At 68.7% G+C, this 111,046-nt stretch carries 104 protein-coding genes (2 of these 104 cut by a window edge); 46 read left to right on the top strand and 58 right to left on the bottom strand.

Going from position 1 to position 111,046, the window contains the following annotated elements; all coding sequences use genetic code 11:
• A protein-coding gene (locus EJP69_RS26215; protein ID WP_093199199.1) for a GntR family transcriptional regulator crosses the window boundary here: on the bottom strand, positions 1-324 show its 5' end (the start). Its footprint begins 366 nt before the window's first position; only the first 324 of its 690 coding nucleotides appear in the window; the start codon lies at positions 322-324; its stop codon lies beyond the left edge, outside the window.
• Positions 325-438: 114 nt separating this feature from the next.
• On the opposite strand from EJP69_RS26215, the gene araD reads away from it, so the two are divergent.
• Genes araD through EJP69_RS26195 form a run of 4 tightly spaced genes read left to right on the top strand, consistent with a single transcriptional unit; the run spans position 439 to position 5,082 of the window.
• A complete protein-coding gene (gene araD / locus EJP69_RS26210) occupies positions 439-2,169 on the top strand; it encodes an L-arabinonate dehydratase (RefSeq protein ID WP_126473188.1) in 1,731 nt (576 codons plus the stop codon).
• Between the two features lie 47 nt (positions 2,170-2,216).
• Positions 2,217-2,927 carry a ribonuclease activity regulator RraA gene (locus EJP69_RS26205; RefSeq protein WP_126473186.1) on the top strand — a complete coding sequence of 237 codons (711 nt, stop codon included), beginning with the start codon at positions 2,217-2,219 and terminating at the stop codon, positions 2,925-2,927.
• A 34-nt stretch (positions 2,928-2,961) separates the two neighbouring features.
• Positions 2,962-3,942, top strand: a complete 981-nt coding sequence (locus tag EJP69_RS26200) for a Bug family tripartite tricarboxylate transporter substrate binding protein (RefSeq protein ID WP_126473184.1) — start codon at positions 2,962-2,964, stop codon at positions 3,940-3,942.
• Between the two features lie 33 nt (positions 3,943-3,975).
• On the top strand, positions 3,976-5,082 hold the full coding sequence (locus tag EJP69_RS26195) for an SMP-30/gluconolactonase/LRE family protein (protein ID WP_126473182.1): 1,107 nt from the start codon (positions 3,976-3,978) through the stop codon (positions 5,080-5,082).
• Between the two features lie 46 nt (positions 5,083-5,128).
• Here the strand turns inward: EJP69_RS26195 and EJP69_RS26190 are convergent, their stop codons facing one another.
• The 25 genes from EJP69_RS26190 to EJP69_RS26070 all read right to left on the bottom strand — a co-directional run bounded on the left by EJP69_RS26190 (position 5,129) and on the right by EJP69_RS26070 (position 34,789).
• Positions 5,129-6,652, bottom strand: coding sequence for a hypothetical protein (locus tag EJP69_RS26190; RefSeq protein ID WP_126473180.1), 1,524 nt, complete (start codon positions 6,650-6,652; stop codon positions 5,129-5,131).
• A 35-nt stretch (positions 6,653-6,687) separates the two neighbouring features.
• Positions 6,688-7,938, bottom strand: coding sequence for a type VI secretion system protein TssA (tssA, locus tag EJP69_RS26185; protein WP_126473178.1), 1,251 nt, complete (start codon positions 7,936-7,938; stop codon positions 6,688-6,690).
• Positions 7,923-11,990, bottom strand: coding sequence for a type VI secretion system protein (locus EJP69_RS26180; protein ID WP_126473176.1), 4,068 nt, complete (start codon positions 11,988-11,990; stop codon positions 7,923-7,925). The genes tssA and EJP69_RS26180 overlap by 16 nt, the downstream gene beginning before the upstream one ends.
• 40 nt (positions 11,991-12,030) lie before the next feature.
• A complete protein-coding gene (locus EJP69_RS26175) occupies positions 12,031-12,792 on the bottom strand; it encodes a DotU family type IV/VI secretion system protein (protein ID WP_126473174.1) in 762 nt (253 codons plus the stop codon).
• A gap of 4 nt (positions 12,793-12,796) precedes the next feature.
• Positions 12,797-14,137, bottom strand: a complete 1,341-nt coding sequence (tssK, locus tag EJP69_RS26170) for a type VI secretion system baseplate subunit TssK (RefSeq protein ID WP_093199229.1) — start codon at positions 14,135-14,137, stop codon at positions 12,797-12,799.
• 59 nt (positions 14,138-14,196) lie between these two features.
• On the bottom strand, positions 14,197-14,673 hold the full coding sequence (locus EJP69_RS26165) for a hypothetical protein (protein WP_093199233.1): 477 nt from the start codon (positions 14,671-14,673) through the stop codon (positions 14,197-14,199).
• Complete coding sequence (locus EJP69_RS26160) at positions 14,670-16,139, bottom strand: dicarboxylate/amino acid:cation symporter (RefSeq protein WP_093301023.1); 1,470 nt, start codon at positions 16,137-16,139, stop codon at positions 14,670-14,672. Before EJP69_RS26160 ends, EJP69_RS26165 begins: the two co-directional genes overlap by 4 nt.
• Positions 16,127-16,861, bottom strand: coding sequence for a cysteate racemase (cuyB, locus tag EJP69_RS26155; protein WP_126473172.1), 735 nt, complete (start codon positions 16,859-16,861; stop codon positions 16,127-16,129). Before cuyB ends, EJP69_RS26160 begins: the two co-directional genes overlap by 13 nt.
• Before the next feature lie 13 nt (positions 16,862-16,874).
• Positions 16,875-18,149 carry a dicarboxylate/amino acid:cation symporter gene (locus tag EJP69_RS26150; protein WP_093199247.1) on the bottom strand — a complete coding sequence of 425 codons (1,275 nt, stop codon included), beginning with the start codon at positions 18,147-18,149 and terminating at the stop codon, positions 16,875-16,877.
• A 24-nt stretch (positions 18,150-18,173) separates the two neighbouring features.
• The gene (locus EJP69_RS26145; protein WP_093301019.1) at positions 18,174-19,208 is read right to left on the bottom strand and encodes an ABC transporter substrate-binding protein; all 1,035 of its coding nucleotides are present in this window, start codon (positions 19,206-19,208) and stop codon (positions 18,174-18,176) included.
• 17 nt (positions 19,209-19,225) lie between these two features.
• Entirely contained in the window at positions 19,226-19,465 is a 240-nt protein-coding gene (locus EJP69_RS26140) for a hypothetical protein (RefSeq protein WP_093199260.1), read from the bottom strand.
• A gap of 65 nt (positions 19,466-19,530) precedes the next feature.
• Complete coding sequence (locus EJP69_RS26135; RefSeq protein ID WP_093199265.1) at positions 19,531-19,920, bottom strand: DUF4280 domain-containing protein; 390 nt, start codon at positions 19,918-19,920, stop codon at positions 19,531-19,533.
• 3 nt (positions 19,921-19,923) lie between these two features.
• Positions 19,924-20,652, bottom strand: coding sequence for a toxin-antitoxin system YwqK family antitoxin (locus EJP69_RS26130; protein ID WP_126473170.1), 729 nt, complete (start codon positions 20,650-20,652; stop codon positions 19,924-19,926).
• Positions 20,653-20,660: 8 nt separating this feature from the next.
• Positions 20,661-22,607 (bottom strand): type VI secretion system Vgr family protein, encoded by a 1,947-nt coding sequence (locus EJP69_RS26125; RefSeq protein ID WP_338067661.1) that lies wholly within the window; start codon positions 22,605-22,607, stop codon positions 20,661-20,663.
• Positions 22,608-22,624: 17 nt separating this feature from the next.
• The gene (gene tssH, locus EJP69_RS26120; protein ID WP_126473168.1) at positions 22,625-25,363 is read right to left on the bottom strand and encodes a type VI secretion system ATPase TssH; all 2,739 of its coding nucleotides are present in this window, start codon (positions 25,361-25,363) and stop codon (positions 22,625-22,627) included.
• 17 nt (positions 25,364-25,380) lie between these two features.
• Positions 25,381-26,421, bottom strand: coding sequence for a type VI secretion system baseplate subunit TssG (tssG, locus tag EJP69_RS26115; RefSeq protein WP_093199274.1), 1,041 nt, complete (start codon positions 26,419-26,421; stop codon positions 25,381-25,383).
• Complete coding sequence (tssF, locus tag EJP69_RS26110; RefSeq protein WP_093199653.1) at positions 26,385-28,166, bottom strand: type VI secretion system baseplate subunit TssF; 1,782 nt, start codon at positions 28,164-28,166, stop codon at positions 26,385-26,387. Before tssF ends, tssG begins: the two co-directional genes overlap by 37 nt.
• A gap of 10 nt (positions 28,167-28,176) precedes the next feature.
• Positions 28,177-28,641: a type VI secretion system baseplate subunit TssE gene (tssE, locus tag EJP69_RS26105; RefSeq protein WP_126473166.1), complete on the bottom strand. Its 465-nt coding sequence runs from the start codon at positions 28,639-28,641 to the stop codon at positions 28,177-28,179.
• A 32-nt stretch (positions 28,642-28,673) separates the two neighbouring features.
• Positions 28,674-29,156, bottom strand: a complete 483-nt coding sequence (locus EJP69_RS26100; protein ID WP_093199281.1) for an Hcp family type VI secretion system effector — start codon at positions 29,154-29,156, stop codon at positions 28,674-28,676.
• Between the two features lie 50 nt (positions 29,157-29,206).
• On the bottom strand, positions 29,207-30,706 hold the full coding sequence (gene tssC, locus EJP69_RS26095; protein WP_093199283.1) for a type VI secretion system contractile sheath large subunit: 1,500 nt from the start codon (positions 30,704-30,706) through the stop codon (positions 29,207-29,209).
• A 58-nt stretch (positions 30,707-30,764) separates the two neighbouring features.
• A complete protein-coding gene (tssB, locus tag EJP69_RS26090) occupies positions 30,765-31,346 on the bottom strand; it encodes a type VI secretion system contractile sheath small subunit (RefSeq protein WP_093199286.1) in 582 nt (193 codons plus the stop codon).
• 482 nt (positions 31,347-31,828) lie between these two features.
• On the bottom strand, positions 31,829-32,068 hold the full coding sequence (locus EJP69_RS26085; RefSeq protein WP_093199289.1) for a hypothetical protein: 240 nt from the start codon (positions 32,066-32,068) through the stop codon (positions 31,829-31,831).
• 195 nt (positions 32,069-32,263) lie between these two features.
• Positions 32,264-33,406, bottom strand: a complete 1,143-nt coding sequence (locus tag EJP69_RS26080; protein WP_126473164.1) for a phosphatidate phosphatase App1 family protein — start codon at positions 33,404-33,406, stop codon at positions 32,264-32,266.
• 4 nt (positions 33,407-33,410) lie between these two features.
• The gene (locus EJP69_RS26075; protein ID WP_093199295.1) at positions 33,411-33,932 is read right to left on the bottom strand and encodes a dihydrofolate reductase; all 522 of its coding nucleotides are present in this window, start codon (positions 33,930-33,932) and stop codon (positions 33,411-33,413) included.
• A gap of 14 nt (positions 33,933-33,946) precedes the next feature.
• Positions 33,947-34,789, bottom strand: a complete 843-nt coding sequence (locus EJP69_RS26070; RefSeq protein ID WP_093301006.1) for a thymidylate synthase — start codon at positions 34,787-34,789, stop codon at positions 33,947-33,949.
• A gap of 71 nt (positions 34,790-34,860) precedes the next feature.
• On the opposite strand from EJP69_RS26070, the gene nthA reads away from it, so the two are divergent.
• From nthA to EJP69_RS26050, 4 genes are all read left to right on the top strand, one after another.
• The gene (gene nthA, locus EJP69_RS26065; protein ID WP_126473162.1) at positions 34,861-35,523 is read left to right on the top strand and encodes a nitrile hydratase subunit alpha; all 663 of its coding nucleotides are present in this window, start codon (positions 34,861-34,863) and stop codon (positions 35,521-35,523) included.
• Positions 35,520-36,185 (top strand): nitrile hydratase subunit beta, encoded by a 666-nt coding sequence (gene nthB, locus EJP69_RS26060; protein ID WP_126473161.1) that lies wholly within the window; start codon positions 35,520-35,522, stop codon positions 36,183-36,185. Before nthA ends, nthB begins: the two co-directional genes overlap by 4 nt.
• A complete protein-coding gene (locus EJP69_RS26055) occupies positions 36,182-36,544 on the top strand; it encodes a nitrile hydratase accessory protein (RefSeq protein WP_093301001.1) in 363 nt (120 codons plus the stop codon). The genes nthB and EJP69_RS26055 overlap by 4 nt, the downstream gene beginning before the upstream one ends.
• Positions 36,545-36,748: 204 nt before the next feature.
• Positions 36,749-37,975, top strand: a complete 1,227-nt coding sequence (locus EJP69_RS26050; protein WP_126473231.1) for a glutamate carboxypeptidase — start codon at positions 36,749-36,751, stop codon at positions 37,973-37,975.
• A gap of 6 nt (positions 37,976-37,981) precedes the next feature.
• Here the strand turns inward: EJP69_RS26050 and EJP69_RS26045 are convergent, their stop codons facing one another.
• Positions 37,982-38,686, bottom strand: a complete 705-nt coding sequence (locus EJP69_RS26045; RefSeq protein ID WP_093300998.1) for a glutathione S-transferase N-terminal domain-containing protein — start codon at positions 38,684-38,686, stop codon at positions 37,982-37,984.
• Positions 38,687-38,770: 84 nt separating this feature from the next.
• Complete coding sequence (locus EJP69_RS26040) at positions 38,771-39,610, bottom strand: phosphate/phosphite/phosphonate ABC transporter substrate-binding protein (protein ID WP_093199315.1); 840 nt, start codon at positions 39,608-39,610, stop codon at positions 38,771-38,773.
• Positions 39,611-39,944: 334 nt separating this feature from the next.
• Here EJP69_RS26040 and EJP69_RS30025 point away from each other — a divergent pair, with 334 nt between their 5' ends.
• Positions 39,945-40,097: an aromatic-ring hydroxylase C-terminal domain-containing protein gene (locus EJP69_RS30025; RefSeq protein WP_338067662.1), complete on the top strand. Its 153-nt coding sequence runs from the start codon at positions 39,945-39,947 to the stop codon at positions 40,095-40,097.
• A gap of 12 nt (positions 40,098-40,109) precedes the next feature.
• Here EJP69_RS30025 and EJP69_RS26035 read toward each other — a convergent pair whose 3' ends face one another.
• On the bottom strand, positions 40,110-40,331 hold the full coding sequence (locus tag EJP69_RS26035) for a hypothetical protein (RefSeq protein ID WP_126473159.1): 222 nt from the start codon (positions 40,329-40,331) through the stop codon (positions 40,110-40,112).
• Between the two features lie 303 nt (positions 40,332-40,634).
• Between EJP69_RS26035 and EJP69_RS26030 the strand changes: the two genes are divergently transcribed.
• Positions 40,635-41,426, top strand: a complete 792-nt coding sequence (locus EJP69_RS26030) for a transporter substrate-binding domain-containing protein (RefSeq protein ID WP_093300995.1) — start codon at positions 40,635-40,637, stop codon at positions 41,424-41,426.
• A gap of 28 nt (positions 41,427-41,454) precedes the next feature.
• Here EJP69_RS26030 and EJP69_RS26025 read toward each other — a convergent pair whose 3' ends face one another.
• The gene (locus EJP69_RS26025; protein ID WP_126473156.1) at positions 41,455-42,267 is read right to left on the bottom strand and encodes an alpha/beta fold hydrolase; all 813 of its coding nucleotides are present in this window, start codon (positions 42,265-42,267) and stop codon (positions 41,455-41,457) included.
• 369 nt (positions 42,268-42,636) lie between these two features.
• Here EJP69_RS26025 and EJP69_RS26020 point away from each other — a divergent pair, with 369 nt between their 5' ends.
• The 4 genes from EJP69_RS26020 (at position 42,637) to EJP69_RS26005 (ending at position 50,254) form a co-directional block, all read left to right on the top strand.
• Entirely contained in the window at positions 42,637-47,829 is a 5,193-nt protein-coding gene (locus EJP69_RS26020) for a trifunctional serine/threonine-protein kinase/ATP-binding protein/sensor histidine kinase (RefSeq protein ID WP_240652288.1), read from the top strand.
• Between the two features lie 41 nt (positions 47,830-47,870).
• A complete protein-coding gene (locus EJP69_RS26015; RefSeq protein ID WP_126473154.1) occupies positions 47,871-48,518 on the top strand; it encodes a response regulator transcription factor in 648 nt (215 codons plus the stop codon).
• Between the two features lie 125 nt (positions 48,519-48,643).
• On the top strand, positions 48,644-49,024 hold the full coding sequence (locus EJP69_RS26010) for a response regulator transcription factor (RefSeq protein ID WP_126473152.1): 381 nt from the start codon (positions 48,644-48,646) through the stop codon (positions 49,022-49,024).
• A gap of 159 nt (positions 49,025-49,183) precedes the next feature.
• Entirely contained in the window at positions 49,184-50,254 is a 1,071-nt protein-coding gene (locus EJP69_RS26005; protein ID WP_126473150.1) for a sensor histidine kinase, read from the top strand.
• A 30-nt stretch (positions 50,255-50,284) separates the two neighbouring features.
• On the opposite strand, the gene EJP69_RS26000 is transcribed toward EJP69_RS26005, so the two are convergent.
• On the bottom strand, positions 50,285-51,577 hold the full coding sequence (locus EJP69_RS26000) for an epoxide hydrolase family protein (RefSeq protein WP_126473148.1): 1,293 nt from the start codon (positions 51,575-51,577) through the stop codon (positions 50,285-50,287).
• A 275-nt stretch (positions 51,578-51,852) separates the two neighbouring features.
• On the opposite strand from EJP69_RS26000, the gene EJP69_RS25995 reads away from it, so the two are divergent.
• Positions 51,853-54,714 carry an ATP-binding protein gene (locus EJP69_RS25995; RefSeq protein ID WP_126473146.1) on the top strand — a complete coding sequence of 954 codons (2,862 nt, stop codon included), beginning with the start codon at positions 51,853-51,855 and terminating at the stop codon, positions 54,712-54,714.
• Between the two features lie 141 nt (positions 54,715-54,855).
• Here the strand turns inward: EJP69_RS25995 and EJP69_RS25990 are convergent, their stop codons facing one another.
• Together EJP69_RS25990 and EJP69_RS25985 are read right to left on the bottom strand one after the other, a co-directional pair.
• The gene (locus tag EJP69_RS25990; RefSeq protein WP_126473144.1) at positions 54,856-55,239 is read right to left on the bottom strand and encodes a helicase SNF2; all 384 of its coding nucleotides are present in this window, start codon (positions 55,237-55,239) and stop codon (positions 54,856-54,858) included.
• Positions 55,240-55,437: 198 nt separating this feature from the next.
• Positions 55,438-56,037, bottom strand: a complete 600-nt coding sequence (locus tag EJP69_RS25985) for a cytochrome P460 family protein (protein WP_093199344.1) — start codon at positions 56,035-56,037, stop codon at positions 55,438-55,440.
• Between the two features lie 361 nt (positions 56,038-56,398).
• Here EJP69_RS25985 and EJP69_RS25980 point away from each other — a divergent pair, with 361 nt between their 5' ends.
• The 3 genes from EJP69_RS25980 (at position 56,399) to EJP69_RS25970 (ending at position 60,200) form a co-directional block, all read left to right on the top strand.
• Entirely contained in the window at positions 56,399-57,715 is a 1,317-nt protein-coding gene (locus EJP69_RS25980; RefSeq protein WP_126473142.1) for an MFS transporter, read from the top strand.
• A gap of 21 nt (positions 57,716-57,736) precedes the next feature.
• Positions 57,737-59,164, top strand: a complete 1,428-nt coding sequence (locus EJP69_RS25975; protein WP_126473140.1) for an FAD-binding oxidoreductase — start codon at positions 57,737-57,739, stop codon at positions 59,162-59,164.
• A gap of 76 nt (positions 59,165-59,240) precedes the next feature.
• On the top strand, positions 59,241-60,200 hold the full coding sequence (locus EJP69_RS25970) for a LysR substrate-binding domain-containing protein (protein ID WP_126473138.1): 960 nt from the start codon (positions 59,241-59,243) through the stop codon (positions 60,198-60,200).
• Positions 60,201-60,213: 13 nt separating this feature from the next.
• Here EJP69_RS25970 and EJP69_RS25965 read toward each other — a convergent pair whose 3' ends face one another.
• Positions 60,214-60,888: a TetR/AcrR family transcriptional regulator gene (locus EJP69_RS25965; protein ID WP_126473136.1), complete on the bottom strand. Its 675-nt coding sequence runs from the start codon at positions 60,886-60,888 to the stop codon at positions 60,214-60,216.
• Between the two features lie 203 nt (positions 60,889-61,091).
• On the opposite strand from EJP69_RS25965, the gene EJP69_RS25960 reads away from it, so the two are divergent.
• From EJP69_RS25960 to EJP69_RS25950, 3 genes are read left to right on the top strand one after another with little or no spacing between them, the layout of a single operon-like run.
• Positions 61,092-61,895 carry an SDR family NAD(P)-dependent oxidoreductase gene (locus EJP69_RS25960; RefSeq protein WP_093300978.1) on the top strand — a complete coding sequence of 268 codons (804 nt, stop codon included), beginning with the start codon at positions 61,092-61,094 and terminating at the stop codon, positions 61,893-61,895.
• Positions 61,896-61,919: 24 nt separating this feature from the next.
• Positions 61,920-63,056, top strand: a complete 1,137-nt coding sequence (locus EJP69_RS25955) for a DUF5938 domain-containing protein (RefSeq protein WP_093199358.1) — start codon at positions 61,920-61,922, stop codon at positions 63,054-63,056.
• Positions 63,057-63,060: 4 nt separating this feature from the next.
• A complete protein-coding gene (locus EJP69_RS25950; protein WP_126473134.1) occupies positions 63,061-64,611 on the top strand; it encodes an acyl-CoA synthetase in 1,551 nt (516 codons plus the stop codon).
• Here EJP69_RS25950 and EJP69_RS25945 read toward each other — a convergent pair.
• Positions 64,596-66,209 carry a class I adenylate-forming enzyme family protein gene (locus tag EJP69_RS25945; protein WP_126473132.1) on the bottom strand — a complete coding sequence of 538 codons (1,614 nt, stop codon included), beginning with the start codon at positions 66,207-66,209 and terminating at the stop codon, positions 64,596-64,598. The two genes, EJP69_RS25950 and EJP69_RS25945, sit on opposite strands and share 16 nt — an antisense overlap.
• A gap of 99 nt (positions 66,210-66,308) precedes the next feature.
• Positions 66,309-67,133, bottom strand: a complete 825-nt coding sequence (locus EJP69_RS25940) for a hypothetical protein (RefSeq protein WP_126473130.1) — start codon at positions 67,131-67,133, stop codon at positions 66,309-66,311.
• Between the two features lie 237 nt (positions 67,134-67,370).
• Between EJP69_RS25940 and EJP69_RS25935 the strand changes: the two genes are divergently transcribed.
• The gene (locus EJP69_RS25935) at positions 67,371-68,036 is read left to right on the top strand and encodes a DUF1345 domain-containing protein (protein ID WP_126473128.1); all 666 of its coding nucleotides are present in this window, start codon (positions 67,371-67,373) and stop codon (positions 68,034-68,036) included.
• Positions 68,037-68,054: 18 nt separating this feature from the next.
• Here the strand turns inward: EJP69_RS25935 and EJP69_RS25930 are convergent, their stop codons facing one another.
• From EJP69_RS25930 to EJP69_RS25920, 3 genes are read right to left on the bottom strand one after another with little or no spacing between them, the layout of a single operon-like run.
• Positions 68,055-69,017 carry a DMT family transporter gene (locus EJP69_RS25930; RefSeq protein ID WP_126473126.1) on the bottom strand — a complete coding sequence of 321 codons (963 nt, stop codon included), beginning with the start codon at positions 69,015-69,017 and terminating at the stop codon, positions 68,055-68,057.
• A 40-nt stretch (positions 69,018-69,057) separates the two neighbouring features.
• Positions 69,058-69,555: a methylated-DNA--[protein]-cysteine S-methyltransferase gene (locus EJP69_RS25925; RefSeq protein WP_126473125.1), complete on the bottom strand. Its 498-nt coding sequence runs from the start codon at positions 69,553-69,555 to the stop codon at positions 69,058-69,060.
• Between the two features lie 6 nt (positions 69,556-69,561).
• Positions 69,562-71,172, bottom strand: a complete 1,611-nt coding sequence (locus EJP69_RS25920; RefSeq protein ID WP_126473123.1) for a DNA-3-methyladenine glycosylase 2 family protein — start codon at positions 71,170-71,172, stop codon at positions 69,562-69,564.
• 113 nt (positions 71,173-71,285) lie between these two features.
• On the opposite strand from EJP69_RS25920, the gene EJP69_RS25915 reads away from it, so the two are divergent.
• Together EJP69_RS25915 and EJP69_RS25910 are read left to right on the top strand one after the other, a co-directional pair.
• Complete coding sequence (locus EJP69_RS25915; RefSeq protein ID WP_126473121.1) at positions 71,286-72,668, top strand: phosphomannomutase/phosphoglucomutase; 1,383 nt, start codon at positions 71,286-71,288, stop codon at positions 72,666-72,668.
• Positions 72,669-72,679: 11 nt separating this feature from the next.
• Positions 72,680-74,065, top strand: coding sequence for a 3-deoxy-D-manno-octulosonic acid transferase (locus EJP69_RS25910; RefSeq protein ID WP_093199382.1), 1,386 nt, complete (start codon positions 72,680-72,682; stop codon positions 74,063-74,065).
• 21 nt (positions 74,066-74,086) lie between these two features.
• On the opposite strand, the gene EJP69_RS25905 is transcribed toward EJP69_RS25910, so the two are convergent.
• Genes EJP69_RS25905 through EJP69_RS25890 form a run of 4 tightly spaced genes read right to left on the bottom strand, consistent with a single transcriptional unit; the run spans position 74,087 to position 77,436 of the window.
• Positions 74,087-75,637, bottom strand: a complete 1,551-nt coding sequence (locus EJP69_RS25905) for a TolC family outer membrane protein (RefSeq protein ID WP_093300962.1) — start codon at positions 75,635-75,637, stop codon at positions 74,087-74,089.
• A 22-nt stretch (positions 75,638-75,659) separates the two neighbouring features.
• A complete protein-coding gene (locus EJP69_RS25900) occupies positions 75,660-75,995 on the bottom strand; it encodes a rhodanese-like domain-containing protein (RefSeq protein WP_093300961.1) in 336 nt (111 codons plus the stop codon).
• Between the two features lie 19 nt (positions 75,996-76,014).
• On the bottom strand, positions 76,015-76,692 hold the full coding sequence (locus EJP69_RS25895; protein ID WP_093199388.1) for a protein-L-isoaspartate O-methyltransferase family protein: 678 nt from the start codon (positions 76,690-76,692) through the stop codon (positions 76,015-76,017).
• 21 nt (positions 76,693-76,713) lie between these two features.
• Complete coding sequence (locus EJP69_RS25890; protein WP_093300959.1) at positions 76,714-77,436, bottom strand: TetR/AcrR family transcriptional regulator; 723 nt, start codon at positions 77,434-77,436, stop codon at positions 76,714-76,716.
• A gap of 102 nt (positions 77,437-77,538) precedes the next feature.
• Here EJP69_RS25890 and msrA point away from each other — a divergent pair, with 102 nt between their 5' ends.
• From msrA to EJP69_RS25860, 6 genes are all read left to right on the top strand, one after another.
• Positions 77,539-78,090, top strand: a complete 552-nt coding sequence (gene msrA, locus EJP69_RS25885; RefSeq protein ID WP_093300958.1) for a peptide-methionine (S)-S-oxide reductase MsrA — start codon at positions 77,539-77,541, stop codon at positions 78,088-78,090.
• 23 nt (positions 78,091-78,113) lie between these two features.
• Positions 78,114-78,494 (top strand): hypothetical protein, encoded by a 381-nt coding sequence (locus EJP69_RS25880; RefSeq protein ID WP_093199395.1) that lies wholly within the window; start codon positions 78,114-78,116, stop codon positions 78,492-78,494.
• 78 nt (positions 78,495-78,572) lie between these two features.
• A complete protein-coding gene (locus tag EJP69_RS25875; protein ID WP_126473119.1) occupies positions 78,573-80,699 on the top strand; it encodes a TonB-dependent receptor in 2,127 nt (708 codons plus the stop codon).
• A 156-nt stretch (positions 80,700-80,855) separates the two neighbouring features.
• Entirely contained in the window at positions 80,856-81,809 is a 954-nt protein-coding gene (locus EJP69_RS25870; RefSeq protein WP_093300955.1) for an AEC family transporter, read from the top strand.
• A 171-nt stretch (positions 81,810-81,980) separates the two neighbouring features.
• On the top strand, positions 81,981-82,373 hold the full coding sequence (locus EJP69_RS29580) for a hypothetical protein (protein ID WP_170217231.1): 393 nt from the start codon (positions 81,981-81,983) through the stop codon (positions 82,371-82,373).
• Entirely contained in the window at positions 82,367-83,578 is a 1,212-nt protein-coding gene (locus EJP69_RS25860; RefSeq protein ID WP_126473117.1) for an OmpA family protein, read from the top strand. The genes EJP69_RS29580 and EJP69_RS25860 overlap by 7 nt, the downstream gene beginning before the upstream one ends.
• A gap of 12 nt (positions 83,579-83,590) precedes the next feature.
• Here the strand turns inward: EJP69_RS25860 and pdxH are convergent, their stop codons facing one another.
• Positions 83,591-84,244: a pyridoxamine 5'-phosphate oxidase gene (pdxH, locus tag EJP69_RS25855; RefSeq protein WP_093199404.1), complete on the bottom strand. Its 654-nt coding sequence runs from the start codon at positions 84,242-84,244 to the stop codon at positions 83,591-83,593.
• A gap of 29 nt (positions 84,245-84,273) precedes the next feature.
• Here pdxH and EJP69_RS25850 point away from each other — a divergent pair, with 29 nt between their 5' ends.
• A complete protein-coding gene (locus tag EJP69_RS25850; protein ID WP_126473115.1) occupies positions 84,274-84,843 on the top strand; it encodes a nucleotidyltransferase family protein in 570 nt (189 codons plus the stop codon).
• Positions 84,844-84,877: 34 nt separating this feature from the next.
• Here EJP69_RS25850 and EJP69_RS25845 read toward each other — a convergent pair whose 3' ends face one another.
• Both EJP69_RS25845 and EJP69_RS25840 read right to left on the bottom strand, forming a co-directional pair.
• On the bottom strand, positions 84,878-85,417 hold the full coding sequence (locus EJP69_RS25845; RefSeq protein WP_093300950.1) for a superoxide dismutase family protein: 540 nt from the start codon (positions 85,415-85,417) through the stop codon (positions 84,878-84,880).
• The gene (locus EJP69_RS25840; protein WP_093301203.1) at positions 85,414-86,112 is read right to left on the bottom strand and encodes a gamma-glutamylcyclotransferase; all 699 of its coding nucleotides are present in this window, start codon (positions 86,110-86,112) and stop codon (positions 85,414-85,416) included. The genes EJP69_RS25845 and EJP69_RS25840 overlap by 4 nt, the downstream gene beginning before the upstream one ends.
• A 135-nt stretch (positions 86,113-86,247) precedes the next feature.
• Between EJP69_RS25840 and EJP69_RS25835 the strand changes: the two genes are divergently transcribed.
• The 4 genes from EJP69_RS25835 (at position 86,248) to EJP69_RS25820 (ending at position 90,283) form a co-directional block, all read left to right on the top strand.
• Complete coding sequence (locus tag EJP69_RS25835) at positions 86,248-86,805, top strand: OmpA family protein (protein WP_126473113.1); 558 nt, start codon at positions 86,248-86,250, stop codon at positions 86,803-86,805.
• A 212-nt stretch (positions 86,806-87,017) separates the two neighbouring features.
• On the top strand, positions 87,018-88,859 hold the full coding sequence (edd, locus tag EJP69_RS25830; protein ID WP_126473111.1) for a phosphogluconate dehydratase: 1,842 nt from the start codon (positions 87,018-87,020) through the stop codon (positions 88,857-88,859).
• Positions 88,860-88,904: 45 nt separating this feature from the next.
• Complete coding sequence (gene eda, locus EJP69_RS25825) at positions 88,905-89,540, top strand: bifunctional 4-hydroxy-2-oxoglutarate aldolase/2-dehydro-3-deoxy-phosphogluconate aldolase (RefSeq protein ID WP_093199417.1); 636 nt, start codon at positions 88,905-88,907, stop codon at positions 89,538-89,540.
• 11 nt (positions 89,541-89,551) lie between these two features.
• Positions 89,552-90,283 carry a haloacid dehalogenase type II gene (locus EJP69_RS25820; protein ID WP_126473109.1) on the top strand — a complete coding sequence of 244 codons (732 nt, stop codon included), beginning with the start codon at positions 89,552-89,554 and terminating at the stop codon, positions 90,281-90,283.
• Here EJP69_RS25820 and EJP69_RS25815 read toward each other — a convergent pair whose 3' ends face one another.
• The 6 genes from EJP69_RS25815 to EJP69_RS25790 all read right to left on the bottom strand — a co-directional run bounded on the left by EJP69_RS25815 (position 90,284) and on the right by EJP69_RS25790 (position 95,602).
• Positions 90,284-90,844, bottom strand: a complete 561-nt coding sequence (locus EJP69_RS25815; protein ID WP_093199422.1) for a DUF1697 domain-containing protein — start codon at positions 90,842-90,844, stop codon at positions 90,284-90,286.
• Between the two features lie 19 nt (positions 90,845-90,863).
• A complete protein-coding gene (gene gloA / locus EJP69_RS25810) occupies positions 90,864-91,277 on the bottom strand; it encodes a lactoylglutathione lyase (RefSeq protein WP_093199425.1) in 414 nt (137 codons plus the stop codon).
• A 62-nt stretch (positions 91,278-91,339) separates the two neighbouring features.
• Positions 91,340-92,023, bottom strand: a complete 684-nt coding sequence (locus tag EJP69_RS25805) for a glutathione S-transferase family protein (protein WP_126473107.1) — start codon at positions 92,021-92,023, stop codon at positions 91,340-91,342.
• A 112-nt stretch (positions 92,024-92,135) separates the two neighbouring features.
• Entirely contained in the window at positions 92,136-92,819 is a 684-nt protein-coding gene (locus EJP69_RS25800; protein WP_093300941.1) for an ABC transporter ATP-binding protein, read from the bottom strand.
• A gap of 1 nt (position 92,820) precedes the next feature.
• Entirely contained in the window at positions 92,821-94,500 is a 1,680-nt protein-coding gene (locus EJP69_RS25795; RefSeq protein WP_126473105.1) for an ABC transporter permease, read from the bottom strand.
• A gap of 40 nt (positions 94,501-94,540) precedes the next feature.
• A complete protein-coding gene (locus EJP69_RS25790; protein WP_093199435.1) occupies positions 94,541-95,602 on the bottom strand; it encodes a Fe(3+) ABC transporter substrate-binding protein in 1,062 nt (353 codons plus the stop codon).
• A gap of 240 nt (positions 95,603-95,842) precedes the next feature.
• Here EJP69_RS25790 and EJP69_RS25785 point away from each other — a divergent pair, with 240 nt between their 5' ends.
• The gene (locus tag EJP69_RS25785; RefSeq protein WP_093199437.1) at positions 95,843-96,556 is read left to right on the top strand and encodes a hypothetical protein; all 714 of its coding nucleotides are present in this window, start codon (positions 95,843-95,845) and stop codon (positions 96,554-96,556) included.
• Between the two features lie 22 nt (positions 96,557-96,578).
• The gene (locus EJP69_RS25780) at positions 96,579-96,914 is read left to right on the top strand and encodes a hypothetical protein (protein ID WP_126473103.1); all 336 of its coding nucleotides are present in this window, start codon (positions 96,579-96,581) and stop codon (positions 96,912-96,914) included.
• Here EJP69_RS25780 and EJP69_RS25775 read toward each other — a convergent pair.
• On the bottom strand, positions 96,911-97,459 hold the full coding sequence (locus EJP69_RS25775) for a PaaI family thioesterase (RefSeq protein WP_093199442.1): 549 nt from the start codon (positions 97,457-97,459) through the stop codon (positions 96,911-96,913). The genes EJP69_RS25780 and EJP69_RS25775 overlap by 4 nt on opposite strands.
• 75 nt (positions 97,460-97,534) lie before the next feature.
• On the opposite strand from EJP69_RS25775, the gene EJP69_RS25770 reads away from it, so the two are divergent.
• The 4 genes from EJP69_RS25770 (at position 97,535) to EJP69_RS25755 (ending at position 101,623) form a co-directional block, all read left to right on the top strand.
• Entirely contained in the window at positions 97,535-97,990 is a 456-nt protein-coding gene (locus EJP69_RS25770) for a MarR family winged helix-turn-helix transcriptional regulator (protein ID WP_093199445.1), read from the top strand.
• Positions 97,991-98,101: 111 nt separating this feature from the next.
• Positions 98,102-99,415, top strand: a complete 1,314-nt coding sequence (locus EJP69_RS25765) for an MFS transporter (protein ID WP_093300935.1) — start codon at positions 98,102-98,104, stop codon at positions 99,413-99,415.
• Between the two features lie 19 nt (positions 99,416-99,434).
• The gene (locus EJP69_RS25760) at positions 99,435-100,856 is read left to right on the top strand and encodes an MATE family efflux transporter (RefSeq protein WP_093199453.1); all 1,422 of its coding nucleotides are present in this window, start codon (positions 99,435-99,437) and stop codon (positions 100,854-100,856) included.
• A 50-nt stretch (positions 100,857-100,906) separates the two neighbouring features.
• Complete coding sequence (locus EJP69_RS25755) at positions 100,907-101,623, top strand: SDR family oxidoreductase (protein ID WP_093199456.1); 717 nt, start codon at positions 100,907-100,909, stop codon at positions 101,621-101,623.
• 35 nt (positions 101,624-101,658) lie between these two features.
• Here EJP69_RS25755 and EJP69_RS25750 read toward each other — a convergent pair whose 3' ends face one another.
• From EJP69_RS25750 to EJP69_RS25730, 5 genes are all read right to left on the bottom strand, one after another.
• Positions 101,659-101,970: a hypothetical protein gene (locus EJP69_RS25750; protein WP_093300934.1), complete on the bottom strand. Its 312-nt coding sequence runs from the start codon at positions 101,968-101,970 to the stop codon at positions 101,659-101,661.
• 195 nt (positions 101,971-102,165) lie between these two features.
• The gene (locus EJP69_RS25745) at positions 102,166-102,933 is read right to left on the bottom strand and encodes an aldolase (protein WP_256228369.1); all 768 of its coding nucleotides are present in this window, start codon (positions 102,931-102,933) and stop codon (positions 102,166-102,168) included.
• A gap of 21 nt (positions 102,934-102,954) precedes the next feature.
• Positions 102,955-103,602 carry a 2-dehydro-3-deoxy-6-phosphogalactonate aldolase gene (locus EJP69_RS25740; RefSeq protein WP_093199464.1) on the bottom strand — a complete coding sequence of 216 codons (648 nt, stop codon included), beginning with the start codon at positions 103,600-103,602 and terminating at the stop codon, positions 102,955-102,957.
• Positions 103,599-104,507: a 2-dehydro-3-deoxygalactonokinase gene (locus tag EJP69_RS25735; protein ID WP_126473101.1), complete on the bottom strand. Its 909-nt coding sequence runs from the start codon at positions 104,505-104,507 to the stop codon at positions 103,599-103,601. Before EJP69_RS25735 ends, EJP69_RS25740 begins: the two co-directional genes overlap by 4 nt.
• Entirely contained in the window at positions 104,508-106,244 is a 1,737-nt protein-coding gene (locus EJP69_RS25730; protein WP_093199469.1) for an IlvD/Edd family dehydratase, read from the bottom strand.
• A gap of 148 nt (positions 106,245-106,392) precedes the next feature.
• Here EJP69_RS25730 and EJP69_RS25725 point away from each other — a divergent pair, with 148 nt between their 5' ends.
• The 5 genes from EJP69_RS25725 to EJP69_RS25700 all read left to right on the top strand — a co-directional run.
• Positions 106,393-107,136: a FadR/GntR family transcriptional regulator gene (locus EJP69_RS25725; RefSeq protein ID WP_093300929.1), complete on the top strand. Its 744-nt coding sequence runs from the start codon at positions 106,393-106,395 to the stop codon at positions 107,134-107,136.
• Between the two features lie 93 nt (positions 107,137-107,229).
• Entirely contained in the window at positions 107,230-108,612 is a 1,383-nt protein-coding gene (locus EJP69_RS25720) for an ABC transporter substrate-binding protein (protein WP_093300927.1), read from the top strand.
• Positions 108,613-108,667: 55 nt separating this feature from the next.
• Positions 108,668-109,552 (top strand): carbohydrate ABC transporter permease, encoded by an 885-nt coding sequence (locus EJP69_RS25715; protein ID WP_093199477.1) that lies wholly within the window; start codon positions 108,668-108,670, stop codon positions 109,550-109,552.
• The gene (locus EJP69_RS25710) at positions 109,549-110,400 is read left to right on the top strand and encodes a carbohydrate ABC transporter permease (protein WP_093199479.1); all 852 of its coding nucleotides are present in this window, start codon (positions 109,549-109,551) and stop codon (positions 110,398-110,400) included. Before EJP69_RS25715 ends, EJP69_RS25710 begins: the two co-directional genes overlap by 4 nt.
• A gap of 134 nt (positions 110,401-110,534) precedes the next feature.
• Positions 110,535-111,046, top strand: the start of a protein-coding gene (locus EJP69_RS25700) for an ABC transporter ATP-binding protein (RefSeq protein ID WP_093199482.1). It continues 559 nt past the right edge of the window; the window shows 512 of its 1,071 coding nt (coding positions 1-512); the start codon lies at positions 110,535-110,537; its stop codon lies off the right edge, out of view.

The following is a 111,046-nucleotide window of genomic DNA, read 5'->3' as shown; positions in this document are numbered from 1 at the left end:
TGATTCTTCAACGGCCAGCTGGTGCACCAACTCAAGCTCGATGGAGCGCCGGAGGAAGTGCGCTTCGCGCGCAGCGGAGATGTCGATGCGGCTCACCAGCGTCGCGTGCTGCGGGAACACGTCCACCAGCCCTTCTTCGTTGAGCCTCAGCAGTGCCTCGCGCACGGGGGTCTGGCTCACGCCGAAGCGGTCAGCCAACTCTTGCCGCTGCAGCACGGTTCCGGGAACGAGTTCGAGCGCGAGGATGGCTTCGCGCAGTTTCTCCAGCACCTGCGGCGCGGCAAGGCGGGTGCGGTCAAGTCGGATCTTCGGGGAGGCGCTCATCGCCGGCGATTGTGTCATTGACGCACTAATATACTAGTGTTTTAATTCGCCGGACGACGCCGGCGAAGGCCGGCAAGGCCGCACTTTTCACGCAGCGGCCATGGAGACAACCCCTTGACGAAACGCCCCTACGAATCCCTTCGCAGCGCCCGCTGGTTCGCGCCCGACGACTTCCGCTCTTTCGGCCACCGCTCGCGCGTGCTGCAGATGGGCTACAGCTACGCCGACTGGATGGGCAAGCCCGTCATTGCCATCGTCAACACCTGGAGCGACGCCAACCAGTGCCACTCGCACTTCAAGCAGCGCGTGGAAGACGTGAAGCGCGGTGTGCTGCAGGCGGGCGGCTTTCCGCTCGAGCTGCCGGCGATCTCGCTTTCGGAAAGCATGGTCAAGCCCACGACCATGCTCTATCGCAACTTCCTCGCGATGGAAACGGAAGAGCTGCTGCGCAGCCATCCGATCGACGGCGCCGTGCTGATGGGTGGCTGCGACAAGACCACGCCCGGCCTCACGATGGGCGCGCTCAGCATGGGCATTCCCTTCATCTACCTGCCGGCCGGCCCCATGCTGCGCGGCAACTGGAAGGGCAAGGTGCTCGGCTCGGGCTCCGACGCCTTCAAGTACTGGGACGAGCGCCGTGCCGGCCGCCTTGGCGAGCAGGCATGGGTCGAGATGGAAGCCGGCATCGCCCGCAGCCACGGCACCTGCATGACCATGGGCACGGCGGCAACCATGATGGGCATCGCCGAGGCCGTGGGCCTGACGCTGCCCGGCGCGTCGAGCATTCCTGCGGCCGATGCCAACCACATCCGCATGAGCGCCGACTGCGGCCGCCGCATCGTCGAGATGGTCTGGGAAGACCTCACGCCCGCGAAGATGCTCACGCGCGCCAACTTCGAGAACGGCATCGCCTGCGCGATGGCCATGGGCTGCAGCACCAACGCCGTCATCCACCTGATCGCGATGTCGCGCCGCGCCGGCCACGCCGTGAGCCTCGAGGACTTCGATGCCTTCAGCCGCCGAGTGCCCGTCATCGCCAACATCCGGCCCAGCGGCGATGCCTACCTGATGGAGGACTTCTTCTACGCGGGCGGCCTGCCGGCGATGCTGGAGCGCATCCGCGGCCACCTTCGCACAGAGGCGCTCACCGTCAACGGCCGCAGCATCGGAGAGAACATCGAAGGCGCCGAGGTCTACGACGACGACGTGATCCGGCCGTTGTCCAACCCGATCTATGCGGAGGGCGCGCTGGCCGTGCTGCGCGGCAACCTCGCGCCCGACGGCGTGGTCATCAAGCCCAGCGCCTGTGCGCCGCACCTGCTGAAGCACACCGGCCGCGCGCTGGTGTTCGACGACTACCCGTCGCTCAAGAAAGCGGTGGAAGACCCCGACCTCGACGTGACTGGCGACGACATCCTCGTGCTGCGCAATGCCGGCCCGCGCGGCGCCGGCATGCCCGAGTGGGGCATGCTGCCCATCCCGACCAAGCTGCTGAAGCAGGGCGTGAAGGACATGCTGCGCCTGTCCGACGCGCGCATGAGCGGCACCAGCTACGGCGGCTGCCTGCTGCACTGCTCGCCCGAAGCCGCCGTCGGTGGACCGCTCGCGCTGGTGCAGACCGGCGACCGCATCACCGTCGACGTGCCCGCGCGCCGCATCCACCTCGAGATCGACGACGAAGAACTCGCGCGCCGCAAGGCCGCATGGACTCCGCCGCCGCCGCGCTACGAGCGCGGCTACGGCTGGATGTTCGGCCGCCACATCAGGCAGGCCGACGAAGGCTGCGACTTCGACTTCCTCGAGACCAGCTTCGGCAAGCCGGTGCCAGAGCCCGACATCTTCTGACCCGCCCATCAACCCGATTTCATTTCAGCCGACAACGGAGACCACACGTGAATCCCGCCACCCGCGACCAGCTCATGAAGGTGAGCACCGCCACCCTGTGCACGGCCTTGTTCAAGCGCGGCCTGCGCCACCAGTTCATCCAGGACGTGCGCCCGCTCAACCCCGGACTTCCCAACATGGTGGGTGAGGCCTTCACGCTGCGCTACATGCCGGCGCGCGAAGACCTGAACCAGATCAGCGTCTTCCTCGACCGCGACCACCCGCAGCGCAAGGCGGTGGAGCAGTGCCCCGAGGGCGCGGTGCTCGTCATCGACAGCCGCAAGGATGCGCGCGCCGCATCGGCCGGCGGCATCCTCGTCACGCGGCTCATGAAGCGCGGCGTGGCAGGCGTGGTCACCGATGGGGGCTTCCGCGACAGCCCCGACATCGCGAAGCTCGAATTTCCCGCATACCACCAGCGCCCCAGCGCGCCCACCAACCTCACGCTGCACCAGGCCATCGACATCAACGTGCCCATCGGCTGCGGCGACGCACCGGTGTTCCCTGGCGACGTGGTCGTCGGCGACGCCGAGGGCGTGATCGTCATCCCGGCCCATATCGCCGATGAGGTCGCAGCCGAAGCAATCGAGATGACCGCCTTCGAAGACTTCGTGCAGGAAAAGGTGCTCGAAGGCCGCTCCATCCTCGGCCTCTATCCGCCTACCGACGAGCAGAGCCGCAACGACTTCGCCGCATGGCGCCAGGCCACGGGCCGCTGAGTCCGCCGATCACAGAAATCCAAGGAGACAAGACATGCGTTTCATCCGCCTCGCCGCGGCGCTGCTTTCGGCTGCGCTCGTTCCATTGGCCGCATCGGCCCAGACAACCGAATGGCCTGCCGCCAAGCCCATCGTGTACGTCGTGCCGTTCACGCCCGGCGGTTCCACCGACATCGTGGGCCGCACGCTGGCCCAGAAGCTCGGCGAGAGCCTCAAGCAGTCGGTGGTGGTCGACAACAAGCCCGGACAGGCTGGTGGCATCGGCGCGGCCTATGTCGCAAAGGCTGCGCCTGACGGCTACACGCTCTTCGGCGGAACCATCAGCACGCACGCCATCAACGCCAGCCTCTACAAGAAGCTGTCCTACGACCCGATGAAGGACTTCGAGCCCGTCTCGCTGGTCGCGCGCCTGCCCAACGTGCTCATCGTCAACAGCCAGCTCGGCGTGAACTCGGTGGCCGAGCTCGTGGCCTTGCTGAAGAAGGACGAGAGCAAGCGCACCTTCGCCTCTTCAGGCGCCGGCACCTCGACGCACCTGGCGGGCGAGATGTTCGCGGACCTCATCGGCGTGAAGCTCACCCACGTGCCGTACAAGGGCACGCCTCCGGCCCTGACCGACGTGGCGGCGGGGCAGGTGCCCTTCATGTTCGACCAGGTGACGGCCGCGCTGCCGCTGGTCAAGAGCGGCAAGCTCAAGCTGCTGGCAGTGACCACCGCCAAGCGCATCGCGCTGGTGCCCGACCTGCCGACCATGATCGAGTCGGGCATTCCCGGCTTCGAGATGTCATCGTGGCAGGCGGTCTATGCGCCCAAGGGCACGCCCAAGCCCATCGTGCAGCGCCTCAATGCCGAGATCGTGAAGGCGCTGCACCAGCCCGACGTGCAGGCCAAGCTTTCCGGCCAGCTCGCGATGGAGCTCGTGGGCAGCACGCCCGAGGAACTGCGCGACCACATGGCCAAGGAGATCCCGCGCTGGGCCGAATTGGTGAAGAAGTCGGGCGCGGTGGCCGACTGAGCATTCTCGAACGACCATCCAAGGAGACATCCGATGCAGAACAAGACCAACAACGAACGGCGCCGATTCCTGAAGACAGCCGCGGGCGTCGGCACCGCAGCCCTCAGCGGACTCGCTGGTGCGCAGTCCTTCGACTTCAAGCCCAGCCAGCGCTATCCCGACCCGGCGGTGCTGATCCTCGACCCCAGCTTCGCAAAGTACCGGATCTACAGCAGCACGCTGGAGCAACTGGGCTCCGGCATGCGCTGGGCCGAAGGGCCGGTGTACTTTCCCGAGCACGGCTACCTGCTGCTGAGCGACATCCCGAACAACCGGTTGATGAAGTACGACGAGAAGACCGGCAAGTTCGGCGTGCACAAGACCGGCGTCAACTATGCCAACGGCAACACGCGCGACCGCCAGGGCCGGCTCGTCACCTGCGAGCACTCGGTGACGCGGCGCGTGGTGCGCACCGAGAAGGACGGCCGCATGACAGTGCTGGCCGACAGCTACCAGGGCAAGCGCCTCAATGCGCCGAACGACGTCGTCGTGAAGTCGGACGACACCGTCTGGTTCACCGACCCCACTTTCGGCATCAACGGCGAGTGGGAAGGAAGCAAGGCCGCATCGGAGCAGGCCACGACCAACGTCTATCGCATCGCCGCCGATGGCAAGCTGACGGCGGTGATCACCGACCTCGTCAACCCCAACGGCATCGCGTTTTCGCCCGACGAGAAGAAGCTCTACGTCGTCGAGTGGAAGGGCACGCCCAACCGCAGCATCTGGAGCTACGACGTGTCACCGGACGGCACGAGCGTCTCGAACAGGACCAAGCTCATCGACGCCGACGGGCCCGGTTCGCTCGACGGCTTTCGCGTGGACCGCGACGGCAACCTCTGGTGCGGCTGGGGCCACTCGGGCGCCATCGCGGCCGAGCCCACCGACATAGGTGGCGGCATGAAGGCCTACCTGCCCACCGGCAAGTCGGAGGAAATGGACGGCGTGAAAGTCTTCAACCCGCAGGGCAAGCCCATCGGCTTCATCCGCCTGCCCGAGCGCTGTGCGAACCTGGAGTTCGGCGGGCCGAAGCGCAACAGGCTCTACATGGCGAGCAGCCATTCGCTGTATGCGCTGTATGTGGAGGCGCACGGGGCGGTTTGAGCGGGGCGGGGCTGGCGCCGATTGCCGGCCGCCAGCCGTCTTCGTCCTAGAGCGCAATCACATCCGCAATCGGCTTGTTGGCCTTGAAGCAGGACAGCGCCTCCATCTGCTTCCACGCCTGCAGCTGCGTGAAGTTCGTCTGGTACTCGATGTAGCAGCTGGTCAGCGCCTCGTCGATGATCTTGTCGGCCCGCTCGAACAGGATCTGGTTGTCCTCCAGGTCGCGGAAGTAGGTACGCCAGGTGTCGCGCTCCTTCGACTGTCCCAGCAGGGTGAGGTAGGCGCTGTAGTAGAGCGAATTGAACGCCCGGCCGATGTTGTCCTGGTACACGGTGAACTCGCCGCCGCCGCCCGCGCCCACGCCGACCGTCAGGTCGGCCTCGATGCCCAGCTTGGAGCCGCCGAACGCCGACGATTCGAATTCCAGCGAGAAGGACGCACCCACGCCCGCCGACAGCGAACCCTTGGCCGTGCCCTTGATGATGTCGTAGCCGCACATGCGCACGGAGAGCGATGCCTCGCCCTTGATGCGCGCACCGGCAAAGGCCTCGGCTTCCACCTTGAACTTCACGCCGTCGACCGTGGCGTTGAACTCGACCTCGGCCTTGGCCATCGCGCCCGCGAACGCCTCGGCGCTGGCTTCGATCAGGAAGATGTCGGACACGTCGATCTTGGCGTCGAGCTTGATCTTCACGCCGACCATCGCCTCCACGCTCGCCTTGGCCGTCACGCCCTTGCCGCGCTCGTAGTTCGCTTCCGCCTCGGCGCTGGCCGATGCGCCGACGAACGCATCGGCCTTGAACTCGGCCCGCAGCCCGGTGATCTCGATCACGCACTCGCCCGTGGCACGCACGCCGTAGCCCACGGAGGCCTCGGCCTTCACGGCCTTCTTGAATTCCTCGTCGGTCCAGGTCACCTTGCTGAACTTGCCGTTCTCGCCGCCGCGCATGAGGCCGGTCTCGACCGTGCCGCTGGTCTGCAGCCACGGACGCGGATCGCCGAACTTGATCTTTGTGAGGTCCTTGCACAGCACGTCGAGAAAGAGGCGCACCTTGGCGGGCTCGTTGTTGCCCATGTACTGCAGCGAGAGCGACACGTCGTCGAGGTGCTCGCCACCGTCGCGCAGGCCGTCCATCCAGAACTTGAGCAACTGCTTCTTGCGCACGATGAGGTCGCGGCGCACCGCGTTCACGGCCATCCTGTCGGCGACCGACGCAAGCTCGTTGGGCAGGCGCAGGATGGGCATGTCCAGCAGGCTGCCGAACTGCCGCTTGTACTCGGCGTTGAAGTCGTTCATCTTCTGCATCACCTGCGCCGGCTCGGGCGAATGCGTGCCGCGCGTGAGCTTCTCCAGCATCTGCTTGTAGACGTAGAGGAACTGCAGGAACTCCTGCGCCAGCGCCTTGCGCTCCTTGCTGGAGGGTCCGCCGATCACCTTGCCGAGCAGCTTGAGCCAGGCCTTGGTCTTGGTGTTGAACTCGGCGCCGGACAGCTCGACCCAGACGACTTCGTACTTGTGCGTGAATTTGGCGCTCGCGAGCGCATTGAACAGGGGAGTGGAGGTAGCCATGACGTTGACGACGTATTGAAGGAAACGGGTGCGCTCTAGAGGTCCGGCCTGACGCCGATCATCGAGAAGTAGCGATTCAGGTCCCCGTCCTCGCGCAGCACCTCCTGCATCAGCTGGGGCAGCGGCATGCGCCCCCATGCCACCGCGCGGTTGACCAGGTAGGGCGTCGGGCTGTGCGGCTCCTCGCGCATCAGGTAGGCGGCGGCCAGCTCGAGCAGTTGGTAGGCCTCGGCGCGGCTGCCGATGCGGCCGCTTGCCATGGCCTGCGGGAGCGCTTCGGAGGAAAAGGGAGGAAAGGAGGGGGAAGGAGCGTCGCTCATGTGGTTGTCGTCCATCGGGGTTGCGGCTGGCGCAGGTTCGGCGTCCGGCATCCAGCCGGTCGACGCCGGCATCTCCGGCTTCTCTTCGTCACGCGGATCGCGCCCCTGCAGCAGGCTGCGCAACGCCTGCCGCATGCGGGCGAGCATCTCCGTCACCTTCGACAGGCTGGGCGCGTCCACGCCCAGCCGCTCGTCGAGCAGGGCTTCCAGGCTGCGCCATGCGTCTGCGGCCACGGCGACGCGATCGTCGAGCGCGGCGAGCGCACGCAGGTCGCGCGCGGCGTGGTCCAGGATGTCCTGGCGCGACACGGTCTGCGCGCTCGGCTCCTCCGCCACTTCGTTCGCCTTTGCCTTGGCGTTGCCCGCCGCCCCGGCGGCGCCGGCGCCGTACTCGCTGGTCAGCGCACGCTGCCAGTCCGCCAGCGTGATGAAGGGCGGGGAGAAGTCCGGCCACTCGAGCAGCGGCACGCGCATCAGCAGCACCTGCGCGATGGTGTCGTTGACCCACACGAAGGTGGCGGTGCGCATGTCGGCGTCGCCGTCGTCGCCGATGCGCGGATGCACGTCTTCCCAGAACTCGCGCGCCAGCCCTTCGAGCAGGCGCGCGCCCGCGCCCAGCCCGTCGATCGAATGGCGGTGCACCCAGGCCTCGGTGAGCCAGGCGGCCATCTGCAGGTCCTTGCTGCGGCGCTGCAGGACTTCGGTGCACAGCATCTCGGCGGTGCGCCAGTCGGCCTTCTTCAGCGGGCGGGTCCATTCGCCCATCGGCAGGCTGGCGTCTTCCTCCGTGCGTGCCTCGCGGATGCGGGCGCACACCGGGTCGTAGCGCAGCGGGGGGCCGGCCGGGCCTTCGGGGCCCTCCAGCGGCGAGAGAAAGGTCGTGAGGTCCGGCGCGAAGCCGCCGGTGGCTTCGTCGACATCGGCATTCAAGGGGGACAGCAGGGCGGCCATCAGGGCATGTTCCATTCGGGAGCGCGCGTGGGGAAAGCGGTGGGCCAGATCAGGGCGTTCTTCTTGCCGGCGGGGCTGGCGGCGATGCGCAGGAACACGCGTGCGCGTCCTCCGTCGGGCGCCTGGGCAGCGTCGCCGGCCGATTGGGCCACCAGCGGAAACTCGAACTTCAGCAGCTGCGAGCGGCCGTCGGGCCGCTGCGCCGGGTCGCCTTCGCGCTGGCGCTGGGCCAGCGTGAACAGCGCCCACGGGTCCGCGAAGCGGAAGGAGACGGTCTGGCCGTCGGTGATCAGCGCGTGCTGCTGCGGGTCGGCGCGCGCCATCAGCGGCGAGTCCTTCGCGATGCGCAGCACCAGCGCCACCGGCATGCCGTACTCCCAGCGCAGCGTGCGCGGCGCGTCGCGCAGCCGGAGCACCTGGTCGCCGACCTCGAAGGACCAGTCGATGATCTTGCTGCCTTCGATCTCGGCCGTGGTGTTCGCGCGGAAGTCCACGCTCAGGTCGTAGCCCGGCGCGGCACCGTCCTCGGTGGGGAAGAGCGGCAGCAGGAAGTCGCGCGCGCGGCCGAACTGCTCGGCGAAGCGGCGCGCGCCCGCGCCCTGCATGCCGGGGCCGCGCGTGCCGCCGGCATCGATGCCTCGGTTCTCCTTCAGCGCGCGTGCCAGCGGGTCGAAGGCGCGGGCCAGGTCGTTCACGTCCGCCGGGTCCGCCAGCTCGAAGGCGCGGCCGGTGGCCGGGCCGAACGGGTGGCGGCCGGCCAGCGAGCGGTTGAAGCGGGTGGAGAACTGCGTCCACAGCTCCTGCTGGTCGCCGAACTGCAGTTCCTGGCAGCGCGCGAGCAGTGCGCTGTAGATCTGCTGGTGGCGGTCCGCGAAGTAGTCACCGATGCGCGTGGCCGGCGCCTTGCCGGCCAGCTTCACGCCGCAGGTCTCGCGGTCGATCTCGGCGCCGGTCGTGCCGAGGAACTGCTCCAGCAGCAGCAGGCTGCTGTTCGGGTTCTTCAGCCTGTAGCGCTCCAGGTCGCGGTTGATGGCCTGCCAGCGCTGCGCGAGCACCGAGCCGGCGCCCGCGCCGTCGAGCGCCGCGATGTACCCGTCGGCCAGCTTGCCCAGCGCTTCCGTGCGGTTGAACTGCTGCCCCAGGTAGGCCGCGAGCGAGCCCGCGTCCGAGACGCCGAAGGCTACCAGCATCGGCCCGCGCTCGCCGCGCCAGCCCTGGAAGTCGCGCCCGCGCATGGCGTACAGCTCCGACTGGTTGAAGGCCTCGTCCACGGCCTCGAGGCGCTGCAGCGCGTCGCGCGAGATCATCGCGCGCAGATCTTCGGCGCGGGCGCCCGCGCCCAGCTCGTACAGCAGCGCCTGGATCTTGGCGAGGCGCTGGCGCGAGGCCTCGTAGGCGGCGGCCTGCGTGTCGGTAGCGCGGCCCCCGTCGCTCATGCCGTTGGCGGCCTCCGCGACCTGGTCGACCACCAGCTGCGCGAAGTGCGCGTTCAACGCGGCCTCGATGCCGGGGCGCAGCGTCGCCGGAAATGCCTGCATGCCTTCGCTCATGTAGCGCTTGCGGATGTCGCCGACCGCCAGCGCCTGGTCGAGCCTCGGCAGGTCCCATGCGGCCATGCCGCGCATGCCGGCGCCGGGCAGTTCTCGGTCGCGCGCGGCGGCCATGAAGGGCTGCGCCAGCAGCGCGGTGAGCGCGTCGCGCAGCGCGATGCGCTCGGGTGCGAGCGCGAAGCGGCCTTCCTTGTCCTGCCACACCAGGCCGGGCTGCGAGCCGCCGAAGCGCAGGTTGAACTCGGCGCGGAACTTCTGGAAGGCGTCCTGCGCGCGCGAGCGCACGGCGTCGGCAGGCTCCAGCCCCAGCAGCCGGTTCTGCTCGATGCGCGCGATCGTGCGGTCGTAGGAGGCGCCCAGCACCAGCACCGGCTGGCGCATCCAGCCGCCCTTGCCCGAGGCGACGAGGTCTTCCTGGTCCTTGATGGCGGCGATCACTTCGCGGTAGCTGGCCGTGGTGCGTGCGAAGGTGCCGGTGCTCGCGAGCGAGGGCAGCAGCCGCGCCAGCGACTGCTCCGACACCAGTAGTTCGTTGTTGACGAAGAGCCGTGCATCCAGCTGCGCCGTGCCCTTGTCGAGCGCGCAGCGCAACGCCGATTGCACGGGAGCAAGCGGAATGGCCAGCGCATTGCCTTCGGCCGCCTGCCTGAAATAGCGCAGATTGCGGCTCAGGTCGGCCGGCAGCTCGGCACCCAGTGCGTAGCGAACGGCCACGCGCAGGTCGTCGGCATTGCCCGTGGAGGGCTGGCGCAGGCGCTCCACCGCCTGCAGCGCGGCGTCGAGCTGCTCGACGGAACCCAGGTAGCGCTGCAGCGCGCCGAACTCGGGCTGGTCTTCCACCAGCAGGCCGTTCTTGCGCGGCGCATCGCCGATGGTCTTGAAGCTGGGCGGCAGGCCGCAGCTCGCGCCGGTGATGAATTCGCCGGTGGCTTCGTCCTGCTCCACGCCGCTGAGCTGGCTCACGCGCGCCATCAGCTCGCGCCGCAGCGTGCTCACCGCGATGTCGCCGAACTCGCGCTCGATGCGCTCGATCACGCGCTCGTTCAGGTCGTCGAAGGGCTGCCAGGAGCCAGGCATGAAGAACGAATACGTGCCGTCGGTGCGCAGCCGCTCGTTCATTGCCAGCAGCGACAGCGCCTTGTTGCGGTACCACGCGGTGGGAATGGTCTCGCCGCGCTGCAGCGCGCGCATGCGGTATTGCGCGTCGTGCTGCAGCTGGGAGAGGGCGGAAACCAGCGTCGCGTTGTGCCTGTTCAGCTGCCAGGTCGCCACCATCAGGCCGATGCCCCAGCCGCCGAGGAAGAGCACCGCCGCCCAGCGCAGCGCGCGGTGCAGCACCGGGCGCGTGAGCGTCTGCGTGCGCGAGGGCCGCGTGAGGCCGTATTCGAGGAAGATCTTCTTCTCGAACAGGTCGCGCAGGAAGGCCGGCTGGCGCATCAGCTGCGCGATCAGGTCGCCGCCGATGGGTTCCAGGTCCTTCTGGCCGTAGGCGTCATGTTCCGAGTCGATCGCCGCGACTGTCTGCGCCGATTCACCGCTGTCGCCCGTCAGGTAGATGCCGCGGAAGAAGAAGGGCTCGTGGTAAGCGCTCGGGCGCATCAGCTCGTCGACGTACAGCTGCAGCTGGCTGCGCAGCGCCTCGATGCGCGAGGGCAGCAGCAGTTGCGGGCCGGCACCCTGCGGCTCGGTGCCGGTGGCGAAGAGCTCGGCCGACACGTCGGACACCGAACGCACCACGGTACCCACCGCCTCGTCGACCCATGCGGGCTGGTAAGTGGTCGACAGGTCGTAGGGCGACGACCAGCCCAGCATGCTCGCGCGCAGCGGCTCGGGCAGGGCGCTCGCGAAGGCGCTGAAGCCCTCGAGGTGCTCCGCGCCGGTGACCAGCACGTACACCGCGAAGCGCATCGCGAAGCGGTTCTGCGCGAGCCACAGGCGCCGGTGCGCGAGCTTGGCGCGCTTGGAGAGCTCGAGCCGGCCGTCGGTGCTGTCGTCGAGCAGCAGCGCCGCCGGAATGGTGATGACCACCGAGTCGAAGGGCCGCTGCGGACGGTACGACCGGCACATGCCCAGGAACTCGTCCCACGGCTTCTCCGATGCGTCGTCGTCGTCCGGCGAGCCGAGGTACGCGCCCTGGATGTCGATGACCACGCCGCGGTCGAAGAAGTGCCACGAGATGCCCTGCGTGGTCGCGGCCGAGGCCGATTCGGTGCTCAGCGCGCTCGCCACGCCCGACTGCTCGATGGGCAGCTGGCGGTGGTCGTCGCCCTCGTTGAGCAGCATGATCCACGGGATGCCGTAGCGGTCGGCGCGCGAGGCGATGTTGCCCTCGATCAGCTCCACCGCCTGGCGGAACGAGCTGCGCAGCGAATCGAAGCGGATGCGCGCGACCTTCGGGTCGCTCGAGGGCTTGGCGTGCGAACGGCGCGCCGCGAAGTACAGCACCATGCCGAGCACGAGCAGCACCACCAGCGTCAGCACCGCGATGGAAATGAGGAAGAGCTGGTCCGTCAGCATGTCGACGACCTCCTGATGCTCCTTGGGTGGTGCAGGTCGTTCATCGCTGGTAGGCCCCCGATACGTCGACCGCGCCCGGCTGCAGCACCTGCCGCACCGGCCACGACTGCCACAGCCACAGCAGCTCCGACACCGCCAGCAGCGTGGCGACGCCCAGCATGAACAGCACCGTCCAGCGGCTCAGCGTGGGCAGCTTGCGCGGCGCGATGTGCGAGAGCGTGCTCGCATAGGCCCGCTCGGACACCACGCGGTCGCGGCCCGAGAAGTCGGCCGGGCGCTGGTAGACGAACTGGAACAGTTCCTCGCGGTAACCGAGCAGGCGCGCTTCCTCCCCGCCGCCACGGTACTTGCCCTGGAAGCCCAGCGCCAGCGCGAAGAGGTAAAGCCGCGCGATGTCGCGCTTCGACGGTTCGCGACCCGACAGCAGCTCCTCGATACGGCTGAAGACGAGGTCGCCCGCGATGTTGGTGCGGAACAGCGACGACTCCAGCAGGTGCGCCGTCCAGCGCTCGCGCCCGATCCACGGCGTGTGCAGCAGGATCTCGTCGGCCAGCGCGGCCTTGAGGTAGCGCGCGTCGGCCACGTTCTCGAGCTCGAAGCGCGTACTCTCGCGGCGCGACTCGAGCGACTGCAGCTCCAGCAGGTTCTCCAGGTGGCGGGCCAGCGTCTGCGCCACCATGTCGATGTCGGTCTCGCGCGACTCGGCGGTGCGGTCGCGCGCCTTCACGATCTCGTCGTAGAAGGCGCGGAACTGCCGGGTGATGTGGTCGTCGACGGCCAGCTCGGGTAGGTTGCGTGCCATGGCTTCAGTCCTTGATGAACAGGACGATTTCCTGCGGCGGCTGGGCGGTGGCGCCTTCGTTGGCATTCGCGATCACCAGCAGCTCGCCCGCAACGGTGAGCGCGGCGCTGGTCTGGATCGCGTAGAGCAGGTAGCCCGAGCCGGGGCGCAGGCCGAGCTCGTCGGCCGATTCGATGGAGCGGCGCACCGCGCCCAGCACGCGGCGCTCGCGCAGCGAGGGGTAGGCCGACTGCGAACCGACGATGGCGCTGTCCATCCAGGCCAGCAGATCCTTGTCGGACTGGCCGCGCAGGCCGACCACGATGCGCGCGCCGGCCACCCATTGCGGCTGCAGCGTGGTCTCGAAGGCGCCCTGGCGGAAATCGAACTTGTGCTCGCGGTACTCCTGGCTCACTTCCGACACCGCATCGCGCAGCGCCAGCAGCAGCGGCTGGAACACGCGCGAAGGATCGGCATGGTCGTAGTCCATCGGCACCGGCGGCACGCCGCCGGGACGCAGCAGGCTCAGCGAGGCCAGCAGCGCGTACAGCGACCAGTACATCGGCAGCGGATGCAGGTGCGGCGTGCGCAGCACGGCCTCCGCATGCGGCAGGCCCGACAGCAGGCTGCGCAGCCGGTCCTTGAGCTCCAGGTGCGCGAGGCGGTCGTCGATGCGCGAGGAGGGCACGGCCGTCTGCTTGGCCACGAAGGCGGCCTTGCCGCGCAGCTGCCCGAGCAGGGCGGAGGCAGCCGTCCACAGCGGGTTGTCGCGCGCCACCTCCAGCAGCGGCGGCTGCGCGTCTCCGAGCTTCACCACCTCGTTGTCCTTGAACACCTGGCCCAGGCGCAGGTGCACGTGCGTGCCCGGCGGCACCGTGCCGGCGCTGAGCGCGAGGCGGGGCAGCATGCGCGGGATGTTCGCCGGCTCGGCGTCGGACACCGCGTCTTCCACCGGCGCGCCGGCCACCGAGCGGAAGCGCACGGTCGCGGCGCGATGCCGGTTGGGACCGGTCACCGGCAGCGTGAGGTAGATGTCCAGCGGCTCGTTGGCCAGCCGTTCCGCATGCGGTGCGAGCGACAGCTCGAGAGCGCCGTGCACGGCCTCGGCGGCCGAGTACTCCACGGCGGTGCCATCCGGCAGGATGGCTTCGAGCGCCAGCACGCGCAGCAGCCCGGCGGGCAGCAGGCCCTGGTCGAACACAAGGCGGCGCACGCCCCAGCTGAAGGGGGCGGCGGCCAGCGTCTGCCAGGCGACGAGGGAGTCCATGCGCGCGGAGAACTGCTGGAAGTGCTGCGGCGACAGCAGCATGCCTTCGTGCCATTCGACGCGGTCGGTGATGGGGGCGGCGCGGTGCAGGTCAGACATGGCGTTCTCCCGCGCGGCTGTATTGAAGTTCTTTGTTCACTTGAAGGAATCCGTGTTGTTCAGCGTGGCGCGGTGGACACGTCGAAGCTCTGTGCATCGAAGCGGGCCACGATCGAGCCCTTGAGGTCTTCCACCCGGATGCGGTTCGCGCCGGGCGTTGTGTAGTTCGCGAAGACGAGCACTGCCGCCACGCGCGGCGAGCCGATGGCGCTGGCGGGCACGCGGATCGTCTGGCCCGGCACCAGCTCCCACGAGAGGTACGACAGGCTCTGCGGAAAGGTCTTCTGCAGGTCGGCGCGCGCGCCGAACCACTTGGCGGCGGTGAGCTCGGTGACGCGCGCGAGCATGGCGTCGTCCAGCACCATCACCACGTCGACGGCCACGGGGCTGTTCTGGTTGGCGCCGGGCGCGGCCGACAGCGTGAGCTCGTTCCAGCTCACGCGCGTGCCCTTGGGAAAGAGACTGCCGCACGCGGCCAGCTGCGAGGCGAGCAGCAGCGCCGCCATCCACTTGAGAAATGTCTTCGTCCGGTTCATCGCGAAATTCCTGGGTTCGCCGCGGCGGCGGTGGCGTGCTGCATGGCCGAGGCCTGCGCCTGGCGCGCACCCACGGCGATGCCCATCAGCAGGATCAGCACGGAGGCCAGCACGCTGCAGCCGGTGAGCAGCATGACGTTGCCGCGCGTGAGCACGAAGCGCAGCGGCTGCGCGGGTGCCACGTCGGCGACCGGAGCGGCCACGCGCTCCGATGGCAGGCCGGCCGACACCACGGAAATCAGCGCGCAGGTGGCCAGCAGCGTCAGCAGGTTGCGCGGGCCCTCGCAGATGAGGTCGATGGCCAGGAACAGCGCCAGCGCTGCCTCGATCGGCAGTTGCAGCATCGACAGCACGATGCCCGCGTAGCCCACGTTGGTGAGGCTGCTGTTGCCGGCGGAGGCGAAGGCCGCGATGGTCGCACCCGTGCCGATCATCCCGATGTCGGCCGCGCTGAGCGTGCGGTCGTAGAGGTTCGCCACGAAGAGCGCCGCCAGCACGTAGTACAGCGCCGAGCCCGCGCGCAGGAACACCGAGGCCGTGGGCACCACCAGTTCCACGATGCCCCGGCTGAAGCCCAGGCGCGCACTCATCGCCTCGATGGTGTGCGGAATGCTGGCCGTGGTGCTCGACGACATCAGGCTCACCAGCATCGGCGTCTTCAGGTGCTGCAGCACCTCGGCCAGCGGCTGGTTGCCGCGCCGGTGGATCACCGCGATGGCCAGCGCGCCCAGCAGCGCCACCAGCACGACGAAGTGCAGCAGGAAGCCGCTCATGGCGCGGATGGTCAGCGCGTCGGTCTGCGAAAGCACATGCGCCGACATGCCGAAGGCCACCACCGGCAGCAGGATGTTGGCGCGCGCGATGATGAGCTCGAGCGTGCGGTAGATGCCCTCGAACATGTGGTTCAGGGCCGCGTGCTGCGTGCGCGCCAGCGCCGCGAAGGCCAGTCCGAACAGCAGTGCGCACGAGAGGATGCCCAGCGAGCGGCCCTCGGCCAGCACGCGGAAGAAGTTGTCGGGCACCACGGTGGCGCGCGGGCGCTCGATGGGCGTGGCCTGCGTGCCGCTGTCGTGCAGGCGCATCTCGATGTCGCCGCCGTCGCCGGCCCGCTGCACCAGTTCGCCGAGGTGCTCGCGCGCTTCGGCGTCCAGGTGCGCGCCCGGTGCGTTCACCCAGCCCAGCGCCAGCCCGGTGGCCGCGCAGCTCACCACCAGCAGCAGCGCGAGGCCCGCGATCATCGCGATGCGCCGTCCCGGAAAGGGCAGCCCCATGGTCTGGCGCAGGCCGAAGAAGGTCGCCACCACCAGCAGCGGAATGGCCGCCATGCTCACGATCGCCAGGTAGACCTGTGCCGCCGTGTACGCAACGTCGCCCAGCGCGGGCGCATACACGCCCGCGACGGCGCCTGCCGCCATGCACAGGAGCAGGGCGAGCAGGCTGTGGGACATGCGCGTCAGGAAACCCATGTCGGCTTGTTCCATCCCTTGTCGAGCGCGAATGCGACCGTGGCGCGGGCCAGCTCCAGCGAGCTGTCGACCAGCGTCAGCGGCGTGTGTTCGGCGGCGTGCGCAGCCTGCGCAGCGATGGGCAGTTCGGTGCAGCCCATGATGACGGCGGTGGCGCCCGTGGCGGCCAGCGCCTGCAGCGCGAGCCCGAACGCGGTCGCGCCGGCCTGGATGTCGCCGCCCTTCACGGCGCGGATGCAGGCGTCCACGTGGTCCTGGCCGGTGTCTGCGTCGGGCACGAGAAAGTCGATGCCGCGCTCGCGCAGCGCATGCTGGTAGAAGCCGGAGGCCAGCGCGCCGCGCGTGGCGAGCACCGCGACGCGCATCGGCCGGTCGTCCGATGCCGTCGCGATGGCGGCCACGCACGACTGCGCGATGTGGATCACCGGCGCGCGGCTGTGCGCCGCGATCTGCGCATACCAGTGGTGCGACGAGTTGCACGGAATCGCGATCACGCCCACCCCGGCGTCGTTGAGCACGTCGATGCCGGCGAGCAGCGCGTCCAGCGGGTCGGGCCCGGTGCCCAGGATGGCGCTGGAGCGGTCCGGCACGTGCGGCAGGTTCGCGACGATCACCGGCAGGTGCTCCTGGTCGCGCGTGGCCGGCGTGAGCTGGATGATCTTGTCCATGAAGTCCACCGTCGCCGATGGACCCATGCCGCCGAGAACGCCTATGCGTGACATGAAGGCGCGCTCCCTAGATCTTCAGCGGCCGTGGGCACACCACGGCCACGGCGGCGGTGTTGCCGATGACCAGCACCAGCGTGCGCAGCATGTCGCACACCGGGTCCACCGCCAGGAACAGGATGAAGGCCGCCTCGAAGGGCAGGCCCAGGTAGGTGCAGGTCATGCCGATGAGCGACACCGTCACCAGCCCCGTCATGCCGGCCGAGGCGAAGCCGGCGAGCACCGAGGACGTGAGCACGATGCCGATCTCCACCGGCGTGAGCGAGCGACCGTAGATCTGCGCGATGAAGAGCGTGGCGCACACGTAGTAAACGACCGGCCCGATGCGCAGCAGCGACACCGTGAGCGGCACCAGCAGCTCCACCCGCGAGCGCGCGAAGCCCAGGCGCGTGACCAGGCTCTCGATCATGATCGGCATGCAGGTGGCGCTGCTGCGCGTGGCCAGCGCCAGCGCGAAGGGGCCGCGCAGCGCGTTGAGCGTCTGCCCCAGCGTGCCGTTGGAGCGCTTCCAGATGATGATCGCCGCCACCGCCAGCAGCAGCGCCGACACGATGAGGAAGGCGACCACGAAGGCGCCCATCGCTTTCAGCGGCTCTATGCCGGTCTTGCCCAGCTGTGCCGCGCTCATGCAGAACAGCACCACCGGCAGCGGGAAGCTCAGCCACCGCATCAGCGTCTGGCAGGCGTGGTAGACGGTCTCCAGCGCCTGCGTGAGGCCGTCGGAGATGCGCGTGGGCACATGCCCCACGGCCAGGCCGAACAGCAGCGCGAACACCAGCGTCTTCAGCGTGTCGCCGTTGGCCAGCGCCGAGAAGATGTTGGCGGGCACCAGGCTCACCAGCATGTCTGCGAAGCTGGCGGTCTTCTTGACCTCGTCCACGCCGCGCAGGTTCATGGCCGTGTCGCTGGCGCTGAGGTCGCCGCCCACGATCTGCCCGAAGGTCTGCATGGTGCTGGCGGGCAGGTTCTCGCCGGGGCGAAGAATCAGCAGCGTGACCGCGCCCGCGATGGCCACGAAGGCCGAGAAGCCGAGGAACACGAGCGCCACGCGGCCCAGCAGGCTGGCCGTGCCGCCGTCGCGGAACAGGCGCTGCAGGCTGAAGATCACGGCCGAGACCATGAAGGGCAGCGTGATCATCTTCAGCAGGTCGACATAGATGTCGCCCACGAAGGCCAGCGGCGTGGCGAGCAAGGGCGCGAGCATGCCGAAGGCGACACCGGCGCCGAGGCTGATGATCACGACCCACGGGTTGAGGACGAAGGCGTAGATCCTGGAGGTATTCATGATGGTTTGCGTGTCCTGTGCCGTTCAGCGGTCGAGTGCCTGCAGCACCTTCTGGATGTCCAGCTTCTCGGCGCGCTGCGCGAGGAACTGGTTGACGTAGGCCAGCAGCGTGGTGTCGGTCACGGCCACGCCGATGCCCAGCGTGTCCTCCAGGTCCTTCAGCGTCACGGTGCGCAGCACCAGCGAGACGGTGGGGTCGGCCTTGAGCACGCGCTTGACCTCGAACTCGTCGCGGTAGGCGCTCACGATCTCGCCCTTGTGCACGGCCACCAGCACGTCGTTCCAGGTGGGGTACTCCTGCACCTTGGCGTGCGGGAAGTTGGTGCGCGCGTAGTCGGCGAAGGACGACTTGGCGATCACGCCGATGCTGCCGTCGAAGTTGCGGATGACCTCCGGCAGCGGCCGTCCGCGCGAGAGCTGCGCGAACTTCACGCGGTTGAGGATCAGCGAGTGGTTCAGCGTGAGGTACGCGTCGCTGAAGGCGATGGTCTGCGAGCGCGCCAGCGTACGCGACAGCTTGCTGATGGCCAGGTCGGCCTGGCCGTTGGCCAGCAGGTCGACCACCGCGTTGAAGGTGCCGGCCTCGCGGTTGAAGCGCAGCTTCACGCCGAGTTCCTTGGCGAGCGACTGCGCGAGGCCCACCTCGAGACCGGTCCACTGGCCGCCGTCGTCGAAGAAGAAAAAGGGTGGCGTGTCGACCTTGAGCATGGCCACCACCAGCTCGCCGCGCATCACGATGCGGGCGATGTCAGGCGCGAGCAGGCGGCCGTCGGGCACGCGCACGAGGCCGTTGGTGAGCACCGGGGGCGGCGTGGGCGCGGCGGCAGGCTCCACCGCGAAGGTGGCGGCCGCGGGGGCTGCGGGCGCCGCGACGACGGGCGTCGCGACCACGGCAGCGGCAGCAGCAGGTGCAGCGAGCGTGCCCTGCGCCACGGGCCTTTCGCCGGCGGCAAGGGCGCTCGTGCCCGCGCTGAGGCCGGCCAGAGCCAGCAGGGCAGGAAGGGCAAGGCGCCGCAGCGCGTTGTGCATGCCCGTGAGGTGTCGTGCGTTGTTCGACATGCTTGGAGTGGGTTTGGTCATTGGGTGGGGGCCGCGGGAGCGGGTGCCGGCGCGGAAGGCGAAGGGGATTGCGGCAGCGGCTGTTGCTGCTGCTGTGAAGGCGCCACCGCCGCGGGGGCAGGTGCGGGCACCGGCGCGGGCGCCAGCAGCTTGCCGATCTCGACGCCCATCAGGAACAGGAGGACGCACAGCAGCACCAGGCAGGCCGCCGTGATGGCGACCATGCGCGAGCTCATGGTGAAAACGTATTGGGACATGGGGTGGTCGGTGTGTGCCGCTCGTTCGTCGTTCGTCGTTCGTCGTTCGTCGTTCGTCGTTCGTGTCAGGGAACCATGGAAGTGAACTGCCCGGGCGCGACCACCTGGATCACGCCGCCCCAGTTGCAGGCGAGCTTCGAGCTGTCCTGCAGCGCGGGCATGTTGCCGACCAGTACCGTGGGCGAGCCGGGCGCCCAGGGCGCGGCAGTCACCGGGATGCAGGGCATGGGCGTGAAGGCGCCGAGCGCGGCGGCGGTGGCCGCGGCTACCATCGGGTTCGACATGCTGTTGCAGGTGCCGAAGGGCAGGATGTTGACGATCGGCTTGTTGTCCATGATGTTGGCGCCCGGCGTGCCGCCGGTGAGCACGCTGCTCACGGGCAGCACCACGAGGTTGGACGGCGCCGCGCCGAAGCTGCACTGCAGCGTGGCTCCCATGCAGACGTGCATGCCCATGGTTCAGCCTCCCCTCACGAGCTTTTCCAGGCTCTTCATGAAGCCCGGCGACGCGGCGGTTTCCACGATCTCGCGGCCCGCCTCGTCGAAGCGGCGCGGCTTGCCGTGCGGCTTGCCCTGGCGGTAGGCGATCTCTTCCATCAGCTGCCCGCCGGGCCAGTAGCGGCGCAGCGGGCCGTGCAGCACGTTGGCCACGTAGGTCGACGACTGCGCCACGCCGCCGCCCGGCGCGTAGTCGGTGACTTCGCCGTCGAGCAGCCCGGCGCGGTAGCGCTCGCGCCGTACCATGCGTCCTTCGTGAAAGTAGCTCGCCTCGCCTTCGAGGCGGCCTGCCGCGTAGGGCAGCCGCGCCGTGACGTCGCCCGACTCGGCATACGACACCGCTTCGCCGTGCTGCACGCCGCGCACGTGCTGCAGCGTCTGCATCAGCTTGCCGCTGGGGTAGTAGCTGCGCGTGACGCCTTCGGCCAGGCCGCCGAGGCGCTGCGTTTCCTGCAGCAGCTGGCCGCGTTCGTCGTACATGCGCATCGCGCCGTGGGGCAGGCCGGCCTGGTAGGAGGCGTCGAGCACGGGCTTGCACGTCGCCGAGAAGACCTGCATCGGCCCGTGCGGCAGCTCGCCCACGAACGAGGCGCGCGCCACCGTCCGGCCGGCGTCGTCCAGCGTCTCGCGCACCACGGCGGCAGGAAGGGCGGCGATGTCCTTGGCGGGGAGGGAGGAAGGAAGTGCCATGGCGCCGCTCAGTTGATCTTCACCAGCCCGCCCTTGAGCGTGACCATGCCGCCGCCCTCGACGGAGTTCATGCCCGAGGCCTTGCTGCTGATGGAAGGCGCCTCGTTCGACAGCGTGGCGCCGCCCTTGGCCGACAGCGCCACGCCGGCTTCTGCCTTGAAGTTGAGGCCGGCGTTGGCGCCCAGGTCGGTGCCGGCCTTCAGGTCCAGCGTCTGGGCCGACTTGATGAGCAGAGTGCCCGACACGTCGATCACCAGGTTGCCCGTGACCTTGAGCTCGTAGTTGCCCGTGACCGTCTGCGTGAAGTTGGCCTTGTTGTCGTGCGTCTCGTTGCCCGTGACGTCGAGCGCGCGCGTGCCCTTCACCGAGTGGGTCTCGTTGCCGGTGTCGACCTTGACGGTGCGATTTCCCTTGGTGACGGTGTGCAGCTCGTTGCCGGCCTTCACGGTGGTGGTGAGGTCGTTCTCGATCTCCACCAGCATGTCTTTCTGCGCGTGCAGGTAGAACTCCTCGGAGCCCTTCTTGTCCTCGAAGCGCAGCTCGTTGAAGCCCCCGCCGCCCTTCGTCGAGTTCGAGCGGATGGTGCTTTGCGAGGAACTGCCCGGCAGGGCGACCGGCGTGGCGTGCGTGCCGTTGTAGACGCTGCCCGAGACCAGCGGCCGGTCGGGGTCGCCATCGACGTAGCTCACGAGCACCTCCTGCCCGATGCGCGGCAGGAAGAGCGCGCCCCAGCCTTCGCCGGCCCACATCTGCGAGACGCGGATCCAGCAGGAGCTTTTCTCGTCCTTCTTGCCCAGGCGGTCCCACGGGAACTGCACCTTGATGCGCCCGTGCTGGTCGGTCCAGATTTCCTCGCCGGCCGGGCCCACCACCCGCGCCGTGTGGCTGCCGGCCACCACCGGCCGCGGCGTGAGGCGCGGCGGGCGGAAGGGCAGAGCGGGAGGCAGGGTCTCGAAGCTGTTGCCGTAGTGCTCGAGATCGGCGTGGTGCCGCACGCTGTGGACCATGTGCTGCGCGTTGAGGTCCGCGCGCGGATGCTCTTCCAGCGTGAAGGTGGTGCCGGGCGTGAGGTAGTGGCAATGGCTGTCGCCGCGGCCGGATTGGCTGCCGCTCTGGTGCGCCTCCAGCCGGGTGCGCGCGCGCGGCTCTCCTGCCGACAGCGGCACGCGCGAGGGGTATTCGTAGTCCGTGCCGCGCCCGGTCTTGCCTTCGACCTTCTTCAGCAGGCTGGTGTCGGGCGTGAGGAAGTCGTAGTCGTCCACTTCCTGGCCCTTGGTCACCAGCCGCGCGTCGGACTCGAAGCGGGTGACGGCGTGGGCATGCGCGAATCCTTCCTCGGAACTGCGCACGACCAGCTTGTCGGCGTGCGGGCACGGCGTACAGGCCGAGTTGGCGTCGGCCAGCACCAGCGTGTGCTCGCCGTCCGCGAAGGTGAAGAAGTAGAAGATGCCTTCCTCTTCCATCAGGCGCGAGACGAAGTCGAAGGCCGTCTCGTCGTAGCGCACGCAGTACTCGCGCGGCGTGTAGGTGCCGCTGAGCTGTAGCGCGAAGCTCACGCCGAAGTCGCCGAGCACCTTCTGCACGATGTCCGGCGTGCTCATGTTCTGGTAGATCACGCGGTCGCGGCCCAGCGTGAGCAGCCACATGCGCGGCACGAGTTCGAGCGTGTAGGTCGCGAAGTCGCGGTTGCTGCCCATGTAGGTGAAGCGCGAGACGATGCCGTTGAAGAAGCGGCTTTCCTTCTCGGGCCGCTGCAGCACGACCGTCGCCGAGGTGCCGATCACGGTGGCGGAATCCAGCGCGTCGTCGGAGGAGCGCATGGTCAGCGAGCAGGCGAAGAGCTGCGACAGGCCCTCGGTGGCCTGGAACGATTCCAGCAGCAGCGTGTCGGGCCCGAACGCGGTCTTCACCGTCAGAAAGGCGGCGTGCTGGGTGAAGCCTTCGCGCATGTTCATTGCTTCGTCGGCTCGGTTCAGCTCAGCGTGGACGGCTCGAAGCCGAAGGCGAAGGCGCCGTCGGCGCCCACGCCCATGTGCACCGCGGTGAAGGCGGCGGCCATCGAGATGCGCTCCAGCACCTGGCGCGAGAGCTCGGGCAGCACCGCGTGGGCCAGGATGTGGTCGATGTTGCGCGCGCCGCTGTCCACCTCGGTGCAGCGCGCGGTGATGGCGTCTTCCACCTGCGTGTCCCAGGTGAACTCGGCGTGATGGTTCAGCGCGAAGCGCCGCGCCAGCTTGCCCAGCTTGAGATTGACGATGGAGCGGATCTGCCCGTCGCCCAGATGGTGATAGGGCACCAGCGCCAGCCGGCCGAGGAAGGCGGGGCTGAACTGCTTGAGCAGCTCGGGGCGCAGCCGCTCCACGAGTTCCTCGGGATCGGGCCTGCGCCCGCCCTGCGATGCCTGCGTGATCACGTCCTGCGCGGCGTTGGAGGTCAGCAGGATCAGCGTGTTCTTGAAGTCGATCTGCACGCCTTCGCCGTCTTCCATGGTGCCCTTGTCGAACACCTGGAAGAACAGCTCCAGCACATCGGGATGCGCCTTCTCCATCTCGTCGAGCAGCACCACGCTGTAGGGCCGACGGCGCACCGCCTCGGTGAGCACGCCGCCGCGTCCGTAGCCCACGTAGCCGGGCGGCGCACCCTTGAGGCTGGAGACGGTGTGCGCCTCCTGAAACTCCGACATGTTCACGGTGATGACGTTGCGCTCGCCGCCGTACAGCAGGTCGGCCAGTGCGAAAGCCGTCTCGGTCTTGCCCACGCCGCTCGGGCCCACCAGCATGAACACGCCCACGGGCTTGCCGGGATCGTCGAGATCGGCGCGGAAGGTGCGCACGCGCCGCGCGATGGCGTCGAGCGCGTCGTCCTGCCCGACCACGCGCTCGGCCAGCTTTTCCTTCAGGTTGAGCACCGTGTGAAGCTCGTCGGTCATCATCTTGCCGACCGGGATGCCGGTCCAGCCGGAGATGACCTCGGCCACCATCGTGCCGTCGACGCACACGGGCACCATGGGCTCGTCGTTCTGCAGCGCCTCCAGGCCCTTCTCGAGGCGGCGCAGCGCGGCGGTGAGCAGGGCGGGGTCGTTCTCCTCGTCGGCCGGCGGCGCGTCGCTGCGCAGGCTGTCGGCGATCTTCCGGCGCAGCGCGACGATTTCCATCACCGCGTGCTTTTCCTCGTCGACCTTGTCCGACAGGCGCTTGTGCTTCTGGCGCAGCGTGTCGAGCCGCGCGGAGAGTGCGGCAATGGCTTCCTGGTGGTCGCCGCCCGTGGCCGCTTCATGGCGCAGCACGCGCAGTTCGCTCTCGCCCGTGGCGATGTCGCGCGCGGCCGATTCGAGTTCGGCCGGCAGCCCGTTCTGCCCGATGGCCACGCGCGCGCAGGCGGTGTCGAGCACGCTGATGGCCTTGTCGGGAAGCTGGCGACCGGTGATGTAACGGTGCGAGAGCTTGACGGCCTCGCGCACCGCGTCGTCGACGATCTCCACGCCGTGGTGCTTCTCCAGCGTCTCGACCATGCCGCGCAGCATGTCGATGGCGACTTCCTCGCTGGGCTCCTCGACCTTCACGACCTGGAAGCGGCGCGCGAGCGCCGGGTCGCGCTCGACGTATTTCTTGTACTCGGCCCAGGTGGTCGCGGCGATGGTGCGCAGTTCGCCGCGCGCCAGCGCCGGCTTGAGCAGGTTGGCCGCATCGCCCTGGCCCTCGGCGCCGCCCGCGCCGATGAGCTGGTGCGCCTCGTCGATGAACAGGATCACCGGCGTGGGCGAGGCCTTGACCTCGGCGATGACCGACTTGAGCCGGTTCTCGAACTCGCCCTTCACGCCCGCGCCCGCCTGCAGCAGCGCGAGATCGAGCGAGCGCACAGACACCTGGCGCAGCGCGGGCGGCACGTCGCCCTGCACCACGCGCTGCGCGAAGCCCTCGACCACGGCCGTCTTGCCCACGCCGGCCTCGCCGGTGAGGATGGGGTTGTTCTGGCGGCGGCGCAGCAGCACGTCGATGATCTGGCGGATCTCGCCGTCGCGGCCGCGGATGGGGTCGATGGCGCCGTCGCGCGCGAGCTGTGTCATGTCGACCGTGTACTGGTCGAGCGAAGGCGTGGCCGAGCTGCTGCGGCGCGCGGTGGGCATCTGCATCGCGCCGGCTTCGGGCGCGGGTTGCGGTGCGGCGGGCTGGTTCACTGCGGGAGCGGAGGGCGCCGGTGCGATCGGCGCGGCGGCCAGTGCCGCACCCGCCGCGTCTTCGGGAGAGGACTGCAGCAGGCCGGCCAGCTCGTCGCGCAGCGAGCCGCGCGGAATCTGCAGCAGCGCGGGCGCGGCGTCGACCAGCCGGCCGCGCAGGCGGTCGACCTCGAGCAGCGCCAGCATCAGCGTGCCCGAGCGCACGTGCTGCTGGCCCAGCAGCATCGAACTCATGAGCCAGGCTTCCTGGAAGAGCGGCGCGAAATCGGGCGCCAGGCTCGGCGTGCGGCCGTTGCCGCGCTTGAAGGTGTCGAGCGACTTCTGCAGCTGCGCCCGCACCGCGTCGGGCCGGATGCCGAAGCGGCCGAACACCAGCCGCAGGTCGGGCGCCTCGTTGTCCACCAGCTTCATCAGCAGGTGTTCGATGTCGACGTTGTAGTGCGTCTGCTGCACGCACAGCTCGGCGGCCTGTTCCATGGCGCGCTTGCATTCCGGGTTGAGCCGGCCGAGCAGGGTGCGGATGTCGATGTCCATAAAAGAGAGTGGTCGGATCAGCCGTGGGGCGCGTCGCCGCCGTCGCTGGTCAGGGTGTGTTGAACGGGCGGCAGCGTGCCGCGGAAGCCCGGCCCGGCGACCCAGGAGGTCCAGCCCAGGCGCATGGGGTTGGCGGCGCCGAGCACGCTGCTGCGCCTCTCGGCGGGCGCCAGCCGGAGTTCCATCTCGACCTTCAGGTCCTGCGGGATGAAGCGGCGCACCAGCCACTTGGCGAGCGCGTGGTCGGCACCGCGCGGCAGCAGGTCGCGCAGCCGCTGCTGGCTCAGCTCGCTGAAGACGAGCCGGATGCCGGCGCCTTGGTCCCACACGCGCTTGCCGAGCACGGCGCCGTTGCCCAGCGGCTGGCGCATGTCGAGCCGTGCCGATGCATCGGGCTCCAGCGTCAGCCAGCGGCCGCGGAACTGCGTGCCGTCCACCTGCACGCCGAGGCGGTCGCGCAGCAGCGCCAGCAGCGCCGTCATGCCGCGCGGCGCACCGCCGAGCAGGCCGGCATGGCGCAGCCACAGCGCGGAGCCGTCGGGTGCGCGCACGCCGGCGCGCAGGCCCAGCGCGCTGGCGGCGTCGAGCGTGGCGGCCAGCGTGGAGCGCGAGGGCGACTGCGGGTTGAGCGCGACGTGGTGCTTGCGGCGGCTGCGGTACAGGAAAGCCAGGAAGCGGTGGTTGAAGATGTCGAGGAAGTCCGCCGTGGCGTGGTCGCGCTGCTGGCGGCGTTCCAGCAGCATCTCGGTGAAGGGCATCGGCAGCGGACCGCCGCTGCCGGCCAGCGAAAGCGCGGGCGTGGTGAGCGTCCAGGGCTCGCCGGTGGGCGCGCGGGTGCCCACTGCGCGCACGTCGCTGGCCTCGAAGGCCAGCGAGACGAAGGCATGCAGCCGCACGGCCTCGCGTTCGCGCGGGCCCTGCGAGCGGCCCACGGGCACCGCGTCGGGCGTGGCTCGCTCGAGCAGGCTGATGGCTTGGAACAGGTTGAAGTCCTGCGGGCGGGCGCTGAGTTCCTCGACGATCACAGCACCACCTGACGGCCCGTCATCGGCGCCCATTGCTTGCGAATCTCCTCGCCGCTGCGCACCGCGAGGCGCACGAAGGAGTTGACCGAGGTGTACATCGCGAAGAAGCGCGCGAGCACCGCCGACATCATCAGCGGCGAGCCGCCGACGAAGGCGTCGTCCTCGAATTCGAGCGTGACCTGCGTGCCGCGGCAGTAGCCGCGCCAGGCCTCGGTGCCCACGTGCGCGGTGACGCCGCGCGCCGTGAGCCCGGCGATGCCGCGGATCTGCGCATGGTCGCGCCGGCTGTCGGAGGCGAACAGCAGCAGCATCTCGCGCAGCTGCTCGCGGCCGGTGGAACCATCGACCAGCGACTGGTGGTTGAGCGTGAGCAGCGACACCAGCCGCCACAGCGTCTCGCTGCCCAGCGGCGGGTCGCGCTGGGCGGTGGGTTCGTAGAGGCAGCGCACGTGCGTGGGCTGGGGCGGGCCTTCGGCCAGCAGGCGCGCGCCCACGGGCACCTGCTCGGCGAGGCGGCGGTTGGTGCACAGCAGGTGCGCGTAGACCACGGGCTGCGCGGGCCGGGTGTGCGCCTTGCCCTGGTCGACGAAGGACAGGAAGACGTCGGTGCCGGGAATGTTCTGGCGCAGGCAGGGCTCGCGCCGCGCGGACCAGAACACCGCCTCCTGCGTGCCCCTGGCGCCGTCGACGTGGCCCAGCGCGGCGAAGCCCGGCACGTCGACGGGCTTGTCGGCGTCCGGGTCCGAGGCGACCACCGAGACGATGGAGTGCACCTCGGTGGTGGCGTCGCGCTGGCGGTCGGGCACCAGCAGGTATTCGTAGTGGCGCTGGTCCATCGCCAGCGGCTCGCTCACGCGAGGGAACAGGTTGACGATGGGCGTGCAGCCGAGCTGGAAGTTCTCGGCGTCGATGTAGCGCAGCGCGCGCGTTGAGCGGTCGAGCTGGAACGCCAGCTCGCAGCGCCTGCCGCTGCCCAGGCGCGAGCGCAGGTGATGCAGGTCGAAGAAATGGAACTTGCGCGGGAACGCGAAGTACTCCTGCAGCAGGCCGTAGGCGGGCTGCGCGTTGGCGGGCTGCGGCAGCACTTCCTCGCCCTCGGCGAAGCCGACCTCGCGCCATGCGTCGGCCGGCAGCACCTGCGGCATGCCGCCTTCGGGAATGACGGTAACCGACTTCACGCCCGACACCAGTGCGTCGTACAGCGGCATGGTGGTCATCCAGTCGCCCTGCAGGTGGATGCGCAGGCTTTCGATCTCCAGCGCGGAGAAATCCGCCTCGGCCTCGCATTCGAGCACCAGGCGCAGCACCGCGTCGGCATCGATGGCGGCGTGCGCGATGCGCAGCGGCCACAGCAGCGTGTCCCAGGCGGTGCGGAAGCGGCAGTCCTGCGACGAGGCGCCCGGCGCGTGCGGCGAGGTGCGCGCATGCAGCACGGTGTGGCGCGGCACGCGGAAGCCCGCGGTGACCTTGCCCTGCGCGGGATCGAGCCCGAACTGCGCCACCGACATCGAGGGCAGGGGCTGCACCAGCGAGGGGCAGAGGTTGTCGAGCAGGGCGTAGGCGACGTCGGGAAATTCCTGGTCGAGGTCGCGGTGCACGCGCGCCGACAGGAAGGCCACCGACTCGATCAGCCGTTCGGTGTGGGGGTCGAGCGATTCGCCGCCGTGCAGCGAGAGGCGCGATGCGACCTTGGGATATCGCTGCGCGAAGTCCGCCCCCTGTCCGCGCAGGTAGGACAGCTCGCGCTTGTAGTACTGCAGCAGGTCGCTGTGCTGTATGTCGGACACGTCAGGCGACTTTCATCAGGCTGTCCGGCGCGCCGAGCAGCATCTCGAAGTCCACGCGGCGCAGGGCGAGCCCGGCGCGCGCCTGCGCGCCGATGCGCACCAGCGCCACCTCGTGCCGGTTGGCCGCGGCGCTCACCTCCACGCTCACGTCGGTGAGGCGCGGTTCGTATCGCGAAACGGCCGTGCGCAGCAGCGCCGCCAACTGCTGCAGGTCGGCTGCGTTCTGTGCGCTGAGCGAGGAAAAATCGGGAATGCCGTACTCCAGCACCGTGCCGCTGCCTTGCGCGTACTCGTCCGCCGACAGCGGCGAGCGCGTGTTGAACAGCCGGCGCAGCTCCCGGCCGATGGAGTCCTGCACGGACTCCATCGTCTCGAGATGCGCGCCTCCACGGGCATGCTCGGACTGCTGAGGCGACGCCAGCCGGTCGAACAGGGGGGCGACGCCCCCTTTGACGAGTTCGGACACGGTGGGCGCCGGGTGTCAGCGTCGGGCCATCATCAGGTGGCCGCGACGTTCTTCGAGATATCCCAGCCGAACGGTGCGACGCCTTCCTGGCCGCCTTCTTCCTTCTGCTTCGTGTACTCGACCTTGATGGCCGCGTAGTTCAGGGAGATGCTTTCAGATGGCAGGTCGCCGCCGCTGGAGACCGAGAAGCCGCTGAGGATCACGTCGGTCAGCGTCACCACCATCAGGGGCAGCAGGCCGCTCTTGTCCTCGCGCGGGAAGGTGATGACGGTGTCGCCCGCCAGCACCTCGCCGCCGGCGAGCTTCTGCAGCAGCTGGGGCGTGGCGGAGTCGGTCGTGCGGGTCACCGTGATTTCGGAGAAGCTGGGCTTGCCTGCGGTGCGTTCCTGGTTGGAGGTGCCCGCGGTCACGGCGAGGCCGGCACCGAACTGGAAGCTCTGGACTTCCATCTGGTCTTCGTGGCCCTTGATCTGGGTCTGACCTTTGACCCCTGGCATCTTGAGATAGATAGGCATGTGCGTGTTCTTTCAGGTTGTCTGTATGTCGACGTAGAAGTTGTGGGGCGTCAGGCCGCGGCGGCCGGCAGGTCGGCCACCAGGCGGATCGAGGCCGAGAGTTCCTCGAGCTGGAAGTGCGGCTTCAGGAAGGCGATGGCGCGGTACGAGCCCGGCTTGCCCGGCACTTCGGTCACGTCGACGCGGGCCTGGCTCAGCGGGTACTTGGCCTTCATTGCCTGCGGCGCGGAGGGGCTCACGAGCACGTAGTTGGCGACCCAGTTGTTCAGGTGCTTCTGCATGTCGGCCTGCGTCTGGAAGCTGCCGATCTTGTCGCGCACGATCACCTTCAGGTAGTGGGCGAAGCGCGACGCGGCCAGGATGTAGGGCAGGCGGGCCGACACGGCGGCGTTGGCGTTGGCCGCGTCCTTGTCGTACACCTTGGGCTTGTTCACGGTCTGGCCGCCGAAGAAGGTGGCGGTGTTCGAGCCCTTGGAATTGACGATGGCGATGAAGCCCAGGTCGCTCAGCTCCTTCTCGCGGCGGTCGGTGATGGTCACTTCCGTCGGCGGCTTCAGGGCGATGTCGCCTTCGTCCGTCTTGTAGGCGTGGGCCACCATGCCGTCGACCTTGCCGCCGCCTTCCACGCCGCGGATGGCGGTGGTCCAGCCGTACAGCGAGTGCGCCTGCGTGATGCGAAGGCCCAGCTGGTAGGCCGCGTTGGCCCACAGGTACTTGCCGTGGTCGGTGCCGTCCACGTCTTCCTCGTAGTTGAAGTTCTCCACGGGAATGGTCTTGGCGCCGTAGGGCAGGCGGGCCGCGTAGCTGGGCAGCACCAGCGACACGTAGCGCGAGTCTTCCGATTCGCGGAAGCCGCGCCACGAGGCGAGCTCGGCGCTCTCGAAGGTCTTGGACAGGTCGCGCGGAATGCCCAGCTCGGTGAACGACTTGAAGTCGAACAGGGCGGGAGCGGCCGCGGCGATGAAGGGCGCGTGCGCGGCGGCGGCCACGCGGGAGATGCGCTCCAGCAGGGCGATGTCCTGCGGGTGGCGGCCGAAGTAGTAGTCGCCGATCAGCAGCGAATAGGGGTGGCCGCCGTAGGTGCCGTATTCCTCTTCGTAGATCTTCTTGAAGAGCACGCTGGTGTCGTGGTCGACGGCGGTCTCCAGGTCCTTCAGCAGGTCCTTCTTGCTCACGTTGAGCAGGCGCAGCTTGAGGTTGCTGCCGGTCTCGGTGCCGAACACCAGGTCGTGCAGGCCGCGCCACGAGGCTTCGAGGGCCTGGAACTCGGCGGCGTGCAGGATCGCGTTGAGCTGGTCGGTCAGCAGGCGGTCGATTTCGGCGACGCGCTCGTTGATCAGCGTGACCACGCCCTTGTCGGGGCTGGTCTTCATGCCTTCGTCGAGGATCTGCGAAGCCAGCTGGCCGATCAGCTTCTTCGCGTAGGCGCCCTGCGAGGGCTCCGTCGTCATGTTGCCTTCGTAGACGATCTTGTCGAGCAGGCTCAGGTCACTGGTCGTGACGGTGGTTGCTGCGCTGCCGGCTTCGGCTGCCTTGGATTTGTTGGCCATCTCTATCACCATTCATGAAGTGCCGGGTCGCGCGCAGGCGCGGCGCCGGCGTGGTTGATCACGCTGCCGGTGCTTCGGCTTCGGGGGACGATTGGGTCTGCGCGGCTTCGGGCGCTGCCGCGGCGGCTTGCGTCGAAGCGGCGCCGGCTTCGGCCCTGGCCTGGCTCTGGACCGCCTTCAGGTCTTCGCTGTTCTGGACCACGCGCTCGAGCAGGCCGTCGAGTTCGTCATTGCCGTCGAGCTTGGCGAGCAGGTCGCGCAGCTGCTGGCGTGCCTCGAGCAGCTTGGCCAGGCGGGGCACCTGGCTCACGATGGCTTCGGGATGGAAGTCGGCGAACTCCTTGAAGTTCAGCTCGATCTTCAGGTTGCCGTCGCCCTTCATGGTGTCGGGCACGGAGAGGTCGAGGCGCGGCGAGATGTTGCCGAGCACGCCGTCGAAGTTGTCGCGGTCGATCTCGACGAAGCGGCGCTCCTTGAGCTTCGGCAGCGGCTGCTCGGGCTGGCCGGACAGGTCGGCCAGCAGGCCCACCACCAGCGGCAGCTCCTTCTTCTCGACTGCGTCGCCGATCTCGACGTCGTAGGTGATCTGGACGCGCGGCGGACGATTGCGTCCAACCCATTTTTGCAGGCTATTCGACATTTTTCGCTCTCAGAAAAGGTTGATGTGACAAGAACACTCGTTGCGGTTTTCGACGCCCGTCGCCTGGTCGGGCGGCGCGCGGTCCGTTGCCGTTGCAGTCCCGGCAATGCATCAAAGACGGCACGAAAGATACAAATCGAGATATCTGCTAACAATCCCCAGAATTGGGTAGGTACCCCATGTCACGGGTAGGAGCCGATGAAAAAGCAAGAGATTGCGTACCCAAAAACTCCTCTTTTGAGGGTTTCGTCACGTAATTGACATGCAAATGGCCGGCGTGCTACCGAATCGGCGCGCGAGCAGGCGCATCCGGCCGCGCGGATGGCATGAGAGGAGGGGCGTGGAATGTTCGCGGGCCGGTCAGTGCACGCGAAAAAAGAGGGCTATTTGTAACAGCCGGAATGGAGGCGCCGCAGCCATGGCGGCGGCATGAAAGAGGGGGCTTGCGCGGAGGAAAACGCCGCGGCGCTTTCCGCGTTTGCCTAGAGTTCGATGAATGCCGAGGTGGCCTTGTTGAGCGCCAGTCTGCCCTTGGCCGTGATCGATTCGACCTGGGCGAGCTGCTGAATCGCGCGCACGTCGGGGGCGCGATCCGAAGGCGGGATGAAGGCCGTCACCAACTCCGCCGCACGCAGCACGCGGACCCTGTCGATGTCCGCCGGCGTGTGGATGACATATGGCAATTTCTGCTCGGCGATAGCCCGAAGAAATTCCATGGACATGAGCCGTCTCCTTTTGGTTGAGGGCGTTGCGGACATTGTGCGCACAAACAATTAGCGTTGTCTAAACCCTGCGCTGCGCGTGCCTTTCTTCGCGTGTACCGAAGTGTTCCTTTCGCGCCGTGGAGGCGACGAAGGTGCCAGTTTGTTTCCGGCAACCTGCCCGTGGGCTGACCAGTTTTTCGCGTCGTCGCGCCGCTAGCTGACGGCCTGGACGGGCCACGCGGTGGTGTCGGGCATCACGACATGCCACCGGACCGGATCGATGTCTTCGAAGGTCGCGCGATAGCGATCGGAGGTGCGGCTCTCGCCGGTCACGTCGCGTATCACGATGCTGTCGATGCGCTGCGGATGCGAGCGAAACGTTTGCGCGTAGATCTCGGGATCGGCCTCGCCCGAATCGCCCACCAGCACGAAGCGCCGCTGCGGAAATTCGGCGAGCAGCCGCTCGATCACGCCGAGCTTGTGTCCGCGCGAATCGTCTTCGCCGGGAATCAGCGTGCGCCAGGTCGTGCTCTCGCGCAGGTGCATGCTGCCCGCGGGAAAGTCCGCGGCGCGGATGAAATCCGAGAGCGCGGGGTAGAGCTGTATGGGGCTCGCCGAGAGATAGTGAAAGCGCGTGTCGGGTGTCTTCGCGAGTTCGCGGTACCAGCCCGCCATGCGCGGTGCCGCCTCGAAGCGGCGCGCGAAGGTGTTGAGCAGCATCTCGCGCCGGTCGCGCACCTGCGTGCGCTTGATGGTGTCGTCGATGTCCGAGATGACCGACACGCCCTGCGCGGGCACGACGAGCGCCTGGCCCCTGAAGCGGTGCAGCAGCTCGCCCGGGCCCGTCACGCCATGGAACTGCACCCACTCGCGCGGCGAGGGCGAGGTGGGCAGCAACGGTGCGCGCGGCACGTCGATCACGATGCGGAGGTTGGTGCGGCCGTCCTTGCCCGAGGCGGGCATCGTTACGCGATCGGAACTGTTGTCGAAGGCGACGTCGATCACCTTGTCTTCTTCCGATTCCGCATGGAACAGCGCCGTGCGCTGGCTGAAGCGCAGGCGCGCGGTGGGAGAGAGCTTCTTCAGGCTCAGGCCGAGATAGCGCGCGAGGGCTGTGTCGAGGCCCCAGCGGCGTTCGCGCTCGAAGATCCAGGCGTGGATGTCGACTTCTAGCCGGCCGTCGATCGTTGGGCGCGCGACGCCCGTCATGAAGAGTGCCTCTTCGTCGGGCTCCAGAGGCTCCGCGGCCTGCAGCGCCCGCATCGGCGCGAGTCCCGCGAGCAGTGCCGCGCCCGCCACCACCGAACGGCGCCGCGGGCCGGGCAGGGTCGGCCGGTGCGCAGCGGGGCCGTTCATCGCTTCACTTCGTCGCGGGGGCGACGCGCTCGTAGGTCACGAAGCTGAAGCCCAGGCCTTCCTTGGCCGAGACATGCGATTCGCGCTGCGTCTCGCGCCAGGAGGCGGCATCGAGTTCCGGTGCGTAGGCATCGCCTTCGTAGTCGCGCGCGACCTCGGTCACCACCGCGCGCTGCGCGAGCGGCTCGGCCTCGGCGTAGATCTGCGCGCCGCCGATCACCCAGGCGGTGTCGACCTCCGGCGATTCGCACAGCGACAGCGCCTCCTGCAGGCTGCCCGCGCGATGCGCGCCCTCGGCCTGCCAGCCGGCCTGCCGCGTGACGACGATGTTGCGCCGGCCCGGCAGCGGGCGGAAGCGCGGCGGCAGCGAGTCCCAGGTCTTGCGGCCCATGATCACCGGCGCACCCGCGGTCTGCTGCTTGAAGTGCGCCATGTCCTCCGGGATGTGCCAGGGAATGGTGTTGTTCACGCCGATCACGCCGTTGGCGGCGCGGGCGAAGATGAGGTTGATGCGGGGTTTGCTCATTCCACTCGCGCCGCTCACACCGCCACCGGCGCCTTGATGGCTTCGTGGTGCCGGTAGTCGAGCACCTCGAAGTCCTCGTACTGGTAGTCGAAGATGGACGCCGGCTTGCGCTTGATGTTCAGCGTGGGGTAGGGGTAGGGCGTGCGGCTGAGCTGCAGCGCCACCTGCTCTGCGTGATTGCTGTAGATGTGGCAGTCGCCGCCGGTCCAGATGAAGTCGCCCACGTCGAGGTCGCACTGCTGCGCGATCATGTGCGTGAGCAGCGCGTAGCTCGCGATGTTGAAGGGCACGCCAAGGAAGATGTCTGCGCTGCGCTGGTAGAGCTGGCAGCTGAGCTTGCCGCGTTCGCCCTCGGCCTGGGGCGGCGCCACGTAGAACTGGAAGAAGGCGTGGCAGGGCATGAGCGCCATCTTCGAGAGTTCGGCCACGTTCCACGCGCTCACGATGATGCGGCGCGAATCGGGGTTGGTCTTCAGCGTCTTGATGACTTCGGCGATCTGGTCGATGTGGCCGCCCTCAGGCGTGGGCCAGCTGCGCCATTGCACGCCGTACACCGGGCCCAGGTCGCCGTCCTCGCGCGCCCATTCGTCCCAGATGGTGACGCCGCGCTCCTTGAGCCAGTTGTTGTTGCTCGATCCGGTGAGGAACCACAGCAGTTCCTGGATGATGGACTTCAGGTGCACCTTCTTCGTGGTGACCAGCGGGAAGCCCTCGTTCAGGTCGAAGCGCATCTGGTGGCCGAACACGCTCTTGGTGCCCGTGCCCGTGCGGTCGCTCTTGAAGACGCCATGGGTGTCGACATGGCGCATGAAATCTTCGTACTGGGAGCGGACGGGGCGGGCGGGCGTGGAGGTCATGGGGGAGGGGCTTCCGGGGGGATCTGGCGGGAGGCTTCGAATTTTAAGTGCCCGGGCGTAGCATCGCCCGGATGAGCCCGAACCACCCCCACGACGACCACCAGCATCACGATCACGACCACGGCCACGAACACAGCGAACTCGGCGAGATGGACCTGCGCGTTCGCGCGCTCGAGAGCGTGCTCGCGCAGAAGGGCTACATCGACCCCGCCGCGCTCGACGCGCTGATCGACACCTACCAGACCCGCGTCGGCCCGCGCAACGGTGCGCGGGTGGTGGCGAGGGCCTGGGTCGATCCGGCCTTCAGGCAGTGGCTGCTGGCCGACGCCACCGCGGCGATCGCCTCGCTCGGCTACACGGGCAGGCAGGGCGAGCACATGGTGGCGGTGGAGAACACCGACGAGCTGCATCACATGGTGGTCTGCACGCTGTGCAGCTGCTACCCGTGGCCGGTGCTGGGCCTGCCGCCCACCTGGTACAAGAGCGCGCCGTACCGCTCGCGCGTGGTGAAGGATCCGCGCGGCGTGCTCGCCGACTTCGGCACCGCGCTGCCCGAGAGCACGCGCATCCGCGTGTGGGATTCGACCGCCGAGGTGCGCTACCTCGTCATTCCGCAGCGACCCGCCGGCACCGAAGGCCTGGGCGAAGAAGAGCTTGCCGCGCTGGTCTCGCGCGATTCGATGATCGGCACTCGGCTGGTCGGCGCGCCTGTCGAAGCGGGGAGCGCCGCATGAGCTACGTGACGAATGCCGACCTCGGCGGACAGCCGGGCTTCGGCAAGGTGGTGCCCGAAGCCGAAGGCGATCTCTTCCACGCCGACTGGGAGCCGCGCGCGCTGGCGCTGGTGCTGGCCATGGGCGCGACGGGCTCGTGGAACATCGACGCGAGCCGTGCCGTGCGTGAGACGCTGCCGGACTATCGCGAACTGAGCTACTACCAGATATGGCTCGCCGCGCTGGAGCAGTTGATGCTGCAGCGCGGACAGGTCTTTCCGGACGAGATCGAGAGCGGGGAGATGCGCCACGCGGCCGCGCCCGTGGCCCGCGTACTGCAGGCGGCCAATGTGCCCGCCGTCCTCGCCAAGGGCTCGCCCACCGAACGACCGGCGCCGGCCCCGGCACGCTTCGCGCCGGGCCAGCCGGTGCGCATGCACCTGGGCAAGGTCGACCACCACACGCGGCTGCCGGGCTATGTGCAGGGCAAGCGCGGCACCATCGTCCACGTGCATGGCGCGCACGTGTTCGCCGACACGAACGCGCAGGGGCTCGGCGAGCAGCCGCAGTGGCTCTACACGGTGGAGTTCGACGAAGCCGAACTGTGGGGCGACGATGCGCCGCGCCAGAACCTCTCGGTGTCGGTCGATGCGTGGGAAAGCTATCTGGAGGCGGTGGCATGAGCGGCATGCCTCTTTCGCCCGGCATGCCTCGCGACGCCGACGGTCCCGTCTTCAACGCCCCCTGGGAAGCGCAGGCCTTCGCGATGACGCTGGCGCTGCACGAGCGCGGCCTCTTTACCTGGCCGGAATGGGCCGAGGCGCTGGCCGTGCAGATCGCAACTGCGCAGGCAGCGGGCGATCCCGACAACGGCACCACCTACTACCGCCATTGGCTCGCGGCGCTCGAGGGCCTTGTGGCCCGCAAGGGCGCCAGCTCAGGCGACGAGCTCGCCCGCTATCGCCACGCCTGGGAGCACGCGGCCGGTCGCACGCCGCACGGCCAGCCGATCGAGCTGCGCGGGGAAGACTTTCCCGGCTGAGGTGCCTGCGCCGTATGTAGAGTGCGGGCGGCAGCGCCCGCGCCGCGAGCTTGATCCGTTCGCGAGGCGGGTGGTAGCCTGCCGCGCCTCTCCCGGCTTTCCATCAACAGAACGGACAACATGACGACTCACTCGCGCCATCTTTCCCCGGCTCCCTTCCCGATTCCTTCGGCCGTGAAATCCGCGGCACCCGCCCGCCGCCGCATGCTCGCCGTCGCCCAGTGCGCCGCGCTCGCATGCGCGTTCCTCGCCGGCAGCGCGATGGCCCAGAAGCCGCACCAGGGCGTGCTCGATGCGGCCACGCAGAGCAAGGACGGCGCGCTGAAGATGCTGGAGACGATGGTCAACATCGATTCGGGATCGGCCGACACCGCGGGCCTGGCCAAGGTGCGCGAGCTGGCGGTGGAAGAACTGCGCAAGCTCGGCGCGCGCATCGAGACCTTTCCGGCCGATCCGCATCCCGGCACCAACGTGGTGGCCACGCTGACGGGCCAGGGCAAGAAGAAGATCCTGATCCTCGCGCACATGGACACCGTCTTCAAGGAAGGCACGGCGGCGGCCAAGCCCTTCTACATCAAGGACGGCCGAGCCTACGGCCCCGGCGTGATGGACGACAAGGGCGGCGTGGTGGCCGGCCTCTACGCGCTGAAGATCCTGCAGCAGATCGGCTTCAAGGACTATGGACAGATCACCTTCCTGCTCGACACCAACGAAGAGACCGGCTCCGTTGGCACCAGCGCGCTCATCGAGCGCGTGGCCAAGCAGCACGACGTGGCGCTGAACCTGGAGCCGGGCCGCCCGGCCGACGGCCTCGTGGTCGAGCGCAAGGGCTCGGCCACCGCGCTCGTCGAGGTGAAGGGGCTTGCCGCCCACGCGGGCGTGGCGCCCGAGGCGGGCCGCAACGCGGCGATGGAAGTGGCGCACCAGGTGCTGCAGCTGTCGAAGACTGCCGACACGGCGAAGAAGACCACCGTCAACTTCACGGTGCTCACGGCCAACGGCCCGACCAACGTGATCCCCGCGACGGCCAGCGCCAAGGGCGACGTGCGCGCCGCCACGCCCGAGGAACTCGACCGCGTGGAGAAGGACCTGGTCCGCATCTCGCAGAACAAGCTCATTCCGGAGACCGAGGTGCGCGTGCGCCTGATCCGCGGCCTGCCGCCGATGCCGCGCTCGCCCGCGTCCGACAAGCTGGTGACCATGGCCGAAGGCATCTACGCCGAGATCGGCAAGAAGCTCACCATCGAGAGCAGCGGCGGCGCGGCCGACGCGAGCCTTGTGGCGGGCGTTGGCGTGCCGGTGCTCGACGGCTTCGGCATCGTGGGTGGCGGCATCCACACGCCGGAGGAATACGCGGAAGTCGAGAGCGTGGTGCCGCGGCTCTACCTGCTCTCGCGCATGCTGATGGACCTGTCCGGCAGCAGCAACTGAGGCTGCTCAGCCGCGCTTCGGAATGCCCAGCCCCGCCACGACGGCGGGGCGCGCCACGAAGGCCTCGAGCGCGCGCGCGACGTTCGGGAAGTCCTTGAAGCCGACCAGATCGCCCGCCTCGTAGAAGCCGATCAGGTTGCGCACCCAGGGGAAGGTGGCGATGTCGGCGATGGTGTAGCTGTCGCCCATGATCCATGCGCGGCCGGCGAGCCGCTTGTCGAGCACGCCCAGCAGGCGCTTCGACTCGTTCACGTAGCGGTCGCGCGGGCGCTTGTCTTCATAGTCCTTGCCGGCGAACTTGTTGAAGAAGCCGAGCTGGCCGAACATCGGTCCGATGCCGCCCATCTGGAACATCACCCACTGCAGGGTCTCGTAGCGGCCGGCGGCGTCCTGCGGGATGAGCTTGCCGGTCTTCTCGGCCAGGTACACGAGGATCGCACCCGACTCGAAGAGTGCCAGCGGCTTGCCGCCGGGGCCGTCGGGGTCGAGGATGGCCGGGATCTTGTTGTTCGGATTGAGCGACAGGAATTCCGGCGACATCTGGTCGTTGGTCTCGAAGCTCACGAGATGCGGCTCGTAGGGCAGGCCGGTTTCCTCCAGCATGATCGACACCTTCACGCCGTTGGGCGTGGGCAGCGAGTACAGCTGCAGCCGGTCGGGGTGCTGTGCGGGCCACTTCTTCGTGATGGGGAAGCTCGAGAGGTCGGTCATGAAAGGGTCCTTGAGAGGCAAACTGCAAGCGCAGGATTCTGCCCGGGCCGTCACCCGGGCGTGCGCGTGCGGTCTTGCCCTCGGTCAGATCCCGAGCCAGTTCATCAGCGAGGCTTCGACATCGGCCGAGGGCTTGACGAAGCCCACGTAGCTCGATGCCGCCAGCGCGCGCTTGCCGGCGTCGGTCTGCGCCAGGCCCAGCAGCGCGTCGCGCGCCGCGCTCACCGTGGCCGCGTCGAGCTTGCTGGACGCGAGCCATTGCTTGATCGGCACCGCGCGCGATTCCGCGCAGATCTTGCCGCCGCCGTCCTTCCAGGTCTTGACCACGCTCGAGGCGGCGGTCGCGCCGTAGGCCGCGAAGCCGTTCTGCACGTAGAAGGGCACCGCCTCCTGGAAGCGCGTGTTCGTCACCTTCACGGCCGTCGCGCCCTGCAGGCCCTGCTCGCGCAGCATGGCGCGCGTGATGACGGAGGTGATGGAGTCGGCGTCGGGCATCACCAGCTGCTTGCCGGCCACGCTCTTCCAGTCGGAAATCGGCTGCTGCTCCTTGCACAGGAACGACACCTTGTAGTCGGTGTAGCCGGTGGTCCAGGCGAAGGCCTTGTACTGCCCACTCTTGATGGCGCCGAGCGCCACGTGCGAGGGATGCACGAAGGCGAGGTCGACCTGCTGCTGCTTCAGCGCCTCGCGCGCGCCGTTGTACGAGTTGAGCACCTTGACCGTCACCGGCTGCTTGAGCGCCTTGGAGAGCACCTCGGCGATGGGCTCGAAGCGGGCGGTGATCTGCGCGTCGGACACGTCGTAGCTCACGCCTTCGCTGACGCCGATCACGAAGGCGTGCGCCGAGGCGCTCGCCGCGAGAAGCGCGCCCGCGGCGACGCGGACGGTGGTGCGAAGCGAAGGATGAAGGGGCAGGCGTTGCATGGCGGGGCTTTCTTCGGAGGAGGGTGGTTGTGAATTTTGTAACTAAATTATTACATTGATCCAGTCTGGTGCACCAGTCCCGTGCGATCGATGGCGCGTCGATGGCGGCCGATAGTAGGTTCGTGCTACGGACTGCGCATTGACGCGGGTCAACGGGCCAGCCTCGGGCGGCAGCACGCCCCGCCACCTGTCGGGGACGGAATACGAGGCGCACCAGCTTTGTCCGACGCGACCGGAGTCCGGGGACACGCAGGCTCCTGCCGTCCTCAACCGGAGGAAAAAGAGATGAGACCTTGGCCATGGGCAGCACCGAGGACGAAGTGCCGAAGGTGAGCTGCGTGACGGTCAGTGGGAGCTGCCCGCGCCGGGAACGGTCGCCGCGTCGACCGCGGTGCCGGTCAGGCCCGATGGCTGCGTGGCGTGGGTGGGCGACGGCGCATCGGATGGTCTCCATCAGGCGATGAACAACAAGTGGTTCGGCGCCTGAGCGGAAGCACGGTCACCAGGGCTTCCACCAGGGCCGCTTTCCCTGCCGGTGCTCAAGCGACCGCAAGTCGAGCGTGTCGTAGCCGGGATGGTGGACGCCGGCGCGCCGGCGCAGTTCGGCCTCCAGCTGATGGGCGATGCCGCGGGCGTGCAGTTCGCCTTGCAACGCCCGCCGACGCCACTCCGTGGCCTGCGCACCCAGTTCTTCATCGGGCAGCGTCTCTGTCTCGATCATGGTTCGGATGGTGATGAGGGTCTGGGGCTTCACTGAAAACAACGCGCCCCGTGCAGTCCCGAGCCTACGGGTTTGCCGCATGTCTTCATCGCCAGAACATGGGATGCGCGGAGTCCCCAATGTGGGGCTCCGCTCCCTGAATCGGGGGCTGGTTCGCGAATTGCGCACCACGTTTGTCCTTCTCCTGCGGTGCACGAGTCTTGTATACCACTGGCACGGTTCGTGCGGCTCGTGGCCTGCGCGGCCGGCCCCGGCCGAGCGCTCGACATCAAACCCACAACCACTCGTCATCGTTCAGGCATCATGAAACTCGGCAGACTGCAATTCGTTCTGGGGCTGGCTCTCGGCGCCCTCATGGCAACCGGTGCGGTCCATGCGCAAAGCGCGCTGGACACCATCCTGAAGAACCGGAAGATCGCCATCGCGGTTCCCCCCGATTTCCCGCCCTACGGCTCGATGGACCGCGACTTCAAGATGCACGGCCTGGACATCGACATGGCCAACTACATCGGCAGCAAGCTCGGCGTGGAGGTCGACCTGATTCCCGTGACCAGCGCCAACCGCATCCCGACCCTGCAGAAGAGAAAGGCCGCGCTGGTGATCGCCACCCTGGGCAAGAACCCTGACCGCGAGAAGCAGATCGACTTCACCGCCGCGTACTCGCCGTTCTACCAGGCCATCTTCGGCGCGAAGAGCCTGAACATCAGGAGCTTCGCGGACCTGTCGGGCAAGTCGATCGCGGTCACGCGCGGCTCGGTCGAGGACCAGGAGCTCAACAAGGTCGCGCCCCCGGGAGTCGACGTCAGGCGCTTCGACGACAACACCCGCACCGTCGCGGCGTTCGTTTCCGGGCAGGCGCAGCTGATCGCCACGGGCGCGTCGGTCGCGAACACCATCATGGTCAGCAACCCCGCGCTGGGCACCACGTACAAGCTGCTGCTCAAGGAAAGCCCGAACTACATCGGCGTGACCAAGGGCGAAGACGCGTTGAGGCAGAGGGTCAACGCCATCATCGACGAGGCGAAGAAGAGCGGCGAGCTCGACCGGCTGTCCATGAAGTGGCTGGAGCGCCCGGCCGGAGAGCTGCCGCAGTAGGCCCCTGAAACCGGGCGGGCGCAGATGCTCAGTGCCCGGCCGCCTCGACGATCACCCTGGTGACCGCCTCGGGCTGGGAGGTCATCACGACGTGCGATGCGCCCTTGACCACCACCGTCTTCTGAGCATTCGCGCGCTGCGCCATGAAGGCCATGGCTTGCGGCGGGATGTTCTTGTCGCGATCGCCGTACACGAACCATGACGGCACCGACTTCCATGCCGGAGCCTGCGTCGCCTCGTTCAGCGCCGCCTCGGCGATGGGCCGCTGCCCCACGGCCATCAGGCGCGCCTTGGCTAGCGGAACGTCGGCCGCGAACTGCGCGGGAAACTTGTCCTGCTGGATGTACAGGTCCTTGCCGCCATCGGCGAGAGGCACCGCCGGCGCCAGCGCGGGGCCGAGCGTGCTGCCGGGGAACTTGCCCGTGAGGCCGAGCGCCGTTTCGCCGGCCTCTGGCGCGAAAGCTGCAACGTAGACCAGCGCCTTCACGTTCGGCTTGCCGTTCGCGGCTGTAGAGATGACCGAGCCGCCGTACGAGTGCCCGACGAGCACCACGGGCCCCTTCACCGCATCGACAACGCCGGCGACGTACGCCGCATCGAACGAAGGTCCGCGCAGCGGGTTCGCGGCGGAGATCACGGAATAGTGCCGTGCCTGCAGGCGCTGCACCACGCCGTCCCAGCTCGACGAATCGGCGAAGGCGCCATGCACGAGCACGATCGTGGGCTTGGCGGACGAGGCGGGATCCGCCGGCTGCGCGAACGAGTGCAGGGGCGCCATCGCGGCCAGGCCGAGCGCATGGGCCATCAGGGTCGCGGCGAGGCGGCGAGAGAACTTCTTCATGACGATTCTTCCTTGGTTGGACTTGTGGAAACAGGATCGACCCGGGTCGACGGCGCTGAATCTATGGGCGATGCGAAGCAAGTCCGGCCCGGTCTGTATGCCTGTGTGTCCGAGGGGCGTGCGGTGACATTACTTTTCAAGCGGACCGGCCGAAACCGCCGCGGCGCATGCCCGCGCCTAACAACGCCTAACACCAGCCAACGACCGCAGCGCCAATCTCGCGATCGGCGGAGTTCCAATGGCATCCGTACCCGAGTGCACCCCGTATGCGCCCGAGTGCGCCCGAAGACGGGGAGAAACAAGAACAACGGCGGGCTCCGCTCGCGCCCACGCATTTCGCGGCCCGGCCGGCCGCAGAGGCCCACATCCATGCCCATGCAACATCAGGAACCCCCCGGACAAGAAGACGCAGAAGCAGTCCTGCCGGATGCTCCCGTTGTCGCGCAGCACGGGACCTCGTCGGTGCGATACCGGGACTTTCGCGAGCTGGGCGCAGGCACGCCGCGCCTGGAGCGCGCACGGGCGCACGGCGTGGCCTCCTCGCTCGTGGCCGGGCGCGGCCAGACCACGCCGGCCACCGCCGCGCTGCTTCAGCGGGAGTACTCGTTGCGCCACGTGCTTCGCGACGAATGGGCCGCGGTGCCGGTCGCGCTGGTGCCCCATGGAGAGAGCTTCCTGCTGATCCTGAAGGACCCCGGCGGCGAGCCGCTTCCCCGCAGTGGCGCACCGTGTGCCGATGCGGGCGCCTTCGTCGCGTTCGCGCTGCGCCTCACCGCCGCCGTGGGCGCGATGCACGCGGCCGGCGTGCTGCATCGCGCGCTCACGCCCGACCGCATGCTGCTCTGCGAAGACGGCAGGGCCTGTCTCACCGGCTTCGGCCAGGCAGCCACCTTCGGCGGCGAGGACAAGGTCGCGGGCGACGACCAGCTTTCCTGGGACGAGGACAGCTTCAACTACATGGCGCCGGAGCTGGGCGCGCGCATGAACCTGCGCGTGGATGCGCGGGCCGACCTCTACGCGCTCGGCTGCATCTTCTACGAGTCGATGACCGGCAGGCTTCCTTTCGAGGGCGCCGACGCCGCCGCGCGCGTGCACGCGCATGCGACCCGCGTCGCCCGTGCGCCCGCCGAGCTGGTGCCGGGGCTGCCGGAGCAACTCTCGCTGCTGGTCATGAAGCTGCTCGAGAAGACGCCGGAGCACCGGTACGCGGACGCTGCCGGCGTGCTGGCGGACCTGCGGCGCTGCGAGACCCTGCTGCGCCAGCACGGGCGCATTCCCCGTTTTGCGCTCGATGCCCATTCGGCCCTGCGCAAGCCCGGCGGCACGGGCCTCGTGCTGGGACGCGACGCCGAACTGCAGGCACTGCTCGCGCTCTACCGCGAGGTCGCGGACAGCGCCCGTTCGCGCGCGGCCTGGGTCTCGGGCCCGTCGGGCATCGGCAAGTCGACGCTCCTGCGCGAGGCGGTGGCCCGCATGCAGCGCCCGGGCGTGCCGCTGCTGGCCGCGGCCAAGAGCGAGCAAGGGCGCCGCGGCAAGCCGTATGCGCTGCTGGTGGAGGCGCTCGATCCGCTGCTGCAGCACGTGATCGGCTGCGCGAACGAAGAGTTCGCGGTCTGGCGCAATCGCATCGCCGCCGCCGCGAAGCCGGTGGAGCGGACCCTGACGGGCCTGCTGCCTGCGCTCGGCGTCATCCTCGGTGCGCCTTCCGGGCAGCCCGTGCCCGCGCCTCCCGACGCGGCCCCCGCGCTCGAGCGCGAGCGCGTACTGCAGGGCATGGCGCGGCTGATCGCATGCTTCGCCGCGCCCACGCGTCCGCTCGTGATGCTGCTCGACGACCTGCAATGGGCCGACGTCGAGACCCTGCAGGTGCTCGAGCGCCTGCTGTACCAGCACGACGATGCCGCGCTGCTGCTCATAGGAACCTTCCGCGACAACGAGGTGGATGCGGCTCATCCGCTGCGCGCGGGCCGGCTCGCGGAGATGCCGCAAGCCGTGCGCATCGAGCTCGGTCCATTGGACGAAGGCGCCTTGCGCGAAATGATCGCGCTCACGCTGCAGCAGGACGCGAGCGTCGTCGGCGAACTGGCCGACCTCATCGGCCGGAAGACCGAGCGGAATCCGCTTTTCGCCCGGCACCTGCTCCATCTGCTGGCCGACGACGGCCTGCTTGCCTACGACGCGGAGACCGCCTCGTGGCGCTGGAGCCTCGAACAGCTCGCGTCCCACCCCGGCGCCGACACCGTCGGCGACCTGATGGCGCGCCGCTTCGAACAACTGCCCGCGGCGACGCAGGCGGTTCTGCGCGTGATGGCGTGCCTAGGCCACCGGACTTCAGGCCAGGAGCTCGCGCTGGCGATGGACGTTCAGCCCGGAACCGATGCGGACAGGCGCCTGCAGGCCGCACTCGACAGTGCGCGCGAGGCAGGCAGCATCCAGCGCGACGGCGAGGACTGGGGCTTCTGGCACGACCGCATCCGCGAAGCCGCCTACGCCTCGATCCCGCCCGGGGAGCGGCCGCGCATGCACCTGCAGATCGTGCGCCGCCAGCTCCGGCATGCGTCCGACTCCGCGCGGGTGTTCTCGCTCGCCGCACAGGCCGGGCTTGCACGTCCGGCTGTCGAGGCACCGCAGGAGCGACGCGACTTCGCGCGGCTCAACCTGGAGGCCGGCCGGCAGGCGAAGGCCGCGACCGCCCATCATTCGGCGCTCGGCTTCTTCCGCGCCGCGCTCGCCTTCCTGGGCGAAGCCGACACAAGCGAAGACGGCCTGCACGCGCGCGCACTCTGCGGCGAGGCCGAGTTCATGACCGGGGCACTGGAGGCCGCGGAGGGTCGCCTGTCGGCACTGGAGGAGGTTGCGGGGGACGGCATCTTCGGGGCCGATCTCGCGCGCCTGCGCGCGGCGCTGTACACCACGCTCGGCAACTTCGACCGGGCGCTGGACGTGGGGCTGGCCTTCCTGGGCAAGTCCGGCATCGTCATGCCGAGGCGGCCCGATGCCGCCGCGGTCGACCGCGAGCACGCGGTGCTGCAGGAATGGATCGACCGGCACGGCATCGGGGCCCTGCGCCAGCTGCCCGTCGTGGCCGACCCGCTGCGCCGGGCGATCACCGACATCTTCGCGGACCTCATTCCGCCGGCGCTGTACACCGACCAGGACCTGGTCGACCTGATCCTGCTGCGCATGATCGGCCTCAACATCGCGCAGGGCCACTCCGACGCCTCGGCGGACGGCTATGTCTGCATGACGCAGGTCTTCGGCGTGCGCTACGGCAACTACGCCGCCGCGCGGGAGTTCGGCGCGCTCGCGCTGCACCTGGTCGACGAGCGCGGGCTCGCCCAGTACCGGGGCCGGGTCTACATGACCTTCGGCACCATGGTGGTTCCGTGGACGCAGCCGGCGCGCGCGGCGCGCGACTACATCCGGCGCGCCTACGACGTGGCCGTGGCGAGCGGCGACCATACCTTCGCGATCTACTGCGGGCGCAACCAGGCCACGGGAATGCTCTTCGCCGGGGAGTACCTCGGCGACGTGCGGGACACGGTCGAGCGCGGGCTGGCGGTTGCGCGCGACGCGAATTTCCAGCTCGTGATCGAGGCGCTGCTGGCCCAGAAGCTGCTCCTGGCGCAGCTGCAGGACGGCACCGCAGGCACCACCGGCAACGGCGACGAACAGCCGAGCCCGCCGCGGGAAGACCAGCCCGCAACGCTCGTCGACTTCGCCTACTGGGTCTACAGGCTGCAGGCGGCACTCCTCGGCGGCAGGCTCGCCGAGGCGATCGAGGCACGCCACCGGGCAGAAGCCTGCGCGGCCTCAGGCCGTACCTTCGCCGAGAGCGGCGACCTGCCGTTCTACGGCGCGCTCGCCTTGCTCGCGCTCCCGGCGCGCGATGCGTCGCAGCAGGCCGCGCTGCAGCGGGACGTGAAGCAGCTCCAGGCCTGGAGCCAGGCCTGCCCGGCCAACTTCCTGGCCCGCTTCCAGCTGGTGCGCGCGGAGATGTGCCGCATCGACGGCGATCCGCTCGCGGCGGTGGAGGCCTATGCGCGGGCGGTGTCGCATGCGCGGCGCCACGGCTTCACGCAGGTCGAGGCACTGGCGGCCGAACATGCCGCGGCCTTCCATGCCGGGCGCGGCGACGACCTGTCCGCGCACGGCAACCTGCGCCACGCACGCGGCGCGTGGCAGCGCTGGGGCGCCACGGCCAAGGTGCGCCAGCTGCAGGCCTCGCACCCGGGGCTCTTCGAGATCGAGGACCCGGTCCCGAACACGCGGCGGATGCAGGGGCTCGATGCGCAGGCCGTCCTGCGCATCTCGACGGCGCTCGCCGGCGAGATCGTGCCGGTCCGCCTGGTCGAGACGCTGCTTCGCACCGCGCTCGAGAACGCCGGCGCCGAGTCCGGCACGCTGGCGCTGTTGCGGCACGAGGCGTGGCAGGTGCGTGCCCAGGCGCGGGTGCTCGACGGTGCCGTCACGCTCACGCAGGAGGGCGTCGCCTTCGATGCAGGGACGTTGCCGGTCTCCATCGTCCAGGCGGTCGCGCGCACCCAGCAGCACATCGTGGTGGACGACGCGCGCGAGAGCGCGTCGCTCGCGCAGGACGACTACATCCGCCGCCGGCGTCCGCGTTCGATCCTGTGCGTGCCGCTGATGCGCCACGCGATGCTCGTCGGCGTGCTCTACCTGGAGAACAACCTGGCCTCCCACGTGTTCACGCCCGCCAAGGCCGAGGTGCTGGAGGTGATCGCCTCGCAGGCGGCCTTCGCGCTGGAGAACGCGCGGCTGTACGAGGAGCTGATCGACCAGAACCAGCAGCGCGCGCAGGCCGAGGAGCAATTGCGCAGCACGCTCGCCGAGCTCGAGCGTGCGACCCGCCTGAAGGCGATGGGCGAGCTGGTGGCTTCCATCGTGCACGAGGTCGGCCAGCCGATCGCCGCGGTCGACACCTCGGCCAGCGCCGCGCTGCGCTGGCTCGACCGCAGCCCGCCCGACATCGGCGAGGCCCGCGAGATGCTCACTCACATCAGCAGGAGCGCACTGCGCGCCCGCACCATCATCCAGGGCCTTCGCGCCAAGGCGCGCAACGCGGAGCCGCAGTTCGGCGTCTTCGATCTCGGCGAGGCGCTGCGCGAGGCGGCGACGCTGGTCGCCGGGGCGCTCGACACCATGGGCGTCACGCTGGAGACGACGGGCCTGGGCGCGCCGCTGGCCGTGCACGGCGACCGCGTGCAGTTGCAGCAGGTGGCGGTCAACCTGCTGATGAACGGGGCCGAGTCGATGGCTTCGCTCCCACCCGGCCCGCACCCGTTGTCGATGGCCTGCGTGCACGACGACGAGCATGTGCGCATCGTGGTGGAAGACGCCGGGCCGGGCGTCGTCCTCGGGGCGGCGGAGCATCTGCTCAAGCCGCTCTTCACCACCAAGTCCAACGGCATGGGCATGGGGCTGGCCATCTGCAAGTCGATCCTCGATGCGCACGGCGGAACGCTCGAGTTGCGGCAGCGCGAACCCACGGGCATGCGCGCCGTCTTCAGCCTGCCGCGGCCGGGCCCCGGCCATCGATGAAAGGGCAGGCGACCCCGATGCCCTCACCAACGTTTCGTTTCATGCGTCCTTCCGATCCACTTCAGGCACCCCTTCGTTGCGTGTTCATCGTCGATGACGACGAGCTCGTGCGCGATGCGCTGAGCAGCCTGCTGCGCTCCATCGACCTGGCGGTGCACGCCTTTGCGACGACGGAGGAGTTCCTCGCCGCACCGCGCTCCGGCGAGCCCTCCTGCCTGGTGCTGGACGTGCGCTTGCGCGGCCAGAGCGGCCTTTCCTTCCAGCAGGCCCTGCTGGAGCGCGGTGAGCCTCACATGCCGATCGTGTTCATGACCGGCCACGGCGACATCGCCATGACCGTGAAGGCAATGAAGGCCGGGGCCGTTGATTTCCTGGCGAAGCCCTTCCGCGACCAGGACATGATCGACGCGGTGATCGCCGCGCTGGACCGCGATGCGCGCCGCCTGGAGAGCGAGCGCCTGCTGCAGGCCGCGCGTGCCTGCTGGGAATCGCTCACGCCGCGCGAGTGCGAGGTGGTGCAGCACGTGGCCGGCGGCCTGATGAACAAGCAGATCGCCGACCGCATGGGCATTGCCGAGATCACGGCCAAGATCCACCGGGGCCAGGCGATGCGCAAGATGAACGCGCGCTCGGTTGCCGAACTGGTGCGCAGGATGGAGGCGCTGGGTGTGGTGGAGAGTGCCTGCTGAGGCGGTGGCATACCTATGGATGATGGCGTCGCGCGCTGGCGCCGGTATCCTGCAATCCTGGGCAGGGGCGGGAATGTTCCTGTGCCTTCACCGGAAACCCCCGGGGTAGAGAACGGGCTTCCTCCTTGTCCCTGTCAGCAGCCATCGAACTCGTTTCCATCGTCGACGACGATCCTTTCGTTCGCGCCGCGACGAGCAGCCTCGTGCGCTCGTTCGGATGGGAGGCCCGCGCGTTCGAGTCGGCCATCGACTTCCTGGCCTCCGACGTTCCGGCGCGCACGCGCTGCCTCGTCTGCGACATCCAGATGCCGGCCATGGACGGCATCGCGCTGGTCGAACGCCTGGAGCGCGAAGGCCTGCGCCCGCCCGTCATCTTCATCAGCGCCTTCGCCAACGCCCGCACGCGGGAGCGCGTGAAGACCAGCGCCGCTCTCTGCCTGATCGAGAAGCCGATCGACGCCGCCGAGCTCGAGGCCTGGATCGGTCGCGCGCTGAGCCGGGACTGAAGCGCCAAGGAGGGGCGAGCCGGCCTCGCGCTACTCCGGCGCATGAAGGGGTAAACCTTCGTAGGGGTGCGACAAACGCTGATGCAATGGTGTGCGCTCCCCCTCGCGTGATGTCATCTCTCCCATGCCGGCCCGTGCGCCGGCAGCAGGAGAAAACCAATGACGAAGAAGTCCCGCGCATCCATCAGTTCCTTCCATCCGGCGTGCGCATCCGACGCGCGCGCCGGGGCCGTTTCAAAAACTGCACAACCCGCTCGCCGTTCCCAGGGCCTGGCGTTGGTCGCGGCGCGCGCGATCGCGGTGGCCACGCTCGGGCAGAACGTCCATGCCGCGACGCTGTCGCCGCTGAGCTGCCCGCTCGACGACAGCCTGCGATGGATCGTGTGCGTGTCGGTGCTCGTCGGCCTCATGCTGCTTGCCGTCTTCCTCTGGCTGGAGGCGATGGACCACCGTGCGGGTGCGGCGCGCCTGGCGCGTGCCATTGAGCACCGCGGCAGCGGCGCCGGCGTGCCCGAGCTCGTCGAAAGCGGCCCGCGCGCCATCGTGCGGCTGGCGCGCGCGATCAACAACCTTCGCCGCCGCCAGGCCGAGCGCGACGTGGCGCACCTGGACGTGCAGGCCGCCTATGCGCACGACCTGCGCACGCCGCTGACCCGCATGGGGCTGCGCTGCGAGATGCTGGAGGACCATGCGCTGCGCGAAGCCATGGAGCGCGACCTTGCCCAGATGCGCGAACTGGTCGAGGCCAGCGTGGCCAGCGCACGGATGCAGCGCAGCGTGGCCGAGCCGCTGCAGCGCGTCGATGCCGACGGCCTGCTCGGCAACATGATGCGCGACTATCGCGAGGCCGGCCGGGCGATCGTCCTCGACGGCCGCATCGGGCAGCCGGTGATGGCCTGTCCCCTCGCACTGCGCCGCGTGCTCGCCAACCTGATCGACAACGCGCTGCGCTACGGCCGCGACGTGCGGGTCTGCGCCCGCATCGATTCGACGAGCCTCGTGCTGGCCGTGGTCGACTCGGGGCCCGGCATCCGGCCGGCGCAGATGGAGGCGGTTTTCGCGCCATGGGTCCGGGCAGGGCAGGGCGGCTCCGAAGGCAAGGCCGGGTCGGGTCTCGGCCTCGCGATCGCCAGGCGCCTGGCCCGCTCGATGCAGGGCGACCTGCAGCTGCAGAACCGTCGCTGCGGCGGGCTCGAGGCACGGCTCACGCTGCCGCTCGTGGTCGCGTGACACGGGCGGCCGGGTGTGCTTCTCCTTGGCTCAGCGCAGCGACCTGAACGCCGCGCGCACTTCCTGGCTGAACAGCGCCGGCTGTTCCCACGCGGCGAAATGACCGCCGGTGTCGACCTCGTTCCAGTAGATCAGGTCGTGGTACGCGCGGTCGGCCCAGCTGCGCGGCGCCTGGTAGATCTCGCCGGGAAACACCGTCACGGCGGCCGGCAGCGAGATGTCGACGGCGTTGAAGTTGTTCGAATGGTCTTCCCAGTAGATCTGCGCGGCCGAGGTCGCGCTGTTGGTCAGCCAGTACAGCGAGATGTCGTCGAGCATCTCGTCGCGCGCAAGCACCCGCTCGGGCACGCCGCCCGAGTAGGTCCAGGTGGCGAACTTGTCGTAGATCCATGCGGCCTGGCCCACGGGCGAGTCGGCCAGCGCGTAGCCCAGCGTTTGCGGGCGCGTGACCATCATCGCGGAGTAGCCCGAGCTGTTCCTGTAGAAGTCGTCCAGCTTGTCGAAGGCTGCGCGCTCCTTGGCCGACAGGCCGGCGGGCGCGGGGCCGCCCGCGGCGAGGATCGAGGCGATCTCGGCGGGCACGGTGCCCGGCATGTTGACGTGGATCGCCATCAGGCCCGGCACCTTCTGCATCGCCATGCGATGCGAGATGACAGAGCCGCAGTCGCCGCCCTGCGAGACGAACTGCTTGTAGCCCAGGCGTGCCATCAGAACGCCCCACGCGCGCGCGATGTGGTTGGAGTCCCAGCCGGTGGCCTGGGGCTGGCCCGAGAAACCGAAGCCGGGCAGCGAGGGCAGCACGAGGTGGAACGCGTCCTGCGCGCGGCCGCCGTGGGCTGTGGGGTCGGTCAGCGGGCCCACGACCTTGAGCAGTTCGAAGATCGAGCCCGGCCAGCCGTGCGTCATGATCAGCGGCATTGCATCGGCGTGGCGCGAGCGGATGTGCGTGAACTGGATGTCGAGGCCGTCGATGGTGGTCACGAACTGCGGAACGGCGTTGAGCCGGGCTTCGCCCTTGCGCCAGTCGTAGTCCGTCGACCAGTGGCGCACCAGCGAGCGCAGCGTGGCGAGCCGCACGCCCTGCGAGTCGTCGGCGACGGTCTCGGCGCTCGGCCACCGGGTGGCGCCGAGCCGACGGCGCAGGTCTGCAAGCGCTTCGCGGTCTACGCTGATGCGGAACGGTCGCACCGAGGTGTCGTCGGGGCCGGAAGCGCTGGACGGCCGCAACATGGCGAAGGCACCGGAGGCCGCCGACGCCGCGCCGAAGGCGATCGACGTGGCCAGAAGGTGGCGGCGCGAGAGGGATGGATGGAGGGTGTTCATGCAGGCATTTCCGTGAAGTTGAAACGCCTCCATTGAAGACAGCGGATGTATCCCGCGTGTGTGAAGAAACGGCCGAATCGCATGCGCAGGTACCGAGGGGACGGGTCGACACACGGCCATACAAATCGGCCTGCGAGGGGCGTGCTGCGACCCTCGGTTATGCTCCGTCCGCCCGCGCTGCCGAGGCGGCCGGCGGGTTCGCCGGGCCGATCGGATTGATCGCGTCCGGCCTGGCATCGCACCGCCTGCGCGGCACGCCGCAGTTCCCCATCTCCATGAGCGACGACACCTCCTTCAAGACCGCCGGCCCCGTCTCCTTCGGGCCGTTCACCCTGCGCGTTGCGCAGCGGCTCCTCGAGCGCGACGGGGTGCCGGTGGATCTTGGCGGGCGGGCGATGGATGTTCTTCTCGCCCTGGTCGCCAACGCCAACACGATCGTGAGCAAGCGGGAACTCATGGCGCTGGCCTGGCCCGGCATGGTGGTTTCGGACGGGAGCCTGCGCTACCAGATCGCGATGCTGCGGCAGGCGCTGGGCGACGGGCAGGACGGCGCGCGGTATCTGTCGAACGTCGTCGGGCGCGGCTACTGTTTCGTGGCCCGCATCGCCCCGGCGGCCGCTGCCCCAGACACGCAGCCGGAACCCGAGGCAAGCCCTGTCGAACCCGGTCTTCCCGCGCAGCCGGTGGAGCTGCTCGGCCGTGCGAAGGACCTGGCCGCGATCCCGGCCCAGCTGGCCAGAACGCGGTTCGTCACCATCGTTGGCTCGGGCGGCGTGGGCAAGACTTCCGTCGCAGTCCGCACGGGGCAGGACATGCTCGGCGAATTCAACGGTGCCGTGGTGTTCGTGGATCTTTCGATGCTGCTGGACCCCAGCCTGGTGCCGAGCGCCATCGCGTCGATGCTGGGGCTGTCGGTGCGCTCCGCCGACCCGATACCGAGCCTGATCGCCTACCTGCGCGAAAGGCGGATGCTGCTGATACTGGACAACTGCGAGCACGTGATCGCGGCAGCCGCCTCGCTGGCCGAGCGCTTCTTCCAGGCGGCGCCGCGCATCCACATACTTGCCACGAGCCGCGAGGCGTTGCGCGTGCAGGGGGAGCACATCCATCTGCTCGATCCGCTGGACAACCCGCCCGACCAGCCCGGGCTCGCGGCGCGCGACATCCTCATGTATCCCGCCACTCGCCTGTTCGTCGACCGGGCCGGCGCCAGCGGCGCGATGCCAGAGCTGAACGACGAGGACGCACCCGTCATCGCGAGCATCTGCAGAAAGCTCGACGGGGTCGCGCTCGCCATCGAACTCGCGGCCAGGCGCGTTGCGGCCTACGGACTCCAGCAGACGGCAGCCCTGCTCGACGAGCGCCTGTCGCTTTCGTGGCTCGGGCAGCGCACGGCGCAGCCCCGGCACCAGACCCTGCAGGCCACGCTGGACTGGAGCTACGAGCTTCTGGACATGCCGGAGCGCCTGGTGCTCTGCCGGCTGTCGGTCTTCGTGGGCCACTTTTCGCTGGAAGCCGCGCGCGAAGTGGCAGCGGACCAGGAGCTGACGCAGGTACAGGTGGTCGATGCCGTCGCGAGCCTCGCGGAAAAATCGCTGCTCTCCATCCGGCGCTCCGGCACCTCGACCCAGTACCGCTTGCTCGAGAGCACCCGCGCGTACGCGCATTCGAAGGCCGGAGCGGATCTGGCCGACTCGGCTGCTCGGCGCCACGCGGTCTACTTCCGCAAGCGCCTGGAGCAGATGGCCGAGCAGGACGACGCCTTCTCGCGCGACACGGCGCGGGCGTCGGATCTCGCGGACCTGGGCAACGTGAGGGCCGCGCTCGCCTGGTGCTTCGATCGCGCCGATGCAAGGGAGCTGGGCGTTTCCCTGGTGCTGGCGGCCGTGCCGGCTTTCATGGCGATGTCCTTGCTGGCGGAGTGCCACGACTGGTCGAAGCGCGCGCTCGCCGAGCTGGGTACGGCCTTTGCAGGCAGCGCCGCCGAGATGCATCTGCAGGCGGCCGTCGGCCTCTCGCAGATGTTCACCCGCGGCCACAGCGACGAGGTGCGGCACGCGCTCGAACGCAGCCTCCAGGTGGCGGAGGAGCTCGGCGACTCGCGCAGCCAGGTCGAGCTGCTGGGCCGGCTGCAGATCTTCCATGAGCGCATCGGCGACTTCGTCGAGTCGCTCAGCCATGCCAGGCGCTGCGCCGCCGTGGCCGCTTCCATCGACGACGCGACTGCGCAGGCAACGGCCAATTCGCTGGTGGGCCTCTGCCATCACCTGGTGGGAGACCAGCCTCGTGCGCGCCACTTCCTGGAGGCGGCGATCGCCGGCGCCTCGGTGTCGCGGCAGCGCAGCAGCATCCACGCCGGCTTCGATTTCCACAACCGCGCATGCATCGCGCTGGCCAGGACCTTGTGGCTGCAGGGGCAGCCTTCGCAGGCCGTTATCGTCGCCCAGCGCGCGGTCGAGGAGGCGCGGCACCTGAACCATCCCGTGACGCTGTGCATCGCCCTGATATGGGCCGTGTCGGTCTACATGTGGGTCGGCGACCTCGCGCGCGCCGAGCAGGACATCGACCGGTTCATCGCCTATGCGGAGTCGCATTCGCTGACGCCGTATCTCGCGGTAGGCCGCGGCGTCAAGGGCGAACTCGCCATCAAGCGCGGCGACGCCGCACGGGGCGTGCAGGCGATCCAGGATTCGCTGATCGAGCTGCGTGCGTCACGCTACGAGTTGCTCACCACGTCGTTCAACATCACGCTCGCCGAAGGCCTGAACGCGATCGGCAGGAACGCTGACGCGCTGGAGCTGATGAACGACACGCTCGCACTGGTGCACGCCAAGGGAGACCTCTACAACCTCCCGGAGCTTCTTCGCGTGAAGGCGCGTGCCCTCTCGGATGCCGTGACGCCGGACGCGGCGAGCGCAGAAGAGTCGCTGCTCGAAGCGCTGGCGGTGAGCAGGCAGCAGGGCGCGCGCTCGTGGGAATTGCGCGTGGCGATGGACCTGGCCCGCCTGTGGGAGAAGGCCGGGCGCGGAGGCGAGGGCAAGGAACTGCTGGCCGGCGTGCTCGCCCAATACACCGAGGGCTTCGAAACTGCGGACCTGCAGGAAGCCGAACGGCTGCTCGACGTGTCGATGGACTAGGGCAGGGCGCGGTCCGCTGCCCTTGCAGCCACGCCGCGCTTCCTTGACGAGGAACGAGCGGCGGGATGCTGCCGGGAAAGGACCATCTGCATTTCCCGGCGTCAGGAGCGATGGAAGCGGATGCGCATCGGTGGTGGCCGCTTACAGCGTTCCCTCGGTCACGCCGCGGGCCGCCGTTGCGCGTGCCTGCGCACGCACCGTCGCGCGATCGAGCGTGCTGGTGAACGCACGGGGCGCATCGGCATTGGCGCCGTCCGCGTAGATGTTGCCGGCGCGGGCTGCCGCCACGGCTTCGGCACGCGTGTCCGCGCGCATGGCCAAGGTGGGCAGCGCGGGAGCGACGTCTGCCGAAGCTCCCTCGCGGTAGGGGTCGGCGCCGTGCGAGGCAACGACGGCCTCGGCCCTGACGCTGGCGCGGCTCGCGCTCGAACGGAACTGCAGCACGCCCTGGTATTGCTCGGCGCTCGCGCTCAAGGCGAACAACGAGGAGACTGCGGCGGCGGCGAGGAGGACAGAAGCTTTCATGATGAATCCTTTCGGGTAAGTGATGACGATTCGGAAGAGCGGTTGTCAGTCGGATCGCATGTGCTTTTCCGAACTGATGGAGAGATTGTTCGGCCGCTCAGGCATCTCGTGACCGGTTTGCGTATGCCTCTGTATCCGGGCCGTGTTCGTCAACACTAAATTTCAAAATCGCTGGTGCGAGCCATCGGTTGCGACCCATCAGGGCGCGAGCCGCGTGAACACGTAGTCGTGGTTCTTCACAAGCGACTGATGGCAGGCAAAGCAGGTCTGGTGCTGTGCCAGGTCCGCGGGTTTGCCGTCGATGAATCGGCCGAAGCCCCAGCCGCCGGTGGCGGCGTACTTCTTCGAGTCCTTCACCATCACCTGCACGGTGGTGGCCGCGCCCGGAACGGATGCCGGCGCGAACTCCGGCGACTGCACATGCTTCCAGGCGAGCTTGACGAGCACGGTTCCGTCGGGAAAGGGCAGCGTGCCCTGGTCGTAGGCCTTGATCGCCTTGGCGTTGCCGAGCACGGCGCGCAACTCGTTCAGCGGCTCCGCCTCGATGGCGGGCGCGATCAGCTGCCATTGCCGGTAGCCCTTGGGGATAGTGACGCCGTAGATCGGCGACGCGTCGGAGCTTGCCGCGGCGGTGCGGGTCTCCTTCGCCGCGATGGGCGCGACCGCGAAGGTGGCCAGCGCGGCAGCGAGCGCGAGGAGGCCGAAGCTGGCGAGCTTCGCCGGCGCGCCCTTGAAGGAACGGGACGATGCCTTCGCTGCGTCCGTGCCGGAAGGCTGATGCGTGTGTGGATTGTTCATGGGTGTGCGGTGTTGGTTGGACAAGGTCGAGATGCCGACGGGACGCAGGTTCGCGCCCCGGGGCGCGCCGATGGTCTGCCGCCTTCTTCCTTGTCCCCGCATGTTGCGTATGCGCGTGTATCGCGCTTCGCCGGTCCACACACTACGTTACGGGGCGGCCGGTCGCACCTGCGCATCGGTCCGGTGCATTTCCAGCGCGGCATGCACCGTCTTCGCCGCGTGCACCTGCCTCGCGCATCTCGTTGCGAGATACGCCGATCTTCAATCCATATGAATATTGCGTGGAAACCCGCAGCAGCGCTGCGAGTGCGGACGCGACCATCGCCTGCAGCCGAACCAGGCGAAGGAAAGCGACGCACCCATGAGCACCAGCACCATCGCGCAGCCCTACGAGGGCCGCTTCGACAGCACCTCCGATGCCGTCTACCGCAAGGTCGGATGGCGGCTGATTCCGCTGCTGTTCCTCTGCTACATCGCGGCGTACCTCGACCGCGTGAACGTGGGCTTCGCCAAGCTGCAGATGCAGGGCGACCTGCAGTTCAGCGACGCGGTCTACGGGCTGGGCGCGGGCATCTTCTTCATCGGTTACTTCCTCTTCGAGGTGCCGAGCAACGTGGTGCTGCACCGCGTGGGGGCGCGCCGCTGGATCGCGCGGATCATGATCACCTGGGGCCTGCTGTCGGCGGGCACCATGTTCGTGAGTTCGCCCACGTCGTTCTACGTGATCCGCTTCCTGCTCGGCGCGGCCGAGGCGGGCTTCTTCCCCGGCATCATCCTGTACCTCACCTACTGGTATCCGGCCGCGCGGCGCGGCAAGGCCACGTCGCTGTTCCTCGCGGCAATCCCGTTCGCGGGCATCCTCGGCGGGCCGTTCTCGGGCTGGATCCTGCAGGGCATGGGCGGTGTCAACGGCTGGGCCGGCTGGCAGTGGCTGTTCCTGCTGCAGGGGCTGCCGACCGTCGCGCTGGGCCTGGTCGTGTGGCGCTACCTCGACGACCGCGTGAAGGACGTGCGCTGGCTCACGCCGGCCGAGCGGGAGCTCATTGCACGCGACATCGCCGCCGAGGCGGCCGGCAAGGCCGAGCCGCGCATCGCCAGCGTGCTGGGCAACGGCCGCGTATGGCTTCTGGCGCTGGTGTACTTCGCCTACACCTCGGGGCTCTACGGCATCTCGTTCTGGCTGCCCAGCATCATCAAGGCGACGGGCGTGAAGGGCGCGCTGGACATCGGCCTGCTCAGCGCCATTCCGTGGACCTTCGGCGTGGTCGCGATGTACTTCATGGCCCGCAGCGCGGACCGCCGGCTCGAATACCGCTGGCACAGCGCGATCGGCGCTGTCGTCGGCGCGGCGGGGCTGGTGCTGAGCGTGGCCTCGCACGGCAACGTGACGCTCGCGATGGCAGGGCTCACGCTGGCAACCATGGGCATCATGTCGACCTTCCCGGTCTTCTGGGGCATGCCCACGGCCTTTCTCGGCGGTGCGGCGGCGGCCGCCGGCATCGCGCTCATCAACTCGTTCGGCAATCTCTCGGGCTTCAGCGCGCCGTATCTCATCGGGCTCATCAAGGACGCGACGCAGAGCACCGACGCGGGGCTGCACATGCTGGCGGGCCTGCTGGTGATCGGTGCGGTGCTGGTGCTGTTCGTCAAGCCGGGGCGCGCGGCGTCGCAGCGCTGACCGGCATTCAGGAGGATCCCCATGGATTCGGTCGTGAACATTCCCGTGCGTTCGAACACGCGGCGTTCCCCTTCGCCGGAACTGCTCGCGCTGTTGCAAGACAGGTTCGCTGAACGCTTTTCAACCAGCAAGGTCGTGCTGCTGCAGCACGGCACCGACGAATCGACCTACCCGCCGCAGCCGCCCGACGCGGTGGTGTTCGTGCGCAGTACCGAGGAGGCGGCTTTCGTGGTGCGTGCATGCGCTCGGGAGCGCGTGCCGGTCATCGGCTTCGGCGTGGGGTCGTCGGTGGAGGGGCATCTGCTGGCCGTCGAGGGCGGCGTGTGTGTCGACTTCTCGCAGATGAACAAGGTACTGGCGATCCGGCCCGGCGATCTCACGGCCACCGTGGAGGCGGGCGTCACGCGAGGGCAGCTGAACGCGGCGCTGCAGGGCACGGGGTTCTTCTTCTCGGTCGATCCCGGCGCAGATGCGTCCATCGGCGGCATGGTCGCCACGGCCGCATCGGGCACCAACACCGTTCGCTACGGCACGATGCGCGACAACCTCGTGAGCCTGACGGTGATCACGGCCGACGGCGACATCGTGCGCACCGCCTCGCGGGCTCGCAAGAGCTCGGCGGGCTACAACCTCACGCAGCTGTACTGCGGCTCCGAAGGCACGCTGGGGCTGATCGCCGAGGCCACGGTGCGGCTGCATCCGCACCCGGAGACGTATGCCGCGGCGGTGGTGCATTTCCCGTCCGTGCGCGCGGCGGTCGACTGCGTGATCGAGTCGATCCAGATGGGCGTGTCGCTGGCGCGCGCCGAGCTGCTGGATGCGCTGACCATCCGCGCGGTGAATGCGCACAGCCGCACCACGCTGGGCGAACACCCCACGCTGTTCCTGGAGTTCGGCGGCAGCCAGGCGCAGGTCGACGAGCAGGCTGCGGTCGTGCGGGAGATTGCTGGCAGTCACGGGGGCGGCGCCTTCCAGTGGGCAAGGCTGCCGGAGGAGCGTTCGCGGCTGTGGACACCGCGTCATCACGCCTACTTCGCCTGCTTGCAGCTGAAGGCGGGCAGCCGCAGCCTGAGCACCGACGCCTGCGTGCCGCTGTCCGCGCTCGCTCAGTGCATCGAGGAGACGCAGGCCGACATCGCCGGGCACGGCCTGCTCGTGCCGGTGCTGGGCCATGTCGGCGACGGCAATTTCCATTGCCTCGTGCTGGTGGACCCCGGCAGCGCACAGGAGAACGAGGCCGCCGAGGCCTTCAGCCACCGTTTGGTGCAGCGCGCGCTGCGCCACGGCGGCACGTCGACAGGCGAGCACGGCGTGGGGCTGCACAAGATGAAGTACCTGGTCGAGGAGCACGGCGCGCACGGGGTGGCGCTGATGCGCGCGGTGAAGAAGGCACTGGATCCGCACGACATCTTCAACCCCGGAAAGGTCGTCGGCCTGGCGGAAGGCTGAGCGGGGCGGGCAGGGTGTGCCGCCTAGAATCTCCGGCCTCGCCCGCACTCCGCGGCGTGCGGCCGGAGGCCTTTCGATGGAGTTGCGCCAGTTCAAGTACTTCGTTGCCATCGTGGATTGCGGCAGCCTGTCGCGCGCCGCGCAGCAACTCTTCATTGCGCAGTCGGCCCTGAGCAAGCAGATGGCCGAGCTGGAGAGCGAGCTCGGCACACAGCTGCTGCTGCGCAGCCGCAACGGCGTGGCGATGACCGAGGCGGGCAAGGTCTTCTACGAATACGCGCAGGGCATCACCAAGCAGGTGCGCGACGCCAGGGCCGCGGTGCATGTGGCGGCCGAGTCGGTGTCGGGATCGGTGGTCGCGGCGCTGCCGCAGAGCGTGTCGCCCATGATCGCGCTGCCGCTGATGCGCGCGGCGGCACGCCGCTATCCCGACGTGGTGCTGCACCTGAACGAGGAGCTCACCGGCAACATGGCCGACCAGCTGCTGCGCGGCCGGGTCGACGTGGCTATGTTCTCGCCCGCGATGCCGGCGGAGGACATCCAGTTCACTCCGCTGGTGGAGGAAGACTTCGTGTTCCTCGATTCCCCGCAGAGCCCGCATGCGCTGCCGCCCGGCGACGTGAGCATCCAACAGGCCACCGCGCGGCCGCTGGTGTGGCCAGCGCATGCACACGGCCACTGCACGCGCTGGCTGGTCGATGCGGTGCTGGAGCGGGCGGGGCATTCCGCGGCACAGGTGGTCGCGGAGATCAACTCGGTCTATACGCTGAAGGCGGCGGTGGAAGCGGGGCTGGGGCCGACCATCATGCCGCTCGGCCTCGCGCAGCGCGAAGTGCAGGAAGGCCGACTCGTTGCGCATCGCATCGATCTGCCGTCGATGCATCGCACGCTGGGGCTGTGCGTGTCCGTGCATCTGCCGGCCACCAACGCCAAGCGCGCGGTGTGCACGCTGATCGCAGACGTGGTGCGCGACCTGTGCGAGAGCGGTCAATGGGCCGGCGCGCGTGCGCTCGCGCCGGTGAGGAAAACGAAGTGAAGTTCCTTGCGCTTCAGGCGCGGCGCTTGCGGGGCGCTGCAGCCTTCGCGGGCGGCGTGAAGAGGCGACCGATGGCCTGGCGCACATCGGCCTTCATGCTCTCGACGGCCTTCGCATCGCCGGACATGTGCTTGAGCAGCGCCTGCTGGAAGAGTCCGTCGAACAGCGCGTAGGTGGCCGATGGCGACATGCCGGGGTCTTCGCCCGATAGCTCGGCGAAGCGGCTCATGATGCGCCAGATCATGTCTTCGAGGCTTTTGTCGATCTGTACGACGTCGGCGCGGAAGGCTTCCTCGAAGAGTGCCTGCGAGCGCAGGTCGTACCAGAGGCGGTGCACGTGGCCTTCGTCGCAAAGGGTGGCGCCGAGGCTTTGCAGGAAGCCTTCCATCAGCTCGTCGTAGGTGGTGGCGCTTTCCACCGCGTGGTCGTAGCGCGTGACGCAGCGGGCCTTGTACTGCTTCACGCTGCAGATGATCAGGTCGACCTTGTCGCTGAAGTAGTAGTGCAGGACGCCGTGCGAGAACTCGGAGTTCTGCGCGATCTCGCGCAGGCTGGTGCGTGCGTAGCCCAGCGCCGCCAGCGTGGTCAGCGCGGCTTCTCCCAGTTCGGCGCGGCGCTCCGAGAACTTGTCGACCCGTGCCTTGGGCACCCGTTCGGCGTGCTTCTTTACCCGTTGATGTGTCGTCATTGAAAAGCCGGGCCGCATGCCTGCCGGCCCCTGTGTTCCTCTTGATCGCAAACCATAGCACGCAAGCGGGAGAACCCGCATCCGGCGTGTCACGGATGCCATTTTATAAAAACTTGACGAGTGACAAGAAAAATCTTGACAGTCGTAAAGTCGATTTCTAGGATGACCGCTCCATCTCACAACACATCCACAGGAGACAAGTGATGGCCAAGTTCGACTTGAAGGGGCGCCGTGCGCTCGTGACAGGCGGTGCGCGCGGCATTGGCGCGAGCATCGCCGAGGCGCTGGCCGCGGCCGGCGCTTCCGTGATGATTGGCGATGTGCTCGCCGACCTGGGGCGCGAAACCGCCGCCAGGTTGTCGGCGTCGGGGGCGAAGGTGGGCTTCGTCCCGCTCGACGTCACGAAAGACGGCGACTGGGCCTCGGCCGCCGAGACCACGGTGAAGGAGCTCGGCGGCTTCGACATCCTCGTCAACAACGCCGGCATCGAGATCACCTCGCTGGTGGTCGACGTGAATGCCGACGACCTGCGCCGCATGCTCGACGTGAACGTGGCCGGCACATTGCTCGGCATGAAGCACGCGTTCCGCGCGATGCGCCCCGGCGGCAGCGCGGGCAACGGCGGGGCAGTGGTCAACATCGCGTCGGTCGCCGCCACCATCGCGTTTCCCGCTATCTCCGGCTACTCCGCCACCAAGTCCGCCGTCGACCGCGCCACCCGCGTCGCCGCCATGGAGTCCGGCAAGCTGGGCTACGGCGTTCGCGTCAACTGCATCTATCCGGGACTGGTGCCCACCGACATGGGCATGAAGCTCGCCCACGACATCGTCGCCGCCGGCCTCGCGCCGAGCGTGGAGGCGGCCGTGGGCGACGTGGTCGGCCAGACGCCGCTCGGGCGCCTGGGCGAAGTCGGCGACATGGCCGACGTGGTGGTCTTCCTCTGCTCCGATGCGGCCCGGTTCATCACCGGCGCCGGCATCGCGGTGGACGGCGGCATGGGCATGTGAGCACGTAGAAAAAGGAGACACGACATGAGCAGCAGCAAGAAGAAACCCGTCGTCGTATACGGCGCCTCCGGCTACACCGGCCGGCTGGTGTGCGAATACCTGCGCGAGTACAACATCCCCTTCATCGCCGCGGGCCGCAGCGCGCAGAAGGTGGAAGCGGCGATGAAGTCCAACGTGCCCGGCATCGAGACCGCGAACTACGAGGTGGTGGAAGTGGCGCATTCGGTGGGCGCGCTCACCGAGCTCTTCACCGGTGCCTCGGTGGTGCTCAACACGGTGGGGCCCTTCGCCAGGTTCGGCCCCGAAGTGGTCGACGCCTGCCTGGCAGCCGGATGCCACTACACCGACACCACCGGCGAGCAGGACTGGCTCATCACGCTCGACCAGAAGTACGGCGCGAAGTTCGCCGCCGCTGGTCTGCTGCTGTCGCCGGGCCTCGCGCACATGTACACCACCGGCGAGATCGCCGCGCAGCTGTGCCTGGAGACGCCCGGCCTCGACACGCTCGACATCGCCGTGTTCTGGGGCGGCAGCCCGACCATCGCGTCCACCCAGACCATCCTGGTCAATGCCGCCACCTCGAAGGCCTACTACCTGGAGCAGAACGAGTACGTGGAATGGCAACCCGACGCGGGCCTGTACCACCTCTCGATTCCCGGCCAGCACGAGGCCGCGCTGGCGCTGCCCTGGGGCGGCACCTCGCACCCTGTGTGGTTCAAGCGCGATCCGCGCGTGGCCAACGTGAAGGTGCTCGGCGGCGTCTTCAACAAGCCGCTGATGCAGGGCGTGCCGCACATCGTGGCGGCCGCGCTGAAGGCCACCGAAGGCATGAACGACGAAGACCGCTATGCCGCGCTGGCGCAGACCGCGGCGGGCGTGATGAACACCATGCCACCGCGCGAGAACCCGCGCATCAACAAGTCCGTCGACTCGGTGCACGCCTCCGGTCCGTTGGGCCGCGTGCATTGCGTGATCTTCGGCAACTGCAACTACAAGCAGACCGGCCTGCTGCAGGCCTATGCGGCGGCCTCGCTGCTGCAGCAGCCGCCACGGCGCGCAGGCTTCGCATCGGGTTGCCAGGCCTTCGGGCATCGCGAGCTGCTGGGCGCGCTGCGCGGCTTCGGGCTGGTGCAGGAGCCCGTGATCACCCGGATGGGTTGATCCCATGCGCCTGGTCGACTACCTCGACAAGGGCGCCCAGCTCGGCGCCCATTCGCCGTGCCTCACCATGGGTGGCACCAGCCTGAGCTATGCCCAGGTGCAGCGCATCAGCTGGTGCGTGGCGCGGGGCCTGCAGCGCGCCGGCATCCGGCCCGGAGACAAGGTGGCCGTGCTGTCGAGCAACGACGCGACGGCATTCGCCACTGTCTTCGGCATCTCGCGCGCGGGCTGCGTGTGGTGCCCGATCAATCCGCGCAACGAGGCGGGCGAGAACGCCTACGTGCTCGATGCCTTCGATTGCGCGTGCCTGGTCTTCCACGGCAACTACGCCCCCATGGTCGAGCAGATGCGGTCGCAGCTGCCCAAGCTGCGGGCGCTGGTGTGCCTGGATCAGCGACAGCCTTTCGCACCCTCGATGGACGACTGGCTGGAAGGCCTGGACGATTCGCCCTTCGACATCGCCCCGCCTGACGACGTCGCGATGATCGCCGGTACAGGCGGCACCACCGGCCAGCCCAAGGGCGTGATGCTGTCGGGGCGAAATCTCGAGGCGATGTCGGCGCTGACGCTGATGGGCTATCCCTTCGAAGGCCGACCCGTCTACCTTGCGCTGGCACCGCTCACGCATGCGGCCGGCGTGCTGTGCCTGCCGGTGATGGCGCTGGGCGGGCAGGTCGTGATCATGCCCAGGCCCGACCTGGGCGAGTTCCTCGGCCTCATCGAGGAGCATCGCGTCACCCACGCCTTCCTGCCGCCGACGCTGATCTACATGCTGCTGCAGCATCCGCAGCTCGCGCAGACGAAGCTCGATTCGCTGCAGTGCTTCTGGTACGGCGCCGCACCCATGTCGGCCGCGAGGCTCGAAGAGGCGCTGCAGAAGATCGGCCCCGTCATGGCCCAGCTCTTCGGGCAGACCGAGGCGCCGATGATGATCTCGATGATGTCGCCGCGCGAGCACTTCAACGCCGACGGCACCGTCGCGCGGCATCGCCTGTCCTCGGCGGGCAGGCCGGGTCCGCTCGTGCAGGTGGGCGTGATGAACGGCGACGGCGTGCTGCTGCCCACGGGCGAGAGCGGCGAGATCGTGGTGCGCGGCTCGCTCGTGATGCTCGGCTATTACAGGAACCCGCAGGCCACCGAGGAGGCCTCGCGCCACGGCTGGCACCACACGGGCGACATCGGCTACCTCGATGCCGACGGCTTCCTCTACATCGTCGACCGCGCCAAGGACATGATCATCTCGGGCGGCTTCAACGTCTACTCGGCCGAGGTCGAGCAGGTGCTGATGCAGCATCCCGACGTGCAGGACAGCGCCGTCGTCGGCCTGCCCGACGAGAAGTGGGGCGAGCGCGTGGTGGCCGTGCTGCAGCTGCATGCCGGGCGGCAGGTGGACCCGGACGAGATCAAGTCCTTCGTCAAGGCGCGCATCGGCAGCGTGAAGGCGCCCAAGCAGATCGAGCTGTGGCTCGACCTGCCGCGCTCCAAGGTGGGCAAGGTGCTGAAGAAGGAGGTGCGGGCTGCGCTGCTGCAGCGCGCGGATCAGCCGCCGCGCTGATAGTGGTCGTGGTGCGCCCGGCGCAGCTCGAACTTCTGGATCTTGCCGGTGGAGGTCATCGGCAGCGCCGACAGGAAGACGACCTGCTTCGGCACCTCGAAGCCACCGAGGTGTTCCTTGCAGTGCGCGATCAGCGCGGCCTCCTCGAAGTCCGCGGGCGCGTCGGGCCTGCGCGTGACGAAGGCGGTGATGGCCTCGCCCCAGCGCTCGTGCGGCAGGCCCACCACCGCGGCGTTGAGTACGGCGGGGTGCCGCAGCAGCACTTCCTCGACCTTGATCGAGGGCACGTTCTCGCCGCCCGACTTGACCATGTCCTTCAGCCGGTCGAGGAAGACCAGTTGCCCGTCCGCGTCGAGCTTGCCCAGGTCGCCCGAGTGATGCCAGCCGAAGCGCTGCGCGTGCGCCGTGGCCTCGGGGTCGTTGTAGTAGCCGAGCATCACGTTGGGGCCGCGAAAGACGATCTCGCCGACCTGCTCGGGGCCCAGCAGCGCGCCGTCGTCGTCCATCACAGCGACCTCGTTCACCAGCGTGGCCACGCCCCAGTAGGAGCCGAAGCGCCGGCGCTGTTCGTGCGTCTCGAAGATGGTGGCGCCGGGGTACATCTCTGTCTGGCCCGAGGCCAGTGCGAAGTTGGGGCAGAACTCCTCGAGCAGGCGCAGCAGCAGCGAGCGCGACATCGGCGCCATCGCGTAGACGCAAAGCCTCAGGCTCGAGAGGTCGCGCGTCGCGCGCTGCGGATGCGCGAGCAGCGCGCCGTACATCATCGGCAGGCCGACCGTTACGGTGATGCGGTGCCGTTCGATGGCCGCGAGCATCGCGCCCGGATCGAAGCCGCGCAGCACCACCAGCGAGCCGCCCACTGCCAGCGCAGACATCGCCACCGTGTGCTGGCCGCAGTGGAAGAGCGGCAGCACGGCGCTCCACACGTCGGCGCGCTCGGGGCTGCTGCCCCACTCGACCATGTTGCTCAGCAGCACCGAATGCACCGAGGCGTGCGAATGCATGACGCCCTTCTGGCGGCCGGTGGTGCCACTCGTGTACATGATGAGCGCGAGCTGCGTGCTGTCGATGTGCACGTCGGGCAGCGTGGTGGGTCCTTGCGAGATGACCTGCGGCACGGTCGGCAGGCCGGCCGGCGGCGTGTCTCCGTCGAGCACGCACAGCATCGGCGCGATGCCGTTCGCATCGAACAGGTCGCGCAGCTCGGGCTTCGCGTGCAGCGCGGTGTCGATCACGATGTGGCGAACGCCGGCGTGCGCGAGGATGTAGCCGACGGCCTCCACCGCCAGCGCGGTGTTGATCGGCACCCACACCAGGCCCGCCTTCTGGATGCCCAGCATGGCGACCACCATCTGGATCGAGTTGTTGCACAGCATGCCGACGCGGTCGCCGCTCGCGAGGCCAAGGCCCAGCAGGTGATGCGCGAAGCGGTTCGACGCGGCGTCGAGTTCGCCGTAGGTCATGCGATGCTCGCCCTCTATCAGCGCGGTGCGTGCGCCGAAGCGGCGGGCGCTGCGATGGATAACGTCTCCCAGCGCGATGCGCGAGATGCGCGAATGGAACTGCGGCGGCACAGGGCCGGTGGCGGCTGCGGGCATGCTCTTCGTCTCCGTTCTTCGATGGTGGGCGCAGCCTAAGGCCGTGCGCCGAACCGCGTCTTGCGAAGACTGGCTGCCGCTCGCAGCCGGAGCGGGCTGTTAGAAGCGCGCCTTGAGGAAGGCCGAAGGCCCCTGCAGCTTGACCTTGAGGCGCGAATCGGCAAAGTCGTTCTCGCGCGTCAGGTCGATGTTCGTCACGCCGTAGGCCAGCACGACGCCGATGTTCTTCACGGGGAACCACTCCACGCCGGCCGAGGCGTTGTAGATGTTGCCGTGGAAGCGTCCGCTGCTCTTCCAAACGCCCGAGGCATCGGCGAACAGCCGCAGGTCGGGCGTGATGGCGTGGCGCACGCCCACTTCGAGCAGCGGCGCCACGGTGCTGCCGCTGGAGCTTTCGCTCAGCGTGCCGACCTGGCCGTTCACCGAGGCCAGCGCGGTGGTGCCCAGCGTCGCGCGGTAGTAGGCCGCGCCGGCGCCGAGGCCCAGCACGGTGTTGCCCGAGCCGATCCACCACTTGTAGGAGAGCTTGGCGAAGTCGAGCTTGGTGCTGACGTTCGCGTTGCCGAAGGTGCTGAGCGTGCCGAAGGGCCCCAGCGAGGTGTTGCTGTCGACGCTGCCCGAATAGTCGCGTTTGTAGCGGTAGTAGTCGAACGAGATGCCCTGGCTGTCGCCCAGCAGCAGGTCGGCCGAAATGCGCGGCATGGTGACGCGGCCCGGCTTGATGTCGCCCGTCTGCAGCGCGCCGTAGGCCGTGCCGAAGGAGGCGTTGAGCTTCGGGTCGGCATTGAAGCCGCCGACCGAGAGGCTGAAGCGGTCGAGCGCGGGCGAGGGGTCGGCGAAGGCCGGCGCGGCGGAAAGCAGCAGGCCGGCGACGACCACGACAGGCCGGCCGGAAGGACGGAAGCGAAAACGCGAATGCAGCATGGAGCAGATCCTTGATGACCCGCAGATGAAGGCCGCGGGCACGTCGTGAATCGGACGCGAAACGGCATGCGTCCTGTGCGGTGCTTGCGGGCGAGGCTCCCTTGAACAGCGAAGACCTTAGTGGCGCGCGCATCTCCCGCTGATGAGCGGAAAGCCGCTGTGCGTGTAGGACCCGTGCCAAGCGCTGTTGCCGCGACATGACGGTGCCGGCCCTTCGCTCGGCGCTAAAGTGCCGCCATGCGCAGACACCTCTCCACCACCACCGGTCCCCAACGTCTTCTCTACGGCGCTGTCGCCGGCTGTGCTGTCACGGCCGCGCTGATGTCGGTGCCCATGAGCGGCATGGCGCGCGGGCTGACCGGATGGTGTACGGCGGTGGGCGTGCACCAGGTGCTGGCCTGGTGGCTGGCCTGCACCTTCGACGCGAAGCGCACGCGCGAACGGGCGCAGTCGCTGGACCAGCCCAACGTGGTGATCCTTGTGTCGATGCTGGTGGTCGTGGTGATGAGCGTGGTGGCCATCGCCCTGCTGCTCCAGCAGGTGAAAGGATTGAGCGGCTGGGAGCGCGCCGGGCACGTGGCGCTGGGCCTCGTGGCGCTGGCTGGCTCGTGGCTGACGATGCACACCATCTACGCCTTCCACTACGCGCACCGCTACTACATCGACCAGCGGGACGGAACGCCCGACGGCGGCCTCGACTTTCCGGGCAAGGGCGACGACGCCCCCGACTACTTCGACTTTCTCTACTACTCCTACGTGATCGGCATGACCTCGCAGGTATCCGACGTGCAGGCCACCTCGAAGGAGATGCGGCGCATCACGCTGCTGCACAGCATGCTGGCCTTCGCCTTCAACATGCTCGTGCTGGCGCTTTCGGTGAACGTCGTCGCGGGCGCCGTCTAGGCGCCTCGCGATGCAGGCTCAGGCCGGGGCCTTGCGCGGCCATCCGGGCTTGACGATGCCGGTCGACAGCGCCACGCCGCACACGATCACCAGCGCGCAGATCAGCATCCACTGCGTGATGTTCTCGCCCAGGAACACCGCGCCGTAGAAGAGCGCGAACACCGGCACCAGGAAGGTCACCGTCAGTGCGCGGGCCGGCCCGGCGCGCTCGATCAGCCGGAAGAACAGGATGTAGGCCACCCCCGTGCAGGCGATGCCCAGTGCCAGCAGAGCGAGCCATGCGCGCAGGCTCGGCATTTGTGCCGGCCAGAGCAGGATGGCGGGCAGGGCGAGGAAGGCGGTGGCGCCGATCTGGCTGCCGGTGGCCGTGGTCAGCGCGGGCACGCCGCCCAGGTAGGCGCGCGTGGCGCTGGCCGAGATGCCGTAGCACAGGCAGGCGCCCAGGCAGGCCAGCACCGCGAAGAGCGCGGCATTGCTGCTGGCGCCGGCATGCAGGCCGGCGCTGCGGCTGGCGAGCATCGCCACGCCGGCGAAGCCGATCAGCAACCCGACGAGGCGCCAGTTCGCGGGGCGCTCGCGAAACCAGGCCCAGGCCACGAGCGCGCCGAACATCGGCGTGGTGGCGTTGAGCACCGCCGCGAGGCCGGTGTTGATGGTCAGCAGCGCGAAGCAGAAGAGCGCGAAGGGCATACCCGAGTTGAAGACGCCGACCAGCAGGCTGGCCTTCCAGTGCTTCGCGAGCGACGGCCCCTGTCCGCGCAGCAGCGCGATGGGCAACAGGAACAGCGCGGCGATCGCCACCCGCACCGCGGCCGTCGGCAGCGCGCCGAACTCCGCGGCGCCGATGCGCATGAAGAGAAAGGAAGCGCCCCACAGCGCCCCCAGCAGCACCAGGTCGATGAGCCAGGCGGTGGGTGCGAGGGGTTTGGCGGCTGTGGTGGCGGCGGTTGCGGGGGCGTTGTTGTTCTGCGTTGTGGTCATGCGTCCTCGGTCGTTCTTTTCTGCTGTGCGTCCGGAAGGCTCAGATTGCCTTTTCGAGCTGCAGCAATGCTGTCTTGCGTTCGAGCCCCCCAGCGTAACCGGTCAGCGAGCCGTCCGAGCCCAGCACGCGGTGGCAGGGCACGATCACGCTGATCGGGTTCCGCCCAACGGCCGCTCCCACCGCGCGCACCGCGGCCGGATTGCCCACGGTGACGCTGAGGGCGCCATAGCTGGTGGTGGCGCCCGCCGGAATGGCCAGCAATTGCTGCCACACGCTCTGCTGGAAGGCGGTGCCGTGCGACAGGTCGAGCTTCATGTCGAAGCTGTCGCGCTTGCCGGCGAAGTAGTCGCGCAGCTGGGCGGCGGCCTCGACCAGCGCGGGGTGATCGTCTCTGGTGACCCAGCCGCTGGTGTCGGGCCAGTGGCGTTGCTGGTCGAACCAGACGCCGGCCAGCCCCTTGTCGGTGGCCGCCATCGTGATGCCGCCGAGAGGCGTGTCGATGTGCGAGGTGTAGATGACTTTGCTCTTGAACTTCATGACGCTTCAGGCTGCGACGCCTGCCGTGGTGATTGGAGGAGATTCGGTGTCCGCCGTTTCGGCGGCATTGGCGGAGGGTGCCGGGGCGACGGCGGTTGGCGCGTGCCAGGCCCGCAGCACCGCGTAGCTGCGCCAGGGCCGCCATGCCAGCGAAGCCTCGCTGGCGGCACGGGCCGTGGTCACGCCCAGCGCCTTCTGCAGCGCGACGTCGCCGGCCGGAAAGGCATCGGGCCAGCGCAGTGCGCGCATCGCGATGTACTGCGCGGTCCAGGCGCCGATGCCGGGCAGCTCCTGCAGCGCGGCGATGGTGGAAGGCACGTCGGCACCCGCATGCAGCGCCAGCTTGCCGGAAGCGACTTCGCGCGCGATGGCGTGCAGCGCGGTCTGCCGCTGCCGCACGATGCCGAGGCGGCCCAGTTCGTCGCCGCTCGCGGCGGCAATCGCCGCAGGAGTGGGAAACAGGCGAGTCAGCCCCTCGACGGGTGTGGCCAGCGGTTCGCCGAAGGCCTCGACCAGCCGCGAGCCGAGCGTGCGCGCCGCGGCCACCGTGATCTGCTGGCCCAGCACCGCGCGCACTGCGAGCTCGAAGCCGTCGACCGCGCCGGGCACGCGCAGCCCGTCGCCATGCGGAAAGGCCGCGTGCAGCGCCGCATTGATGGCCATCGGCTCCGCGTCGAGGTCGAACAGCGCGCGGGCGCGGCTGATGACGATGGGCAGCACGGCGGCCAGCGAATCGCTGACCGACAGCAGCATCTGCTCGCGTTCGAGGTCGAAGCGCAGCTGCAGCCAGCCGGCGTGGGCTTGGCCGCCGTGCTGGATGCGCAGCGTGCGGGTCAGCTTCGTATAGACCGGCGTGCTGCCCTTGGCGGGCTCCTTGCCGTCGGCCGTGGAGACGACCTCGACGCCGCGCAGCGCACGGCGGGCGAAGAACCCGAGCATGGCGTTGGCGTCGTAGGGCGGGCGGAAGCCCAGCCGCACCTCGATGGCCCTGCCTTCGCCGCCCTCGGCGATGGCGCCGCCGGCACGCCGCAGCGCGCTGGGGTTCAGGCCGTAGTGTTCGAGGAAGGCCGCGTTGAAGCGCCGCACGCTCGCGAATCCGCTGGCCAGCGCCACCTGCGTCATCGGCAGGCGGGTGTCGGCGATGAGCTGCTTGGCGGCCAGCAGGCGGCGCGTTTGCAGGTATTGCAGGGGCGAGACGCCGAACTGGGCCTCGAAGATGCGCCGCAGGTGGCGGTCGCTCACGCCCAGGCGGGCCGCGATCTGCGCCGCGCCGGGGCCGTCTTCCGACCAGGCGTCGGGCTCGTCGATCAGCCGCGCCGCCTGCAGCGCGAGGATGCGCGAGGCGTCCTCGGTCGACCAGCTGGCCGCGCGCGGCGCGAGCTCGGGCCGGCAGCGCAGGCAGGGGCGGAAGCCGGCGGCCTCGGCCTGTGCCGCATGGCGGAAGAACCGGCAGTTCTCGCGCCGCGGCAGCTTGACGCGACAGACCGGTCGGCAATAGATGCCGGTGGATGTCACTGCGGTGAAGAACGACCCGTCGAAGCGCGCGTCATGCGTCTTCATCGCCAGGTAGCAGGCGTCGCTCTCGAGCGCTTCGGTGGAGGTTTGGTTGGCGGGCATGAAGAAATGATACGGTTTCGACTCGTTTCAACTGGCCGTTTTCGGACATGTGGGCACCCTGGGCCTTGCCTACAATGCCCCGTTTACATATCCACAGCAGGGAAACGCCTTTCATGCAGCTCAGCGCGTCGATCTTCAAGGCCTATGACATTCGCGGCGTCGTGCCGGTCACTCTCGATGCGGAGGTGGCGGAAGCGCTCGGAAGGGCCTTCGGCAGCGCCGCGCGCGCGGCGGGCGAGAAGTCGGTGGCAGTGGGACGCGACGGCCGCCTGTCGGGCCCCTCGCTGTCCGAGGCGCTGATCAAGGGCCTGGTGGCCACCGGCATCGAAGTGATCGACGTGGGCGCCGTGACCACCCCGATGCTGTACTTCGCGGCCCACACGCTGTGCAAGAGCGGTATCCAGGTCACCGGCAGTCACAACCCCAAGGACTACAACGGCTTCAAGATGGTGCTGGCCGGCCGCGCGATCTACGGCGACGAGATCCAGGGCCTGCGCAGGACCATGGAGGCCGGCTCCGCCCAGCTCGCTGCGGGCGGCAGCGTGCGCAAGGTCGACGTGACCCAGGCGTACATCGAGCGCATCGCGGGCGACATCAAGCTGGCGCGGCCGATGAAGATCGTGGTCGATTCGGGCAACGGCATCGCCGGCGCCTCGGCCCCGGCCATCTTCCGCGCCCTGGGCTGCGAGGTGACCGAGCTCTACAGCGAGGTCGACGGCAACTTCCCCAACCACCATCCCGACCCCAGCAAGCCCGAGAACCTGAAGGACCTGATCGCGGCGCTGGCCAAGGGCGACGCCGAACTGGGCCTGGCCTTCGACGGCGACGGCGACCGGCTGGGCATCGTCACCAAGGACGGCCAGAACATCTTCCCCGACCGACAGATGCAGCTCTTCGCGCAGGACGTGCTCTCGCGCGTGCCCGGCGGCACCATCGTCTACGACGTGAAGTGCTCGCAGCGCCTGGCGCCGGCCATCGAGGCCGCGGGCGGCAGGCCGATGATCTTCAAGACCGGCCACTCGCTCATCAAGGCGAAGATGAAGGAAATCGATTCGCCGCTGGGCGGCGAGATGAGCGGCCACATCTTCTTCAAGGAGCGCTGGTTCGGCTTCGACGACGGCACCTATGCGGGCTGCCGGCTGCTCGAAATTCTGAGCAAGAGCCCCGACGCGAACGCCGTGCTCAATGCGCTGCCCACGAGTTTCTCGACGCCCGAGTTGAACGTGGCCTGCGCCGAGGGCGAGCCGCACGCGGTGGTCGACAAGCTGGTGAAGGGCGCGAGCTTCGCCGCCCCCGCCAAGGTCTCGACCATCGACGGCCTGCGCGTCGACTGGCCCGATGGTTTCGGCCTGATCCGCGCTTCGAACACCACCCCCGTGCTGGTGCTGCGCTTCGAAGGCCAGACCGATGCCGCGCTGAAGCGCATCGAGGCCGAGATGCTGGCCCTTTTGAGAACCGCGAAGCCCGACGCCAAGCTGGCCGAAGCCGCCCACTGACAATCGAGCCCGTGCGTTCCCTGCTGCTGCGCCTTTACGGCGTCTTCACCACCGTCGTGCAACCGCTGGTGCGCCGCAAGCTGCGACGCCGTGCGGAGGCCGAGCCGGGCTATGGCGTGGCCGTGGAGGAGCGCTTCGGCTACTACGACGAAGCCACCACCGGCCAGGCCCAATGCTGGGTGCATGCCGTCTCGCTCGGCGAGACGCGCGCGGCGGCCATCCTGATCGCCGAGCTGCGGCGCCAGTACCCGGGCGTGCCGATCCTGCTCACGCACGGCACCGCCACCGGCCGCGAGGAGGGTGCCAAGCTGCTCGAGCCGGGCGATACGCAGGTCTGGCAGCCCTGGGACACCCCCGGCGCGGTGCGACGCTTCCTCGACCGTTTCCAGCCGCGCATCGGCGTGCTGATGGAAACCGAGGTCTGGCCCGAGATGACGGCCGCCTGCGCCGAGCGCCGCATTCCGCTGGTGCTGGCCAATGCGCGCCTCAACGAGAAATCGCTGGCGGCCGCCGAGCGGCTGGCCTGGCTGGCGCGCCCCTCCTACTCGGCCCTCACGGCCGTCTGGGCGCAGACCGAGGCCGACGCTCATCGCCTGGTATCGCTCGGCGCCAAGGTGGCCGGCATCTACGGCAACCTCAAGTTCGACGCCACGCCTGACGCGCGGCAGCTCGCCACGGCCAGCTCGCTGCGCGAGCGCCTGCCCAAGCCGATGGTCGTGCTCGCGAGCTCGCGCGACGGCGAGGAGCGCATGCTGCTCGAAGTGCTCAAGCGCTTCGGCGCGACTTCACCGGTGCCGCCGGAGCAGGGCGCGATCCGCTCGATCTCCAAGCGGGTGCACGACGTGCAATGGATGATCGTGCCGCGCCATCCGCAGCGCTTCGACGAGGTGGCCGAGCTGATCGAGGCCGAGGGCTTCGCGGTGGCGCGCCGCAGCGCCGCCGGCCAGCCGGCCGAGGCCGAGATCTGGCTCGGCGACTCGCTGGGCGAGATGGCGCTGTACTACGGCCTTGCCGACGTGGCGCTGCTCGGCGGCAGCTTCGAGCCGCTGGGCGGGCAGAACCTGATCGAACCGGCGGCCTGCGGCTGCCCGGTGGTCATGGGGCCTTCCACATTCAACTTCGCCGAGGCGGCGCAGCTCTCGCTGGCTGCCGGTGCATCGCTGCGCGTCGAAGGCATGGAGCAGGCCGTGACGGCCGCGCTGAAGCTGGTGGAGAACCCCGAGCGCCGCGCCGCGATGGCGCAGGCCGCGCTGGCGTTCTCGTCGTCGAACCGCGGTGCGGCCGAACGCACGGCCGCGGCGGTGCTGGCGATCGCGCAGGCGGCGGAGCCGGTGACGGAGCAGGGCGTGCCGGTGGAGGCTGTCGAGCCTGCGCGGGCCGAGCCCACGCTGGACTGATCGAGGCCGGAGCTCCGGCGCTCAGCGCACCGGCGGATTCAGGATCACCGGCGGCACGGGTGCCGTGGGCATCGTCGGCGCCGGCGGATTGAAGGGCTGCACCGGCACGGGCGGAACCACCGGAATGCTCGGCGGCGTCACGGGCACCGCGGGCGCCGTCGTACCGCGATCGGGGCCGATGGCTGGCGGCACGGCCGGCACGCTGCCGTTGCTCGCCAGCGTGGCGTTGATCGCGTTCATGTCGTCGGTCGTCAGCGTGCCGTTGGCCTGACGCAGCTTCAGGTTGCCCAGAAGCACGTTGTAGCGCGCCTGCGCGAGGTCGCGCTTGGTCTGGTAGAGCTGGCTCTGCGAGTTCAGCACGTCGATGTTGATGCGCACGCCGACCTGGTAGCCGAGCCGGTTGGCGTCGAGCGCGCTCTGGCTCGACGCTTCGGCCGCTTCCAGCGCCTTCACCTGTCCCGCGCCGGAAACGAGGCCGAGATAGGCCGCGCGCGTGGCCTGCGCCACGCTGCGGCGCGTGCCCTCGAGCACGCTGCGCGACTGGTCTTCCAGCGCCAGCGTTTCCTTGATGCGGTTCTCGGTCGCGAAGCCGGCGAACAGCGGCATGTTGAAGGTCACGCCCACCGTGGTCGCGTTGACGCGGGTGCCGACGGTGCTCGTGCTGGTGCCGGTCGGGTTGCGCGTGATGTTGTAGCCAAGGTTGGCGTCGAGGGTGGGCTTGTGGCCGGCCTTGGCCTTGTCCACCTCGAGCCCGGCCACATCGAGGCCCAGACGGGCCTGCTTGATGGCGGGATGCACCTCGTCGGCCTGCGACACCCATGCGTTGATGTCCGCGGGCGTGGCCGTGGGCAGCACCACCGGCACCGTCAGCGGCACCGGCACGCTGCCGGGGCGGCCGACCAGCTGGTCGAGCACCACCTTCTTCACCTGCAAGTCGTTCTCGGCGGCGATTTCCTGCGCGATCACCAGGTCGTAGCGGGCCTGCGCCTCGCGCGAGTCGGTGATGGTGGAGGTGCCGACCTCGAAGTTGCGCTTGGCGGAAGCCAGCTGCTCGGCCACCGCGACCTTCTGGGCGCGCACGAGCGCCAGGCTGTCCTGGCTCGCGAGCACGTCGAAGTAGGCCTGGCTCACGCGCACGATCAGGTCCTGTTCCGCGATGGTGAGCACCGCCTGCGCGATGTCGGCCTGCCGCTTGCCCTGCTCGTAGGTCGCCCAGTTGGCGGGGCGGTACAGCGGCTGGGTGGCGTTGATGCCGACGTTCTGCGTGGTGAAGTCGCGCGGCGTGCTGGTGCCGCGGCCGGTGCCCGTGAGGGTTTCGATGTCGAGGTCGCTGCGCGTCACGCCGGCCGTGAGCCCCACGGCGGGCAGGATGCCAGCCTTGGCCTGCGCGGCGCGCGCGATGCTCGCGTCGTACTGGGCCCGTGCGCCCTGGTAGGTGGCGTCGAAGCCGCGGGCGGATTCGTAGAGTTCGTTCAGTGTCTGGGCCTGGGTCAGGGCCGGCGATGCGAGCAGGGCTGCGAAGGTGGTTGCGAGCGCTGCGGAAAGAGGCGAAAGCCGGGGCCTGGAAGGCATTGAACGTCCTTGGGGGAAAGAATCAGTAGCGCGGGACCGTGGGGTCGTGCGAGGACCAGGCGTCGATGCCGCCCGCCACGTTGGCGAGCTGGTCAAAGCCGTTCTGGTTCAGGAAGGCGGCCACGCGCTGGCTGCGCGCGCCGTGATGGCACAAACAGGCGATGCGTTGGCCGTCATTCAGCTCGGCCAGCCGCCCGGGGATCTCGTTCATCGGAATCGCCACCAGGGTGAAGCCCTGGGGCGCGACGCTCGCCGTCTGCAGCTCCCAGGGTTCGCGCACGTCGAGCAGCACGGGGGCTGCGTCGGCGTTCTGTGCGAACCAGGCGGCAAGGTCGGCGGGGCGGACTTGATCGATCATTCTTTGCTCGACCGTCTGCTCAGAACGAGAAGCGCGAAGGCTCGGGGAAGTTCAGCAGACGCGGGGCCATCGTGTCCCAGGGCTGGATGGTTTCCCACTTGCTTTCGCTGGTGCGGGTGACGAAGTGGGCGCGCATCATGGGCTCTTCGCCCACGATGGCCGAGAGGCGGCCGCCGACCTTGAGCGAACCCAGCAGGTTCTGCGGAATGCGGGCGACGGAGCCGCTGAGCACGATCACGTCGAAGCTCGGGCCGCTGGGCAGGGGCACGGCGCCGTCGGCATTGCGCACCTCGACGTTGGTCACGCCGTTCTGGCGCAGCGTCTCGGCGGCGCGGGCGGCCAGCACGGGGTTGATTTCCAGCGAGAGCACCTGGGCGGCGCGGGCGCCGAGCAGGGCGGCCATGAAACCGGAGCCGGTGCCGATCTCGAGCACGGTCTCGTGCTTCTGGATGTGCAGGTCCTGCAGCGTGCGGGCCTCGACCTTGGGCGACAGCATGATCTCGCCGGGCACGGAGCCGTCGAGCAGCGGCAGTTCCATGTCGAAGAACGAGAGCGTGCGGTGCGCGTCGGGCACGTAGTCCTCGCGGTGGATTTCGGCCAGCAGCTCGAGGATGTCGTTGTCGAGCACGTCCCAGGGGCGGATCTGTTGCTCGATCATGTTGAAGCGCAAGCGCTCGAGGGTAGGGGTGGGGTTCATGGCGTGGCTTTCCTTGTGGGCTCAGGACAAACCTTCAATTTTAGGTGCCGCCGATGACACCCCCGGTTCGGTCGGCCTTCCGGAGCGCACGCTGAGCCCGTTGATCACCACTTCGGCCTGGGTCGCCAGGTATTTTTCGGGGTCCAGCGCCGCGGCGCCGTCGACGCAGACCATGGCCGAATGCTTCCAGAGCATGAGGAAGACCATGGGCGCCACCACCGAGTAGATCGCGTGGTCGACGTCCATCGGCGCGAACTCGCCGCTGTCGATGCCGCGCTGGAAAATGCGCCGCAGCAGATCGTGGCCGGGCCGGACCACCTGCTCGCGGTAGAACTCCGCCAGCGCGGGAAAATTGGCGCCCTCGCTCATCATGAGCTTGGTCAGGCCCGAGGCCTGGGTCTTGCCGACGCGTTCCCACCACACGTTCATGCAGTAGCGCAGCATGTCGGCGGTGGTGCCCTCGAAAGCCTCGAACTCGGCATTCCACTCCGTGAAACGGCCGCCGAGGTTTTCGATGACCACGGCCTTGAACAGCTCTTCCTTGCTCGGAAAGTAGAGAAAGAGGGTGCCCTTGGAAACCCCGGCGCGTGCCGCCACTTCCTCGGAGCGGGTGGCGGCGAAGCCCTTTTCGACGAACAGATCGAGCGCGGCAGCCAGCAGTTCGCCGGGGCGCGCCTCCTTCCGGCGCTCGCGCTTGGCGCGTACCGGACAGATCTTGTCGACGAAGGAACGGGGCGTGGACATGCTCTTAATGACTCGTTGGTTAGTAATGTAGTGACGGGCATCCGCCACGTCAAGCCGCGACAATATCGGGTTCGTCTTTTCAACCTCCTCCGGAGCAGCACCATGTCCACTTCATCGTCGCCCACCGAAACCATCGTTTTGGGCGGGGGCTGCTTCTGGTGCACCGAGGCGGTTTTCGACCGCGTCCAGGGCGTGCTCGATGTCGAATCGGGCTACTGCAACGGCCAGACCGTCAATCCGAGCTACGAGCAGGTCTGCACCGGCCGCACCGGTCATGCCGAGGTGGTGAAGCTCGAATTCGACCCGGCGCAGATCGGCCTGCGCGAAATCCTCGAGATCTTCTTCGTCGTGCACGACCCGACCACGCTCAACCGCCAGGGCAACGACGTTGGCACCCAGTACCGCAGCGGCATCTACTACACGGACGATGCTCAGAAGCAGGTGGCCGAGGACGTCATCCGCGAGATCGAGGCCAGCAAGACCTACCGTTCGCCCGTCGTGACCGAGGTGGCGCCGCTCTCCAACTACTCGGCGGCCGAGGCCTACCACCAGGACTACTTCCTGAACAACCCGAACCAGGGCTACTGCGCGTTCGTCGTGGGCCCGAAGGTCGAGAAGTTCCAGAAGACCTTCGCCTCGCGACTCAAGGCCTGAGCGGCCGGCCGATACTTTTTTCCGTGCACCTCGCCGTCCGCCAGCACCGCACCCGCTCGACCCGCGCGCTCGTGTTCGCGCTGGCGGTCGCGCTGTGGTTCGCGGGCACGCTGGGGCTGATGCACCGCGCGCTGCACGTGCCGGGCCTGCCGGCCGCGGCGGAGCATGCGTCGCAGGTCGTCCACAAGCATGCCGGGCATCAGCTGGCCAGCCTGTTCGGCGATCACACCGATGCCGAGTGCCGGCTGTACGACCAGCTTTCCCACGGCTCCGCCGCGCCCGGCGTGCCGCTGGTGGTGCTGCCGATGCTGCTGCCGTCGGCCACCTTCGCATTCCTGCAGGGCGAGGCCATCGCCCGCTGGGTCGCGCTGTTCGACGCGCGCGGCCCGCCTTCCACTCGCTGAATCCCCCGTTCCCGATTGCTGCACCCGCTTCGCGCGCGGTGGCGGTCGGTCGTCCCTTGATTCACCGAGTGTCCATTCATGACTCCCAATTTCCGTCGCAACGCCATCGGCGTTGCCGTTCTTTCGCTTGCCTCCTTCGCGAGCATGGCCCAGACGCAGGCGCCTGATACCGCCCAGGCCGCCCCGGCCGCCCCGGCCGCCCAGCCCCAACCCGCCGACGCCGCGAGCCTGCGCGAGATCACCGTCACCGGCAACCCGCTCGGCGCCTCCGACCTGATCGCGCCGACCACCACTCTTTCGGGCGACAAGCTGCTGCTGCGCTCCGAATCGACCCTCGGCCAGACGCTGGACAACGTGCCCGGCGTGAGCAGCAGCTACTTCGGCCCCAACGCCAGCCGCCCCATCATCCGCGGCCAGGACGGCGACCGCATCCGCATCCTGCAGAACGGCGGCGCCGCGCCCGATGCCTCGTCGCTGAGCTACGACCACGCCGTGCCCGTCGATGCGCTGGTCACCGAGCGCATCGAGGTGCTGCGCGGCCCGTCGGCGCTGCAGTACGGCGGCAGCGCCGTGGGCGGCGTGGTCAACGTGATCGACAACCGTATTCCCACCGAGCCGATCAACGGCTTCGGCGGTCGCGCCGACCTGGGCTACGCCACCGGCAACAAGGAGAAGAACGGCGGCGTGGTGCTCGAAGGCGGCAACGACCGCGTCGCGGTGCACGTCGACGCCTTCAACCGCGATTCGAAGGACGTCTCGGTGCCGATCACCCTCGAATGCAGCAAGCCCGGCTCGCCGTGGACCGCGCGCAAGATCTGCAATTCGGCCAACGAGGCGAACGGCGGCGCGTTCGGCGGCACGGTGTTCTTCGACCAGGGCTACATCGGCGCCTCGGTCAGCAGCTACCGCAGCAACTACGGCACTGTGGCGGAAGACGACGTCACCATCCGCATGAAGTCCGACCGCTACGCGCTCGAGGGCGAATGGCGCCCGGGCGGCTTCATCAGCAGCATCCACGCGAAGCTCAGCCACACCGACTACCGCCACACCGAGTTCGAGGGCGGCGCGCCTGGCACCACCTTCTCGAACATGAGCAACGACCTGCGCATCGAGGCGCGCCACCAGAAGATCGGCAACTTCGAGGGCCTGGTCGGCTTCAGCAGCGAGACCAACCGCTTCGCCGCCGACGGCGAGGAGGCCTTCGCGCCGCACAGCCGCACGCGCACCAACGCGCTGTTCCTGTTCGAGGAGTACGGCACCTCGTGGGGCCGCCTGAGCTTCGGCGCGCGCACCGAGCAGGTCCGCATCCGCTCGCTGGGCTACCCCGACGATCCGACGGTCACGCGTTTCGCCATCGGCGAGCGGACCTTCAATCCGCACAGCGCGGCCTTCGGTGCGCTGGTCAACCTCGCGCCGCAGTGGCAGCTGACCTCGAACCTCGCCTACACCGAGCGCGCGCCCAAGGACTACGAGCTGCTGGCCAACGGCCCCCACGTGGCAACGGGCGCCTGGGAAGTGGGCGACCCGAACCTGAAGAAGGAGAAGTCGACCGGCTTCGACCTGGGCGCCCAGTGGAAGTCGGGCCCCAACACGGCCCGCGTGAACGCCTACGTCACGCGCTTCAGCAACTACATCGGCCTGACGGCGACGGGGCGCAACCTCGACGAGGAAGGCAACGTGGCCGAGGCCGGTGCCACCGACACGCTGGCCGAGTACGTCTACGGCGGCGTGCGCGCGCGCTTCACCGGCATCGAGGCCAACGGCAACCTGCGCCTGCTGGGCTCCGACGGCTTCGCGCGCATGGGCGACGCGGGCACGCTCGACCTGGAGTGGCGCGGCGACATCGTGCGCGCGAAGAACCTCGACACCGGCGAGCCGCTGCCGCGCATCGCGCCGCTGCGCCTGGGCGCGACCCTGGCCTACAACAACGGCCCGTGGGGCGCGCGCTTCGGCTTCGACTACAACGCGGCGCAGCGCCGCGTGCCCTCGGTGGGCGCGCGCGAGACCGATGCCTACACGCTGTGGAACGCGGCCATCACGTACCGCATGAAGGTGCAGCGCGCCAACCTCACCTGGTACGCGCGCATGGACAACATCACGAACAAGCTGGCCTACAGCGCGACCTCGATCCTGACGACGACGGTGTATCCGAACGCCCCGCTGCCGGGCCGCTCGCTGAAGGTCGGCCTGCGCGTGACGTTCTGATCCTGCCTTGCTCCCCCCCTCTGGGGGAGGGCAGGGGTGGGGGCAAGCGGCCTTTGAGAGCGCCATGGCTTCTGCCTGCGCCGTCTGCCCCCATCCCGACCTTCCCCCAGAGGGGGAAGGAGCAGGGCGGCTGCACCCCTGGGCTATCCTCGCCGGGTGAATTCCTTCGTCATCTCCTCGCTCGTGCCTGTGGTCGTGCTGATCGCCGTGGGCTACCTGGCCGGCAAGCGGCGCTGGATCGGCGGCGGTGCGGTGAAGGACCTTTCGCACCTCATCTTCCTGCTGCTCGCGCCGGCGCTGCTGTTCCGCGCCATGAGCACGGTGCACGTCGAGCAGCTGAGCCTCAAGCCGGTGGCGGCGTACTTCATCGCCTCCGGCCTGCTGTTCGCGGGCACGCTGGCGCTGCGCGGGTTCAACCGCACGGCGGCGGTGATCGCGCTGGCCAACACCTACAGCAACACCGTGATGATCGGCATCGCGCTGATCGGCCTGGCCTACGGCGAGGAAGGCATGGTGGTGCTGCTCACACTGATCTCGCTGCATTCGCTGGTGCTGCTCACCAGCGCCACGGTGGTGCTGGAGCTGGCCGTGGCGCGCGAGCAGGCCGGTGCCTCCGGCAACGAGAAGCGCCCGTCGATGGCACGCACCGTGATGCGCGCGCTGCGCAACGCCATCATCCACCCGGTGCCGCTGCCGATCATCGCGGGCCTGCTGTTCGCGCAGAGCGGGCTGGTGATGCCCGAGGCCATCGACAAGCCGATCCAGCTGCTGGGCCAGGCCTTCGGACCGATCGCGCTGGTGATGGTGGGCATCACGCTCGCGCTCACGCCCATCGGGCGGCACTGGCGCGGCGCGCTGGTGCAGGCGTTGGTGAAGAACCTGCTGCATCCGCTGCTGGTGGCCCTCATCGGCTGGCTGCTGGGCGTGCGCGGCATTCCGCTCACGGTGATGGTGGTGGCGGCGGCGCTGCCTATCGGCGCCAACGTGTTCCTGTTCTCGCAGCGCTACCGCACGGCCGAAGACCTGGTGACGGCCAGCGTCGCGGTCTCGACGGTGCTGGCGCTCGCCACGCTCACGCTGGTGATGATGTGCGTGCAGTGGCTGCCCTGAGTCCTTCGGGCTCCTTCCGCTAGCTTCCCGCGCACTTTCGCCTTAGCGCCTTCATGCGGCGCGCCTATGCCGTTCGGCAGGGTGGCCGTTTGGCGAGATGCCGCGCGGCCTTCGGGCCCCTACATTTGCCGGCTGATGATTCACCCGGCGCGCTCTTCGCCCCTTCTTGCTATGGCGGTGGTCGCTACGGTGATCGCGCTGCACGGCCGTCCCCTGCGGGCCGCGGACGCTGCAGAGGCCAAGCCGTGTCGCACGCCGTGCCTGTCGGCGAACGTGCCGCGGGAGCGGGCCGAGCCGCCCGGCGCCGGCAAGGCCGAAAAGGCCGAAAAGGCAGAGAAGGCCGACAAGGCGGAGGAAGCGCCGTCGAGGCCGAAGCCGGTGGTGGCCAGGACGCGCCCGCAGCCGGTCGCGCCGCCGCCGTCGGCACCCCCGCCGGTGCAGAGGGAGGCTGCGGCGGCGCCGCGCCCCGCGCCGTCGAAGCGCTGCAGCGAAATCAACATGCGCGCCGCCGTCGGCGAGCCGCTGTCGGACCAGGACATGAAGACATTGAGGAGCCAATGCTGATGACGACACCCATCCAACGAGCCCGCCTGGCACTGCGCATGTTCGCGCTGTGCGCCGCCGCCGTGCTCGCCGCGGCCTGCGCGCACCGCCCCGCGACGGGCAACGCCATGCCCTTCGACCAGGCCGTGAACCAGGCGGTGGACGACCTGATGGTGCAGACCCAGAAGCTGCCGGCCTTCCTGGCGAAGGTGGAGTCGACGCTCACGCAGCGCCGCATCGTGATCGACCCGCTGCTCGAAGGCGCGAGCGGCCAGCAGACCGAGGTGACGCGCGTGGCCGAGCAGCGCATCGTCCAGCGCATGCAGGCGCAGTTCAAGCAGTTCACCGTCTCGCCATTCAATGCCACGGAGATCGGCAACGCGCAGTACGTGCTCAACGGCACGCTGGTGCGCGACAAGGACGCTTCCGGCGCTCCCTACCGGCTGAACCTCGCGCTCACCGAGATCAAGAGCGGCGTGGTGATCGCGCAATCGGTGACGCGCATCAGCGACGCCTCGCTCGACACCCGCCCCACCGCCTTCTTCCGCGACAGCCCGGTGAACGGCAAGGACCGCGGCGTCGAGGGCTACATCCGCACGGCCGAAACCCAGCCCGGCCAGGCGGCCGACGCGCTGTACCTGGAGCGCCTGCCGACCGCCACCGTGCTGCAGGAAGCCACCGCCGCCTACGAGGCCGGCCGCATGAGCGAGGCGCTGAGCCGATACGAGGCCGCGTCGAAGCGGCCCGACGGGCAGCAGCTGCGCATCTACAGCGGGCTGTATCTCACGCAATCGCAGCTCGGCCGCACGGCCGATGCGGAGAAGACCTTCGGCACCATCGCGCGGCTGGGGCTCGAAACCAACAACCTGAGCGTGAAGTTCCTGTTCAAGCCGGGTTCGACCGACTTTCTTTCCGATCCGAAGATCAGCGCCGCCTATCCGATGTGGCTGCGCCAGATCGCGCGGCAGGCGGTGCAGATCGATTCGTGCGTGGTCGTCACGGGCCACACCAGCCGCACGGGTTCCGAGGCGGTGAACGAGCGGCTGTCGCTGCAGCGCGCGACCAGCGTGAAGACCAGGCTGGTGGGCGAGGCCCCGCCGCTGTCGAAGAAGCTGCGCGAATCGGGCATGGGCTTCCGCGAGAACATCGTCGGCACGGGCGCCGACGACGCGAGCGACGCGCTGGACCGGCGCGTCGAATTCAAGGTAGTAGGTTGCGAGGCCTGACGACGATCCGCCTCACGGAGCCAGGCGCTCGCGCACCCAGTCCGCGCCTTCGAGCCTGTAGCGCAGCCGGTCGTGCAGCCGGCTCTTGCGGCCCTGCCAGAACTCCCAGCGGTCGGGCACCAGCCGGTAGCCGCCCCAATGCGGCGGGCGCGGCGGCGAGAGCAGGTGCTTGGCGGCGAACACGGCGGCGTTCTTCACCAGCACCTCGCGGCCGCTGATCACTTCGCTTTGCGGGCTGGCCCATGCGCCGATGCGCGAATCGAGCGGGCGGCTTGCGAAGTAGGCGTCGCTTTCCTCGGCGCCGGCTTTCTCCACGCGGCCCTCGATGCGCACCACGCGCTCCAGCTCGACCCAGTGGAACTGCAATGACGCATACGGGTTGCCCGAGAGCTCGCGGCCCTTGCGGCTCTCGTAGTTGGTGTACCAGACGAGGCCGCGCGCGTCGTAGCCCTTGATGAGCACGATGCGGCTGGAAGGCCGCAGGTCGCTGCCCACGGTGCACAGCGTCATCGCGTTGGGCTCGGGCACCTGGGCATCGACGGCCTCGGTGAGCCAGCGTTCGAACTGCTTCAGCGGATCGTCGGCGCTGCGGGTCTCGTCGAGCTCGGCGCGCTCGTAGCTCTTGCGCAGCGCGGCCAGCGCGTCTTTGGAAAGAGGGGAAGTCATGCCGGGATTGTTGCGCACATACTCGGCCCATGACGATGCAGAAGGCGAATTCCCCGGTGGTGATCGTGCTGGCCTCGGGCCGAGGCGAACGCTTCATCGCGGCCGGCGGCACCGGCTCCAAGCTCGAGGCGCTGCTGGCCGGAAGGCCGGTGCTGGAGCGCACGCTCGACGCCGTGCGCGCCAGCGGCCTGCCCTGGCATGTGGAAGACGCCGGGCACCCCGGAATGGGAGATTCGATCGCGGCCGCCGTGCGTGCCACGCCGGGCGCCGCGGGCTGGCTGATCCTGCCGGGCGACCTGCCGCTGGTGCAGCCTGGGACGCTTCAGGTCGTGGCAGCCGCTCTCGGAGGCGAGGTGAATGCAGTCCAGCCGCAATACCAGGGTGAGCGCGGCCACCCCGTGGGCTTCGCCGCGGTGTGCGGTGCGCAGCTTGCGGCGCTGGAAGGGGCGGCCGGCGCGGCGTCGGTGCTGCGAGCGATGCGCGCGATCGGCTCGGTCGCCGACCTCGCGGTGGACGACGTGGGCGTGGTGACCGACATCGACACACCCGAGGCGCTGGCGCAGGCCGAGGCGCTGTGGCTGGCGCGCGAGGGCGCCTAACCTTTCTTCTCTTCTTTCTCTTCTTTCTCTTCTATCAGGGCTTGGCGATCACCGAGCAGGCGATGCGGGGGCCCGAGTTGCCCGCGGGCTGCGTCGTGAAGTCGTCGGGGTCGCGGTGCACCACCAGTGCGCGGCCGATCACGCTGTTGGCGGCGCCCGGGGTGAGCGAGATCGAGTGGTCTTCCACGCTGAAGCGGGCCACGCCCTTGGCGTCGGCCACCAGGCTGGGCAACTCGCCGGCATGGCTGCCCGGCGCGCCGAACTTGCCGTGCGTGCCGCCGGTCGGGTTGAAGTGGCCGCCCGAGGCATTGCCGTTGTCGCCGCAGTCGCCCTTTTCGTGGATGTGGAAGCCGTGCTCGCTGCCCGGCACCAGGCCGCGCACCTCGCCGGCCACGCGCACGCCGTGGTCGAGGGCGGTGAAGGTCACCGTGCCGCGCGTCGGGTTGGGCGTGATCGCGGCGGTCGGCACCAGCTCGACGGCGGTGCTCGGCTTGCCGCCCATGCTGCCGCAGGCGGCCAGGAGGGCCGAGGCGAGGAGGGCGGCGCCGGTGGCGATGAGACGACTTTGGTTCATGTGTTTTCCTTGTTGGATCCGGAAGGTTGGGAAGAAGACTTGTCTGCCGACCCTGGAACATATACCGGAGCCTGCGGCGCATCGCAATCAGCCGCGTTCTCCGATGCGAGCTGCTGCCTCACTTCGGCCAGTGCCACCAGCCGAGCCAGCGCGGCATCGTGGATCGAATGGCGCTGCAGTTCCAGCAGCGTCTGCTGGGCGTAGTCGAGCGAACTGCCGTAGCGGCCCACGGCATTGGCGAAGATGTGGCGGTAGCGCTCGTCGCTGAGTTCGCCCGTGAAGTTGGGGCTGCGCCGCGAGAGCGTGAACGCCAGCGCGCGCACATTGCCCTCGGCCGTGCCGCAGCGCAGCCACTTCGGGTCGTACACGCCGGTCGGCATCTCGCGCAGCCAGAGCCGGTGCAGCGTTTCGAGGCCATCGGCCTTCGGCACGCGGAACACCATGCCGCGGCAGCTGCCGCCGGAGAGCAGTCCGAACACGAGGCCGGGCGTCTGCACGCTGCCGCGGTTCACGCGGCTCCACATCTTCAGCGCCCGGTGCCAGCCGTGCACCCAGGCCGGGCGGCGCTCGGTGAAGCCGAATTCGGGCCGCCAGATCAGCGAGCCGTAGCCGAATAGCCAGAGGTCCTCGTGCCCGCCCCAGTCGGCGATGGCCCGCTCGAGCATCGGCTGCGGATCGCGCAGGGGCCTGGGCATGGGATCGAGCCCCGGCGGACCGGGGTTCGGCGCAGGGTCCGACACGGGCGTGACGGAACCGGCACCTACAATTTCCTGATCATGGTTCACCGCACCATTATTTACCGGCCACTTCCCTATGGAGCAAGACCCCCGATGAGTGACGACGACAGCCAACAGAACTTCATCCTCGGATTCGTCATGGCGCTGATCGCCCTGGTGATCTTCTTCGTGGTCGGCATCGTGCTCTGGCACAAGGGCCACAACGTGGCGGCCGCCAAGCCCGCACCCGCGCCCGCGGCCGTGGTGATCTCGGCGCCGCCGGCCGGCGCGGCGCCCAGGCTGGCCGAAGTCACCGAGACGGTGACCGTGGTCATCCCCGACGGCGCGAGCATCCGCGTGGTCGACGGCGTGGTGAACTTCTATTTCGCGACCGGCAGCGCCGACCTCGCGCCTGGCGCCGCCGAAGCGCTGGCTGCGGTCATCAAGGGCGTCGAGAGCGGCCGCAAGGCGGTGATCTCGGGCTTCCACGACACCACCGGCGATGCCGCCATCAACGAGCAGCTCGCGAAGAAGCGCGCCGAGATGGTGCGCGACGTGCTCGTGGGCCTGGGCGTGCCGGCCGCCAAGGTCGACCTGCAGAAGCCCGCGGTGACGGCCGGTTCGGGCAACAACGCCGAGGCACGCCGCGTCGAGGTCAAGCTGGTCGACTGAGGGCTGCGCCCCTCGTTGCCCTGATACCGACTCCAGCAGAAGAAGCCCGGCCATGCCGGGCTTCTTCACATGTGCTTCGTCACAGGATGCAAATGGGTAAATTCGTATTGCCCTGCGCCCGGATTTCATCGGGCTCGCGCACTTGAGTTGTTACCATGGGCCTCCAGGCCCACAGTCGCCCTGGCGACATGCAGCAAGAGCCATCGACCCCCATGAGCAGCAGCACGAACCCCACCGTCCGCGACGTCACCGATCGCATCCGCGAGCGCAGCCACGGGCTGCGCAGCGCCTACCTCTCCCGTCTTGCCGAGGTCCGCAGCCGTGACCGCGGCTCCGACCGCATGGGCTGCGCCAACGTCGCGCACGCCGTGGCCGGCATTCCGGCCAACGACAAGTTCCGCGTGGTGACCGAGCGCGCGCCCAACATCGGCATCGTCACCGCCTACAACGACATGCTCTCGGCCCACGCGCCGTACCAGGGCTACCCGGACATCATCAAGAACGAAGCCCGCAGCCTCGGCGCCACCGCGCAGGTGGCCGGCGGCGTGCCCGCCATGTGCGACGGCGTGACGCAGGGTACGCCCGGCATGGAGCTCAGCCTCTTCAGCCGCGACCTCATCGCCATGAGCACCGCCGTCGCGCTCACGCACGACATGTTCGATGCGGCGCTGATGCTCGGCGTGTGCGACAAGATCGTGCCGGGCCTGCTGATCGGCGCGCTGCATTTCGGCCACCTTCCCACGGTGTTCGTGCCCGCCGGCCCGATGCCCTCGGGCCTGTCGAACAGCGCGAAGTCGAAGGTGCGCGAACAGGCGGCGCAGGGCCTCGTGGGACGCCAGGGCCTGCTCGACGCCGAGATGGCCGCCTATCACACGCTGGGCACCTGCACCTTCTACGGCACGGCCAACAGCAACCAGATGCTGCTCGAGGCCATGGGCCTGCACGTGCCCGGCACGGCATTCATCCAGCCCGGCGACGCGATGCGCGAGACGCTCACGCGCGAGGCCGTGCGCACGGTGCTGGGCAAGGCTGGAGAGGCTGAATTCAACTGCCCGCCGATCGGCGAGATGGTCGACGAGCGCTGCATCGTCAACGCCATGGTCGCGCTGCTCGCCACGGGCGGCTCCACCAACCACCTGATCCACTGGGTGGCCGTGGCGCGCGCCGCCGGCATCCTGATCGACTGGGACGACTTCTCGAAGCTTTCCGACGTGGTGCCGCTGCTGACCCGCGTGTACCCCAACGGCAGCGCCGACGTGAACGAGTTCCAGGCCTCGGGCGGCCCCGGCCTCGTGATCGGCGAGCTGGTCGACGCCGGCCTCATGCACGCCGACGTGCTGACGGTGCGCTCGGGCGGCATCCGCGAATTCGCGAACATCCCTTCACTGGCTGGCGAGTCGGAAGAGAAGCGCCTGCAATGGACACCGGGCGCGGCACTGCAGAACGACGCCGTCACCCGCACCGTTGCCGATCCGTTCAGCGCCACCGGCGGCCTCAAGCTGCTGAGCGGCAACCTGGGTCGCAGCGTCATCAAGGTTTCGTCGGTGCCCGACGACCGCCATGTCATCGAGGCACCCGCGCGCGTGTTCGACTCGCAGGCCGCGCTGCAGAAGGCCTTCACCGCCGGCGAACTGGAGCGCGACGTGGTCTGCGTGGTGCGCTGGCAGGGCCCGCAGGCCAACGGCATGCCCGAGCTGCACAAGCTCACGCCGCCGCTGTCGGTGCTGCAGGGCAAGGGATTCCGCGTGGCGCTGGTCACCGACGGCCGCATGAGCGGCGCGTCGGGCAAGATTCCGGCCGCGATCCACGTCTCGCCCGAGGCCGCCGCGGGCGGGCCGCTCGCCAAGGTGCGCGACGGCGACCTGATCCGCCTCGACTCGGTAGCGGGTACGCTCGCGGTGTTGTTGCCCGAGGACGAATGGGCCGCGCGCGAGGTCGCGACGCTGTCCGAGGCGCAGCGCATCGCCGACGGACACGGCCTGGGCCGCGAGCTGTTCGCCGGCATGCGCCGCAACGCACTGACCGCCGAAGAGGGTGCCTGTTCCTGGCTGTGACCAGGGCTGCCCGCGAAGCGATGCGCAATGAATTGGAGCCAAGAAATGACTGAAAAACTCACCCCCCTCGAAGTGATGCGCGATGCCCCGGTCATTCCGGTCATCGTGCTGAACGATGTGAAAGACGCCATTCCTCTCGCCCGCGCCCTGGTGGCCGGCGGCATCCGCATGCTCGAGGTCACGCTGCGCACGCCGCAGGCGCTGCAGTGCATCGAGGCCATCGCCAAGGACGTGCCCGAGGCCGTGGCCGGCGCAGGCACCATCCGCAGCGCCGCCGACGCGCAGGCTGCGGCACTGGCCGGCGCCAAGTTCGGCGTGAGCCCCGGCTACACCCGCGCGGTGGGCAAGGCCTGCCACGACATCGGCCTGCCGCTCCTGCCCGGCGTGGCCACCGGCAGCGAAATCATGACGGCGCAGGAAGACGGCTACACCCAGCTGAAGTTCTTCCCCGCGCTGCAGGCCGGCGGCCTGCCCATGCTCAAGGCATGGCAGGGCCCGTTCGGCGACGTCACCTTCTGCCCGACCGGCGGCATCCACGCCGGCAACGCGGCCGAGTTCCTCGCGCTGTCGAACGTGGCCTGCGTGGGCGGCTCCTGGATCGTGCCGACCGACGCGATCCGCGACGGCGACTGGGCCCGCATCGAGCAACTGGCACGCGCCGCGAGCCAGCTGTCGCGCTGAGCGTCAGTGCCATGAGCAGCGCGGATTTCGACGCGAGCGACCTCAAGGTCATCGCGTTCGACGTCTTCGGAACGGTGGTCGACTGGCACAGCGGCATCGCCGCCGAGGTCGAGCGCGTGTTTCCGGGCGTGGACGGTGCGGCCTTCGCGCTGGCCTGGCGCGCCGGCTACCAGCCCGCCATGAAGGCGGTGATGGAGCGCATCGCCGCGGGCGAGGGCGGCTTCACGCTGCTCGACGAGCTGCACCTGAGCATGCTCGACCAGGTGCTGCACGACTTCAGCCTGGCCGATCGCATCGACTCCGCCGCAAGGCGCGACCTGAGCCGTGCCTGGCATCGCCTGTCGGCATGGCCCGATTCGGTGGCGGGGCTCGCGCGGCTCAAGAAGAAGTTCACCATCTGCACGCTGTCGAACGGCAACATCGGCCTGCTCACCGAGATGGCCAAGCGCGCCGGCCTGCCCTGGGATTGCATCCTGTCGGCCGAAGTGTTCAAGGCCTACAAGCCCGACCCGCGCACCTACCTCGGCGTGGCGGGCGTGTTCGACGCGACGCCCGGACAGGTGATGCTGGCTGCCGCGCATCACGACGACCTGGCCGCCGCGCGCACCTGCGGCCTGAAGACGGCCTACATCGAGCGGCCCCACGAGTTCGGCCGCGCGAGGCCGAAGGACGTGTCGCCGCAGCCGGACAACAACCTGCACGCGCGCGACATCGACCAGCTGGCCGATCTGCTGGGCTGCTGATCAGTCGCCTAGCAGCTTTTCCACCGTGCGCAGGTTGCGCGTGGTGGTGCTCGTCTTGTAGCGGACCTTGCCGAGCAGCTTGGCCACCGGCGTCTCGAGGCTCTCGCCGCGAGGGCACTGCCAATACAGCACGCCCTTGCCGCGCTTCAGCTGCTCGGTACCGGCATCGACCGTGCCCGCCTTTTCCATGATCTCGTCGAGCATCGCGGCGTCGGAGCCGAACACTATGTACGGATGGCGTTCCTCGTCGATGCGCTCGAAGGGGTAGCCCGATGCCATCTCCGCCACGGTCTTCTGCGTGAGCAGCACGATCCAGGCGTCGTAGCCGAAGCGCTTGCGCAGGGCCTGCTCGATGCGCGTGCGCAGCGCGGCGGCATCGCTTTCATCGGTGTCGAAGAGCACGTTGCCGCTGGCGAGCACGGTGCGCACCGCGCCGAAGCCCAGCTCGACGAAGAGCGCCTTGAGGTCCGCGCTCTTGATGGTGATGCCGTTGACGTTCACGCCGCGCAGCAGCGCGACATGACGGACCGCGGCCTGCTTCTTCTTCGCGCTGCTCGCCATGGCTCGTCGGGCGTGGTGGTCAGCGCAGGCCGCCGCCGGAGGCGTTCTCGTCGCGCTGAATGAGTTCCACCTTGTAGCCGTCGGGGTCCGTCACGAACGCGATCACGGTGGTGCCGCCCTTGACCGGGCCGGCCTCGCGCGTCACGTTGCCGCCCGCGGCCTTGATCTTCTCGCAGGCCGCGTAGGCGTCGGGCACGCCGAGCGCGATGTGGCCGTAGGCGGTGCCGAGTTCGTAGCTTTCGGTGCCCCAGTTGTAGGTGAGCTCGATCTCGGCCTGGTCGGGGTTGCCGTTGCCGTAGCCGATGAAGGCGAGGCTGTACTTGTACTCGGGGTTCTCGGAAGTGCGCAGCAGGTTCATGCCGAGCACCTTGGTGTAGAAGTCGATGGAGCGCTGGAGGTTGCCAACGCGAAGCATGGTGTGGAGGAGTCGCATCTCGTGGTGCCTTGTAGTTGTCCGAAAGGGAGTCCGCTATTGTGGGCCTCCCGGCGAGGCGATCAAGCCGCCAGCGTCAGCAGGTGGGCCTGGTGGCGCTTCAGGAACTCCATCAGGTGTCGCGGGTACTCGGGCACCACCGCATCGCGCACGCTGGGGCGCGCGGCCAGCGCCTTGCGCCATGCGTCGACCTTGGGCAGGGCCTCGAAGATGCGCGAGTCGCTGATCGCGTCGAACACCTCGAAATAGCGGAACACCGGCGCGAACACGGCATCGACGAGGCTGAAGCCGCTGCCGGAGAAGTAGGGGCCCTGGCCCAGCGCCGCTTCCACGCGCTGGAACTTGGCGAGCAGCGCCTGCCGCTTCTGCTCGAACACGGCCGCGTCCTGCGTGGTCTCGTAGCCCCAGAGGTCGCCGAGGATGGCCGAGCCGAATTCCATCCATGCGCGGTGCTCGGCGCGGGTGAGCGGGTCTTCGGGGTGCAGGCGGGCGCCGGGCTGGGTTTCTTCCAGGTACTCGCAGATCACGTTGCTCTCGAACAGCACGGCTTCGCTGCCGTCGGGCCGCCGCACTTTCAGCAGCGGCACCTTGCCGAGCGGAGAGATGTCGAGGAACCACTGGGGCTTGTCGGCGAGGTCGATCACGACGCGCTCGAAGGGCACGTTCTTTTCATGCAGCGCGATCGCGGCGCGCTGCACGTAGGGGCACAGCAGGTGGCTGACTAGGGTGAGGGCTTGTTGCGTCATGGGGCTTTCCTTTGTTGGGCGGTGCAGGTCCGGAACGCCGCGATTCTTGCGAGCCCGAACAACCTTTTCCCGGAAAGCCCATTCGTGAAACGGGCGGCTTGTGCTAAGCCAGCTAGGCCACGGTATCGAGCCAGTGCGTGATGCGTCCGCCGTGCATCACGCCGATGCGGTCGGCCATCGCGTGGGCTTCTGCCTCGTTGTGCGTGACCAGGATGGCGGTCTGACCGGCCTGCTTGAGGATGTCGCGCACTTCCGCCGTCAGCCGCTCGCGCGTGCCGCCGTCGAGATTGGAGAAGGGCTCGTCGAGCAGCAGCAGGGCCGGCGAGGGCGCGAGCGCGCGGGCCAGCGCGATGCGCTGCTGCTGGCCGCCGGAAAGCTCGTGCGGATAGCGCTCGCCCGCATCGGCCAGTCCGACCAGCGCGAGCATTTCCGCAACCCGCGCCTGCTGCGCGGCGCGATCCAGCCGGCGCAGCCCGAAGGCCACGTTCTTCGCGGCCGACAGGTGCGGGAACAGCGCGTACTCCTGGAACATCATGCCCACGCGGCGCTGCTCGGGTGGCAGGTGCTTTTGGCCGGACGACAGCAGCACCTCGCCGAGCCGGATCGTGCCGGCGCGCACCGGCTCGAAGCCCGCGATGGCGCGCAGTACCGTCGTCTTGCCGCAGCCGGAGGGCCCGAACAGGCAGGCGATGTCGCCTGCTTCCAGCGACAGCGAGAAGCCGTCGACAACCGTGTGCGGGCCGCGCGGCGTGTCGTAGGCGAGCCTGATCGCGTCGAGATGCAGTGGGGAGCTCATGTCATGTCTTCTCGGCGGCCAGTGTGGCCGAAGGCGTGCCCAGCTGGTTGCGCGCGAGCAGCACCACGGGCAGCAGGCCGGCCAGCACGATGGCGAGCGCGGCGATCGCGCCTTCCTCGTACGTGCCGCGCGCGGCCTCGGCATAGAGCCAGGTGGCCAGGGTATCGAAGTTGGCGGGTCGCAGCAGCAGCGTGGCCGGCAGTTCCTTCATCGCGTCGACGAACACCAGCAGCGCCGCGGAGGCCATGGCGGGGCGAAGCAGCGGCAGGTGCACGCGGCGCAGCGTGCCGGCGGTGGTTTCGCCGAGCAGGCGCGATGCCTGTTCGATGGCGGGAGGAATGCGCGAGAGGCCGGCCTCGATGCCGCCGACCGGCATTGCCAGAAAGCGGATCGCACAGGCCACGACCAGCACCACGCCGCAGCTCATGAGCGGCAGGCCCTGCCAGCCGAAGGCCGTGGCCAGCGCCGCGTCGAAAGCCAGCGCCGGCGTGAGCAGCCCGATGGCCAGCACCGTGCCGGGCACCGCGTAGCCCAGCGTCGCGGCGCGCGCCTGCCAGCGGGCGCGGCCGGGGCCCGAGCCCTGGCTGCGCGCGGCCCACGCCACGACCAGCCCCGCCGCCACCGCGACGACGGTGACGCCCGAAGCCAGTGTCAGCGTGTTGCCCAGGCTCGCGACCAGTCCCTGCGAAATGCCACCGCCCTGGCGCAGCCGCTTGGCGCTTTCCCAGACGAGGTAGGCAGCGGGAGCCACGAAGCCGATCAGCACCGGCAACGCTGCGGCAGCCGTCGCGGCCCAGGCCGCGCCGCCACGCAGCCGGCGCGGCTGCACCGCGCGCATGCGCTGGGCCGAGCCGAAGCGCTGGTGCCGCCGGCCGTTGCGCTCCAGCCAGACCAATGCCACCACCACGAACAGCATCGCGCAGGCGATCTGCGCTGCGCCGGCGAGGTCGGAGCGAGTGATCCAGGTGGTGTAGACCGCCACAGTCAGCGTGTTCACGCCGAGGAATTCGGAAGCGCCGATGTCGTTGAGTGTCTCGAGCAGCGCGAGGCTCAGCCCCACGGCCAGCGCCGGCCGTGCCAGCGGCAGCGCCACGCGGAAGAAGGCGCCGCGCCTGCTCTCGCCGAGCATGCGTGCCGCTTCCATGAGGTGCGCCGGCTGCGTCATGAACATCGCGCGCGCCGTCATGTAGACGTACGGATAGAGCACGAATCCCAGCACGAAGATCGCGCCGGGCATGGAGCGCAGGTCGGGCAGGCGGAACTGGCGCGGGCTGTCGAAGCCCAGCATCCAGCGGATCGCGCCCTGCACGGGGCCGATGGGGTGCAGCAGGTCGAGGTAGGCGAAGGCGACGATGTAGGTCGGCATCGCCAGCGGCAGCAGCAGCGCCCAGTGGAGCACGCCGCGGCCTGGGAAGTCGTGGGCCGTCACCAGCCAGGCGCAGCCGGTGCCGATCAGCAGCACCAGCGTGCCCACGCCCGCGAGCAGCACGGCTGTGTTGAGCGTCGCCTGCGGCAGCACGTGGGCGAACAGCGGGCCCCAGTGGCCGATGCCCGAGCCGAACGCGAGCCACGCCAGCGTGAGCACCGGCGCGAGCACGCCGATGGCGATAAGGAAAGACGCGCAGCGCCAAGCCGGGCCTGCGGCTTGCAGGCCCGGCGGCTGGCGCCGCAGGAAGATCATTCAGTCAGTCGCCGGCAGGCATGCCCGGCGCTCGTCGCTGTCACTGGTCGAAGCCAACCTTGTCTACCAGGGCACTGGCCTGCTTGCGGTACTTCGCGATCTCGGTCAGCGGCAGCGGATCGACCTTCAGCTCGCCGATGGACTGGCCGATGATCGGGTCGAGCGCCACGCCCTTGCGCACCGGGTACTCGTAGTTGGTCTGCGCGTACAGGGCCTGCGCGGGCTCGGATACCAGGAACTCGAGCAGCTTGACCGCGTTGGCGCGCTGCGGCGCGTTCTTCGCCACGGCCGCGCCGCTGATGTTGACGTGCGTGCCGCCGCTCTTGGCGTTGGCGAAGGTCGGGCGCACCACCTTGATGGCGTCGCCCCACTTGCGCGCGTCGGTGCCTTCCTTGGCGCTCTTCATCTGGCCGACGTAGTACGAGTTGGCCAGGCCCACGTCGCAGATGCCGCCGAGGATGTCGCGCGCCACGTCGCGGTCGCCGCCGGTGGCCTTGCGGGCCAGGTTGGCCTTCACGCCGCGCAGCCACTGCTCGGCCTTGGCTTCGCCGTCGTGCGCGATCAGCGAGGCGACCAGGGCGGTGTTGTAGGGGTGCTGGCCGGCGCGGATGCAGACCTTGCCCTTGTACTTCGGGTTGGCCAGGTCTTCGTAGCGGAAGCTGGTGAGCGGCAGGTTCTTGTCGGCGTACAGCACGCGTGCGCGCAGCGAGAGCGAGAACCACTGGCCGTCGGCACCGCGCAGGTTGGCCGGAATGGCCGACTCGAGCGCCGCCGACTTCACGGGCTGCGTCACGCCGCCGTCGACCAGGTCCATCAGGTTGCCGATGTCCACCGTCATCAGCACGTCGGCGGGCGAGCGGGCGCCTTCGGCCTTGACGCGCTCCAGCAGGCCGTCCTTCACGAAGACGGTGTTGACCTTGATGTTGCTCTGCGCGCTGAAGGCCGAGATGAGGGGCTGGATCAGCGCCGGTTCGCGCGTCGTGTAGAGCGTGAGCTCGTCGGTGGCGGCCAGTGCGGGGACGGCGGTGGCGGCAAGCCAGGCTGCGCTGGCGCCGAGCAGGGCGCGCGCGGCGCGGCCTTGGACGCGTGAGCGTTCGGTCATGAAGATCCTCCAGGAGCGGGTTTTCTAGAAAGCTCCGGCGCCGGCCGCAGGTGTATTGCTGGGTGTTGTCGGTACCGGATGAGAATAATTATCACTGGGGGCCAGGATCAAGATGCCTTTGTACTTACAGATCGAAGGCCTACTGCACATCGTTGCAAACAAGGCGTCCGCGCTGCTCGACAACTCGCTACCGGCCCGCTAAAACGGCCCCAGCTTTTTCTCGAAACGGAGGGAGTGCCGATGAGTGGTAGAGAGTTCTGCGCGCCGGACAACGCCAACTATCCGAAGTGGACGTCGTGGGACGCCTTCAAGTGGCAGATGCTGCCCCAGCGGCTCGGAGGCGGCTTTCCGCACCTGAGCGACTACAAGGACGCCTGGGTGCTCTACAACCGCCTGCGCATCGTCGCGGTGGCGAAGAAGTACCAGATTTCCGCGGTGCTGCTCGGCAGCGTGGCGTGGGCGGAGGTGGGCGGCAAGCCCGACGGGAGCAAGCGGCCCATGTTCGCCCTGCGCAGCTTCGACTGGAGCGGCCCCGACTGGGTCGACCGCAACCTCACGATCACCAAGCCGCCGGGTCAGACCTCGTTCGGCGCGGTGAGCATCCAGATGCGCGCCGCGACGCGCGAACTGGGGCTGGACCCCGACAGCCTGAGCTACGAGGAAGAACTGAAGCTGGTCTCCTGCCTCGAGCAGGACCTCTTCAACCTCGAGATCGTCGCCAGGCATCTGCAGGGGCTGGTGCTGCACGACTACCCCGGGGCGGACACGGAGAACCTCTCGGAGGAGCAGTTCGTCGTGGCCGGCGCGCGCTACAACCGCGGCATCGAGCGCCAGCTCTCCGACATCGTCGATTCGCTGAAGGCCACGCCGGGCAGCTCGGGGCGCGAATACTCGTCCTACGGCCGTGCCATGGTGAAGCACCGCGAGCACGTCGAGTCGCTGCTCGGCAGATGACCCGGCGCACGCACGCGATTCGATGAGCCTGAAGCGGTCAGTCTTCGCGCTGGTGTCGGCGCTCTATGCGCTGTTCTGCGCCGCGATGCTGTTCGCCATTCCGCGCAACCGCTTCGAGTGGATGCTGGAAGACCCGGCGATGCGCGGCGACGGCCTGACTTTCTGCACCCTGCCCATCGACCACGGACTGGACGCGCGGATCGAGTCCTTCGCGTACCTGGTTCCGCTGCTGGTCGTGGCCGCGGTGCTGTCCGTGCGGCGGCGTAGGCCGCACTGGCTGCTGTGGGTGGGCCTGGTGCTGGTGCTGCTCTGGGGCACCCGCTTCGTGCTGCTGGCGCCTTCCTGTCCGGTTCGCTAGCGCGCGGCGGGCACCTCGAACACCAGGCAGGTGGTGGTGGCATGCGCGTACAGCGTGCCGTCGGGGCCGTAGAGGCGGGCTTCGGCGGTGGCGAGCTGCTTGCCGCAGTGGATCACCTTGCCCTCGGCGCGCACGCGCTGCACCTTGGGCGTGAGGCCCTTCACGTAGTTCACGCCCAGCTCGGCGGTGGTGTAGGCGCGGCCGGGCGGCATCATCGTGTGGACCGAGCAGCCCAGGGCCGAGTCGAGCATGGTCGCGACCCAGCCGCCGTGGATGGTGCCCAGCGGGTTCAGGTGCTGGGGCAGCGGCGTGCCCTGGAAGATGGCCACGCCCAGGCGCGCCTCGATGATCGTGAAGTCCAGCGTCTTGGCGATGGCGGCGTAGGGAATGTCGCCGTTCAGCATCGCCTGCATGATCTCGAGCCCGGTCTTGCCGGCGATCTGGTCGGGGCGGGCGAGGCCGGGGCCCGGGCCGGCCTCGAGGCGGCCGGTGATCTTCTGCTCCTCGGCGATCCATGCGTCGAGCTGGCTGGTGGCTTGTGTCATGCCTGTGTTCCTTCTGGGGGCTTTGGCCCGAGGTGTTGATTGCATATGCAATAGTTGCACATACAATAATATCCCATGGACACCCCCACCAAGCCACGCGGCTGCACCAGCTTCAAGGTTCGCCAGCTGTCGCGACGACTCTCGCAGCACTACGACGCCGAGGTTTCGCAGAGCGGCCTCAAGACCACGCAGTACTCGCTGCTGTCGCACCTCGCGCGACTCGGCCCCACGCGGCCCGTCGACCTGGCGGCCGAGCTCAAGATGACCGCCTCCACCCTGAGCCGCAACCTCCAGCCGCTGATCGTCGCGGGCTGGATCACCCAGGGCGCGGGCGCCGATGCGCGCAGCCGGCTGGTGCAGCTCACCGAAGAAGGCGAGATCAAGCGGCGCGAAGCCCTCGCGCACTGGAAGACCGCGCAACAGAAGCTGAACGCGCTGCTCGGCGTCGAGCGTGTGCTCGCGCTGCACCTGCTGATCGACGAAGCCATGGAGCTGCTGGGCGGCGAGGACGAGCCCGTCGGCGACGACTGACCCTTCACTTTTCCCTTGCCAACACCCCATTCATTCATCGTGCGTCGAGCCGCGCGAGGGACCCGTTTCGCCTTTTTCTTTCCTCCATTCAATTCCAACAGCAGAGGCCCCATGTTCGCCACCCCCGTTTCCGCATGGCTGCAGCGCCGCGGCATCCACTACGGCTGGATCGTCGCCGCCATCACCTTCCTCACCATGCTGACCATGTCGGCCGCGCTGGGCCTGCCGGGCGCCATGCTGCAGCCGCTGGGCAAGGAGTTCGGCTGGAGCACCGAGCAGATCTCCTCCTCGCTCGCACTGCGCTTCGCGCTCTTCGGCCTCATGGGCCCCTTCGCCGCCGTGCTGATGGAGCGCTACGGCCTGCGCGCGGTGATCTGCACCGGCCTCGCGCTCGTCGGCCTGGGCATGGCGCTGGTGACCATGGCCTCGCAGCTGTGGCAGCTGTTCGTGCTGTGGAGCCTGATGCTGGGCCTGGGCACCGGGATGACCGCGCTGGTGCTCGGCGCGGTGGTGGCCAACCGCTGGTTCGTCGCGCGGCGCGGGCTGGTGGTGGGCATGCTCACGGCCAGCTCGGCGACCGGGCAGCTGGCCTTCCTGCCGCTCGCGGCCTGGATGATCGAGCACTGGGGCTGGCGCTCGGCCATCGTTCCGGTCGTGATCGGCACCATCCTCATCGGTCTGCTGGCGCTGTGCTTCGTGCGCAACCGGCCTTCGGACGTCGGCCTGCTGCCCTACGGCGAAGCGCCCGGCACCCAGCCGGCCGCACCTGCCGCAGCATCGCCGGCAATGAACTTCGCCACCCCGTTCCGCGTGCTGAAGGAAGTCTCGACCAACCGCACCTTCTGGGTCCTGGCCGGCACCTTCTTCATCTGCGGCCTGAGCACCAACGGGCTCGTGCAGACGCACTTCATCTCGCTGTGCGGCGACTACGGCATGAGCGCCGTGCCCGCGGCCTCGGTGCTCGCGATGATGGGCGCCTTCGACTTCGTCGGCACGATCCTCTCGGGCTGGCTCTCTGACCGCTACGACAACCGCAAGCTGCTCTTCTGGTACTACGGCCTGCGCGGGCTGTCGCTCTTCTGGCTGCCGCATTCGGAGTTCACCATCTACGGTCTGGGCATCTTCGCGATGTTCTACGGCCTCGACTGGATCGCCACCGTGCCGCCGACCGTCAAGCTCGCGGGCGCCGCCTTCGGCCCCGCCAAGGTCGGACTGGTGTTCGGCTGGGTCTTCGCCGCGCACCAGCTGGGCGCCGCCACGGCCGCCTACGGCGCCGGTTTCGCGCGCACGCTGCTGCTGACCTACACCCCGGCGCTCTACACCGCCGGCGCGGCCTGCCTGGTGGCGGCGCTGATCGTGATGACGATCCGCCGTCCGGCAGCCAAGTCCGGCACTCCGGCCACGACGGCCGCGGCCCGCGCCTGAACCCGCCGAGGCTCCAGCCATGACCGCTCCCCACGGAAACACCGAACTCGACCCGCGCACGCGCCGCCTGCTCGAGGCGCCCATCGTGCCGACGCTGCTGCGCCTGGCCGCGCCCAACGTGCTGGTGATGGTGGCGCAGGCCTCCGTCGGCCTCATCGAGACCTACTTCGTCGGCAAGCTCGGCACCGATGCGCTCGCCGGCATGGCGCTGGTGTTTCCCATCGTCATGCTGATGCAGATGACCTCCAGCGGCGCCATGGGCGGCGGCATCGCCTCGTCCATCGCCCGCGCACTCGGAGCGCGCCGCCGCGACGATGCCGACGCGCTGGTGTGGCATGCCATCGTCATCGCGCTGGGCTTCGGCCTGTGCTTCACGCTGGCGCTGCTGCTGGGCGGGCGCTGGCTCTACGGCGTGATGGGCGGCTCCGGGGCCGCGCTCGACGCGGCACTGACGTACTCGAACTGGGTGTTCGCCGGCGCGACGCTGGTGTGGCTCTTCAATTCGCTCGCGGCCATCATCCGCGGCACCGGCAACATGTCGGTGCCGGCCAACGTCACGGTGGTGGGCGTGGTGTTCCTCATTCCGGCGTCGCCGCTGCTGATCTTCGGCATCGGGCCGCTGCCGGGCATGGGCATCGCGGGCGGCGCGATGGCGCTGCTGCTGTACTACCTGCTGGGCTCCATCGCGCTCATCGCATACCTGCGCTCGCCGCGCAGCCTGCTCAAGCCCACGCTCGACGCGCTGAAGCTGCGCTGGCCGCTGTTCCGTGACATCCTTCGCATCGGGCTGGTGGGCGCCGTATCGACGGTGGCGACCAATCTCTCCATCGGCATCGCCACCGCGCTGACCGGGCATTTCGGCTCGGGCGCGCTGGCCGGCTACGGCACGGCCTCGCGGCTCGAATACCTGCTGGTGCCGCTGGTGTTCGGCCTGGGTGCGCCGCTGGTGGCGATGGTCGGCACCTGCATGGGGGCGGGGCTGCGCGAGCGTGCCCTGCGCGCGACCTGGGCCGGCGCTGCACTGGCCTTTGCGCTGACCGAGGCGATCGGCCTGGCGGCGGCGCTGTTCCCGCGCCCCTGGCTGCTGCTGTTCGGCAACGACCCGGCGATGCTCGAGACCGGCGCGCACTACCTGCGCGTGGTGGGACCGATGTACGGCCTCTTCGGTGTCGGGCTGGTGCTGTACTTCGCGTCGCAGGGCGCGGGCCGGCTGCTGTGGCCAGTGCTCGGCAACATCGCGCGCCTCGCGGTGGCCGCCACGGGCGGCTGGCTGGCGCTGCGCTGGGGCGGCGGGCTCACCGGCGTGTTCGCGGCGCAGGGCGTGGCGCTCGCGGTTTACGGCATCGTGATCGCATCGGCCATCGCGGGCGGCGCCTGGTTCGGGCGCGTGGGCTGGCCGCGCACCACCAGCGGGCTGCTGCGGCGCGTGGCGCAGGCCTGAACCGGACGATCAGTTTCCCAACGACGACTTCCATCAACGAAAGACGCATCATGAAAATCAAGGACTCCGTGGTCTTCATCACCGGCGCGAATCGCGGCCTCGGTCTCGCATTCGCCAAGGCAGCGCTGGCTGCCGGCGCGCGCAAGGTCTATGGCGCGGCGCGCGACCCCAAGAGCATCACCCTGCCGGGCGTGACGCCCGTGGCGCTCGACGTGACGCAGCCAGCGCAGGTCGAGGCGGCCGTGCGCGCCTGCGGCGACGTGACGCTGTTGGTCAACAACGCGGGCATCTCGCGCGGCTCGAGCTTCCTCGGCTCGCCCGATGCGGTGGCCGACGCGCGCGCCGAATTCGAAACCAACTTCTTCGGCCCCTGGGCGCTGACGCAGGCCTTCGCACCGGTGCTCGCGGCCAACGGCGGCGGAGGCGTGATCAACGTGCTCTCGGCCCTGGCCTGGACCACCTTCCCGAGCGTGGCGACCTACAGCGCGACCAAGTCGGCCGCCTGGTCGCTGAGCAACGGCCTGCGCAACGAGCTGGCCGGGCAGGGCACGACAGTGACGAGCCTGCACGTGGGCTACATGGACACCGACATGGCCGCGCATGTGCAAGGCGCCCCCAAGGCATCGCCCGATGACGTGGCCCGCCAGGCGCTGGCAGGGCTCGAGGCAGGGAAGCCGGAAGTGCTTGCCGACGAGCCCTCGCGGCAGCTCAAGCAGGGCCTGTCGAGCCCCACGCCGCCCTACGCCGGCACGGCCCCGGCGGCCTGAACGAAAAACCCGGGCTCGCGGCCCGGGTTTTTTCATCAGTAGCGGTAGGGATTGTTGGGCCGGCGGTCGTAGCGGTTCGGCACGCCGTCGCCGTCGTTGTCCCGGCGGCCATAGCGGCGGCGATCGTCCCAGCGGCGGTCATAGTGGTGGTCGCGGTGGTAGCCGGGGCCGTAGTAGTGGCGCGGCGGAGGCGGCGGTGCGTAGTAGCGGCGCGGAGGCGGCGGCGCGGGCACGACATACACCTGTGCCTGGATGAAGTTTCCGCCCGTCTGGGCCTGGGCCGGCGTGCCCAGCATGGCCAGCGACATCAAGGCCGCGGCGCCGAATGCATAAGTAAGCTGTTTCACGTGATCCCCCGGTTTGTGGTTGGAAGCCTCATCCTCGCGGCCTTTTGTGAAGTTGTTGTAAGGCTGGAGCGAATTCGGATGAAGAGCTGTAAGGCCGTGCGCGCAGGGCGCGGCACAGCCAAGACACAATTGTGAATGGACTTTGCGCCGCGGAACACATCCGCGGGTAGGCCATCGGCTCTATCGGCCGAAGGTTCAGCCGCGCGGAGCGGGCAGGAGGCGGCGCAATGCCTCGAAGAACAGGTCCGACTGCTCGCGTTCGCCCTGGATCTGCGCCGCCACGTGGGCTGCCAGCTTCGGGTTCACAGGCGCCAGCGGCCGGCCGGTGGATTGCGCGATCACCTGGTGCAGGCAGGCGCGCTCCAGGTAGTAGAGGTCGTCGTAGGCATGGGCGATGTTGCCGCCGGCCACGATCACGCCGTGGTTCGCGAGGAAGGCCACGTCCTTGCCCGCCATGGCGCGCGCGATGCGCTCGCCCTCGGCGTCGTCGAGCGCCAGGCCGTTGTACTCGGCGTCGACGGCGATGCGGTTCATGTAGCGCATCGCGTTCTGGCTCGCGGTCGGGTCGAGCGCGCGGTCGACCGTGATCGTGAGCGCCGTGGCGTAAGGCATGTGGCAGTGCAGCACCACCGCATGGCCCGTGATCCGGTGCACCGCGCCGTGGATGAACAGGGCGGTTGGCTCCACGCGGTGGCGGCCCGCCAGCACCTCGCCGTGCACGTCGATGAGCACGATGTCGTCGGGGCCGATCTCGCTCCAGTGCAGCCCGCGCGGGTTGATGAGGTAGCGGTCTTGCGTGCCCGGCAGCATCACGCTGAAATGGTTGCAGACGCCTTCGGACAGGCCGTGATGGGCGGCGGCGCGCAAGGCGAGGGCAAGGTCTTCGCGTAGCTTGCGTACGGCGGGGCTGGCGTAGTCGGCATCGGCGGACATCTCTGTGGGGCTCCTCTTTTCTTGTTGCAGGGAAAGGACGTGGCTTGCGGCTCAGGCGGGCGGCAGGCTCTTCCACGCCACGACGAACTTCTTCGCGTCCTCGCGCACCGCCGCGGCCTGCTTGCCGGGCTTGTAGAGCGAGGAGCCGATACCGAAACCGGCGGCGCCGGCCGCGCGCCATCCGGCCATGTTGTCGGGCGAGATGCCGCCCACGGGCATCACCGGCGTGCCGGAGGGCAGCACGGCCAGCAGTGCCTTCACCACGGCGGGCGAGGCCAGTTCGGCGGGAAACAGCTTGAGCCCGGTGGCGCCGGCCGCGAGCGCGCCGAAGGCTTCGGTCGGCGTCATCACGCCGGGCAGGCACACCATGCCGAGGCGCGCGGCCTCGGCGATGACCTCGGCGTTGAAGTTCGGCGAGACGATCAGTTCGCCGCCGGCCGCATGCACTTCGCGCACCTGCTGCGCGCCGAGCACCGTGCCGGCGCCGACCAGCGCCTGCGGAAAGCGCTTGCGCATCAGCGCGATGCTTTCGAGCGGCTGGGGCGAGTTGAGCGGCACTTCGAGCAGGCGGAAGCCCGGCTCGACGATGGCGTCGCCGACATCGGCCGCCTCGGCGGGCGAGAGGCCGCGCAGGATGGCCACCAGGGGCAGCTCGCGCATCGCGGCGTCGAATTTTTCGAGGGGAGTGGGGGCGGTCATGCGGGAGTCCTGTCGGAATCGAGGAAGCCGGACAGCACATGCAGCCCGGCCCAGGTGGCTTCGGCGCCGAGCGTGCGCGTGGCGACGCCGGTGGCGCGCAGGGCCAGCGTGTAGCGCTCGGTGAGGTTGGACGAGCCGATCAGGATCACTTCGCCGGACGCCTGCAGTGCCTGCGTGCGCAATTCCTCGCCGATCAGCAGGCCCGAGAGGTAGCTCGACAGCTCCTCCTTCGGCATGCGCTCGAACAGCGCGAGCGTGCGCGTGCCGAAGGCGTTGTGCAGCAGGCCGTGTCCGTTCTCGGAGCGGGTCACGCCTTCGAGGAAGGCCGCCTCGTCGAGCGGCGCCGATGCGTCGAGCGTGCGCGCCAATATGGAGTGCTGGCTCAGCAGTGCGTAGAACTCGCCCGTCATGTAGGTGCGGAAGCCCGCCACGCGGCCCTTCTTCACGGAGGCCCACTTGTTGTGCGTGCCGGGCAGCACGAAGACGCCTTCGCTCAGGCCGGTGAGTTCCATGGCGCCGAAGATCTGCACTTCTTCGCCGCGCATCACGTCGGGCACGCCGGCGTGCTCGTCGCTCAGGCCCGGCACGATGGCGATGCGCGCTCCGGGGATGGCGTCGATGTCGATGATCCTGCGGCCCACTTCCACGCGGCCCGCGGGGCAGGCGCAGTAGGGCGCTTCCACCCAGCCCTGCTTGCTGCCGGCCATGCCGGAGATCAGGCAGCGTGCACCTTCGAGGCGCATCCAGTCGCCGAACAGCTTCTCGAAGACGGTGGGGAAGCCGCCTTCGGGCACGGTGAGAATGCCGCGCGCATCGCTGCGCTCTTCCAGTACCTTGCCGCCGGCGTCCAGCAGCGCACCGCGCAGTGAACTCGTGCCCCAGTCGATTGCAACCAGTCTTGTCATCTAGTGATTGTCGCGCGGCACGAAGGCACCGCGGCGACCGCGCAGGAAGGCCAGGTCGGCGCCCTGGTCGGCCTGCAACACCGTATCGACATACAACTTCCAGTAACCGGATTCGAGCGGCGCCTTGGGCGCGACCCATTTCTCGCGCCGCTTCGCGAGCTCTTCGTCGCTCACGTGCAGGTGCAGTCTGCGGTTGGGCACGTCGAGCTCGACGATGTCGCCGTCCTGCACCAGCGCCAGCGGGCCTCCCGCGGCCGCCTCGGGCGCGGTGTGCAGCACCACGGTGCCGTAGGCCGTGCCGCTCATGCGCGCGTCGCTGATGCGGACCATGTCGGTGATGCCCTTGCGCAGCACCTTCGGCGGCAGCGGCATGTTGCCGGCCTCCGCCATGCCGGGGTAGCCCTTGGGGCCGCAGTTCTTGAGCACCATGACGCAGTTCTCGTCGATGTCGAGGTTCTCGTCGTCGATGCGCTTGTGCAGGTCGTCGGCGTTCTCGAACACCACCGCGCGGCCCTTGTGCACCAGCAGCTCGGGCGTGGCCGCGCTGGGCTTGATGATGGCGCCGTTGGGCGCGAGGTTGCCGCGCAGCACGCAGATGCCGGCCTTGTCCTTGAAGGGCTCGGCCTGGGTGCGGATGACCTGCGGATTGAAGTTCTCGGCGTCCTTCACGTTCTCCCACACGCTCTGGCCGGTGACGGTGAGGATGTCCTTGTGCAGGTGGTCGGCGATCTCCTTGATGACCACCGGCAGGCCGCCCGCGTAGCAGAAGTCTTCCATCAGGAACTGGCCCGAGGGCTGCAGGTTCACGAGGCAGGGCAGCTCGGAGGCGAGGCGGTCGAAGTCCTCCAGCGTGAGCTCGACGCCCATGCGCCCCGCGATGGCCAGCAGGTGGATCACGAAGTTGGTCGAGCCGCCGATGGCCGCGTTGACCTTGATCGCGTTCTCGATGGCCTGGCGCGTGAGGATCTTCGACATGTTCATGTCTTCATGAACCATGCCGACGATGCGCCGGCCCGCCTGCCGCGCGAGCACGTTGCGGCGGCCGTCAACGGCAGGGTAGGCCGCGTTGCCCGGCAGGCCGATGCCCAGCGACTCGACCATGCTTGCCATGGTGCTCGCGGTGCCCATCGTCATGCAGTGGCCGTGGCTGCGGTGCATGCAGCTCTCGGCCTCGAAGAACTCCTGCAGCTTGAGCGTGCCGGCGCGCACCTGCTCGCTCATCTGCCACACGCCGGTGCCGGAGCCGAGCTCCTGTCCGCGCCACTTGCCCGAGAGCATCGGGCCGCCCGACACGCCGATGGTCGGCAGGTCGACGCTGGCGGCGCCCATCATGAGCGCGGGCGTGGTCTTGTCGCAGCCCATGAGCAGCACCACGCCGTCGAGCGGATTGCCGCGGATGCTCTCTTCAACGTCCATGCTCGCGAGGTTGCGATACAGCATCGCGGTGGGCCGCAGCAGCGTTTCGCCGAGCGACATCACCGGGAACTCGAGAGGGAAGCCGCCGGCTTCGTACACGCCGATCTTCACCTGCTCCGCGAGCGTTCTGAAGTGCGAATTGCAGGGCGTGAGTTCGCTGAAGGTGTTGCAGATGCCGATGACCGGGCGGCCGTCGAACTGGTCGTGCGGAACGCCCTTGCCCTTCATCCAGCTGCGGTAGATGAAGCCGTCGCGATCGTGGCGGCCGAACCATTGCTGGCTGCGAAGTTCTTCGGGTTTCTTCCTGGGGGCGGTGCTCATGGATGTCTCTCTTTGTTGTCGAAACCTGGGCTGGATCGTCAGGGTTTGTCCTGCCGATAGAGCGTTTCAATCATCATATGATAAGCGCGAACAATGCGCCGGACCCTTAGTGTTTTCGAGCGCCGGGATACCAGTTTTCACATCACGCATGATCAAGAACATCCACGGTCGCACGCTCGAACTCCTCGGTGAAGCCGTGGTGTCGGGACGCTATGCGATCGGCGCGTCGATCCCCTCCGAGCCCGTGCTCGGTGAGGAGCTGGGCGTGAGCCGCACCGTGGTGCGCGAGGCCGTCAAGTCGCTGGCGGCCAAGGGCCTGATCGTGACGGGCCCGAAGGTCGGCACGCGCGTGTTGCCCAAGGAGAAGTGGAACTGGTTCGACCCCGACGTCATCACCTGGCAGGCGCGCGCCGGCCTCACGCCCGAGTTCCTGCGCGACCTGCAGGACCTGCGCCGCGCGGTGGAGCCGGCGGCGGTGCGGCTGGCCGCGGAGAGGGCCACCGAGGACGACATCGACGAGATCGAGCGCGCCTATGCCGGCATGAAGGAAGCGGTGGAGAACGGCGGCGACTACGTCACCTTCGACCTGCGCTTTCACAACGGCCTGCTGAGCGCCGCGCGCAACAGGATGATTGCGCAGATGAGCAAGGTGCTCAACGCATTGCTGCGCACCAGCTTCGAGATATCGACCACCAAGCCCGACGGCCCCACGCTCTCGCTGCCGCTGCATCGCGCGGTGCTCGACGCGGTGATCGCGCACGACCCTGACGTTGCGGAGCGCGCGATCCTGCGGCTCATCGACGGCGCCCGCCAGGACATCGAGGACGTGCTGGGCTCGCGCCGCAGGCTGCCGCGCCTGAGCCGGCCGCCGCCGCGACTCAAGGCCGGCTAGCCGCCCGGGCCCGCCCGCAGTCCTCATCCGGTTTTTCACCCCACGCTCGCGCGTCGAGCAGATTCCACCCCAGAAGAGAAGGAGACAAAGTCCATGAAACTCGTCAAGTCGCTGATCGCGCCGACGCTGGTCGCGATGGGCCTGCTGTCGGCAGGCCACGTCGCCGCGCAGGAAAAACTCACCGTCTGGTGGGTCAAGGGCTTCTACAAGGCCGAGGACGATGCGCTGTACGCAGCCATCAAGAAGTTCGAGGAGAAGAACAAGAACGTGAAGATCGAGCTGTCGCAGTACCCGATCCAGGACATGATCCCCAAGACCGTGTCCGCGCTCGACTCGGGCAGCCCGCCCGACGTGGCGTACGCCGACGTGTACGACTTCCAGGTCACCGGCAAGTGGGCCTTCGACGGCAAGCTCGAGGACATCAGCAGCGTTCTCACGCCCATGAAGGACCGCTTCGCGCCCAACACGCTCGAGACCACCTACCTCTACAACGACCAGACCAAGAACAAGGCGTACTACGCCTTCCCGATCAAGCAGCAGACGATGCACATCGAGTACTGGCTCGACATGCTGACCGAGGCAGGGTTCAAGGAGTCCGACATTCCCACCGCCTGGAAGGACTACTGGTCGTTCTGGTGCGAGAAGGTGCAGCCGGCCAGCCGCCAGAAGAGCGGCAAGCGCAACTTCGGCATCGGCATGCCGATGGGCGTGGATTCGAGCGACGCGTTCTATTCGTTCCTGACCTTCATGGACGCCTACAACGTCAAGCTGGTGGACGACAACGGCAAGCTGCTGGTCGACGATCCGAAGGTGCGCACCGGCCTGATCGGCGCCATGACCGACTACACCATGCCCTACACCAAGGGCTGCACGCCGCCTTCTTCCACCAGCTGGAAGGACCCGGACAACAACGTCGCCTTCCACAACAAGACGACCGTGATGACGCACAACGCGACCATCTCCATCGCCGCCAAGTGGCTCGACGACTCGAACAACGCCTCGCTCACGCCCGAGCAGCGCGAGGAAGCGCGCAAGAACTACACGGAGCGCATCCGCACGGCCGGCTTCCCCAACAAGCCCGACGGCAGCAAGATGGTCTACCGCACGGCTGTGAAGACGGGCGTGGTGTTCAAGGACGCGAAGAACAAGGCCCGCGCCAAGGAGTTCGTGTCGTTCCTGCTGCAGGAAGAGAACCTCACGCCGTACGTCGAGGGCTCGCTGGGCCGCTGGTTCCCCGTGACCAAGACCGCGCAGCAGCGTGACTTCTGGAAGGCCGACCCGCACCGCCTGTCGGTCTACAACCAGTACGCCGCCGGCACCGTGACCTTCGAATTCACCAAGAACTACAAGTTCACCGTGCTGAACAACGAGAACGTCTGGGCCAAGGCCATGAACCGCATCGTCACCGACAAGGTGCCGGTGGACAAGGCGGTGGACGAGATGATCGCCCGCATCAAGACGGTGGCGGGGCAGTAAGCCGCCCAGGCACGACACCCGTCGACACCGTCAACAACAACAGCAGCAGCACGCCATGAGCGCCACTGCCACCACCGCCGCCGCGCCGAGTACTTCGGCGCCTGTCGTCAATCCCGGAGCGCGGCATGCGCGCTGGCAGTTCTGGGGCGCGGTCATGGTCGTGCCCTACCTGCTGGTGTTCGTGGTGTTCGTGCTGTACCCGGTGGGCTATGGCCTCTGGCTGGCCCGCCATCCGCAAAGCTACGTGAAGCTGGTCGAGGACCCGATCTTCTTCCGTTCGGTGATCAACACGGCCATCTTCCTGGTCGTGGCGATCAACATCAAGATGCTCGTGGCGCTGGTGCTCTCGGGCTTCTTCGTGACCTCGCGCTGGTGGATCAAGATCGTCTCGGCGATCTTCATCCTCCCGTGGGCGATGCCTTCGATCCCGACCATCCTGTCGATCCGCTTCATGCTGAACCCGGAGTGGGGCGTGATCAACAGCACCATCTTCCGCCTGACCGGCGCGGACGGCCCCAACTGGCTCAACGATCCCACGCTGGGGCTGGCCTTCGCGATGCTGGTGCACACCTGGAAGTCGCTGCCGTTCTGGACGCTCATCCTCGTGGCGGGGCGGCTGGCCATTCCCACCGAGCAGTACGAGGCGGCCTCTGTCGACGGCGCCTCGTCGTGGCAGAAGTTCCGCTTCGTGAGCTGGCCCGCGCTCAAGACGCTCTACATCACCTCGCTCATCCTCTCGATGATCTGGACGCTGGGCGACTTCAACAGCGTCTACCTGCTGACCGGCGGCGGCCCCGCCGACCTCACGCACGTACTCGCCACGCTGGGCATCCGCTACCTGCGGCTCGACCAGGTCGACCTGTCGATGGCATCGATCGTGGTGGCATTGCCGCTCGTGCTGCCCCTCGTGTACTTCATGATGAAGAGGCTCTCGAAATGAAGCGCTGGACCCCACGAGCCGTGCTGACCGAGGCCCGGCTGCTGCTCATCGGCATCCCGGTGCTGCTGTGGACGCTGATCCCGGTCTACCACATGGTGCTGTTCGCGATCTCGTCGAAGGACTCCGCGACCTCGGGCCACCTGTGGCCCAAGAACGCGACGCTGGACAACTTCCGCATCGTGTTCCAGCAGAAGCACTTCTACCTCGACCACTTCTGGCTGCAGCTGTGGAATTCGCTGCTGATCGCGGTTTCGGTGGGCGCGCTCACGCTCTTCGTGGCGACCACCGCCGCGTTCGCCATCAGCCGGCTGCGCGTGCGCGGCGGGCGCACGGTGATGAACATGGCGCTGTTCACGTACTTCATCCCGGCCGCCTTCCTCGCGGTGCCCATGTACAAGACCATGGGCAACTACGGCCTGCTCAACAGCCAGTGGGCGCTGATCCTCGCGATGGTGACCATCGCCTCGCCGTACTGCATCTGGGTGCTGAAGCAGGCCTCCGACAAGCTGCCCTACGAGCTCGACGAAGCCGCGCGCATGGACGGTGCCTCGCCGCTGCAGCTGTTCCGCCTCGTGTACCTGCCGCTGATGGTGCCGTCGCTGGTGGCCGTGGGCACATATTCGCTGCTGCTGGCATGGAACGAGTACCTCTATGCCTTCCTGCTGCTGTCGAACGACAAGAGCGTGACGCTGGCGGTGGCGCTGGGCAACTTCCTGTCGGCAGACGATTCGCCGTGGGAGCTGCTGATGGCCACCGGCCTCATCTACGCGCTGCCGCCTGCAGCCATTTACTACGCATTCAAGCGCTACATGGTCGGCGGCATCACCGCCGGAGCGGTAAAGAGCTAACCCCCAGGCTTCGCGCACTTCGTGTCGCTTCGCCAACCCCCTTGCAGGGGGCAACACCAACGGCCCGGCAAAGCCGGTTCCGCGGTGTTCCGCGAAGGACCCCAGATGCAACGACACACTGAAGAGAGATTCCCATGGCATCCGTATCCTTTCGCAATATCCAGAAATCCTTCGGCAAGGTCCACATCATCAAGGGCCTGGGCTTCGACATCACCGACGGCGAGTTCGTCGTGCTGGTCGGCCCCTCGGGCTGTGGCAAGTCGACGCTGCTGCGCATGCTCGCGGGCCTGGAGGACATCAGCGGCGGCGAGATCGTCATCGACGGCCGCGTGGTCAACGACCTCGAGTCGAAGGACCGCGACATCGCCATGGTGTTCCAGAGCTATGCGCTCTACCCGCACATGACGGTGGGCGAGAACATGGGCTTCAGCCTGCGCCTGCGCAATGCCGAGAAGTCGGTGACCGACGAGCGCGTGGCCAGGGCCGCGAAGATCCTCAATCTCGACGCGCTGCTGGGCCGCTACCCGCGCGAGCTCTCGGGCGGCCAGCGCCAGCGCGTGGCCATGGGCCGCGCCATCGTGCGCGACCCGAAGGTGTTCCTGTTCGACGAGCCGCTGTCGAACCTCGACGCCAAGCTGCGCGTGGC

This window comes from Variovorax gossypii (genome assembly GCF_003965815.1).
Taxonomy (GTDB): domain Bacteria; phylum Pseudomonadota; class Gammaproteobacteria; order Burkholderiales; family Burkholderiaceae_C; genus Variovorax; species Variovorax gossypii.
Note: the sequence above shows the minus strand (reverse complement) of the source record. Positions and strands in the feature narration are given on the sequence as shown.

Bases quoted from the DNA above. Each gene is read 5' to 3' on its own strand.
- EJP69_RS26200 (WP_126473184.1), top strand. From the start codon at position 2,962: ATGCGTTTCATCCGCCTCGCCGCGGCGCTGCTTTCGGCTGCGCTCGTT.
- EJP69_RS26195 (WP_126473182.1), top strand. From the start codon at position 3,976: ATGCAGAACAAGACCAACAACGAACGGCGCCGATTCCTGAAGACAGCC.
- EJP69_RS26190 (WP_126473180.1), bottom strand. From the start codon at position 6,652: ATGGCTACCTCCACTCCCCTGTTCAATGCGCTCGCGAGCGCCAAATTC.
- tssA (WP_126473178.1), bottom strand. From the start codon at position 7,938: ATGGAACATGCCCTGATGGCCGCCCTGCTGTCCCCCTTGAATGCCGAT.
- EJP69_RS26180 (WP_126473176.1), bottom strand. From the start codon at position 11,990: ATGCTGACGGACCAGCTCTTCCTCATTTCCATCGCGGTGCTGACGCTG.
- EJP69_RS26175 (WP_126473174.1), bottom strand. From the start codon at position 12,792: ATGGCACGCAACCTACCCGAGCTGGCCGTCGACGACCACATCACCCGG.
- tssK (WP_093199229.1), bottom strand. From the start codon at position 14,137: ATGTCTGACCTGCACCGCGCCGCCCCCATCACCGACCGCGTCGAATGG.
- EJP69_RS26165 (WP_093199233.1), bottom strand. From the start codon at position 14,673: ATGAACCGGACGAAGACATTTCTCAAGTGGATGGCGGCGCTGCTGCTC.
- EJP69_RS26160 (WP_093301023.1), bottom strand. From the start codon at position 16,139: ATGGGTTTCCTGACGCGCATGTCCCACAGCCTGCTCGCCCTGCTCCTG.
- cuyB (WP_126473172.1), bottom strand. From the start codon at position 16,861: ATGTCACGCATAGGCGTTCTCGGCGGCATGGGTCCATCGGCGACGGTG.
- EJP69_RS26150 (WP_093199247.1), bottom strand. From the start codon at position 18,149: ATGAATACCTCCAGGATCTACGCCTTCGTCCTCAACCCGTGGGTCGTG.
- EJP69_RS26145 (WP_093301019.1), bottom strand. From the start codon at position 19,208: ATGTCGAACAACGCACGACACCTCACGGGCATGCACAACGCGCTGCGG.
- EJP69_RS26140 (WP_093199260.1), bottom strand. From the start codon at position 19,465: ATGTCCCAATACGTTTTCACCATGAGCTCGCGCATGGTCGCCATCACG.
- EJP69_RS26135 (WP_093199265.1), bottom strand. From the start codon at position 19,920: ATGGGCATGCACGTCTGCATGGGAGCCACGCTGCAGTGCAGCTTCGGC.
- EJP69_RS26130 (WP_126473170.1), bottom strand. From the start codon at position 20,652: ATGGCACTTCCTTCCTCCCTCCCCGCCAAGGACATCGCCGCCCTTCCT.
- EJP69_RS26125 (WP_338067661.1), bottom strand. From the start codon at position 22,607: ATGAACATGCGCGAAGGCTTCACCCAGCACGCCGCCTTTCTGACGGTG.
- tssH (WP_126473168.1), bottom strand. From the start codon at position 25,363: ATGGACATCGACATCCGCACCCTGCTCGGCCGGCTCAACCCGGAATGC.
- tssG (WP_093199274.1), bottom strand. From the start codon at position 26,421: ATGGGCGCCGATGACGGGCCGTCAGGTGGTGCTGTGATCGTCGAGGAA.
- EJP69_RS26100 (WP_093199281.1), bottom strand. From the start codon at position 29,156: ATGCCTATCTATCTCAAGATGCCAGGGGTCAAAGGTCAGACCCAGATC.
- tssC (WP_093199283.1), bottom strand. From the start codon at position 30,706: ATGGCCAACAAATCCAAGGCAGCCGAAGCCGGCAGCGCAGCAACCACC.
- tssB (WP_093199286.1), bottom strand. From the start codon at position 31,346: ATGTCGAATAGCCTGCAAAAATGGGTTGGACGCAATCGTCCGCCGCGC.
- EJP69_RS26085 (WP_093199289.1), bottom strand. From the start codon at position 32,068: ATGTCCATGGAATTTCTTCGGGCTATCGCCGAGCAGAAATTGCCATAT.
- EJP69_RS26080 (WP_126473164.1), bottom strand. From the start codon at position 33,406: ATGAACGGCCCCGCTGCGCACCGGCCGACCCTGCCCGGCCCGCGGCGC.
- EJP69_RS26075 (WP_093199295.1), bottom strand. From the start codon at position 33,932: ATGAGCAAACCCCGCATCAACCTCATCTTCGCCCGCGCCGCCAACGGC.
- EJP69_RS26070 (WP_093301006.1), bottom strand. From the start codon at position 34,789: ATGACCTCCACGCCCGCCCGCCCCGTCCGCTCCCAGTACGAAGATTTC.
- nthA (WP_126473162.1), top strand. From the start codon at position 34,861: ATGAGCCCGAACCACCCCCACGACGACCACCAGCATCACGATCACGAC.
- nthB (WP_126473161.1), top strand. From the start codon at position 35,520: ATGAGCTACGTGACGAATGCCGACCTCGGCGGACAGCCGGGCTTCGGC.
- EJP69_RS26055 (WP_093301001.1), top strand. From the start codon at position 36,182: ATGAGCGGCATGCCTCTTTCGCCCGGCATGCCTCGCGACGCCGACGGT.
- EJP69_RS26050 (WP_126473231.1), top strand. From the start codon at position 36,749: ATGCTCGCCGTCGCCCAGTGCGCCGCGCTCGCATGCGCGTTCCTCGCC.
- EJP69_RS26045 (WP_093300998.1), bottom strand. From the start codon at position 38,686: ATGACCGACCTCTCGAGCTTCCCCATCACGAAGAAGTGGCCCGCACAG.
- EJP69_RS26040 (WP_093199315.1), bottom strand. From the start codon at position 39,610: ATGCAACGCCTGCCCCTTCATCCTTCGCTTCGCACCACCGTCCGCGTC.
- EJP69_RS26035 (WP_126473159.1), bottom strand. From the start codon at position 40,331: ATGATCGAGACAGAGACGCTGCCCGATGAAGAACTGGGTGCGCAGGCC.
- EJP69_RS26030 (WP_093300995.1), top strand. From the start codon at position 40,635: ATGAAACTCGGCAGACTGCAATTCGTTCTGGGGCTGGCTCTCGGCGCC.
- EJP69_RS26025 (WP_126473156.1), bottom strand. From the start codon at position 42,267: ATGAAGAAGTTCTCTCGCCGCCTCGCCGCGACCCTGATGGCCCATGCG.
- EJP69_RS26020 (WP_240652288.1), top strand. From the start codon at position 42,637: ATGCCCATGCAACATCAGGAACCCCCCGGACAAGAAGACGCAGAAGCA.
- EJP69_RS26015 (WP_126473154.1), top strand. From the start codon at position 47,871: ATGCGTCCTTCCGATCCACTTCAGGCACCCCTTCGTTGCGTGTTCATC.
- EJP69_RS26005 (WP_126473150.1), top strand. From the start codon at position 49,184: ATGACGAAGAAGTCCCGCGCATCCATCAGTTCCTTCCATCCGGCGTGC.
- EJP69_RS26000 (WP_126473148.1), bottom strand. From the start codon at position 51,577: ATGAACACCCTCCATCCATCCCTCTCGCGCCGCCACCTTCTGGCCACG.
- EJP69_RS25995 (WP_126473146.1), top strand. From the start codon at position 51,853: ATGAGCGACGACACCTCCTTCAAGACCGCCGGCCCCGTCTCCTTCGGG.
- EJP69_RS25990 (WP_126473144.1), bottom strand. From the start codon at position 55,239: ATGAAAGCTTCTGTCCTCCTCGCCGCCGCCGCAGTCTCCTCGTTGTTC.
- EJP69_RS25985 (WP_093199344.1), bottom strand. From the start codon at position 56,037: ATGAACAATCCACACACGCATCAGCCTTCCGGCACGGACGCAGCGAAG.
- EJP69_RS25980 (WP_126473142.1), top strand. From the start codon at position 56,399: ATGAGCACCAGCACCATCGCGCAGCCCTACGAGGGCCGCTTCGACAGC.
- EJP69_RS25975 (WP_126473140.1), top strand. From the start codon at position 57,737: ATGGATTCGGTCGTGAACATTCCCGTGCGTTCGAACACGCGGCGTTCC.
- EJP69_RS25970 (WP_126473138.1), top strand. From the start codon at position 59,241: ATGGAGTTGCGCCAGTTCAAGTACTTCGTTGCCATCGTGGATTGCGGC.
- EJP69_RS25965 (WP_126473136.1), bottom strand. From the start codon at position 60,888: ATGACGACACATCAACGGGTAAAGAAGCACGCCGAACGGGTGCCCAAG.
- EJP69_RS25960 (WP_093300978.1), top strand. From the start codon at position 61,092: ATGGCCAAGTTCGACTTGAAGGGGCGCCGTGCGCTCGTGACAGGCGGT.
- EJP69_RS25955 (WP_093199358.1), top strand. From the start codon at position 61,920: ATGAGCAGCAGCAAGAAGAAACCCGTCGTCGTATACGGCGCCTCCGGC.
- EJP69_RS25950 (WP_126473134.1), top strand. From the start codon at position 63,061: ATGCGCCTGGTCGACTACCTCGACAAGGGCGCCCAGCTCGGCGCCCAT.
- EJP69_RS25945 (WP_126473132.1), bottom strand. From the start codon at position 66,209: ATGCCCGCAGCCGCCACCGGCCCTGTGCCGCCGCAGTTCCATTCGCGC.
- EJP69_RS25940 (WP_126473130.1), bottom strand. From the start codon at position 67,133: ATGCTGCATTCGCGTTTTCGCTTCCGTCCTTCCGGCCGGCCTGTCGTG.
- EJP69_RS25935 (WP_126473128.1), top strand. From the start codon at position 67,371: ATGCGCAGACACCTCTCCACCACCACCGGTCCCCAACGTCTTCTCTAC.
- EJP69_RS25930 (WP_126473126.1), bottom strand. From the start codon at position 69,017: ATGACCACAACGCAGAACAACAACGCCCCCGCAACCGCCGCCACCACA.
- EJP69_RS25925 (WP_126473125.1), bottom strand. From the start codon at position 69,555: ATGAAGTTCAAGAGCAAAGTCATCTACACCTCGCACATCGACACGCCT.
- EJP69_RS25920 (WP_126473123.1), bottom strand. From the start codon at position 71,172: ATGCCCGCCAACCAAACCTCCACCGAAGCGCTCGAGAGCGACGCCTGC.
- EJP69_RS25915 (WP_126473121.1), top strand. From the start codon at position 71,286: ATGCAGCTCAGCGCGTCGATCTTCAAGGCCTATGACATTCGCGGCGTC.
- EJP69_RS25905 (WP_093300962.1), bottom strand. From the start codon at position 75,637: ATGCCTTCCAGGCCCCGGCTTTCGCCTCTTTCCGCAGCGCTCGCAACC.
- EJP69_RS25900 (WP_093300961.1), bottom strand. From the start codon at position 75,995: ATGATCGATCAAGTCCGCCCCGCCGACCTTGCCGCCTGGTTCGCACAG.
- EJP69_RS25895 (WP_093199388.1), bottom strand. From the start codon at position 76,692: ATGAACCCCACCCCTACCCTCGAGCGCTTGCGCTTCAACATGATCGAG.
- EJP69_RS25890 (WP_093300959.1), bottom strand. From the start codon at position 77,436: ATGTCCACGCCCCGTTCCTTCGTCGACAAGATCTGTCCGGTACGCGCC.
- msrA (WP_093300958.1), top strand. From the start codon at position 77,539: ATGTCCACTTCATCGTCGCCCACCGAAACCATCGTTTTGGGCGGGGGC.
- EJP69_RS25875 (WP_126473119.1), top strand. From the start codon at position 78,573: ATGACTCCCAATTTCCGTCGCAACGCCATCGGCGTTGCCGTTCTTTCG.
- EJP69_RS29580 (WP_170217231.1), top strand. From the start codon at position 81,981: ATGGCGGTGGTCGCTACGGTGATCGCGCTGCACGGCCGTCCCCTGCGG.
- EJP69_RS25860 (WP_126473117.1), top strand. From the start codon at position 82,367: ATGCTGATGACGACACCCATCCAACGAGCCCGCCTGGCACTGCGCATG.
- pdxH (WP_093199404.1), bottom strand. From the start codon at position 84,244: ATGACTTCCCCTCTTTCCAAAGACGCGCTGGCCGCGCTGCGCAAGAGC.
- EJP69_RS25850 (WP_126473115.1), top strand. From the start codon at position 84,274: ATGACGATGCAGAAGGCGAATTCCCCGGTGGTGATCGTGCTGGCCTCG.
- EJP69_RS25845 (WP_093300950.1), bottom strand. From the start codon at position 85,417: ATGAACCAAAGTCGTCTCATCGCCACCGGCGCCGCCCTCCTCGCCTCG.
- EJP69_RS25840 (WP_093301203.1), bottom strand. From the start codon at position 86,112: ATGCCCAGGCCCCTGCGCGATCCGCAGCCGATGCTCGAGCGGGCCATC.
- EJP69_RS25835 (WP_126473113.1), top strand. From the start codon at position 86,248: ATGAGTGACGACGACAGCCAACAGAACTTCATCCTCGGATTCGTCATG.
- edd (WP_126473111.1), top strand. From the start codon at position 87,018: ATGAGCAGCAGCACGAACCCCACCGTCCGCGACGTCACCGATCGCATC.
- eda (WP_093199417.1), top strand. From the start codon at position 88,905: ATGACTGAAAAACTCACCCCCCTCGAAGTGATGCGCGATGCCCCGGTC.
- EJP69_RS25820 (WP_126473109.1), top strand. From the start codon at position 89,552: ATGAGCAGCGCGGATTTCGACGCGAGCGACCTCAAGGTCATCGCGTTC.
- EJP69_RS25815 (WP_093199422.1), bottom strand. From the start codon at position 90,844: ATGGCGAGCAGCGCGAAGAAGAAGCAGGCCGCGGTCCGTCATGTCGCG.
- gloA (WP_093199425.1), bottom strand. From the start codon at position 91,277: ATGCGACTCCTCCACACCATGCTTCGCGTTGGCAACCTCCAGCGCTCC.
- EJP69_RS25805 (WP_126473107.1), bottom strand. From the start codon at position 92,023: ATGACGCAACAAGCCCTCACCCTAGTCAGCCACCTGCTGTGCCCCTAC.
- EJP69_RS25800 (WP_093300941.1), bottom strand. From the start codon at position 92,819: ATGAGCTCCCCACTGCATCTCGACGCGATCAGGCTCGCCTACGACACG.
- EJP69_RS25795 (WP_126473105.1), bottom strand. From the start codon at position 94,500: ATGATCTTCCTGCGGCGCCAGCCGCCGGGCCTGCAAGCCGCAGGCCCG.
- EJP69_RS25790 (WP_093199435.1), bottom strand. From the start codon at position 95,602: ATGACCGAACGCTCACGCGTCCAAGGCCGCGCCGCGCGCGCCCTGCTC.
- EJP69_RS25785 (WP_093199437.1), top strand. From the start codon at position 95,843: ATGAGTGGTAGAGAGTTCTGCGCGCCGGACAACGCCAACTATCCGAAG.
- EJP69_RS25780 (WP_126473103.1), top strand. From the start codon at position 96,579: ATGAGCCTGAAGCGGTCAGTCTTCGCGCTGGTGTCGGCGCTCTATGCG.
- EJP69_RS25775 (WP_093199442.1), bottom strand. From the start codon at position 97,459: ATGACACAAGCCACCAGCCAGCTCGACGCATGGATCGCCGAGGAGCAG.
- EJP69_RS25770 (WP_093199445.1), top strand. From the start codon at position 97,535: ATGGACACCCCCACCAAGCCACGCGGCTGCACCAGCTTCAAGGTTCGC.
- EJP69_RS25765 (WP_093300935.1), top strand. From the start codon at position 98,102: ATGTTCGCCACCCCCGTTTCCGCATGGCTGCAGCGCCGCGGCATCCAC.
- EJP69_RS25760 (WP_093199453.1), top strand. From the start codon at position 99,435: ATGACCGCTCCCCACGGAAACACCGAACTCGACCCGCGCACGCGCCGC.
- EJP69_RS25755 (WP_093199456.1), top strand. From the start codon at position 100,907: ATGAAAATCAAGGACTCCGTGGTCTTCATCACCGGCGCGAATCGCGGC.
- EJP69_RS25740 (WP_093199464.1), bottom strand. From the start codon at position 103,602: ATGACCGCCCCCACTCCCCTCGAAAAATTCGACGCCGCGATGCGCGAG.
- EJP69_RS25735 (WP_126473101.1), bottom strand. From the start codon at position 104,507: ATGACAAGACTGGTTGCAATCGACTGGGGCACGAGTTCACTGCGCGGT.
- EJP69_RS25730 (WP_093199469.1), bottom strand. From the start codon at position 106,244: ATGAGCACCGCCCCCAGGAAGAAACCCGAAGAACTTCGCAGCCAGCAA.
- EJP69_RS25725 (WP_093300929.1), top strand. From the start codon at position 106,393: ATGATCAAGAACATCCACGGTCGCACGCTCGAACTCCTCGGTGAAGCC.
- EJP69_RS25720 (WP_093300927.1), top strand. From the start codon at position 107,230: ATGAAACTCGTCAAGTCGCTGATCGCGCCGACGCTGGTCGCGATGGGC.
- EJP69_RS25715 (WP_093199477.1), top strand. From the start codon at position 108,668: ATGAGCGCCACTGCCACCACCGCCGCCGCGCCGAGTACTTCGGCGCCT.
- EJP69_RS25710 (WP_093199479.1), top strand. From the start codon at position 109,549: ATGAAGCGCTGGACCCCACGAGCCGTGCTGACCGAGGCCCGGCTGCTG.